This is a genomic window from Acidovorax sp. GW821-FHT10E04 (genome assembly GCF_059415185.1).
Genome location: NZ_JBWKMT010000004.1, coordinates 170,136 through 283,643, shown reverse-complemented (window position 1 = coordinate 283,643; position 113,508 = coordinate 170,136). Strand labels below are relative to the sequence as shown.

94 protein-coding genes (2 of these 94 running past the window's edge) are annotated in these 113,508 nt (G+C 69.3%); 39 read left to right on the top strand and 55 right to left on the bottom strand.

The genetic code is table 11. The features are described 5' to 3' along the window. From AC07OC_RS14715 to queF, 4 genes are all read left to right on the top strand, one after another. Positions 1 to 848 carry the 3' portion of an Rne/Rng family ribonuclease gene (locus AC07OC_RS14715; protein ID WP_494601598.1) on the top strand. The gene continues 2,287 nt to the left of window position 1, outside the view, so only the last 848 of its 3,135 coding nucleotides appear in the window; its start codon lies off the left edge, out of view; the stop codon is at positions 846 to 848. Between the two features lie 188 nt (positions 849 to 1,036). Then, the gene (gene yaaA / locus AC07OC_RS14710) at positions 1,037 to 1,822 is read left to right on the top strand and encodes a peroxide stress protein YaaA (protein ID WP_218340093.1); all 786 of its coding nucleotides are present in this window, start codon (positions 1,037 to 1,039) and stop codon (positions 1,820 to 1,822) included. A gap of 35 nt (positions 1,823 to 1,857) precedes the next feature. Beyond that, positions 1,858 to 2,769, top strand: a complete 912-nt coding sequence (locus AC07OC_RS14705) for a 2OG-Fe(II) oxygenase (protein WP_218340092.1) — start codon at positions 1,858 to 1,860, stop codon at positions 2,767 to 2,769. Positions 2,770 to 2,826: 57 nt separating this feature from the next. Continuing rightward, positions 2,827 to 3,672: an NADPH-dependent 7-cyano-7-deazaguanine reductase QueF gene (queF, locus tag AC07OC_RS14700; RefSeq protein ID WP_218340091.1), complete on the top strand. Its 846-nt coding sequence runs from the start codon at positions 2,827 to 2,829 to the stop codon at positions 3,670 to 3,672. Positions 3,673 to 3,689: 17 nt separating this feature from the next. Here queF and AC07OC_RS14695 read toward each other — a convergent pair whose 3' ends face one another. From AC07OC_RS14695 to amaB, 8 genes are all read right to left on the bottom strand, one after another. Beyond that, positions 3,690 to 3,956 (bottom strand): hypothetical protein, encoded by a 267-nt coding sequence (locus AC07OC_RS14695; protein WP_218295616.1) that lies wholly within the window; start codon positions 3,954 to 3,956, stop codon positions 3,690 to 3,692. Positions 3,957 to 4,046: 90 nt separating this feature from the next. Further along, entirely contained in the window at positions 4,047 to 5,606 is a 1,560-nt protein-coding gene (locus tag AC07OC_RS14690; RefSeq protein ID WP_492253639.1) for a methyl-accepting chemotaxis protein, read from the bottom strand. 151 nt (positions 5,607 to 5,757) lie between these two features. After that, positions 5,758 to 7,047, bottom strand: coding sequence for a Y-family DNA polymerase (locus AC07OC_RS14685; RefSeq protein ID WP_492244149.1), 1,290 nt, complete (start codon positions 7,045 to 7,047; stop codon positions 5,758 to 5,760). Between the two features lie 76 nt (positions 7,048 to 7,123). Beyond that, entirely contained in the window at positions 7,124 to 8,824 is a 1,701-nt protein-coding gene (locus AC07OC_RS14680) for a thiamine pyrophosphate-binding protein (RefSeq protein WP_218340088.1), read from the bottom strand. A 48-nt stretch (positions 8,825 to 8,872) separates the two neighbouring features. Further along, a complete protein-coding gene (locus AC07OC_RS14675) occupies positions 8,873 to 10,099 on the bottom strand; it encodes a pyridoxal phosphate-dependent aminotransferase (RefSeq protein WP_218295620.1) in 1,227 nt (408 codons plus the stop codon). Further along, positions 10,096 to 11,007, bottom strand: coding sequence for an amino acid ABC transporter substrate-binding protein (locus AC07OC_RS14670; RefSeq protein WP_218340087.1), 912 nt, complete (start codon positions 11,005 to 11,007; stop codon positions 10,096 to 10,098). The genes AC07OC_RS14675 and AC07OC_RS14670 overlap by 4 nt, the downstream gene beginning before the upstream one ends. 97 nt (positions 11,008 to 11,104) lie before the next feature. Continuing rightward, the gene (locus tag AC07OC_RS14665; protein ID WP_218340086.1) at positions 11,105 to 12,295 is read right to left on the bottom strand and encodes an NAD(P)/FAD-dependent oxidoreductase; all 1,191 of its coding nucleotides are present in this window, start codon (positions 12,293 to 12,295) and stop codon (positions 11,105 to 11,107) included. A 23-nt stretch (positions 12,296 to 12,318) separates the two neighbouring features. Then, positions 12,319 to 13,854 (bottom strand): L-piperidine-6-carboxylate dehydrogenase, encoded by a 1,536-nt coding sequence (gene amaB, locus AC07OC_RS14660; protein WP_218295623.1) that lies wholly within the window; start codon positions 13,852 to 13,854, stop codon positions 12,319 to 12,321. Here amaB and AC07OC_RS14655 point away from each other — a divergent pair. Together AC07OC_RS14655 and AC07OC_RS14650 are read left to right on the top strand one after the other, a co-directional pair. After that, entirely contained in the window at positions 13,853 to 13,990 is a 138-nt protein-coding gene (locus AC07OC_RS14655) for a hypothetical protein (RefSeq protein ID WP_218340085.1), read from the top strand. The two genes, amaB and AC07OC_RS14655, sit on opposite strands and share 2 nt — an antisense overlap. 103 nt (positions 13,991 to 14,093) lie before the next feature. Further along, the gene (locus AC07OC_RS14650; RefSeq protein WP_218295624.1) at positions 14,094 to 15,005 is read left to right on the top strand and encodes a LysR family transcriptional regulator; all 912 of its coding nucleotides are present in this window, start codon (positions 14,094 to 14,096) and stop codon (positions 15,003 to 15,005) included. Positions 15,006 to 15,251: 246 nt separating this feature from the next. Here the strand turns inward: AC07OC_RS14650 and AC07OC_RS14645 are convergent, their stop codons facing one another. Further along, positions 15,252 to 16,259, bottom strand: a complete 1,008-nt coding sequence (locus AC07OC_RS14645) for a LysR family transcriptional regulator (protein ID WP_218340084.1) — start codon at positions 16,257 to 16,259, stop codon at positions 15,252 to 15,254. A 121-nt stretch (positions 16,260 to 16,380) separates the two neighbouring features. On the opposite strand from AC07OC_RS14645, the gene AC07OC_RS14640 reads away from it, so the two are divergent. From AC07OC_RS14640 to AC07OC_RS14625, 4 genes are read left to right on the top strand one after another with little or no spacing between them, the layout of a single operon-like run. Then, complete coding sequence (locus AC07OC_RS14640; RefSeq protein ID WP_255591097.1) at positions 16,381 to 17,232, top strand: aldo/keto reductase; 852 nt, start codon at positions 16,381 to 16,383, stop codon at positions 17,230 to 17,232. 9 nt (positions 17,233 to 17,241) lie between these two features. Next, positions 17,242 to 18,474, top strand: a complete 1,233-nt coding sequence (locus tag AC07OC_RS14635) for a (R)-mandelonitrile lyase (RefSeq protein WP_218340083.1) — start codon at positions 17,242 to 17,244, stop codon at positions 18,472 to 18,474. Positions 18,475 to 18,476: 2 nt separating this feature from the next. Continuing rightward, positions 18,477 to 19,565: an alpha/beta hydrolase gene (locus AC07OC_RS14630; protein ID WP_218340082.1), complete on the top strand. Its 1,089-nt coding sequence runs from the start codon at positions 18,477 to 18,479 to the stop codon at positions 19,563 to 19,565. Between the two features lie 55 nt (positions 19,566 to 19,620). After that, positions 19,621 to 20,724: an alpha/beta hydrolase gene (locus tag AC07OC_RS14625; protein ID WP_218340081.1), complete on the top strand. Its 1,104-nt coding sequence runs from the start codon at positions 19,621 to 19,623 to the stop codon at positions 20,722 to 20,724. Positions 20,725 to 20,743: 19 nt separating this feature from the next. On the opposite strand, the gene AC07OC_RS14620 is transcribed toward AC07OC_RS14625, so the two are convergent. The 4 genes from AC07OC_RS14620 to AC07OC_RS14605 form a co-directional block, all read right to left on the bottom strand. Further along, complete coding sequence (locus AC07OC_RS14620) at positions 20,744 to 22,246, bottom strand: sensor domain-containing diguanylate cyclase (RefSeq protein WP_218340080.1); 1,503 nt, start codon at positions 22,244 to 22,246, stop codon at positions 20,744 to 20,746. A gap of 182 nt (positions 22,247 to 22,428) precedes the next feature. After that, entirely contained in the window at positions 22,429 to 23,070 is a 642-nt protein-coding gene (locus tag AC07OC_RS14615; RefSeq protein ID WP_218340079.1) for a GNAT family N-acetyltransferase, read from the bottom strand. 16 nt (positions 23,071 to 23,086) lie between these two features. Next, a complete protein-coding gene (locus AC07OC_RS14610; RefSeq protein ID WP_255591096.1) occupies positions 23,087 to 23,515 on the bottom strand; it encodes a TipAS antibiotic-recognition domain-containing protein in 429 nt (142 codons plus the stop codon). A 151-nt stretch (positions 23,516 to 23,666) separates the two neighbouring features. Continuing rightward, a complete protein-coding gene (locus AC07OC_RS14605) occupies positions 23,667 to 24,539 on the bottom strand; it encodes an IclR family transcriptional regulator (RefSeq protein WP_369643023.1) in 873 nt (290 codons plus the stop codon). A gap of 294 nt (positions 24,540 to 24,833) precedes the next feature. On the opposite strand from AC07OC_RS14605, the gene AC07OC_RS14600 reads away from it, so the two are divergent. From AC07OC_RS14600 to AC07OC_RS14565, 8 genes are all read left to right on the top strand, one after another. Further along, on the top strand, positions 24,834 to 25,928 hold the full coding sequence (locus tag AC07OC_RS14600) for an ABC transporter ATP-binding protein (RefSeq protein ID WP_218340077.1): 1,095 nt from the start codon (positions 24,834 to 24,836) through the stop codon (positions 25,926 to 25,928). Beyond that, on the top strand, positions 25,925 to 26,821 hold the full coding sequence (locus tag AC07OC_RS14595; protein ID WP_218340076.1) for an ABC transporter permease: 897 nt from the start codon (positions 25,925 to 25,927) through the stop codon (positions 26,819 to 26,821). Before AC07OC_RS14600 ends, AC07OC_RS14595 begins: the two co-directional genes overlap by 4 nt. A gap of 95 nt (positions 26,822 to 26,916) precedes the next feature. Next, positions 26,917 to 27,711 (top strand): ABC transporter permease, encoded by a 795-nt coding sequence (locus AC07OC_RS14590; protein ID WP_218340075.1) that lies wholly within the window; start codon positions 26,917 to 26,919, stop codon positions 27,709 to 27,711. Positions 27,712 to 27,726: 15 nt separating this feature from the next. Continuing rightward, positions 27,727 to 28,053 (top strand): (2Fe-2S)-binding protein, encoded by a 327-nt coding sequence (locus AC07OC_RS14585; protein ID WP_255591094.1) that lies wholly within the window; start codon positions 27,727 to 27,729, stop codon positions 28,051 to 28,053. After that, entirely contained in the window at positions 28,050 to 29,456 is a 1,407-nt protein-coding gene (locus AC07OC_RS14580; protein ID WP_218340073.1) for an FAD/NAD(P)-dependent oxidoreductase, read from the top strand. Before AC07OC_RS14585 ends, AC07OC_RS14580 begins: the two co-directional genes overlap by 4 nt. After that, positions 29,453 to 30,634, top strand: coding sequence for an NAD(P)/FAD-dependent oxidoreductase (locus tag AC07OC_RS14575; protein ID WP_218295637.1), 1,182 nt, complete (start codon positions 29,453 to 29,455; stop codon positions 30,632 to 30,634). The genes AC07OC_RS14580 and AC07OC_RS14575 overlap by 4 nt, the downstream gene beginning before the upstream one ends. A 46-nt stretch (positions 30,635 to 30,680) precedes the next feature. Beyond that, the gene (locus tag AC07OC_RS14570) at positions 30,681 to 31,754 is read left to right on the top strand and encodes an ABC transporter substrate-binding protein (RefSeq protein ID WP_218295638.1); all 1,074 of its coding nucleotides are present in this window, start codon (positions 30,681 to 30,683) and stop codon (positions 31,752 to 31,754) included. A 153-nt stretch (positions 31,755 to 31,907) separates the two neighbouring features. Next, entirely contained in the window at positions 31,908 to 32,882 is a 975-nt protein-coding gene (locus tag AC07OC_RS14565; RefSeq protein ID WP_218295639.1) for a c-type cytochrome, read from the top strand. An 84-nt stretch (positions 32,883 to 32,966) separates the two neighbouring features. On the opposite strand, the gene AC07OC_RS14560 is transcribed toward AC07OC_RS14565, so the two are convergent. From AC07OC_RS14560 to AC07OC_RS14510, 11 genes are all read right to left on the bottom strand, one after another. Further along, positions 32,967 to 33,632, bottom strand: coding sequence for a cupredoxin domain-containing protein (locus AC07OC_RS14560; RefSeq protein ID WP_218295823.1), 666 nt, complete (start codon positions 33,630 to 33,632; stop codon positions 32,967 to 32,969). Positions 33,633 to 33,714: 82 nt separating this feature from the next. Further along, the gene (locus AC07OC_RS14555) at positions 33,715 to 34,179 is read right to left on the bottom strand and encodes a group I truncated hemoglobin (RefSeq protein WP_218340072.1); all 465 of its coding nucleotides are present in this window, start codon (positions 34,177 to 34,179) and stop codon (positions 33,715 to 33,717) included. 19 nt (positions 34,180 to 34,198) lie between these two features. Further along, positions 34,199 to 35,134 (bottom strand): DUF3034 family protein, encoded by a 936-nt coding sequence (locus AC07OC_RS14550; RefSeq protein WP_218340071.1) that lies wholly within the window; start codon positions 35,132 to 35,134, stop codon positions 34,199 to 34,201. Between the two features lie 141 nt (positions 35,135 to 35,275). Continuing rightward, positions 35,276 to 36,067, bottom strand: coding sequence for an anti-sigma factor (locus tag AC07OC_RS14545; RefSeq protein ID WP_218295642.1), 792 nt, complete (start codon positions 36,065 to 36,067; stop codon positions 35,276 to 35,278). A 15-nt stretch (positions 36,068 to 36,082) separates the two neighbouring features. Further along, positions 36,083 to 36,658: a sigma-70 family RNA polymerase sigma factor gene (locus AC07OC_RS14540; protein ID WP_218340070.1), complete on the bottom strand. Its 576-nt coding sequence runs from the start codon at positions 36,656 to 36,658 to the stop codon at positions 36,083 to 36,085. Between the two features lie 158 nt (positions 36,659 to 36,816). Continuing rightward, on the bottom strand, positions 36,817 to 37,770 hold the full coding sequence (locus AC07OC_RS14535) for a DMT family transporter (protein WP_218340069.1): 954 nt from the start codon (positions 37,768 to 37,770) through the stop codon (positions 36,817 to 36,819). Positions 37,771 to 37,892: 122 nt separating this feature from the next. After that, positions 37,893 to 38,885: a Bug family tripartite tricarboxylate transporter substrate binding protein gene (locus tag AC07OC_RS14530; RefSeq protein WP_255591093.1), complete on the bottom strand. Its 993-nt coding sequence runs from the start codon at positions 38,883 to 38,885 to the stop codon at positions 37,893 to 37,895. 70 nt (positions 38,886 to 38,955) lie between these two features. Continuing rightward, positions 38,956 to 39,822 (bottom strand): SDR family NAD(P)-dependent oxidoreductase, encoded by an 867-nt coding sequence (locus AC07OC_RS14525; RefSeq protein ID WP_255591092.1) that lies wholly within the window; start codon positions 39,820 to 39,822, stop codon positions 38,956 to 38,958. A 40-nt stretch (positions 39,823 to 39,862) separates the two neighbouring features. After that, positions 39,863 to 40,687: a hypothetical protein gene (locus AC07OC_RS14520; protein WP_369643034.1), complete on the bottom strand. Its 825-nt coding sequence runs from the start codon at positions 40,685 to 40,687 to the stop codon at positions 39,863 to 39,865. Next, positions 40,684 to 41,487, bottom strand: a complete 804-nt coding sequence (locus AC07OC_RS14515) for a citryl-CoA lyase (protein ID WP_492244169.1) — start codon at positions 41,485 to 41,487, stop codon at positions 40,684 to 40,686. Before AC07OC_RS14515 ends, AC07OC_RS14520 begins: the two co-directional genes overlap by 4 nt. Further along, complete coding sequence (locus AC07OC_RS14510; RefSeq protein ID WP_218295647.1) at positions 41,484 to 43,010, bottom strand: class I adenylate-forming enzyme family protein; 1,527 nt, start codon at positions 43,008 to 43,010, stop codon at positions 41,484 to 41,486. The genes AC07OC_RS14515 and AC07OC_RS14510 overlap by 4 nt, the downstream gene beginning before the upstream one ends. 136 nt (positions 43,011 to 43,146) lie before the next feature. Between AC07OC_RS14510 and AC07OC_RS14505 the strand changes: the two genes are divergently transcribed. After that, positions 43,147 to 43,890, top strand: a complete 744-nt coding sequence (locus AC07OC_RS14505; protein ID WP_369643036.1) for an IclR family transcriptional regulator — start codon at positions 43,147 to 43,149, stop codon at positions 43,888 to 43,890. A 39-nt stretch (positions 43,891 to 43,929) separates the two neighbouring features. Here AC07OC_RS14505 and AC07OC_RS14500 read toward each other — a convergent pair whose 3' ends face one another. From AC07OC_RS14500 to AC07OC_RS14480, 5 genes are all read right to left on the bottom strand, one after another. Then, positions 43,930 to 45,093: an alpha-hydroxy acid oxidase gene (locus AC07OC_RS14500; RefSeq protein ID WP_369643037.1), complete on the bottom strand. Its 1,164-nt coding sequence runs from the start codon at positions 45,091 to 45,093 to the stop codon at positions 43,930 to 43,932. A gap of 280 nt (positions 45,094 to 45,373) precedes the next feature. Beyond that, positions 45,374 to 47,656 (bottom strand): bifunctional diguanylate cyclase/phosphodiesterase, encoded by a 2,283-nt coding sequence (locus AC07OC_RS14495; RefSeq protein WP_492253658.1) that lies wholly within the window; start codon positions 47,654 to 47,656, stop codon positions 45,374 to 45,376. Between the two features lie 83 nt (positions 47,657 to 47,739). After that, positions 47,740 to 50,115, bottom strand: a complete 2,376-nt coding sequence (gene pbpC / locus AC07OC_RS14490; protein WP_494601588.1) for a penicillin-binding protein 1C — start codon at positions 50,113 to 50,115, stop codon at positions 47,740 to 47,742. After that, on the bottom strand, positions 50,108 to 50,476 hold the full coding sequence (locus AC07OC_RS14485) for a hypothetical protein (RefSeq protein ID WP_218295651.1): 369 nt from the start codon (positions 50,474 to 50,476) through the stop codon (positions 50,108 to 50,110). The genes pbpC and AC07OC_RS14485 overlap by 8 nt, the downstream gene beginning before the upstream one ends. Before the next feature lie 51 nt (positions 50,477 to 50,527). Beyond that, positions 50,528 to 56,500 carry an alpha-2-macroglobulin family protein gene (locus AC07OC_RS14480; protein ID WP_494601734.1) on the bottom strand — a complete coding sequence of 1,991 codons (5,973 nt, stop codon included), beginning with the start codon at positions 56,498 to 56,500 and terminating at the stop codon, positions 50,528 to 50,530. A gap of 222 nt (positions 56,501 to 56,722) precedes the next feature. Here AC07OC_RS14480 and AC07OC_RS14475 point away from each other — a divergent pair, with 222 nt between their 5' ends. Both AC07OC_RS14475 and AC07OC_RS14470 read left to right on the top strand, forming a co-directional pair. After that, positions 56,723 to 58,840, top strand: coding sequence for a catalase (locus AC07OC_RS14475; RefSeq protein WP_492244172.1), 2,118 nt, complete (start codon positions 56,723 to 56,725; stop codon positions 58,838 to 58,840). A gap of 54 nt (positions 58,841 to 58,894) precedes the next feature. Continuing rightward, complete coding sequence (locus AC07OC_RS14470; RefSeq protein ID WP_494601586.1) at positions 58,895 to 59,503, top strand: hypothetical protein; 609 nt, start codon at positions 58,895 to 58,897, stop codon at positions 59,501 to 59,503. A 139-nt stretch (positions 59,504 to 59,642) separates the two neighbouring features. On the opposite strand, the gene AC07OC_RS14465 is transcribed toward AC07OC_RS14470, so the two are convergent. Both AC07OC_RS14465 and argH read right to left on the bottom strand, forming a co-directional pair. Continuing rightward, complete coding sequence (locus AC07OC_RS14465) at positions 59,643 to 60,635, bottom strand: Bug family tripartite tricarboxylate transporter substrate binding protein (protein WP_218295654.1); 993 nt, start codon at positions 60,633 to 60,635, stop codon at positions 59,643 to 59,645. 204 nt (positions 60,636 to 60,839) lie between these two features. Then, entirely contained in the window at positions 60,840 to 62,312 is a 1,473-nt protein-coding gene (gene argH / locus AC07OC_RS14460) for an argininosuccinate lyase (RefSeq protein ID WP_218295655.1), read from the bottom strand. Between the two features lie 51 nt (positions 62,313 to 62,363). Between argH and AC07OC_RS14455 the strand changes: the two genes are divergently transcribed. Continuing rightward, positions 62,364 to 63,611, top strand: a complete 1,248-nt coding sequence (locus AC07OC_RS14455) for a sensor histidine kinase (protein WP_494601583.1) — start codon at positions 62,364 to 62,366, stop codon at positions 63,609 to 63,611. Beyond that, positions 63,592 to 64,350, top strand: a complete 759-nt coding sequence (locus AC07OC_RS14450; RefSeq protein WP_494601581.1) for a LytR/AlgR family response regulator transcription factor — start codon at positions 63,592 to 63,594, stop codon at positions 64,348 to 64,350. Before AC07OC_RS14455 ends, AC07OC_RS14450 begins: the two co-directional genes overlap by 20 nt. 74 nt (positions 64,351 to 64,424) lie before the next feature. On the opposite strand, the gene arsA is transcribed toward AC07OC_RS14450, so the two are convergent. The 3 genes from arsA to add all read right to left on the bottom strand — a co-directional run bounded on the left by arsA (position 64,425) and on the right by add (position 68,510). Then, a complete protein-coding gene (arsA, locus tag AC07OC_RS14445; RefSeq protein ID WP_494601579.1) occupies positions 64,425 to 66,248 on the bottom strand; it encodes an arsenical pump-driving ATPase in 1,824 nt (607 codons plus the stop codon). A gap of 144 nt (positions 66,249 to 66,392) precedes the next feature. Continuing rightward, positions 66,393 to 67,412 (bottom strand): tripartite tricarboxylate transporter substrate binding protein, encoded by a 1,020-nt coding sequence (locus tag AC07OC_RS14440; RefSeq protein ID WP_218340059.1) that lies wholly within the window; start codon positions 67,410 to 67,412, stop codon positions 66,393 to 66,395. Between the two features lie 12 nt (positions 67,413 to 67,424). After that, positions 67,425 to 68,510, bottom strand: a complete 1,086-nt coding sequence (gene add / locus AC07OC_RS14435) for an adenosine deaminase (protein ID WP_218340058.1) — start codon at positions 68,508 to 68,510, stop codon at positions 67,425 to 67,427. Positions 68,511 to 68,579: 69 nt separating this feature from the next. On the opposite strand from add, the gene AC07OC_RS14430 reads away from it, so the two are divergent. From AC07OC_RS14430 to AC07OC_RS14415, 4 genes are all read left to right on the top strand, one after another. Further along, positions 68,580 to 69,521: a LysR family transcriptional regulator gene (locus AC07OC_RS14430; protein ID WP_218340057.1), complete on the top strand. Its 942-nt coding sequence runs from the start codon at positions 68,580 to 68,582 to the stop codon at positions 69,519 to 69,521. A 537-nt stretch (positions 69,522 to 70,058) separates the two neighbouring features. Next, positions 70,059 to 71,027, top strand: coding sequence for a helix-turn-helix transcriptional regulator (locus AC07OC_RS14425; RefSeq protein ID WP_218340056.1), 969 nt, complete (start codon positions 70,059 to 70,061; stop codon positions 71,025 to 71,027). Between the two features lie 93 nt (positions 71,028 to 71,120). Further along, positions 71,121 to 72,737: an IPTL-CTERM sorting domain-containing protein gene (locus AC07OC_RS14420; RefSeq protein ID WP_218340055.1), complete on the top strand. Its 1,617-nt coding sequence runs from the start codon at positions 71,121 to 71,123 to the stop codon at positions 72,735 to 72,737. Between the two features lie 22 nt (positions 72,738 to 72,759). Beyond that, positions 72,760 to 74,703, top strand: coding sequence for an IPTL-CTERM sorting domain-containing protein (locus tag AC07OC_RS14415; protein WP_494601576.1), 1,944 nt, complete (start codon positions 72,760 to 72,762; stop codon positions 74,701 to 74,703). A 62-nt stretch (positions 74,704 to 74,765) separates the two neighbouring features. On the opposite strand, the gene AC07OC_RS14410 is transcribed toward AC07OC_RS14415, so the two are convergent. Together AC07OC_RS14410 and AC07OC_RS14405 are read right to left on the bottom strand one after the other, a co-directional pair. Next, on the bottom strand, positions 74,766 to 75,626 hold the full coding sequence (locus AC07OC_RS14410; protein ID WP_218295663.1) for a ZIP family metal transporter: 861 nt from the start codon (positions 75,624 to 75,626) through the stop codon (positions 74,766 to 74,768). A gap of 148 nt (positions 75,627 to 75,774) precedes the next feature. Then, positions 75,775 to 76,671 (bottom strand): dienelactone hydrolase family protein, encoded by an 897-nt coding sequence (locus AC07OC_RS14405; protein WP_218340053.1) that lies wholly within the window; start codon positions 76,669 to 76,671, stop codon positions 75,775 to 75,777. A 234-nt stretch (positions 76,672 to 76,905) separates the two neighbouring features. Between AC07OC_RS14405 and AC07OC_RS14400 the strand changes: the two genes are divergently transcribed. Continuing rightward, positions 76,906 to 79,305 carry a sensor domain-containing diguanylate cyclase gene (locus AC07OC_RS14400; protein WP_218340052.1) on the top strand — a complete coding sequence of 800 codons (2,400 nt, stop codon included), beginning with the start codon at positions 76,906 to 76,908 and terminating at the stop codon, positions 79,303 to 79,305. Between the two features lie 142 nt (positions 79,306 to 79,447). Here AC07OC_RS14400 and AC07OC_RS14395 read toward each other — a convergent pair whose 3' ends face one another. Then, a complete protein-coding gene (locus tag AC07OC_RS14395; protein ID WP_370627790.1) occupies positions 79,448 to 80,245 on the bottom strand; it encodes an aspartate/glutamate racemase family protein in 798 nt (265 codons plus the stop codon). A gap of 19 nt (positions 80,246 to 80,264) precedes the next feature. Further along, on the bottom strand, positions 80,265 to 81,155 hold the full coding sequence (locus AC07OC_RS14390; protein ID WP_218340051.1) for a transporter substrate-binding domain-containing protein: 891 nt from the start codon (positions 81,153 to 81,155) through the stop codon (positions 80,265 to 80,267). Positions 81,156 to 81,526: 371 nt separating this feature from the next. Between AC07OC_RS14390 and AC07OC_RS14385 the strand changes: the two genes are divergently transcribed. Continuing rightward, on the top strand, positions 81,527 to 82,741 hold the full coding sequence (locus AC07OC_RS14385) for a D-amino acid dehydrogenase (RefSeq protein WP_218295668.1): 1,215 nt from the start codon (positions 81,527 to 81,529) through the stop codon (positions 82,739 to 82,741). A gap of 54 nt (positions 82,742 to 82,795) precedes the next feature. Here the strand turns inward: AC07OC_RS14385 and AC07OC_RS14380 are convergent, their stop codons facing one another. The 6 genes from AC07OC_RS14380 to AC07OC_RS14355 form a co-directional block, all read right to left on the bottom strand. Further along, positions 82,796 to 83,722 carry a LysR family transcriptional regulator gene (locus tag AC07OC_RS14380; RefSeq protein WP_218340050.1) on the bottom strand — a complete coding sequence of 309 codons (927 nt, stop codon included), beginning with the start codon at positions 83,720 to 83,722 and terminating at the stop codon, positions 82,796 to 82,798. A 108-nt stretch (positions 83,723 to 83,830) separates the two neighbouring features. Continuing rightward, complete coding sequence (locus AC07OC_RS14375) at positions 83,831 to 84,463, bottom strand: glutathione S-transferase family protein (RefSeq protein WP_218340049.1); 633 nt, start codon at positions 84,461 to 84,463, stop codon at positions 83,831 to 83,833. Positions 84,464 to 84,483: 20 nt separating this feature from the next. Beyond that, positions 84,484 to 85,386 carry a glutathione-dependent disulfide-bond oxidoreductase gene (gene yghU / locus AC07OC_RS14370; protein WP_218340048.1) on the bottom strand — a complete coding sequence of 301 codons (903 nt, stop codon included), beginning with the start codon at positions 85,384 to 85,386 and terminating at the stop codon, positions 84,484 to 84,486. A 216-nt stretch (positions 85,387 to 85,602) separates the two neighbouring features. Beyond that, entirely contained in the window at positions 85,603 to 86,670 is a 1,068-nt protein-coding gene (locus tag AC07OC_RS14365; RefSeq protein ID WP_218340047.1) for a porin, read from the bottom strand. 147 nt (positions 86,671 to 86,817) lie between these two features. After that, positions 86,818 to 87,657 carry a substrate-binding domain-containing protein gene (locus tag AC07OC_RS14360; RefSeq protein WP_218340046.1) on the bottom strand — a complete coding sequence of 280 codons (840 nt, stop codon included), beginning with the start codon at positions 87,655 to 87,657 and terminating at the stop codon, positions 86,818 to 86,820. A gap of 43 nt (positions 87,658 to 87,700) precedes the next feature. Beyond that, positions 87,701 to 88,675: a Bug family tripartite tricarboxylate transporter substrate binding protein gene (locus AC07OC_RS14355; RefSeq protein WP_218340045.1), complete on the bottom strand. Its 975-nt coding sequence runs from the start codon at positions 88,673 to 88,675 to the stop codon at positions 87,701 to 87,703. Between the two features lie 106 nt (positions 88,676 to 88,781). Here AC07OC_RS14355 and AC07OC_RS14350 point away from each other — a divergent pair, with 106 nt between their 5' ends. Then, positions 88,782 to 89,681 carry a LysR family transcriptional regulator gene (locus tag AC07OC_RS14350; protein WP_218295675.1) on the top strand — a complete coding sequence of 300 codons (900 nt, stop codon included), beginning with the start codon at positions 88,782 to 88,784 and terminating at the stop codon, positions 89,679 to 89,681. Between the two features lie 341 nt (positions 89,682 to 90,022). Here the strand turns inward: AC07OC_RS14350 and polA are convergent, their stop codons facing one another. Continuing rightward, the gene (polA, locus tag AC07OC_RS14345) at positions 90,023 to 92,821 is read right to left on the bottom strand and encodes a DNA polymerase I (protein WP_218340044.1); all 2,799 of its coding nucleotides are present in this window, start codon (positions 92,819 to 92,821) and stop codon (positions 90,023 to 90,025) included. A gap of 53 nt (positions 92,822 to 92,874) precedes the next feature. On the opposite strand from polA, the gene AC07OC_RS14340 reads away from it, so the two are divergent. The 4 genes from AC07OC_RS14340 (at position 92,875) to AC07OC_RS14325 (ending at position 96,266) form a co-directional block, all read left to right on the top strand. Next, positions 92,875 to 93,234, top strand: a complete 360-nt coding sequence (locus tag AC07OC_RS14340; RefSeq protein ID WP_218295677.1) for a hypothetical protein — start codon at positions 92,875 to 92,877, stop codon at positions 93,232 to 93,234. 104 nt (positions 93,235 to 93,338) lie between these two features. Continuing rightward, positions 93,339 to 94,289 (top strand): homoserine kinase, encoded by a 951-nt coding sequence (locus tag AC07OC_RS14335; protein ID WP_218340043.1) that lies wholly within the window; start codon positions 93,339 to 93,341, stop codon positions 94,287 to 94,289. Positions 94,290 to 94,642: 353 nt separating this feature from the next. Then, on the top strand, positions 94,643 to 95,491 hold the full coding sequence (locus AC07OC_RS14330) for a BPSS1780 family membrane protein (RefSeq protein ID WP_218295679.1): 849 nt from the start codon (positions 94,643 to 94,645) through the stop codon (positions 95,489 to 95,491). After that, on the top strand, positions 95,445 to 96,266 hold the full coding sequence (locus tag AC07OC_RS14325; RefSeq protein ID WP_255591090.1) for a FecR family protein: 822 nt from the start codon (positions 95,445 to 95,447) through the stop codon (positions 96,264 to 96,266). The genes AC07OC_RS14330 and AC07OC_RS14325 overlap by 47 nt, the downstream gene beginning before the upstream one ends. Before the next feature lie 102 nt (positions 96,267 to 96,368). Here the strand turns inward: AC07OC_RS14325 and AC07OC_RS14320 are convergent, their stop codons facing one another. After that, entirely contained in the window at positions 96,369 to 98,594 is a 2,226-nt protein-coding gene (locus AC07OC_RS14320) for a PhoX family protein (protein WP_494601569.1), read from the bottom strand. Between the two features lie 311 nt (positions 98,595 to 98,905). Here AC07OC_RS14320 and AC07OC_RS14315 point away from each other — a divergent pair, with 311 nt between their 5' ends. The 4 genes from AC07OC_RS14315 to AC07OC_RS14300 all read left to right on the top strand — a co-directional run bounded on the left by AC07OC_RS14315 (position 98,906) and on the right by AC07OC_RS14300 (position 103,980). Beyond that, complete coding sequence (locus tag AC07OC_RS14315) at positions 98,906 to 100,126, top strand: imelysin family protein (RefSeq protein ID WP_494601567.1); 1,221 nt, start codon at positions 98,906 to 98,908, stop codon at positions 100,124 to 100,126. A gap of 2 nt (positions 100,127 to 100,128) precedes the next feature. Continuing rightward, a complete protein-coding gene (locus AC07OC_RS14310; protein ID WP_218340281.1) occupies positions 100,129 to 101,619 on the top strand; it encodes a di-heme oxidoreductase family protein in 1,491 nt (496 codons plus the stop codon). A gap of 80 nt (positions 101,620 to 101,699) precedes the next feature. Then, positions 101,700 to 102,809, top strand: a complete 1,110-nt coding sequence (locus tag AC07OC_RS14305; protein ID WP_494601565.1) for an imelysin family protein — start codon at positions 101,700 to 101,702, stop codon at positions 102,807 to 102,809. Beyond that, a complete protein-coding gene (locus tag AC07OC_RS14300; RefSeq protein WP_370627788.1) occupies positions 102,802 to 103,980 on the top strand; it encodes a DUF1513 domain-containing protein in 1,179 nt (392 codons plus the stop codon). The genes AC07OC_RS14305 and AC07OC_RS14300 overlap by 8 nt, the downstream gene beginning before the upstream one ends. Before the next feature lie 51 nt (positions 103,981 to 104,031). Here the strand turns inward: AC07OC_RS14300 and AC07OC_RS14295 are convergent, their stop codons facing one another. Beyond that, positions 104,032 to 104,943: an AraC family transcriptional regulator gene (locus AC07OC_RS14295; protein ID WP_218340038.1), complete on the bottom strand. Its 912-nt coding sequence runs from the start codon at positions 104,941 to 104,943 to the stop codon at positions 104,032 to 104,034. A gap of 107 nt (positions 104,944 to 105,050) precedes the next feature. Between AC07OC_RS14295 and AC07OC_RS14290 the strand changes: the two genes are divergently transcribed. Continuing rightward, positions 105,051 to 105,815, top strand: coding sequence for an SDR family oxidoreductase (locus AC07OC_RS14290; RefSeq protein ID WP_218295686.1), 765 nt, complete (start codon positions 105,051 to 105,053; stop codon positions 105,813 to 105,815). Between the two features lie 46 nt (positions 105,816 to 105,861). Here AC07OC_RS14290 and AC07OC_RS14285 read toward each other — a convergent pair whose 3' ends face one another. The 8 genes from AC07OC_RS14285 to AC07OC_RS14250 form a co-directional block, all read right to left on the bottom strand. After that, entirely contained in the window at positions 105,862 to 106,113 is a 252-nt protein-coding gene (locus AC07OC_RS14285) for a zinc ribbon domain-containing protein (protein ID WP_218295687.1), read from the bottom strand. A 3-nt stretch (positions 106,114 to 106,116) separates the two neighbouring features. Further along, a complete protein-coding gene (locus AC07OC_RS14280; RefSeq protein WP_218340037.1) occupies positions 106,117 to 106,839 on the bottom strand; it encodes an OmpA family protein in 723 nt (240 codons plus the stop codon). Continuing rightward, positions 106,839 to 107,438, bottom strand: coding sequence for a DUF4352 domain-containing protein (locus tag AC07OC_RS14275; RefSeq protein WP_218340036.1), 600 nt, complete (start codon positions 107,436 to 107,438; stop codon positions 106,839 to 106,841). The genes AC07OC_RS14280 and AC07OC_RS14275 overlap by 1 nt, the downstream gene beginning before the upstream one ends. Positions 107,439 to 107,536: 98 nt before the next feature. Next, positions 107,537 to 107,971: a hypothetical protein gene (locus AC07OC_RS14270; protein ID WP_218340035.1), complete on the bottom strand. Its 435-nt coding sequence runs from the start codon at positions 107,969 to 107,971 to the stop codon at positions 107,537 to 107,539. A gap of 17 nt (positions 107,972 to 107,988) precedes the next feature. Further along, positions 107,989 to 108,789 (bottom strand): SEL1-like repeat protein, encoded by an 801-nt coding sequence (locus AC07OC_RS14265; RefSeq protein WP_255591089.1) that lies wholly within the window; start codon positions 108,787 to 108,789, stop codon positions 107,989 to 107,991. After that, on the bottom strand, positions 108,786 to 109,946 hold the full coding sequence (locus AC07OC_RS14260) for a CsgG/HfaB family protein (protein ID WP_255591088.1): 1,161 nt from the start codon (positions 109,944 to 109,946) through the stop codon (positions 108,786 to 108,788). The genes AC07OC_RS14265 and AC07OC_RS14260 overlap by 4 nt, the downstream gene beginning before the upstream one ends. A gap of 71 nt (positions 109,947 to 110,017) precedes the next feature. Beyond that, on the bottom strand, positions 110,018 to 110,476 hold the full coding sequence (locus AC07OC_RS14255) for a hypothetical protein (RefSeq protein ID WP_218295691.1): 459 nt from the start codon (positions 110,474 to 110,476) through the stop codon (positions 110,018 to 110,020). A 64-nt stretch (positions 110,477 to 110,540) separates the two neighbouring features. Next, positions 110,541 to 113,508, bottom strand: partial view of a beta strand repeat-containing protein gene (locus tag AC07OC_RS14250; protein ID WP_494601561.1) — the 3' portion only. 611 nt of this gene lie beyond the right edge of the window; only the last 2,968 of its 3,579 coding nucleotides appear in the window; the start codon falls outside the window, past its right edge — the gene reads right to left on this strand; it ends in the stop codon at positions 110,541 to 110,543.

Below are 113,508 nucleotides of genomic sequence, written 5' to 3'. Positions count from 1 at the left end.
GCCGCCGCGAACGTGGAGACCGTGCAGAGCGCGGCGAACGCACGCCCCGTGCTGTCGAAGCGCAGGAGAGCACCGCGCCGGCCGCGGGCGACTTCGTCGACACCGCCCCGCTGGCATCGCTGCCCGACCTGGACCTGTCCGGCAACGACGTGGCCGCGGGCAATGGCGCCCCGGCCAGCGAAGAGCAGCAGCGCCGCGAGCGCCGCTCGCGCGACCGCTACGGCCGTGACCGCCGCGAACGCGGCGAGCGAGGTCCTCGCGACAGCGCCGAGACCACGGCAGCGGCACCGGCGATGCTGGACTTCGATCCCACCGCCGTCGCCGCACCCCAGGCCGAACCGGCGCCGGAGCAGGATGAGGCTCCACGCCGCAGCTACTTCAGCGCCCCCGCCGCACCGGTGGAGGCCGCCGTGGCCGAGGCTCCGGCTGCCGCCCCGGTGGCGGCTGCAGCGCCAGCGCCCGTGGCTGCTCCGGTGGCCGCCACGGCCCCTGCTGCCGCGGCACCCGTGGCGCCCCCGGCCGCACCCGTTGCCGCGCCCGCGCCAGCCCCGGTGGCGGTTGCTGCTGCGGCGGCTGCCGCCAACGGCATGCCCCGTGTCCAGTCCTTCACGCTGCCGGTCGACGAGCTCCAGCAGGTTGCCGCCTCGTCGGGGCTGCAATGGGTGAACTCGGACGCGGGCAAGATCGCCGCCGTGCAGGCGGCGATCGCCGCCGAACCGCAACCCATCCGCGTTCCACGCGAACGGCCGCCCGCGGTCGTGCTGGACGAAGGCCCGCTGGTGCTGGTGGAAACCCGCCGCGACCTGTCGGCGATGACCCTGCCTTTCGAGCAGCCGCCGGCGGCCTGATCCACCGGCTGCGGCCCTGAAAACAAGAAGGCGGCCCAGGGCCGCCTTCTTGTTTTGGGGGCCCTGAACAACGCCTTGGCGCTGCGGCGGCCCTGCAGCAGGTACCATTTTGGCCGCTGCCGGCATTCCGGCCTCGCTCCGCCCAGCCTTCTCCCCTTCCGAGCCCCACGGACCACCCGGACTCCCACATGCTGTTCCTGCTGTCCCCTGCCAAATCCCTTGACTACGACACCCCCCTGCCCGAGGGGCTGCCCCATTCCACGCCCCAGTTCGTGCCACAGTCCACGGCCCTGATCGAGGTGCTGCGCACCCAGTCCCCCCAGGACATCGCCTCGCTCATGGACCTGAGCGACAAGCTGGCCGCGCTCAACGTGGCGCGCTACCAGGCCTGGCGCCCCCGCTTCACCGCCGCCAACTCGCGCCAGGCGCTGCTGGCCTTCAACGGCGACGTGTACGAAGGCCTGCAGGCGCGCGCGCTCACCGCCGACGACCTGGACTGGGCCCAGCGCCACGTGGCGATCCTGAGCGGCCTGTACGGCGTGCTGCGCCCGCTCGACCGCATGCAGCCCTACCGGCTGGAGATGGGCACGCGCCTGGCCACGGCCGCGGGCAGCAACCTGTACCAGTTCTGGGGCAGCCAGATCGCCGAGCACCTCAACACCCGGCTGCGCGCCGACACCACGCCCGTCGTGGTCAACCTGGCGTCGCAGGAGTATTTCAAGGCCGTGGACCGCAAGGCGCTCAAGGCACGCGTGGTCGAATGCGTGTTCGAGGACTGGAAAGGCGGCGGCTACAAGATCATCAGCTTCCACGCCAAGCGCGCGCGCGGCCTCATGGCCCGCCATGCCGTCACGCACCGCCTTGCCACACCCCGCCAGCTGGAAGGGTTTGATCTGGACGGCTATGCCTTTGCCCCGGCATCATCCGGGCCCGAGCGCCTGGTATTCCGGCGCAAGGCAGCACCCGCCCCGTAACCCCGAAAGAAACCTGCTTACGTTGAAGGACCGCCATGACATCGCGTTCTGAACAGCACCCGGACAGCACCACGGCAACCCACCAGGACCGCGGTGCCGCGCGGCAGGCCATCACGCCCGAGCTGCGCCGCTGGATCATCGAGCAGGCCCAGGCAGGCTATGCCGCGCCCGTGGTGCTGCAGTCCATGCGCGATGCGGGCTGGGATGAGGACGTGGCCGCCGATGCGCTGGAGATCACGCTGCAGGACCACCTCAACGAACTGGCCGTGCAGCAGGGCCAGCCACCCGCCGTGGCGGTGCCCGAGCCGCGGCTGGACGAATCCCCCGCGCAGCTTGAGGCCGGCGACCGCAGCGTGAACGTGCTGCTGGCGATCGCCCAGCCGCGCATCGTGGTGTTCGGCAACCTGCTGTCGCCCGAAGAATGCGATGCGCTGATCGCCGCCGCCGCGCCGCGCATGGCGCGCTCGCTCACCGTGGCCACCAAGACGGGGGGCGAGGAAGTCAACGACGACCGCACGAGCGACGGCATGTTCTTCCAGCGCGGCGAAAGCCCGCTGCTGCAGCGCATCGAGGAGCGCATCGCCCGCCTGCTGAACTGGCCCATCGAGAACGGCGAGGGCCTGCAGGTGCTGCACTACCGCCCCGGCGCCGAATACAAGCCGCACTACGACTACTTCGACCCCGCCGAGCCGGGCACGCCCACCATCGTCAAGCGCGGCGGCCAGCGTGTGGGCACGCTCGTGATGTACCTGAACACGCCCGAGAAAGGCGGCGGCACCACCTTCCCCGATGTGCATGTGGAAGTGGCGCCGCAGCGCGGCAATGCCGTGTTCTTCAGCTACGAGCGCCCGCACCCGTCCACGCGCACCCTGCATGGCGGCGCCCCGGTGATCGCCGGCGAAAAATGGATCGCCACCAAGTGGCTGCGCGAGCGGGAATTCAAATAAAAACAGGCCCTGGCGCTTATCCACATTGCGCTACCAGCTATCAATTTAATAGTATCCATGAACACCCCGGAACAATCCCAACTCGGCAAGGCATCGGCCTACATCGACCAGTACGACGCCTCTCTGCTGTTCCCCATCCCCCGCGCGGGCAAGCGGGCCGAGATCGGTGTCACCGGCGCCGCGCCGTTCTTCGGCGCCGACCTGTGGACGGCGTTCGAGCTGTCGTGGCTCAACCAGCGCGGCAAGCCGCAGGTGGCGCTGGCGCACATCACCGTGCCGTGCGAGACCCCCAACATCGTGGAGAGCAAGTCGTTCAAGCTCTACCTCAACAGCTTCAACAACACCCGATTCACGGATGCGGCCGAGGTGCAGGCCCGCGTCCGTGCCGACATCAGCGAGGCCGTGTGGCGCGGCGCGGAGCACCCGGCCACCGTGGGCGTGCGGCTCCTCAGCCCCGAACTGTTCGACCAGGAGCCCGTGCACGAACTCGACGGCCTGAGCCTCGATCGGCTGGACGTGGAATGCACGCAGTACCAGCCCGCGCCCGAGCTGCTGACGGCCGTGTTTGGCGAGGCCCCCGTGTCCGAAGTGCTCACCAGCAACCTGCTCAAGAGCAACTGCCTGGTGACGGGCCAGCCCGACTGGGGCAGCGTGCAGATCAGCTACAGCGGCCCGCAGATCAACCAGGAAGGCCTGCTGCAGTACCTGGTGAGCTTTCGCAACCACAACGAATTCCACGAGCAGTGCGTGGAGCGCATCTTCATGGACGTGTGGACCCGCTGCAAACCCATCAAGCTCACCGTGTATGCGCGCTACACGCGCCGGGGCGGCCTGGACATCAACCCGCTGCGCACCAGCCACCCGCAGGGCCTGCCGCGCAACGTGCGCACCGCCCGCCAGTAAGGCCCTCCAAAGATCCGCTAACCGCGCGCGTCAATCCAGTCGCACCGCAGGGTGTGGCGCGCATGCGCGCGGGTGCGCCAGGTCACATACAGGCTGGGCAGAAAGATGGCGACCAGGCACACCGGCGCGGTCCAGGGCTCGCCAAAGGCGCAGATGGGAAACCAGCCCACCCACCCCAGCATCCAGATCGTCAGCACCAGGTCCCAGAGGTGGTACTCCAGCGGGTGCTCGGCCTTGTGCGCGACATGCCACTGCTTGATGCGTTGCAGCTCGTTCAGGGTCATGGGAACCTCCCGGAAAACGGGAAATTCACTGTAAGTTAGCAGTAAGAATTCGTCAAGAAGTACCGCGCGCCCCGCCACGGCGCAGGGCCGCTAGCCCAGGCGAAACACATCCACGGACCGGCCCAGCGACAGGGCGCTTTCCTTGAGGCCCTGGGCCGATGCCGCCGACTGCTCCACCAGCGCCGCGTTCTGCTGCGTCACGGTGTCGAGCTGCGTGACAGCCTCGTTGACCTGGGCGATGCCCTGGGACTGCTCCTTGGTCGCGCTGCTGATCTGCTGCACCAGCGTGCTCACCCGCCCGACGGCGTTGACCACGCCCTGGATGGTGGTGCCGGCATGGTCCATCTGCTGCGCGCCGTTGGCGATCTGGTTCACCGTCGCGCCGATCAGGCCGCTGATCTCCTTGGCCGAGCTGGCGCTGCGCTGCGCCAGGGCCCGGACCTCCCCCGCCACCACGGCAAAGCCCCGGCCCTGCTCGCCCGCGCGGGCCGCCTCCACGGCGGCATTGAGCGCCAGCAGGTTGGTCTGGAAGGCGATGCCCTCGATCACGCCCACGATCTCGCTGATGCGCGTGGACGACTGCTTCATCTCCTGCATGGCAGCGCCCACCTCCTGCACGGCCTGGCCGCCGCGCGTGGCGATGTCGCTGCTTTGCGCGCTCTCGTGCGACACCTTGGCGGCGGTGTCGGCCGTCTGCTGCACGGTGCTGGCCAGCTGCTCCATCGACGCGGCGGTTTCCTCCAGGCTGCTCGCCTGCGATTCGGTGCGAGCCGACAGGTCCAGGCTGCCGCGCGAAATCTCGGCGGCCGACTGGGTGAAGCTGCGCACTTCGGTGCGCACATCGCCCACCACCGCGCGCAGGTTGACCTGCGTCTGCCGCAGCCGCTGCATGAGCGCGCCCAATGGCGGTGGATAGTCCACGTGGACCGAGGTGGCCAGATTACATGCCGAGATGTCGGAGGCGAACCGGGTCGCATCGTGCACGCCCCGCAGCACGGTGGCCTGGTAGCGCCACAGCGCCCACCCGCTCCCCACCAGCAGCAGCACCAGGCGCGTCACCCAGGCCACGGGGCCCTGCAGCCCCAGCATGTCGGGCACCAGCGCCAGCAGCAGCAACACCCCAAGCACCAGCGCCATGCGGGGCAGCAACGCCATTTGCGCCATGCGCTGCCGCCAGCCACGCACACCGCGGTAGCGCAGGTTGCCGGCGTCCAGGTAGAAACTGCGCGCGCCCGAGGCCGCATCGCGGCGCATCTGCGCATACAGGGCCTCGGCGGCATCGGACTCCGCCGCGCTGGGCTTGGTGCGCACCGACATGTAGGCGCGGGGCTTGCCCCCCTCCATGATGGGCGTGACATTGGCCCGCACCCAGTAGTGGTCGCCATTCTTGCGGCGGTTTTTCACCAGCCCCGTCCAGGGCTCCCCCCGGCCGACGGTGCGCCACAAGTCCTTGTAGGCCTCGGCGGGCATGTCGGGGTGGCGGATGATGTTGTGGGGCTGGCCGACAAGCTCGTCGTGGCTGTACCCGCTCACGCGCACGAAGGCGGGGTTGCAGTGCGTGATCTCGCCCTTGGTGTTGGTGCTGGACACCAGCAGCTCATCGCCGGGGTAGTCGAAATTCTGCTGGGTCACCGGCAGGTTGATGCGCATGAAAAGCTCCTGATGGGCCCGCATCGTCGGCAGGCGGCGCGGTCCGCTACCGCTTGATACCGATCAAGTCTACCTGCCGATCACACCGTCTGGCACCAAAAGAATTGCGGCGGTGCCCCGAGAACGGGCGGCCCCGGGCGCAGCCTCGGGCCTAGAAAAGCTGACCGGTTTCCATGGTGGCCTGCGCGCCGGGCCGCCGCCCCCGGCCGCCGGCCGGCACCGGTGTGCGTGGCTCCAGCACCGGCTCTTCCCCGCGCCGCGCCAGCGTGCTGGCCCGTACCCCCAGCAGGCGCAGGCGCTTGTCCAGCGGCACGCGCTTGAGGCACTGCCCCGCCAGCTGGCGGATGGTGGCGCCGTCCGCCGTGTAGATGCCCGCGGTGTGGTCGCGCGTGGCGATCTTGAAGTCGTCGTAGCGCAGCTTGATGCCGATGGTGCGCGCCACATAGCCCTTGCGCTGCAGGTCTTCGGCCAGGCGCAGGCACAGGTCGGTGAAGATCGCGCCCAGCTCCGCCTTGTCGCGCACGGCGTGCAGGTCGCGGTCGAAGGTGGTCTCGCGGCTCATGCTCACGGGTTCGCTTTCGGTCACCACGGGGCTGTCGTCCCGCCCCCAGGACACCCGGTGCATCCACGCTCCCGTCGATTTGCCGAAGTGCCCCATCAGCCACTGTTCATCCTGCGCCGCCAGCTGGCCGATGGTCTCGATGCCCAGGCGCGCCAGCTTCTCACCCGCCTTGGGGCCGATGCCGTTGATCTTGCGCACGTTGAGCGGCCAGATCTTCGCCTGCAGATCCGACTCATAGACGATGGAGATGCCATTGGGCTTGTTGAACTCGCTGGCCATCTTGGCCAGCAGCCGGTTGGGGGCCACGCCGATGGAGCAGGTCAGCCCCGTCACGTCGAAGATCCTCTTCTGGATGAGCCGTGCCAGCACCCTGCCTCCTTCGCGCTGGCCCCCGGGCACGTCGGTGAAGTCGATGTAGACCTCGTCCACGCCCCGGTCCTGCATCACCGGAGCGATGTCGGTGATGGTGCTCTTGAACAGGCGCGAAAAGCGGCGCACTTCGTCGAAATCCACGGGCAGCACGATGGCATGAGGGCACAGCCTGGCCGCCTTCATCATGCCCATGGCCGAGCCCACGCCGAACTGCCGCGCCGCGTAGGTGGCGGTGGTGATGACGCCCCGGCCCACATAGTCCTTGAGCAGGGGAAAGTCGGCCACCGGGATGAAATGCGGCTCGCGCAGGCCCTGGCCATCGGGGCTCTGGTGCAGCAGCTCGTCCACCTTGCGCCGCCCGCCGCCGATGACCACGGCCAGGCCCTTGAGCTGGGGGTAGCGCAGCAGCTCGACGGATGCGAAGAAGGCATCCATGTCGAGGTGCGCGATGCGGCGCAGGCGCGGTGCGGAGGGCTCGTCGGGCGGTGCGGAGGTCACGGCCTCCATTGTGCGCAAAAGCGCAGGCACCCTGCTGTCAGCCGCCCGGCCGACCACAGGGTTTGGGCTGCGGTATTGATTGTGTCTATTGCTTCTTGGCGAGCGCCGCGTTGCGCAGGCCCTGCAGCGTTCCCGTGGGCGTGATCGCCTCGGGGTCCATCAGGCAGTGCAGCACGCTGGGCAGGCCGCTGGCCCGCGCGCGGGCCAGGGCGGGGGCGAAGTCTTCGGTGCGCTCGACGCGCTCGCCGTGGCCGCCGAACGCCTGGGCGTAGGCCTTGAAGTCGGGGTTCTTGAGCTGCGTGGCGCTCACGCGGCCCGGGTACTCGCGCTCCTGGTGCATGCGGATGGTGCCGTACATGGCGTTGTCCAGCAGCACCACGATGATCGGCAGGCCGTACTGCACGGCGGTCGCGAACTCCTGGCCGTGCATCAGGAAGTCGCCGTCACCCGCGAAGATCACCACCTCGCGCTGCGGCCACAGGCGCTTGCCGCCCACGCCGGCCGGCAGCCCGTAGCCCATCGACCCGCTGGTGGGCGCGAGCTGGCTGGCATAGGTGGTGAAGGGCCAGAAGCGGTGCACCCACGTGGCGAAGTTGCCCGCGCCGTTGCAGAAGATGGTGTCGGCGGGCAGCACGTCCTTGAGGTGCTGCATCACCTGGCCCATCTGCAGATCACCGGGGATGCGGATGGGCGCGGTGTCGCTCCAGGCCAGATAGTCGGCATGGGCGGCTTCGGTGTGAGCCTTCCACGGCACCGGCGCCGCAGGGCGCACGGCATCCAATGCCGCGGCGAAGGCCTGCGGCGTGGCGTGGATGGCCTGCGTGGGGCGGTAGAGCTTGCCCAGTTCATCGGCATCGGCATGCACATGCACCAGGGGCTGTGCGGGCGTGGGGATGCCGAACAGCTCGTAGCCCTGCGACGGCACTTCGGACAGGCGCCCGCCCACCACCAGCACCAGGTCGGACGCGCGGATGCGCGCCAGCAGCTTGGGGTTCACGCCGAGGCCCAGGTCGCCGCCGTAGCAGGCGTGGGTGGCGGCAAACAGCATCTGCCGGCGGAACGAGCAGTACACCGGAATGGACCACGCCTCGGCAAACGCCGTGAACTCGCGCACCGCCTGTTCGGACCAGCGGCTGCCGCCCAGGATGGCCACGGGGCTCTGGGCGGCCTGCAGGCGCTGGGCCAGCTCTGCCATCTGCGCGGCGCCGGGGTGGGTCTCGGTGACCTGGTAGGGCTGCGCGTCGGCCACGGTGGCGGCCTCCGTCAGCATGTCTTCGGGCAGCGCCACCACCACCGGGCCGGGGCGGCCCGAGGTGGCAACGTGGAAGGCGCGCGAGATGAGTTCGGGCACGCGCGCCGGGTCGTCGATCTGCACCACCCACTTGGCCATGGTGCCGAAGACCGCGCTGTAGTCGAGCTCCTGGAACGCCTCGCGCCCCATGGCGCCGCGCGCCACTTGCCCCACGAACAGGATCATCGGGGTCGAGTCCTGGTGCGCGATGTGCACCCCGGCCGACGCATTGGTGGCGCCCGGCCCGCGCGTCACGAAGCAGATGCCTGGCTGCCCCGTGAGCTTGCCCTGCGCCTCGGCCATCATGGCCGCGCCGCCTTCCTGGCGGCACACCGTCACGCCGATGTCTGCATCGTGCAGGGCATCGAGCACAGCCAGGTAGCTCTCGCCCGGCACGCAGAACAGCTGCTTGACGCCATGGGTGATGAGCTGCTGCACCAGGATCTGGCCGCCGGTGCGGCTTGGGGCGGGGCTGGAGGTGGAAGGCGTGGTCATGTCAAAAGGTCCGGAACGGGAAAATATCAAACGAGGAAAACAGGTGGGTCAGCGCAGTGCCTCGCACGCACGGCGGATACGTGTGCAGGCCTCCTGCAGGTCGGCCATGCTGGCAGCGTACGAGATACGGAAATACGGCGCCAGCCCCAGCACGCTGCCCGGCACCACGGCCACGTGGAACTCGCGCAACAGGTAGTCGCAAAAATCGGCATCCGTGCGCAGCAGCGCGCCGCCCGGCGTGGTGCGGCCCAGCACGCCTTCGCAGCTGGCAAAGGTGTAGAACGCACCCTCGGGCACGCGGCAGCGCAGGCCCGGCGATGCATTGAGCGAAGCCACCACGAGGTCGCGCCGCGCCTGGAACTCGCGGCAGCGCTCGGCCACCACGTCCTGCGGACCGGTGAGCGCCGCCACCGCCGCCGCCTGGCTGATGGACGACGCGCACGACGTCGCCTGGCTCTGCACCACCGCCATGGCCGCGATCAGCGCACGCGGGCCCGCGCCGTAGCCGATGCGCCAGCCCGTCATGGCGTACGACTTGGACACGCCGTTCACCGTGAGCGTGCGCTCGCGCAGCGCGGGCAGCACGACCACCGGCGTGGCGAACGCATGGCCGTCGTACAGGATGTGTTCGTAGATGTCGTCCGCCAGCACCCACACCCGCGGGTGGCGCAGCACCACCTCCAGAAGGGGCCGCAGTTGCTCGGCGCTGTAGGCCGTGCCGCTGGGGTTGGACGGCGAGTTGATGAACACCCAGCGCGTGCGCGGCGTGATGGCGGCATCCAGCTCTTGCTCCGTAATGCGAAAGCCGTTGTCTTCGCTGCACGGCACCACCACGGGCACACCGCCCGCGATCAGCACCATGTCGGCGTACGAGGTCCAGTACGGCGCGGGCAGGATCACCTCGTCGCCCGGGTTCAGGCTGGCCATCAGCGCGTTGTAGATGACCTGCTTGGCACCGGCGCCCACAGTGATCTCGTGGGTGGCGAACGCGAGGCCGTTGTCGCGGCGGAACTTGAGCTGGATCGCGGCCTTGAGCTCCGGCGTGCCGTCCAGCACCGTGTAGTGCGTGTCGCCCCGCGCCATGGCGCGCTGCGCGGCCTCCTGGATGTGGATCGGCGTGTCGAAGTCCGGCTCGCCCAGGCCCAGCACGATCACGGGCTGACCCTGGCGCTTCAATTCATTGGCGGCCTGGGTGATGCGCACGATGTCCGACACACCGATGGCGCTGATGCGGTCGGCCGCGCGAAAGGCTGTGGCGGGGATGGCGGCGTTCATTGCTGGTAGGACTCCAGGGGCTTGTCGTTGGGTGCGGAGAACAGCTGGCGCAGCGTGGTGCCCAGCGGCAAATTCAGGCTCATGTTCTTGGGCGGAATGGGGTTCACGAACCACTTGGTGTAGATCTTTTCCATCTCGCCGCTCTGCATCAGCCGGGTGAGCACGCCGTCCACCGCGGCCTTGAAGGTGGGGTCGTCCTTGCGGAACAGCAGCGCGATCGGCTCGGCGCCCAGCGGCTCGCCCACGATGCGGTAGGCCGACGGGTCCTTGGAGTTGGAGATCAGGCCCGCCAGCAGGTTGTCGTCCAGCACGAACGCATCAGCGCGGCCGGATTCGAGCAGCATGAAGCTCTCGTGGTGGTCCTTGCCCAGCACCGTCTTGACGGGTGCGCCCAGCGTGCGCTCCTGCTTGCGCAGCAGCTGCACGGCCGTGGTGCCGGTGGAGGCCGCAATCGTGCGGTTGCCCAGCTGGCTGATGGACTTCAGGTCCGAATCCTTGCGCACCGCCATGCGCACCTCGCTCACATAGGTGGTCACGGCAAAAGCCACCTGCTGCTGGCGCGCCAGGTTGTTGGTGGTGGGGCCGCAGCCGATGTCCAGCGTGCCGTTCTGCACCAGCGGCATCGTGTTCTGCGCCGTCACGGCCATGTACTCGAGCTTCGCGTCGGGCACGATTTCCTTGAGCACGCGCTCGCACAGCTCCACGTGGTAGCCCACGTATTTTTCATTCGCGCCCAGCGCGTAGGCCATGGGCGGCGAGGTCTCGCGCACGCCCAGCACCGCCTTGCCCGATGCCTTGATCTTCTCCAGCGTGGGCATGGCGGGTTGCGCCTGCGCGGGCACGAAGGCCGTGCAGGCCAGTGCGAGCCCTGCAGCGAGCGCGGTGAATGTCTTGCGGGAAATTGCCATGGTCGTTGTCTCCGGTTGTGTTGTGGTTGGCAGGTGGGAAAGCGTCGAAAAAGAGGAAGGGCCGGATGGGCGGGGCCCCGGTGCGGGGCTCCTGGGTTCAGATGACGTTCTTCTCCAGCAGCGGCTCGTTGCGCGCGATGCGCTCGATGGACAGCGGCGACAGGTCCAGGCTCTGGTAGCGCCCCGTCAGCATCAGCTCGGCCAGGCCGCGCCCCACGGCAGGGCACTGCTGCAGGCCATGGCCCGAGAACCCGTTGGCGAACACCAGGTTGTCGCACGTCGGATGCAGGCCCACGATGGCGTTGTGGTCGAAAGTGTTCATCTCGTAGTAGCCCGCCCAGGCGCCCTGCATGCGCAGTGCCTCGAAGCCCGGAATGCGCTCGGCCAGGGCAGGCCACACGTGGTCTTCAAAAGCGTGGTGCTCCGGCTCCAACGGCGCAAAGTCGGCATCGTCGCCAGCCTGCGGTGCAAAGCCGCAGATGAAGCCCGAGCCCTCGGGCCGCAGCCAGATGCCGCTGGTGTCGATGAGCAGCGGGCAGCCCGGCAGCGCCGCGGGGCTGGCCAGGTGGAACACCGTGCGGCGCTTGCCCACCACGGGCAGGCCGATGCCCGCCCAGCCCGCGATGGCCGCGGCCCAGGGGCCACCCGCGTTCACCGCAAAGCGGCACGGCAGCTCGCCACCGCTTTTCAGGCGGACGGCACGCACATGCCGCACGCCATCGCTAGCCACCAGGTCCAGGCCCACGGCCTCATCGGCCACGTAGCGCACGCCCTGGCTCTGCGCCTTCTTGCGCAGCGCGCTCAGCAGCAGGTAGCCGTCGAACCAGCCCTCGCCCGACAGCCCGAGCGACCCCAGCACCACGTCCTGCAGCGCCAGCCACGGAAAGCGCCCGGCCAGCTGCTGCGGGCCGAGCAGCGCCACATCGGCGCCGTGCCGCTTTTGCAGCGCATGGTTCTCGCGCAGCGTGGCCTCGCCCGCCTGGGTGGCCAGGTACAGGTAGCCGCCCTCGTGCAGGCTCACATCCGGCGCGTCGCCGCTGCAGGCCAGCAGTGTGTTCACATTGCGCAGAAAGCCGATGCCATAGGCCGAGATCTGGACATTGATGTCGGTGGAGAACTGCTGGCGGATGGAGCTGGCCGACAGCGCGGACGATGCGCGCGCATAGGTCGGGTCCCGCTCGACCACCACCACCGCGCAGCCCGGCTGCTGCAGCGTCAGGAAGTACGCGATGGCGCTGCCGATGACGCCGCCACCGATGACGACGATGGGTGGCGTTTCAGCCGGCATGAAAGCGCTTGCCACTGCGCTGCTCACACGTCGAAGGTCACGCCCTGCGCCAGCGGCAGTGCCGTGGAATAGTTGATGGTGTTCGTCGCCCTGCGCATGTAGGCTTTCCAGCTGTCGGAGCCCGCCTCGCGCCCGCCGCCGGTTTCCTTCTCGCCGCCAAACGCGCCGCCGATTTCCGCGCCGCTCGGGCCGATGTTCACGTTGGCAATGCCGCAGTCCGAGCCGGCTGCCGACATGAACAGCTCGGCCTCGCGCACATTGAGCGTGAAGATCGACGACGACAGGCCCGCGCCCACGGCGTTGTTCATCGCGATGGCCTCGTCCAGCGTGCTGTAGCGCACCACGTACAGGATGGGCGCGAAGGTTTCGTGCAGCGCGGGGCCGTCATGCCTTTGCAGCTCCACCAGGGCAGGGCGCACGTAGTACGCGTCCGCACCACCCAAACCTTCCACGCGGCCGCCGCCGTGCACCGCGGCACCCAGCGCACGGCTTTGTTCCAGCGCCTTTTGCATGCCTTCAAAGGCCATGCGGTCGATCAGCGGGCCCACCAGCGTGCCGGCGGTGCGCGGGTCGCCCACCTGCACGTTGGCGTACACCTTGGCCAGCTGGGGGACCAACTGATCGTAGATGCTGTCGTGCACGAACAGGCGGCGCAGCGTGGTGCAGCGCTGGCCCGCCGTGCCCATGGCGGCGAACGCGATGCCGCGCAGCGCCAGGTCCAGGTCGGCCGTGGGGGCCACGATGGCGGCATTGTTGCCGCCCAGCTCCAGGATGCCGCGCGCAAAACGTGCCGCCAGGCGCGGGCCCACCGCGCGGCCCATGGCGGTGGAGCCCGTGGCTGACAGCACGGGCACGCGGGCGTCATCCACCAGCACCTCGCCAATGTCGCGCTGGCCCACGATCAACTCCAGCAGGCCTTCGGGCGCGTCGGCACCAAACCGCGCGATGGCACGCTGCGCGATGGCGTGCGTGGCCAGGGCCGTGAGCGGGGTCTTTTCGGACGGCTTCCACACCACCGAATCACCACACACCAGCGCCAGCGCCGCGTTCCACGACCACACGGCCACCGGGAAGTTGAAGGCCGAGATCACGCCGCACACGCCCAGCGGGTGCCAGGTTTCCATCATGCGGTGGCCGGGGCGCTCGGTGGCAATCGTCAGGCCATACAGCTGGCGCGACAGGCCCACCGCGAAGTCGCAGATGTCGATCATCTCCTGCACCTCGCCCAGGCCTTCGGACGGAATCTTGCCCGCCTCGATGGTGACGAGCAGTCCCAGGTCCGCCTTGGCGGCGCGCAGCTCTTCGCCCAGCAGGCGCACCAGCTCGCCCCGGCGCGGCGCAGGCACGTTGCGCCACGCCTGGAAGGCCGCATGCGCACGGCCGATGGCGGCGGTCGCCTCGGCGGGGCCGTGCTGCGGCACCCGGGCCAGCACCTCGCCCGTGATGGGCGAGCGGGCGGCCAGCGTGCCCCCGGTGTAGCCCGCGCGGGGCACGCCCAGGCGTTGCAGCAATTGATCGACTTCGGTCACGAGGGGGGTGGCGGCAGGAGTGGCGGACATGGCGGCTCGCAAGGATCAGAAGGGCAGGAAAAAGGGGCAGCGCAGGAGAAAACACGCAATGAAGGCGCCAATATCCGCCAATCCTGCCGCGCTGGATAGCAAAAAAATGGAACTACTTGATCACAAATTGGAATGAAGTACCTGAAAATAGCAGTAGCCCGCACCGCACACCGCATCAGTGCCACGGACTTGAAAGGCCTTGCCTGGGCCACCGCCGATCATTCCCCCCACGCATGACCATGCTGCGCCGCTCCTTCCTGCCATCCACCGCCGATCTGCTGGCCTTTGAAACGGCTGCCCGCCACCAGAGCGTGTCGCGCGCGGCCGAGGAGCTGCACCTCACGCAAAGCGCCGTGTCACGCCAGATCCGCCAGCTGGAGGAGCAACTGGGCACCGCCCTCTTCCACCGCGTGCGCCAGCGCGTGGTGCTCACCGACGCGGGCCGCGTCTACGCCGCCGACGTGCTGGCCGTGCTGCAGCAGCTGTCGGCCAGCACGCAGAAGGCCATGGCGTTCGCGAGCACCGACGGCCTGCTCAACCTGGCCGTGCTGCCCACGCTGGGCACCCGCTGGCTCATACCACGCCTGGGCGGCTTCATGGCCCAGCACCCCGAGGCCATGGTCAATTTTTCGGCCCGCACCGAGCCCTTTGATTTCGCGGGAACACCGTTCGACGCGGCCATCCACTTCGGTGCGCCGCACTGGGCGGGTGCCGTGTGCGAATACCTGATGCACGAAGAGACGGTGCCCGTGTGCAGCCCCGCCTACCGCGACCGCCACCACATCCGCACGCCACAGGATCTGACCCGCGTGGTGCTGCTGCAGCAAAGCACGCGCCCCACCCAGTGGGCCGAGTGGTTCGAGCTGGTGGGCGCCCCCACGGCCCTGGCCCTGCGCGGCCCCCAGTCCGAACACTTCGCCATGATCGCCCAGGCCGCCGTCTCGCACCTGGGCGCGGCGCTGCTGCCGCGTTTCCTGATCGAGCAGGAACTGGCGGCGGGCAGCCTGGTGGAGCTGTCGGGCACGGTACTGACCAGCACCGATGCGTACTACCTCGTGTACCCGGAGGCGCGCGCGCAGACGCCGCTGGTGAAGGCGTTCAGGGACTGGGTGGTGGGGGAATGCGCAGGCCAGCGGCAAGCCCAAGGCTGAGGACCGGCGCGACGCCCCTGCACCACCGGGTCCATGGAATTTTTGAATAAAAATGCCTCCAGCCCTTTTGGCTAAAGCGCTGGCAGCTATGAAAAGTGAAGTGGCAGCACCGGGTACCCGGCGCCCGGGCCGCGCACCGGCAGGCCGTCATTCAGCTCCCGTCCACCAGCGGAAGTCCGCCAAGGCCCGGCGCGGGCGGCTCGATCGGTCCTGCACAAAACCCCTAGCGGAAACCAGGCAGCGGCTTCACGCGGGCCGCACTGCCCGGCTGCTGGCGGTTCCCGGCGGCTTGCGCGCGGTGCGGCCGGCCCGGCGATCCGCCCCCGCCAGTTCCTTGTCGTTCAATACGTACTGCGGGTTGTTGGTGAGGCGTTCCACGGCCAGGTCGATGAACGCCCGGGCGCGCACAGGCTGCGACGTCCTGCTGCCGAAGTACACAAAGTAGCTGGCGAAATCGGGCATGTGGTCGCGCAGGACGGGGACCAGTTGCCCCGAACGGATATAGGGCGCCGCGGTCACGCCCGCCAGCTGCCCCAGGACCTTGCCCGCCAGCACGGCCTGCAGCTCGAAGACTTCGTCATTGCTGCAGATGGCGGGCACGACCGGCTGGTCCACGGTCTGCTCCCCCAGCTTCACATGCCAGGGGGCGACCTTGCCCGTGCCGGGGTGGCGGAAAGCGCTGCAGCGGTGGGCGGCCAGGGCCGCCAGCGAGTCCGGCACGCCAAAGCGCTGCAAATACGCCGGTGCTCCGCAAATGACCATCTGCAACGGGAACAGCTTGCGGGCGATGACCCCTTCATGCGGCGAGGCGCCCAGGCGAAAGCCAACGTCCACCCGGTCCTCGACCCAGTTGCCCACCCGGTCGTCCAGGAGCACGTCGGGCTGGATGCCGGGGTGCCGTTCACAGAACTCCTCCACCAGGCGCCAGAGGATGGGCTGAAAAGCCGTGCGAGGGCCGGCTATGCGCAAGGGCCCGGCGAATTCGTCCCTGGCCGTCCGCGCGTTTTGCAGGGCGCGCTGCACGCCCAACAACGCGGGCTGCACGTCCTCCAGCAGGCGCTGCCCTGCATCGGTCAGCGACATCACCCGCGTCGTGCGATGGAACAGCCTCGCGTCCAGGTGTTCCTCCAGTTGCGCCAGCGCCTTGCTCGCCGCCTGCGGGCTGATGTCGAGCGCGTGTGCCGCCTTGCGCAGGCTGCCCAGCTCCGCGGCCTTGATGAAGGTGGATACGGAGCGGAGTTCGTTGATGGCCATGGCTGCTTCCTCCTGCCGGCATTGTCTCCATTTGGATGCGAATCCAGCAACCTATTTACCACTATCCGGATGTGAGTCCAGTTCCTAGACTTCGCCCCATAGTCCCCCGCGGAAACCCACCTTGCAACACCTCACCTTGAACAATGGCGTCCAGATGCCCGTCCTGGGCTTCGGTGTCTTCCAGATTCCCGATGCGCAGGAATGCGAACGCTGCGTGATCGACGCCATCCAGGCCGGCTACCGCTTGATCGACACCGCGGCGTCCTACCTGAACGAGGAAGCGGTCGGCAAGGGCCTGAAGGCCAGCGGCGTGGCGCGGGCCCAGCTTTTCGTGACGACCAAGCTCTGGGTTCAGGACGCCGGCTACGAGCGCACACAGCGGGCCATCGACACATCGCTGCGCCGCCTGCAGGTGGACTATCTGGACCTCTACCTCATCCACCAGCCATTCGGCGACGTGCATGGCGCCTGGCGCGCAATGGAGGAAGCCTGCCGCGCGGGCAAGCTGCGTGCCATCGGCGTCAGCAATTTCCACCCCGACCGACTGATGGACATCCAGGCGTTCAACCAGATCGCACCGGCCGTCAACCAGGTGGAGGTGAACCCGTTCCTGCAGCAGATCGAGAGCGCCGCCTTCATGCGGGAAATCGGCGTGCAGGCCCAGGCCTGGGCACCGTTTGCGGAAGGGCGCAACAACCTGTTCGAGAACGAGGTGCTCACCGACATCGGCAGGCGCCACGGCAAATCCGTGGGCCAGGTCGTGCTGCGCTGGCTGGCCCAGCGCGGCATCGCCACCCTGGCCAAGTCGGTGCGCAGGGAACGCATGGCGGAGAACATCGCCATCCTCGACTTCGAGCTCGATGCCGCGGACATGGCGCGCATTGCCACGCTCGACACCCGCACCAGCAGTTTCTTCTCCCACCGCGATCCCGCCATCGTCCAGTGGATGGCCGGGCGCAAGCTCGACCTCTGAGCCATGCGCATGAAGACACTGCTTTGCCTCGCCCTGTGCGGCGCAGCCACCGTGGCGAGCGCGCAGCGGCCCGGACCGGAAAGCGCCGCGCCCGCCGTTGCCGTCCGCACGGCCGCGCCGTCGCCCGCCGCGACCGGGGCGCCGGAGACCTTCACGGGCACCGTCGAGATCAGCACGCCGTTTCAGGCGCTGCCGCCGGGAAAGGCCGGCGGCGCAACGGTGCGTTTCGAGGCCCGGGCGCGCACGGCCTGGCACACCCATCCCCTGGGACAGACGCTCGTGGTCACGGCCGGCCTGGGCCTGGTGCAGCAGGCGGGGCAACCGGCCCAGTGGATCCGCCCCGGCGACGTGGTCGGCATCCCCGCCAACGTGCGCCACTGGCACGGCGCGGGCCCCGGCGGCCCCATGGCCCATGTCGCCATCGCCGAAAAGGAAGACGGCACCTCGGTAGCCTGGAAAGACAAGGTCAGCGATCAGGACTACGAGGCCGCCCTGGCCAGCGCGGGCCTGGCCGCGGCGGCTCCCGCCGCGATGCCGGCTGGACACGCCGGCCAGCACATCGTGCCCCCGCGGGCAGCGGCGCATGCACAGCCCGCCAGCGAAGTCCTGTCGGCCAGGCAGCAGGCCATCCCCCTGATGGCGTCCTTTGCGGCGGCCAGCAACATGCCCCGGCTCAACACGGCCTTGAACCAGGGGCTGGATGCGGGCATGACGGTCAGCGAGGCCAAGGAAGTTCTGGTGCAGCTTTACGCCTATGCGGGGTTCCCCAAGAGCCTCAACGCGCTTGGCGAACTGATGAAGGTCGTGCAGGAACGCAGGCAGCGCGGCATCCAGGACGCACCGGGCCGCGAACCCGGCCGCCGCATCGCCACCGGCGATGAACTGGTGGCGGCCGGCAAGGCGAACCAGACCGCGATCTCCGGCGGGCCGGTGCAGGGCCCGCTGTTCGACTTCGCGCCCGTCATCAACCAGTTCCTGCAGGCCCACTTGTTCGGCGACATCTTCGAGCGCGACAACCTCGACTGGCAAAGCCGCGAACTGGCCACGGTCGGCGCGCTCGCCGCCATGCCGGGCGTGGAGGCCCAGTTGCGCTCGCACCTGCGGGCCAGCCTGCGCGTGGGCCTGAGTGCCACGCAGCTGCGGCAACTGGTGCAGGTGCTGGCAGAACAGGGCGATCCAGATGCCGCCCATCGCGCCCAAGACGCGCTCACGCAGGCGGTTGCCGCCGCATCGAAAGGTTGAACATGGACACCCACCGAATCCTGTGGGCCGCCGCCCTTGCCCTGCCGGCGCTCATCACCGGCTGTGCAACCCCTTCTCCCCAGGGCACCGGCAACGCCCCTGGTCCGCTGGTGATCCAGGCCCAGGGGAGCTTCGCCGTCGGCGGGACCGTGCAGAAAACCCCCGGAAACTACGACAACAACAAGCCGGGCGCTTCGGGCCAGAGTTTCCACGGCGACCACCTCTATGCCTTCTACCAGGTGCCGCAGAACCCGAAGGCATTGCCCATCGTGATGCTGCATGGCGCCTTCCAGTCCGCGCGCAGCTGGGAAACCACGGCGGACGGGCGCGAGGGCTTTCAGACCTTGTTCCTGCGCCGTGGCTTTCCGGTCTACGTGGTGGACCAGCCGCGCCGTGGCCGGGCCGGCAGCAGCACGGTCGCGGCAACGATCGAGCCGGCACCCAACGACCAGCTGTTCTTCGACCAGTTCCGGATGGGCAAGTGGCCGAACTACTTCGGCAATGTCCAGTTCGACCGCAAGCCGGAGACGCTGGAGCAGTTCTTCCGCTCGGTCACCCCCAACACCGGCCCCTACGACGCCGGCGTGGTAGCAGACGCCCTGTCGGCGCTGTTCACCAAAATCGGCCCGGCGATCCTGTTCACGCATTCGCAAGCCGGCGGCCCGGGTTGGCTGGCGGCAATCAAGAACCCGAACGTCAAGGCGATCGTCGCTTTCGAGCCGGGCAGCGGCTTCATCTTTCCGCGGGGCGAGTTGCCCCAGGCCATGCCCAGTGCGGCCGGGACGCTGTCGCCCGAGGCGGTGCCGATGCCGGACTTCCTGAAGCTCACCCGGCTCCCGATCACCATCTACTACGGCGACAACTTCCCGGTCGAGCCCACCCCGGAGCGCGGCCAGGACAACTGGCGTGTGCGGCTGGCCATGGCCCGGCTGTGGGTCGACGCCGTCAACAGGCACGGCGGCGACGCCCGGCTGGTGCACCTTCCGGAGATTGGAGTGCGCGGCAACACGCACTTCCTGATGTCCGACTTGAACAACCTGCAGATCGCGCAGCTGGTGTCGCAGTTTCTGGCCCACAAGAAGCTGGACTGATGTACCCGGCCGCGCCATGCCGCGCAGGCAGACCACAAAAATGATTGGAGCTTGAATGAAACACGAAGCCGTCAATGAAAAGCGCCGCGAGTTCCTTGGGACCTCGGCCCTTGCCATCTCAGCCGCCGCCATCGGTGTTCCCGCCATGGCCACACCCACCTCCGCTGTCGCCGCTGGTGGCGGCAGCAAGAATCCCTTCACGCTGGTCTATGCCGGCGCGATCACGAAGAACGAGCCGGGCAAGGTCCACATCCGCCCGGTGAAGTACAAGCTCAACGGCCTGGACATCGTCGCCAACGTCTACACCCCGGCGAACCACGATCCCAAGAAGAAATACCCCGCGATCGTCGTGGCGCACCCGAACGGCGGCGTGAAGGAGCAGGTCGCCGGCCTGTATGCCCAGCACCTGGCGGAGCAGGGCTACATCACGATCGCGATGGACGCGGCGTATCAGGGCGGCAGCGGCGGCCAGCCACGCAGCACGGACAAGCCGCAATTTCGCACGGAGGACATTCACGGTGCGGCCGACTTCATCACCCGCTATCCAGGTGTCGATGCGGCGCGCCTGGGACTGCTCGGCATTTGTGGTGGCGGCGGCTATGCGCTGTCGGCAGCGAAGTCAGACAAGCGCTTCAAGACGCTGGCGACGCTCAGCATGTTCAACTCCGGACGGGTCCGCCGCAACGGGTTTTCCGACTCCCAGCTGGATACGATCCAGAAGCGCTTGAAGGACGCGTCGGATGCGCGCGCCCAGGAGAAGGCGGGAGGCAAGGTTCTCTATTCGGGCGATGCCGACATGACGGATGCGCAGATTGCGGCGTTGCCATTCGAGATGTACCGGCAGGGCTACGAATACTACTGGCGCACCCATGCGCATCCGGGCTCCACGTTCAAATACACCACGAGCAGCTTGATGGACCTGATGCGCTGGGATGCCACCGAGGAGATCGAACTGATCCAGCAACCGCTGCTGATGATCGCGGGCAGCAAGGCTGACAGCTTGTACATGACCGAAGATGCGTTCGCCAAGGCCACGGGCGCGAAGGACAAGGAACTGTTCAAGATCGAAGGCGCCACGCACATCGAGACCTACTGGGTGCCCCATTATGTGGAAGCCGCTATGGGCCAGCTGATTCCGTTCTACGCCAGGACCTTGTGATCCGGAAAGAACCCCGTCTTCACGGCGCTTCCACCCGATTGCGCCCTGACGCCTTGGCCCGGTACAGCCCGCCATCCGCCGCCTCGATCAGTTGCCGCTCGCACCCCTGCGCGTAAGGCCCTGCCATCGTGGCGGCTCCCACGCTCACCGTGACGCAGCCCCACGAGCTGCCGCTGTGCGCGATGGCCAGCGTCTCGATCCGCTCCCGCACGACCTCCGCCACAATGCGCGCCCCCTGAAGATCCGTGCCGGGAAGAATGATCGCCAGTTCTTCCCCGCCGTAGCGCGCCACGAGGTCACCGGGGCGTTTGGCGTACTGCACCAGGCATTTCGACACCGCCTGCAGGCAGGCATCGCCCGCCACATGGCCGTAGGTGTCGTTGAAACCCTTGAAGTAGTCGATATCGATGAGCAGCAGGGACAGCGGCGTCCCCTGCCGGCTCGCGCGGCGGCACTCCATGTTCAGGGTTTCGTCGAAGCAGCGACGATTGGCCAGGCCCGTGAGCTGGTCTTGCGCGGCCAGCGCCTCCAGCTTCTGGTTCACCCGCATCAGATCCTCGCGCGCAGCCACGAGGGAGGCCTCGGCGCGGGTCCGGCGGCGGATGTCGAGCAGCAGCCGCCAGCCGATGACCGCGATGCCCAGGAGCAAGGCACCGACGACGGCCGCAGTGAGCAGCGCCTGATGCCGCCAGCCGGACAGGGCTTCTTCCTTGCCCACCGCCACGGTGGTGACCACGGGATACCGGTCGCTCTTGCGAAAGGCGTACAGCCGCTGCGTTCCGTCGATGCCGGACTTGAACGAGGCCGTGCCGGACACGGCGCCGGAGTAGACGCGCTGGAAATTGGCCGATTTGGAGAAGTCGCGGCCCAGGTCCTGCTCGCGGTAGGGATAGCGAACGAGCATCTGCCCGCCCGTGGTCGACAGCCCGATGGCGCCTTGGTCGCCCACGTCGATCTTGCCGAACAGCTCCAGAAAGCTCTTGATGCCCAGGCTCACCACCACCACGCCGCCAAAGCGCCTGTCCTTGTCCTCGAAGCGCTGGCTGATGGTGATGACCCAGTCGCCGGTGGAGCGGCTCCGGATGGCCGGCCCGATGAAGGGCTCGCGCGACGCGCTGTCGCGGTGGTGGGCAAAGAAGGCCCTGTCCGTGCTGTTGGCCTGGGCCGGCAAGCGCCCGGCCGAAGACATGAGCCAGTCGCCGGTGGCGCCATAGATGACGATGCCATTGAGCTGGGTCAGCAAATGTTCCTGCTGGTCGATCAGCCGCTGCAGGCGCTGCATGTGCTGGGGGCCGGTGCCCTCTTCCTCCAGCCGCTCCACGATGCCCAGCAGCAGCATGGCGCTTTGCGTGATGACGCCTTCGGTGTAGGTGTTGAGGGTCTGCGCCAGGTTGAGGTTCTGGGTGTCGATTTCGGCCAGCGAGCGCTCTCGCGCCGACCACATCTGCCAGGCGGTGGCGGCAGCCACCGAGAGGTACACAACGGTCAGCAGCAGCACTGCCAGGCGAACATCACGCTTCATCGATTCATTTCCACCCACCAGCACACCCAGCAAACGTCAGGACAGATCGGCGGCCTGGCTGGCCTCTACCCCTCTGCGGACCATACTAAGTGATTGGTGGTGGCTTTGCTACTGGGATGAAACCCCACCTTTCAGAAACCCGCCGCGCGGGCGGTGGCGTGCGTGCCTGGGCTTGCGCGCCTTCAGGGGCGCCGCACGGCCTCGCGCACCATCAGCCAGTACGTGCGGCCGGAGACCGGTTCAACGCACTCCACCGTGCGCGTGAACCCCAGGCGCCGGTAGAACGGCAGGCTGAGCGGGTTGAAGGTTTCCAGAAAGCAGATGGCGCGCGCCAGGTCTGCGCGGGCCAGCGTCAGCCGCAGCAGTCCCTGCGCCAGCCCCTGGCCCTGCGCAGCAGGTCGCACGCCCAGGATGGACAGGTACCACGCACCCCGCAGGTCGCCGGGCACCTGCTCCTCCATGGCGGCGGCGATGCGCACATAGTTGGCGAAACCTGCGGGCCCGAGCAGCCGGGAAAGCCCCTGGGTGCGGCGCTCGCCGTGCTGGGCCTGCGCGCTGGCCGTGGCCTCCTGGGTCAGCCAGAGGGCGGCGCCGTCGGCGCCCGACACATGCACCTCGCCCACGGCGCGGGCCTCGGCCAGGGCCAGCGCGAAGTAGTGGGCCAGCACACGGTGCCGCAGGGCGGGGTCGGCCGCGTGGTCGATGGTGACGGCCTGATAGAACGCATCGTCCCGCAGCGCTTCGGCCAGGGCGCCGCACACGGGAGCAAAAGGTTCCAGTGCGCCGCTCGCGGGTGGCTGCGCCGGCGTGGCATGGGGTTGCATGGGCCTCCAGGGAGCGCTATTGCAGGTTCTGCAGCGCGTAGACGAACGCGGCGTCGCCCAGGAACTCCACCATGCGCGGGTGGTAGGCATTGTGAAACGCCTTCATGTCGGCATTGTCGGCATAGAACAGCACGGTGCCCACATAAGCGTCGCGCGACGGCACGTAAAAACGCGCGACGATGGAAAAGTGCTTTTCCATCAGGGCCTGGATGGCCTCGGATTCAGGGGCGTGCGCATCGATCAGCGGTGCCAGCTCCTGGTAGAACGCAGTGAAGTCGGCATGCACTTGGGGCTTGTCCACGTGCGCCCAGTCGTTGGTGGCCGCCAGGGATTGCTCCTGCTCAGCCCGCTGCGCGGCGCGGCATTGGTCGAGGTATTCGGGGGTGGTCTGCTGCAGGCCCATGGTGTTCGTTTTTTTCTTGTCTTGAAGAGGCGGGTCGGTCAACACGGCGTGCATCGCCGGCCCGCAAACCGCCAGGGGGAGCGCGGACTATAGCGGGGCGGACTGCCACCATGCTGTCCAGCGTTTTTCTGCGGCCACGCGGATGGCGGCCGGGACTTGCCGAGCGCGGGCCGCGCGCCGCCAGGCCAGCACCTCAGCCCAGGGGGTCGGATGCGCTCGCCCGGTCCGCGCCGGGCACCACCCGCTGCGCTGGCGGCGAACCCGCCAGGCTTTGTGCAGGCCGGCGCAGGGTGGCGTCAAAGGGGTTGATCCGGGGCCCGATGGCAGCGGCCTCGCGCTTGAGCAGCTCCACCACCGTGGGCATGCGGTCGGCGTTCAGGCGGTCGGCGATGGTGCCCACGCTCAGCGCCGCCACGGCGCGGCCTTCGCGGTCGCAGATGGGCACGGCCACCCCGGCCATGCCTTCGAGCAGGCCGGTGTTGCGGCCCGCGTAGCCCTGCTGGCGCACGCGCTCGATCTCGGTGCGCAAATACACCTCGTCGTACACGCCGTACTCGCGCACGCGCGACAGGTTGAAGCGGATGACCTCTTCGCGCTCGGCCTCGGGCAGGAAGGCCAGGATGGCCAGCGCGCCCTGCCCCACCCCCAGCGCCACGCGGCCACCGATGTCGCCGGTGAACGAACGGATCGGGAAGGGCCCCTCGCTGCGGTCCAGGCAGATGGCGTCGAAGCCGCTGCGCGCCAGCAAAAAGATGCTGTCACCCAGGCTGCCGCACAGCCGCAGCAGCGCCGGGCGGCACAGGCTGCGCAGGTCGCCCGGGTTGCCGGCGCGCGCAGCCAGGGCGAAGAAGTCCATGCTCAGCCGGTAGAGCTTGCTGCGCTCGTCCTGCTCGACCATGCCTTCTGCCACCAGTGATTGCAGCAAACGGTGCGTGGTGCCCTGCGTGAGGCCGATGGCACGCGCCAATTGGGTGACCCGGCCGCCCTCGGCCTGCACGGCCACCAGGGCGCGGATGAGTGCAAAGACCCGGGGTACGCCGCCCGTGCCTGCGGTTGCTGCTTCCATGCATCGCTCCTGCGGAATAGATGGGCTTCATTCTACCGATCATATTCCAACTATCGGAATAATTTAAAGAAAAATTCTGATTAATGGAATACCCGGTGCGATCTGGTTCGGTTGTTGCAATAGAGTGAACTGAAAACGCCAAGGCTCTCCATCCTGAACGACCCCATGCACCACGGCGGTGCAGCAGTGGCAAGCCACCTTGTTCAGCAGAGGCAGCCCGGCACAAAGACATCCATGCGCGCGCCGCTCGGAGCACGCGCATCGCAGGAAACCGGAATCCGAAGAAAGGCCCCCATGTCCTTCCTGAAGCTCAGTGATGTGACCAAGTTCTACGGCAGCACCTGCGCGGTGCAGTCCATGAACCTCACGGTGGAAAAAGGCGAATTCGTCTCCCTGCTGGGCCCCTCGGGCTGCGGCAAGACCACTACCTTGCAGATGGTGGCGGGCTTCGAGGCGGTCAGCAGCGGCCGCATCGAGCTGGACGGGCGCGACATCACCCACGCCAAAGCCAACACGCGCGGGCTGGGCATCGTGTTCCAGAGCTATGCGCTTTTTCCGCACATGACGGTGGCCGACAACGTGAGCTTTGGCCTGGAGATGCGCAAGGTGCCCAAGGCCGAGCGCAAGGACCGCGTGGCCCAGGCCCTGGGCCTCGTGCACCTGGAGGCGCACGCCACGCGCTACCCCCGCGAACTGTCGGGCGGCCAGCGCCAGCGCGTGGCCCTGGCGCGCGCACTGGTCATCGAGCCCCCCGTGCTGCTGCTGGACGAGCCCCTGTCCAACCTGGACGCCAAGCTGCGCGAGGAGATGCAGTTCGAGCTGCGCCAGATCCAGCGCAAGGTGGGCACCACCACGGTGATGGTCACGCACGACCAGAGCGAGGCCATGTCCATCAGCGACCGCGTGGTGGTGATGGAGGCCGGCCGCGCCACGCAGATCGACCACCCGCACCGCGTGTACGAGCACCCGCGCACCCGCTTCATCTCCACCTTCGTGGGCAAGGCCAACCTGGTGCCCGGCAAGGTGACCTCGGCCAACAACACGCACACCCACGTGGGCGCGGGGCCCATCGAGGTGCGGGTGGACGGCGCGCAGTTTCGCCCCGGCGCGGCCGTGCTGCTGAGCGTGCGGCCCGAAAAACTGCAGCTAGTGCCTGCGGTGCAGGGCCGCATCGGCGGCGAGGTGCGCGAACGCTTCTTTCTGGGCAGCCAGTGGCTGTACCGCGTGGACACCCCCCTGGGCGACCTGATGGTGCTGGCGCCCAACGACGGCCGCAACGCGCTGGACGAAGGCGACCGCACCGGCCTGGACTGGCCCGACCACTGCATGCGCCTGCTGCCCGCCGATGAAGCCGCAACGGCAGGCGCCGAGGCCGAGGCCACGCCATGACAGCCGCCCCATCGACCCTGTCCGCAGCACCCCACCCGCTGCTGGGCAAGAAGGCCATGCCCTGGTGGCTGTCCGGCCCGGCGCTGCTGCTGTTCACCGTGCTGCTGCTGGTGCCGTTGGCGCTCACGGCGGTGCTGTCTTTCAACGCGTTCGACCCGGCCACGGGGGTGAAGGCGGGCGAGTTCACGCTGGAGCACTACCGCCATGTGTTTGCCGATTCGTACTACCACGCGATCTTCTGGCGCACGTTCTGGATCGCCGGGCTGGTCACGCTGATCTGCGTGGCCATCGGCGCGCCCGAGGCCTATGTGCTCAGCCGCATGCGCAACCCGTGGCGCTCCATCCTGCTGCTGGTGGTGCTGGCGCCCTTGCTGGTGTCGGTGGTGGTGCGGGCCTTTGGCTGGAGCATGCTGCTCGGCCCCGAGGGGCTGGTGAACGCTGCCTTCGGCCTGGTGGGCATCGGCCCGGTGAAGATGCTCTACACCGAGATCGCCGTGGTGGTGGCGCTGGTGCACGTGATGCTGCCCTTCATGGTGATCCCCGTGTGGACATCGCTGCAGAAGCTGGACCCGGGCGTGGAGAACGCCGCGCTGTCGCTGCGGGCCTCGCCCTTCACCACGCTGCGGCGCATCGTGCTGCCGCAGGTGCTGCCGGGCATCTTGTCGGGCAGCCTGATCGTGTTCGGCCTGGCCGCCAGCTCGTTCGCCATTCCCGGCCTGCTGGGCGGGCGGCGGCTGAAGATGGTGGCCACGGTGGTGTACGACGAGTACCTGCACGAGCTGAACTGGCCGCTGGGCGCCGCCATTGCGCTGACCTTGCTGGTGGCCAACCTGGTGGTGATGCTGAGCTACAACCGCCTGGTTGAAGGCCGCTATAAGAAATCTCTCGGGTAAGTATGACCACCCCCACGCTCCATCACTTCGTGTATTCGCTGCCCCCCAAGGGGGCGCAGGCCTCCCTTGGGGCGGCCCGGCGGGAGTCCTGATCCATGCACAAGAACGGCCCCATCGCCCTCGCGTTCAACGCGCTCGTCATCGCCTTCATGCTGGCCCCGCTTCTGGTGGTGTGCATCGTCGCCTTCACGCCGCACAACACGCTGACGCTGCCCACCACTGAGTTCTCGCTGCGCTGGTTTAAGGCGGTGTTCGACCACCCGGACTTCATGCAGTCGTTCTGGAACAGCCTGTGGCTGGCCCTGGCGTCGGCCACGCTGGCCACGGTGCTGGCAGTGCCCGCGGGCATTGCGATCACGCGCTACGACTTTCCCGGGCGCGGCTTTCTCAACGGCCTGTTTTTGTCGCCATTGATCATTCCGCACCTGGTGCTGGGCGTGGCCCTGCTGCGCCTGTTCGCGCTGATCGGCGGCACGGGCAGCTTTGGCTGGCTGGTGGTGGCGCACGCGCTCATCGTCACGCCGTACACGCTGCGCCTGGTGGTGGCGGCGCTGGTGGGGTTCGACCGCAGCGCGGAGCACGCAGCCCTGTCGCTGGGCGCCAGCCAGGCCACGGTGTTCACGCGCATCACGCTGCCCATGATTTTGCCGGGCGTGACGGGCGGGTGGATGCTGGCCTTCATCAACAGCTTTGACGAAGTGACCATGTCGATCTTCGTCACCTCGCCCAGCACGGTGACGCTGCCGGTGCGCATGTACATGTACGCCACCGAATCCATCGACCCGCTGATGGCGGCCGTGTCGGCGCTGATGGTGGCCGTGACGGCGTGCGCCATGGTGCTGCTGGACCGTGTGTATGGACTGGACCGCGTCCTCGTGGGCCGGAAGTAGATGAGCACCGAAAACATGAGTTCCAGCCCTGCCTTGCTGCACCGCGTGGCCGAGAAGAGCCGTGCGCCCGTGCACTTCACCATCAACGGCCAATCCGCCACCGCTCTTCAGGGCGATACGGTGCTGACGGCCATCCTCACGCAGCATGCGCAACTGCGCCGCAACGAGTTCAGCCACGAGCCGCGCGCAGGCTTCTGTTTGATGGGTGCCTGCCAGGACTGCTGGGTGCTGACCGACAGCGGCGAGCGCCTGCGCGCCTGCAGCACCTTCGTCACCCCCGGCATGGCGCTGCGCACCGAACCCGCCGACGCGGCCACCTTTGCCAGCGGGGGCCAGCCATGACGACGAAGCCTGCTTTGCAACCCGTGATCGTGGGTGCAGGCCCCGCCGGCATCCGCGCCGCGCAGACGCTGGCGGCGCACGGCGTGCGCCCTGTGCTGATCGACGAAGCCGCGCGCGGCGGCGGGCAGATCTACCGCCGCCCGCCTGCCCACTTCAAGCGCACCCCCGCCACGCTGTACGGCACCGAGGCCGCGCGTGCCACCGCATTGCACGGCACGCTGGACGGCCTGCACGCACAGATCGACTACCAGCCCGACAGCCTGGTGTGGAACGCACAGGGCGGCCTGCTGGATGTGCTGCACGGCCCCACGCAGACCACGCGCACCGTGCCCTACGGCCAGCTCATCGTGGCCAGCGGCGCCACCGACCGCGTGCTGCCCGTGCCGGGCTGGACGCTGCCGGGCGTCTACACGCTGGGCGGCGCACAGGTGGCGCTCAAGTTCCAGGGCTGCGCCATCGGCAGCCGGGTGGTGCTGATGGGCACGGGCCCGCTGCTGTACCTGGTGGCCTACCAGTACGCCAAGGCGGGCGCCGTGGTCGCTGCGGTGCTCGACACCGCGCGCTTTGCCGACCAGTTGGCCGCCGTGCCCGCCATGCTCACGCAGCCTGCGGTGTTCGCCAAGGGCGTCTACTACGTGGGCTGGCTGCGCGCGCACGGCGTGCCCATCCACAGCGGCATCCGCCCCGTGCGCGTGCTGGGCGACGGCCGCGTGGCGGGCGTGGTGTGGGCCGATGGTGCCGGGCGCGAACACACGCTCAGCTGCGACGCCGTGGGTTTTGGCTACGCGCTGCGCTCCGAAACACAACTGGCCGACCTGCTGGGCTGCCGCTTTGCCTGGGCACCGATGCACCGCGCCCACCTGCCCGAGCGCGATGCCGCGGGCCGCAGCAGCGTGCGAGGCGTGTACCTGGCGGGCGACGGCGCGGGCATCCTGGGCGCCGACGCGGCCGAGTGGGCCGGCGAGCTGGCCGCGCTGGCGCTGCTGCAGGACCACGGGACGGCCGTGGATGCGGCGCGCATGCAGGCGCTGCAGGGGCAGCTTCACCGCCTGATGCGGTTTCGCCAGGGGCTGGAACGCGCCTTTCCCTTCCCCACCGACTGGGCCGCGCAAGCGCCCGATGCGCTGGTGGTGTGCCGCTGCGAGAACATCACGGCGGGCGAGCTGCGCGCCTGCGTGCGCGAGACCGGTGCCGACGAGATGAACCGACTGAAGGCGCTCACCCGCGTGGGCATGGGCCGCTGCCAGGGCCGCAGCTGCGGCGTGGCCGCGGCCGAGATCCTGGCGCAGGCCACCGGCCAGCCCGTGGAGCGGGTGGGCCGGCTGCGCGGACAGGCGCCGATCAAGCCGATACCGATCCACCTGCAGGCACGGCAGGCCACCGACGCGGGAGCCAGCGCATGAACAGCAGCACGCCTCGGACCGTCAAGACCGACGTCGCCATCGTGGGCGGCGGCATCGTGGGTGCATCGGCCGCGCTGGCCCTGCGCCGCCAGGGCGTCGATGTCGTGCTGCTCGAGCGCGATCGCTGCGGCTCGCGCTCGAGCGGCGTGAACTACGGCGGTGTGCGCCGCCAGGGGCGACCCCTGAGCCAGTTGCCCCTGGCGCAGCGCGCCCACCAGATCTGGGCGCGCCTGCCCGAACTGATCGGCACCGATGGCGAGTACGCCCGCACCGGGCATTTCAAGATCGCGCGCAGCGAGGCGGACATGGCCGCGCTGGAGCACTACGCCCACCAGAGCCGGGACTTCGACCTGGGCATCGAGCTGATCAGCGGCGAGCGCCTGCGGGCGCAGTGCCCCTGGCTGGGCGGCAAGGCGGTGGGCGGCTCGCTGTGCGTGGACGATGGGCAGGCCAACCCGCGCCTGGTGTCGCCCGCGTTCGCGCTGGCAGCCCAACGCGCCGGCGCGCAGATCTTCGAGCGCTCGCCGCTCACACGCATCGAACACGACGGCCGGCAGTTGTTCACGCTGCACTCGGACACGGCACTGGAGGTCAGTGCCCCGGTGGTGCTCAACTGCGCGGGTGCCTGGGCCGGTGCGATGGCGGAGCAGTTTGGCGAACCGGTGCCGCTGCGCTCCGGCCACCCCGCGATGATGGTCACCGAGCCCCTGCCCTATTTCATGCAATGGAGCCTGGGCGTGGAAGGCGGCGGCATCTACTGCCGGCAGGTGGCGCGCGGCAATCTGGTGCTGGGCGGCGGGTCGGGCTTCTGGCTCGACGGCGACCGCGCGCGCTCGGAGCGCAGCGCCATCGCGTCGCTCACCGTGCAGGCGGTCGAGCTGCTGCCTGCGCTGACGCACGCGCACTTCATCCGCACCTGGAGCGGCACCGAGGGCTACCTGCCCGACCGCCAGCCCGTGCTGTGCAAGAGCCGCACCACGCCCGGCCTGATCCATGGCTTCGGCTTTGCGGGCGCGGGCTTTCAGATCGGCCCCGCCGTGGGCGAAGTGCTGGCCGAACTGGCGCGCGACGGGCACACCAGCACGCCGATCGACGCGTTTTCCCTGGCTCGCTTTGACACGCCGCCAGCGCCCGCCGCGGGCGCCACGCCCACAACAACCACAGCGCAGGCCCATTGAGCCCGCCGACCTCTCCCCACCCCCTCCCACCCGAAAGGCAATCACCATGAACTTCGCTTTCCGCCCGAACGTTTCCCTGCGCCGCGGCCTGCTGGCTGCGGCCGCTGCCACGGCCCTGGCCGCCAGCGGCGCAGCCGTGGCACAGACCCCCAAGACGCTGTACATCGGCATGAACGGCGGCACCATGGAGAAGGCGTACACCCAGTACGTGTTCCCGGCGTTCGAGAAGCTGCACGGCGTGAAGGTCGTGGTGGTGCCGGGCACGTCCTCGGACATATTGGCCAAGGCCCAGGCCAACAAGGACAAGCCGCAGATGCACGTGATGTTCCTCGATGACGGCATCATGGTGCGCGCCATGGGCATGGGCCTGTGCGAGAAGCAGCGCCCCAACCCGCACCTGAACGACATCTACCCCGCGGCGCGCTTCAAGGACGACCTGGCCAGCGGCGTGAGCCTGGGCATGACCGGCATCGCCTACAACACCAAGATGTTCACCGAAAAGGGCTGGGCCGCGCCCACCTCGTGGATGGACTTTGCGGACCCCAAGTACAAGGGCAAGGTGGTGTTCCAGTCCATGCCGTCGTCGTCGTTCGGGCTGCACGGCTTCCTGATGTTCAACCGCATCCAGGGCGGCAACGACAAGAACGTGGAACCGGGCTTCAACAACTGGGCCAAGACCATCGGCCCCAATGTGCTCGAATACATCCCGAGCTCGGCCAAGATCTCCGAGATGGTGCAGACCGGCGAGGCCGCGCTGTTCCCGCTCACGCCTACGGCCGTGGCCGCGCTCAAGTCCAAGGGCATTCCCGTGGAATACGCACAGCCCAAGGAGGGCTCGGTGGTGCTGATGACCGGCCAGTGCGTGATCGCCAGGAACAGCGAGCCCGAGCTGGCGCAGAAGCTGGCCGAGTTCCTGCTGAGCCCGCTGGCGCAGGCCAACGTGCTGCAGTTCGGCGCGCAGATCCCCACCAACCCCAAGGCCCCGGCCGTGGGCGAAGGCGCGGCGCAAGTGGCGCAGATCAGCCAGTGGATGAAGAACGCCGTGACGCTGGACTGGGACAGCGTGAACGCCAACCGCCCGGCCTGGAACACGCGCTGGAACAAGACCATCGAGCGCTGAACCTTCGCGGCCCCCCACACCGGCGGGCCGTTTGTGACAAATGTCACCGGCCCCGCCACGCCTTGCGACGGCGGGTGGCACAAACCGCTTCTTCGAATTCAGAATCCGGCGCCTGGACACGCCAATCATTCATTCGAAGAAGAGGGACCCCCCATGAAACGCTGGATCAAATGGACCGCCGGCGGCGCGCTGCTGCTGAGCGCCATCGTTGCCGCCACGGCGGCCAGCGGCCTGTATCTCGCCGAGCAAAAGCGCAACCGGTACATCGACATCAAGCCCCGGCCCGTGGCCTACACCACCGATGCGCAGACCATCGAGCGCGGGCGCTACCTGTATGCATCGCGCGGCTGCACCGACTGCCACGGCGCGCAGGGCACGGGCCGCGAATTCGTCAACGACGGCAAGGGCACGCGCATCATCGGGCCCAACATCACGCCCGCCGGCGTGGTGGCGCGCTACCAGCCCGAGGACTGGAACAGCGTGATCCGCCATGGCGTGAAGCCCAACGGTCGCCCCGTGCTGGTGATGCCCAGCGAGGACTACAACCGCTTCACCAACGACGACCTGAATGCCCTGGTGTCGTATGTGCGCCAGCTCAAGCCCCAGGAGGGCACGCAGGCGGTGGTGGAGCTGCCCCGCCCCGCCTGGGTGCTGTACGGCCTGGGCGCCATCCCCGACGCGGCGGCGCGCATCGACCACCAGCTCGCTCCGTCACGCCCCGTGCCAGCCGGCGTGACACTGGCCAACGGCCAGTACGTGGCCAACATGTGCATCGGCTGCCACGGCGCCACGCTGGAGGGCGGCAAGATTCCGGGCGGGCCACCCGACTGGCCCGCTGCCGCCGACATCCGCCCCGGCGCCGACAGCGCCCTGGCGCGCTACCCCACGGCGGCGAGCTTCGTCGCCATGCTGCGCACCGGCAAACGGCCGGACGGCACGCCCATCCAGGTCATGCCGTTCGAGTCGCTGGGCCAGCTCAGCGATGTGGATGCACAGGCGCTCTACCTGTACCTCAATGCCCCCGCCGGGAGCGTGAAGGTGGACAACGTGGGCGCGCCGGCCGCGGGCAACAAGAGCAGCGTCAACACCATTCCCTCGGGACCGGGCGGCCTGAAGCTGCCGGGCTGAGGAAGCGAAGGGCCGGCACGGCCCACGGGGCGCCGGCCTGCCCGCTGGCCCGCCATCCGGTGGACCACCCGCCGTGGTGGCGGGTCAGCTGCCGGGGTGCAGGTGGGCGCCGCCCGCGGGCGCCTGGCTGTACGAACCCATGGGGCCTCCCGGGGGCGCGGCGGGCGGCGCGCGGCGCACGCGCGGCACCACGCTGAGCTGCACGGTGTCGAGCACCGGGCCGGGCGCCACGTTCAGGGCCTTGCGCGGCAGGTCCACCAGCTGCTCCGCATGCCATACGCGGACCTGGGCGGCACCTTCGGGCACGGCGGGAAAGCGGGCAATGCCGTCGCCGTCGGTCTTGAGGGCCCAGGCCGAATCGGTCACGAACACATGGCCGCGCATGGAGCCGTGCAGATGGCAGCCCAGCAGCACCACGCCGGGCGTGTCGAGCTTCACGTCGGCGAAATTGGAGGGCTTGCCATCGGTCTTGCCCGCCAGGCGCAGCTCGAAGCCGGGGTTGGTGCCGCCCGGCGCCGCGGCGGCCGCGACCGTGGCGGGGTTGCCGCGCACATGGTGGTCCCACCGGTCCTGGTTGGTGAAGCGCACGGTGGTGCCGGGGGCCACCACGGTCAAGGCGGGCACGAAGCGCATCTTCTCCTGTTCGATGGTGGGACTGGCCTGCAGCAGGCTCGGGGGCGTGCCGGCCGTGGCGCCGGGGTACACCACCACCACCGCATCGGGCACGGGCCGGCCCTCGCGGTCCAGCACCTGGATTTGAACATTTCCGGCGCTAGCGCTTACCCATAAAGCGCTGATAGCTATCAAAATAATAGTATTTTTCATCATGGCGTCAGTGGATGGTGATCACGTCCCGGTGCATGGGTGCGAGCAGGGCCAGCAACCGGTTTTGCTGGGCGAAGGGTATGCCCTGGGCATCCATGGCGCTTTGCAGCACCTCCACGAGGGCATGGAAGTGGCCCTTATGGATGTCCATGTCGGCATGGGCCGATTTCATGTCAGCGCCTTCATATTTGCAAGGCCCCCCGCTGAGCTGGCAGACCTGGTCGGTCAGGCTTTCCTTGAGGGCCTGGGGCTTCGCCTCCTTGAAGTGGCCGCCAATGCGCGGGTCTCTCACGACACGGTCCACGAAGTCGTCCATGAGGCGGGTGATGCCGGGCTTTTCGCCCAGCGCCTGGTACAGGCCCGCGGGCGCCGCCGGGGAGGTGGCCGGGGCAGGCTGCGACAGGGCAGCTGGAGCCCACAGGCAGGCGGCGGCCAGGGCCAGGGCAGTGAGGGTGTTGCGCTTGATCGTCATGGGGGTCTCCGAAGCGGGCTCAGAAAGCGACCTGGGCCGACAGGTAGTAGCCCGTCTGGCGGCGGTTGTTGGTGATGCCCGGCACGATGCGCCCCAGGTCCACATACGCCAGCGTGAGCGACACGTTCTTGGTGGGTGCCCAGGCGATGAAGATGTCCTTCCAGTCGTCCTCGCGCAGCGCGGCGCCCAGGCCGGCCGCCGCGCCCAGCGCCTGCAGGTTGTTGGGCTTGAAGCGGTACTCGGCGCCGACCGCCAGGTTCTTGCTCAGCAGGTAGGCCATCGAGAACTCGGGCTGCAGGCTGCGGCTGTTCCTGCCCGGCGCGGCCGAGCCAAAGCCCAGCAGGCCGTTCTGGTTGGCATTGGTGTAGCGCAGGGTGCCGTTGACGAGCAGGCTCTGCGCCAGCAGCAGCTTGGTGGCGCTCACATACACATCGGTGCCGCTGGTTCTTGTACCCAGGAAGTCGAGCACCGACCCGATGGAGCCCGCGTGCGTGCGCTTGTGCTCCAGGCCCACGGCGATCTGCGGCATGAGGCTGTCGGCATCCAGCACGGCATCGCCCGCCATCTTCACCTTGATGCCCACCACATCCATCCGGATGTGCTGGCCGGGCACCACGCCAAAGGGCGCGATGCCGTTGAGCGCCAGCGCAGGCGAGGCATCAAGATCCTGCCGGGCCAGCGACAGCTCCACCCGGTCGTGCAGGCCCAGCGCCACGCCATAGCCCGTGAGGCCGTAGTCCTGCGTGGCCGCCCGCGTGGCGTAGCCGCTGAAGCCGGTCTCGCCCGCCGTGGCGTTCGTGCCGATCACGGCCCAGGGCGTGAGCCCGCCGCCGGCCGACCCGCCGATGCTGCTGACGCCGCCGGTGAGCAGCAGCTTGCCCGTCCCGGCCTGGGCCAGCCCGGCGGCGCCCATCGCCAGTGCCGCGAGCAGCGTGCAGTGAAGCCTGTATTCCATCGTGATCTCTCCCAAAGGGCGGTGTCGCGGTTGTAAGTGGATGTTGCTCCCAACTTACGAACCCCGGCACCCGGTGGATTCAAAAACGACAGATAAATTTTTTTGACGGGTGCCTGCGCCAGCCCTCCACCCCGGCGCCCCTTACAGCATGCGCTCGATCAGCGCGCCCTTGAACAGCACCGGCCCGGTAGGTCCGGTCGCGCTGGGCACGCCACCCTTGGGCTCCAGGCTGATCGCCAGGGCTGGCACCTGCTTCACATCGGCCTCGCCCGCCACCAGGGTGAGCAGCCTGTCCTGCCCCAGCACCCCCAGCGAACGCGGCCCGCCCGAGGGCGGCAGCGCCCACAGCTGCAGCGACTTGTCGGCCCCTTCCTGGAAGCCGCCCACGCGCTGCAGCACCAGCTGGTTGTTCCTGGGGTCGAAGGTGACCAGCATCGACGCGGCCTCCTTGTCGTCGGACAGCACGGCCACGTACTGGATCTGCGGCGCGGCCTGCAGTTGCTGCTGCAGCGTGGCAATCTGCCGGCCCGACGTGGCCTTGAGCGCGCCGTGCACCTGCACGCCGATCGCCACCGCCGCCACGGTGGCCAGCGCGCCCGCGGCGGCCGCGCCGCGCCACACCAAGAGGCTGTGCCACCAGCCGCCGCCCGGCACCCGGTCTGCGGGCCGATGGGCGGCCTGCAGGGCCCGCGCGGCCTTGTCCGCCTCGACCAGGTTGTGGATGCGGGTCCAGACATGCGAGGACGGCTCGGCCAGTTCCTGCAGTTCGGTCAGGCCGGACCAGCGGCCTTGCCACACCAGCGCGGCAGCCCGCACGGGGGCCTGCTCGCGGGCCAGGGTTTCGAAGCGGCGGCGGGCGCCGCCCCGCAGCGTGCCCAGCGCATAGCTGGCCGCCAGGCGGTCCAGCAGTTCGGGGTGTCGGGAAAGGTTCATGGGGAGGTTCCTGGCTCAGGCATAGCGTGCCATGCAGGCGCGCAGCTGTTCCAGCCCGCGCCGGATCCAGGTCTTGACGGTGCCCAGCGGCAGCTTGAGCTGCTCGGCCAGCTCGCCGTGGCTCAGGTCGCGCAGGTAGGCCAGGCTCACCACCTCGCGCTGCCGCGTCTCCAGCTTGCCCAGGCATTGGTGCAACGCGAAGGCCTGCTCGCTCGCCTCGGTGGCGTCCATGGGGTTGGCGCCCTCGCCCGGCAGCGTTTCCGCCAGGGCATCGTCCAGTTCGTTCATGAGGTCCGCGCGGTCGCTGGTGCGCTTGCGCAGCGCATCGAGCGCGCGGCTGCGCACGATGAGCCCCAGCCACGCCATGGGCGGGCTGAGCGATGCACGGTAGCTGGCGGCCGACCGCCAGATGGTCAGGAACGACTCCTGCAGCACGTCCTCGGCCGCATCACGGTTGCGCACCACGCGCAGCGCCAGGCCAAAAAGCCGCGACGAGGTGCTCTCGTACAGGCTTTTCAGCGCGGTGTCGTCCTGCGCGGCGATGCGGTCGAGGAGGTCCATCAGTTCACGGTCTGTGTGGAGGGTGCTCATGCGCCCATTCTCTGGGATTGGTCTCTGTTCACGGTGCAATGGGATCTTCTGTGGGTGAATACGCCACAGCGGGCGCTTTGGATTCATCGCCCGGCCCGAAGAGTGCAGCGTGCGGCGGCGCGTTCAAGCCGACTCGGTCGCTGCTGCTGCTGCGACCGCTACCACTGCGCGCAGACCCCCACGAGCCCCGCCACCACCAGCGCCAGCCCCACGCCCTCGGTGCGCGTCAGGCTCTCGCGGAACACGCGGCGCGAGACGAGGTAGCTGAAAAGCACCTCCACCAGGCCCAGCGTGCGCACGTCGGACGCGGGCCGCATGGCGTAGGCCGTGAACCACGCGATGGACGCGACCGCGCCCATCGATCCCGCCACCACCGACATGCGCCAGGCCCTCGCGATGGCGCCCGCCACTCCGGGCTGGCGTGCCAGCAGCCAGCCGCCCAGCACCACCGACTGCAGCAGCTGCGCCCAGAACACGCCCCAGGCACCGGCCACCCAGGGCGCCACGCCCGCATTGGCCTCTGCCAGCGCCAGCGACGCACCGCGAAATCCCACGCTGGCCAGCGCGAAGCAGGCGCCCGATGACAGCCCGTAGACCACGAGCCGGCCGCTGCCCTGGCCGTCCACGGCCCCTGGCCCCGCGCGCAGCGCGCGCCAGCCGCCGCCCGGCGGCAGCGACAGCAGCACCACGCCCACCGTGGCCGCCGCCATGGCGCCCAGCGCCAGCGGGCCCGGCAGTTCGTGCAGCAGCACGGCCGAGAACAGGGCCACCTGCAGCACCTCGGTCTTGGAATACGCCACGGCAAGCACGAAGTTGCGCTCCTTCATCGCCAGCAGCAGGAAGGCCGTGGCCCCCACCTGCGTGAGCGCGCCCGTGGCAAGCCACGCGGCATACACCAGGTTGAACTGCGGAATGCCGCCCGCCCCCACCCAGGTCAGCCCCGCCACCCAGGCCGCGGCCAGCGGCAGGCCGTACAGAAAGCGCACCAGCGTGGCCGCCAGCGTGCCCAGCCCGGCGGTGAGCGAGCGCTGCGCCGCGTTGCGCGCGGTCTGGGCCAATGCGGCCCACAGCGTCAGCGGTATCCACGCCCAGGCGATCCAGGAAAGAGTCATGCAGGGGTTATAGCGGCCCCATGGCGCGCCGCCCGACGCCAATGGGCAATGCGGCCATGCAGGGGCGCGAGGGCGCGGTGCGCCCCCACGTCAGCGGCCCGGTCAGTCAGACGGCCAGACGGTCAGTCCGCCGTGATGTGGCTGGTCTCGGCCACCTTCTTCCACTTCACGATCTCGTCGGCAATGATCTTGGCGAAGGCCGCGGGCGTGTCCTCGACCGTGATGGCACCGGCGGCGGCGAACTTCTCCTGCACCATCGGCGTGCGCAGCGCACGCACGATGGCGCCGTGCAGCTTCTCCAGCACATCGGCGGGCAGGCCGGCGGGCGCCAGCACGCCGTTCCAGAAGCCTTCGTTGGCGCTCTTGAGGCCCAGCTCCGCGAAGGTGGGCACCTCGGGCAATTCCTTCAGGCGCCGAGGCGTGGCCAGGGCCATGGGAACCAGGTTGCCCGACTTGATGTGCGGCATCGACGAGGCCAGCGTGTCGTAGATCATCTCGACCTGGCCGCCGATCACGTCGTTGAGCGCCGGGCCCGTGCCGCGGTACGGCACATGCACCACGCGCAGGCCGCTGAGCGACTTGTAGTACTCCATCGCCATGTGGGTGGCGCCGCCGTTGCCCGAGGAGGCATACGAATACTTGCCGGGCGACTGGCCCACGAGCTTGGCGAACTCCGCATAGTTCTTGGCGGGGAAGCTCTTGTTGATGGCCAGCACCCCGGGCACCGACAGGATGCGCGTGATGGGCGTGAAGCTCTTGAGCGCATCGAAGCTCAGGTTCTTGTACACCGCCGAATTCGTGCCGTTGGTGCTGGTGGTGCCCAGCAGCAGCGTGTAGCCGTCGGCCTTGGATTCGGCCACGAAGCGCGCGCCCACCGAGCCGCCCGCGCCCGCCTTGTTCTCCACGATCACCGGCTGGCCCAGTTCCTTGGACAAGGCGTCGGCCAGCACGCGGCCACTGATGTCCGACGTGCCGCCCGGCGGAAACGGCACCACCAGCTTGACGGGTTTGTCAGGGAAGGCGCCCTGCGCGGCGGCGGGCAGCGCCGCCGCGGCCCCCAGCAGTGCCAGTGCGACGCCAGCGGCCGTGCGGCGGTTCATTCGGTGCTTGTTCATGGGTGTTGTCTCCTGCGAATGTGGGAATGAAAGAATCAATGGAACTTTGAAACGCTGGAACGTGAAGGGCCTACTTGCCCGTGCAGCCCTTGCCGCCATCCACCGGAATGCACACGCCCGTCACGTAGCGCGCCTCGTCGCTCGCCAGGAACAGCGCCGTGTAGGCCACGTCCCAGGCCTGGCCCATGCGGCCCATGGGGCTGGCGGCGTTGCGGGTGCGCAGCATCTCCTCGGTGCTGGCGAACTGGCCGGCGATCTGCTGGTGGATGAGCGGTGTGTCGATGACGCCCGGCAGCACCGCGTTGGCGCGGATGCCCTGGGCCGCGTACTGCACGGCCAGCGCCCGCGTGAAGTGGTTGAGCCCGGCCTTGGCCGCGTAGTACGGCATGTACGGGTAGCTGTTGATCTGCTGCGAGGCCAGCGACGAGATGTTGACGATGGCGCCGCGCCCCTGCGCCAGCATCACCGGCACCACGTGCTTGCAGGTGAGGAACACGCCGGTCAGGTTGGTGTCGATCACCTGCTGCCAGGTGGCTTCGTCCATGTCGATCACGCTGCCCATGCGCGTGATGCCCACGTTGTTGTGCAGGATGTCGATGGCGCCAAAGCGCGCGTGCACGCGCCGCGCCACCTCGGCCACGGCGGCGGAGTCCGTGACGTCGGCGGCATAGGCCTCGGCGTCGAAGCCCTCGGCGTACAGCTGGGCACGGGTTTCCTCGGCCGCCTCGCGGCGGATGTCCACCACCGCCACGCGCGCGCCTTCGCGGGCATAGACCATGGCGGCGGCCTTGCCGTTGCCCCAGCCGGGGCCAGCCGAACCGCCACCGAACACCAGTGCCACCTTGCCCGCCACACGGCCCCGGCCGGGCAGCGCATCGAGCGGCGGGAAGTACGCGGCCGACGTTGCCGGGCTGCTTGCATGTGCTGTGGTCGCCATGAATGTCTCTTTCTTTGTGGGTTGTGCCGGGCCTTCAGCCTCAGTGCACGGCCGCCATGAGTTCGGCCCAGTCGCGTGCGCCCTGCCCTTCGCGCGCCCCCAGGGCATAGGCCGCCTGGTTCACGCGGCTGATCACGCCGGTCTCCCATGCGGAGCGGGCGTCGCCAATGCGCGCGCTGCTGGCAGCCACCGTGGCAGCCGGGATGCCCCGCGCATCGAGTGCCGGCAGGCGCGAGACGCCCGCGCCGTCGCAGCCGATGCCCGCATCGTTGTAGAGCGCGGCGAACACGGGCAGCTTGATGGCGGTCTCGAACCGGCCACCCAGCAAGCCGCCGTGCGAGGCGGTGATCACCACGCAGTCGCGGTCCTCCTCGGCCACCAGCGAGGCCGAGTCGATGAGCACGACGGTGCGGTGCCCATGCAGTCCCGGCAGCACCTTGCGCGCCTCGCCGGGCGAGGGTCCCGGGTCCACGGCCTGCAGGTCCGCAGCGGCCATGCACTGCGCGGCCTGCAGGGCGGGCATGCCCACGCGCACGCCCAGCTGCACGGCACGCGCGTTGGCGTACGAGACCAGGCCGCGCCGCGCGCAGTCGGCCCCGTCGCCGATGCGCGCCGAGCGGTGGTGGAGGGCGGCGCACGGCACGCCCAGGCTGTTGGCATGGTCCAGGCCCGCGATGCCCGCGCGCTCCAGCCCCACGCCCGCATCACACACCACCAGGCCGGCCACGCCCTCCTGCAGCGCCAGGTGCACCGCGAACACGCCGCCATGCGAGGCGGCGATGGCCACGCGGCCCCGCACGTCCTGCCCCATGCGGGTGACCGAATCGCAGACCAGGATGTCGCGCGAAGGGGTGGTGCCGGTCATTCGCCGCTCCGGTCCTTGTTGTGGCCCTCGCCCGTGCCACGGTAGGGCACCTCGTGGTCCACCAGGTCCCACACGAAACGGGCGGACGGAATGCGCTGCTCTTCCGCGATGTGCGCCACCAGCCCCGCCGCGCGCGAGATGACGGCAAAGCCGCGCATCATCGCCGGGGGCACGCCCAGCTCGCCCAGCAGCGTGCCCACCGCGCCCGTGGCGTTGATGGTGATGTGCTTGCCGAAGGCGCCATCCACCTCGCGCGAGAGGACCTCGATGGCCTGTAGGTAGCGCCCCTCGAAGCGCGGATGCTCGCGGCCGATGGCCAGCAGCCTGGCCGCGCGTGGGTCGTCCGGCTTGTGCATGTGCTGGCCGAAGCCGGGGATGGGCTTGCGCTCGGCGCGGTGGCGCTGCACCGTGGCGCGCGCCGCGGCCTCCACGCCTTCGGGCGCATCGATGATCTGGCGCAGCAGGATGGCCGAATTTTCCACCGTGCCCACGAACTGGCTGCCCACGGCCAGCAGGCCCGCGGCCACGCCGCTCTGGATGTTCTCGGGCGAGCTCATGTAGACCATGCGCGTGGCGATGGCGCTCGGCGTGAGGCCGTGCTCCATGATGGCGATGAGCGCGGCGTCGAGCACGCGCAGGTCGTCGGCGTCAGGCCGGCGGTTGAGGATCTGCGAGAACAGCACGTCGGTGAAGCCGCGCTGGCCCAGCACGTCCTCGGCCAGGTTGTCGCCCCGGTAGTGGATCGACGTTGGCGAGTGCGTGCACAGCTCGGTGTAGGGGCGTTCCACGGGCTTGTTCATGCGGGCTGCTCCTGGCGCACCAGGCGCGTGATGTCGGCCTTGAGCGTGACCTTGTGCACCTTGCCCGCCACGCTGCGCGGCAGGTCGGCGTAGAAGTGCACGGCCTTGGGGGTCTTCACGGAGCCCAGGTGCTCCTTCGCGAAGGCGATGAGCTCCTGCGCGCTCACCTGCGCGCCGGGCTTGAGCTGCACGGCCGCGTGCACGGCCTCGCCCCACTTGTCGTCCTCGATGCCGAACACGGCGGACTCGTGCACGGCGGGGTGCTGGTCGAGCACGCTCTCCACATCGATGGGGTAGACGTTGAAGCCGCCGGTGATGACCACCTCGCGCAGCCGGTCCTTGAGGAACAGGTAGCCGCGCTCGTCCACGTAGCCCCGGTCGCCCGTGTGCAGCCAGCCGTCCACGATGGTCTCGGCGGTCTTCTCCGGCATCTTCCAGTAGCCGTTCATGATGAGGTCGCCGCGCACCACGATCTCGCCCGCCTCGCCCGTGGGCAGCAGGGCGCCTTCCGGGCTCATGATGGCCATGTCGGTCACCAGGCCCTGGCGGCCCACGGAGCGCCAGTTGGCCTCGTCGGCGAAGTCTTCGGCGCGCATCACGCTGACCACCTGCGGCGCCTCGGTCTGGCCGTAGGTGGTCTCCAGCACGGGGCCGAAGCATTCGCGCACCACGCGGATCTTCTCGGGCGGCATGGGCGCGCCGCCGTAGATCAGGTGCCTGAGGCGGGGCAGCCGAAGGCGCTCGCCATGCGCCTCGGCCACCAGCATGTACAGCAGCGTGGGCGGCATGAAGGTGGTGGTGATGCCATCCTCGCGGAAGCTGCGCAGCAGCTCGGCCGGCTTGTTGCTGGCGGGCAGCACGTGGCAGCCGCCCTGCGCCAGGATGGGCAGCAGGTAGGTGGAGGTGCCGTGCGTGACGGGCGCCGAGATGAGGTAGCGGTCGTCCGCGCCGAAGCCGAACGCCTGGATCTGGTTGACCAGCGTGGCCACCCACGCGCGGTAGGGCTGCATCACGCCCTTGGGCACGCCGGTGGAGCCGCCCGTGAACTTGATGGCCTGGGCCTCGTCGCGAGAGCGGCCGTGCGGCCGGGGCCGCTGGCCCGCGTGCGCAGCCTCGGCGGCCTGCAGCGTGGCGCGGGCTTCACCGCCCTCGCCCAGCGCCAGCACGGCCTTCACGCCGGCCAGGTCGAGCGTGCCCAGGTGCGCGGGCTCGGCCACCACGATGGTGGGTTCGGTGAACGCGATGATGCGGTTGAGCTCCGCCGCCGGGTTGCGCCAGTTCAGCGGCACCCACACCTTGCCCGCCGCCAGCACGGCCAGCAGCGCCACGACATGGTCCACGGTGTTGCCGGCGCAGATGCCGACGCGCGAGCCGGGTTCGGCGTCCAGCTGCTGCAGCGCACAGGCGGCGGCGTCCACGCGCGCGGCCAGCGCGGCATAGGTCAGCACCTGGCCGCCGCCGGCCAGGGCTTCCCGCTGCGGATACATCCGGACAGCGCGGTAGAAGAAATCGATGGGGTACATGCAAATATTCCGCAATACGGACTTTTATTGTTGAATCGTCGTCAGTGAAATAAACTTCTCATTGAATTATTCCTTTGCACGGCCGGACGCCAAAGCAAATAAGTCCACAATATGGATTTACAGTGAATTTGATGACATGACCACCGTTCAAAGCCTGGACCGGGCCATCGGGCTGCTGCGGCTGATTTCCTCCGAGCACAAGTCCGGCGCCCGCCTGTCCACGCTGGTGGCGGCCAGCGGCCTGGCGCAGCCCACGGTGCACCGGCTGCTCAAGCAACTGGTCGAAGGCGGGCTGGTGATGCAGGACGCCCGGCGCCGCTACCGGCTGGGCCACTTCGCCTACGAACTCGGGCTGGTGGCGTCCACCCACTTCAATTTGCGCGACCAGTGCGCGCCCTTCCTCGCACGCATCAGCGCCGAGACGGGGGACACCGCCTTCCTGGTGGTGCGCAGCGGGGCGGATTCGTTCTGCCTGGACCGCCAGTCCGGCAGCTTTCCGATCCAGGTGCTGACCGTGGAAGTGGGCAAGCGCCGGCCCCTGGGCATTGGCGGCGGGGGGCTGGCGCTGCTGAGCTTCATGCCGCAGGACGAACTGCCCGAGGTGCTCGGCCGCATCGAGCCGCACCTGGCCACCTACGGGGGCCTCACGCGGCAGATCCTGCTGGACCTGATGGAAACCGCCCGTGCGCGGGGCTACGCCAGCATCACCAACTACGCCGTGGCGGGCGTGACCAGCATTGGCGTGCCCATCCGGGACCGGGGCGGCATGGTGGTCGGCGCCATCAGCGTGAGCGCCATGACGGCGCGCATGCAGCCGCGCGAGGACTTCGTGGTGCAGACCCTGCAGCGGGAGATCGCGGCGCTGCAGAAGACGCTGTAGGTCCTGCGCACCGGCCGGCCGCGGTTGCACGGGCCACGGTTAGGCGGGGTAGGTGCCCGGCAGCAGGATGGACTGGTCCACCGTGTTGATGTTGGTGTGGCCGCAGAAGGCCATGGTGATGTCCAGCTCCTTCTGGATGATCTGCAGCGCGCGGGTCACCCCCGCCTCGCCGAAGGCACCCAGGCCGTAGAGGAAACTGCGCCCGATCAGCGTGCCCTGGGCGCCCAGCGCACGCGCCTTGAGCACGTCCTGCCCGCTGCGGATGCCGCCGTCCATCCACACCTCGATGTCCTTGCCGGCAGCGGCCGCGATGCCGGGCAGCGCGGCGATGGACGATGGCGCGCCGTCCAGCTGGCGGCCGCCGTGGTTGCTGACGATGAGCGCATCGGCGCCGCTGTCGACCGCCAGGCGGGCGTCCTCCGCGTCCATGATGCCCTTGAGGATCAGCTTGCCGCCCCAGCGCTTCTTGATCCACTCGACATCGCCCCAGTTGAGCTGCGGGTCGAACTGCTCGGCCGTCCAGGACGAGAGCGAGGACAGATCGCCCACGCCCTTGGCATGGCCCACGATGTTGCCGAACGAGCGGCGCGGGGTGCCCAGCATGCCCAGGCACCAGCGCGGCTTGGTCGCCAGGTTGATGAGGTTGGCGAGCGTGGGCTTGGGCGGCGCCGACAGTCCGTTCTTGATGTCCTTGTGGCGCTGGCCCAGGATCTGCAGGTCCAGCGTGAGCTGCAGCGCCGAGCAGTTGGCGGCCTTGGCGCGGTCGATCAGGCGCTCGATGAAGTCGCGGTCGCGCATCACATACACCTGGAACCAGAACGGGTGGCGCCCCGTGTGCTCGGCGATGTCCTCGAGGGAGCAGATGCTCATGGTCGAGAGCGTGAACGGGATGCCGAACGCCTTGGCCGCCTTCGCGCCCAGGATCTCGCCGTCGGCATGCTGCATGCCCGTGAGGCCCGTGGGCGCGATGGCCACGGGCATGGCCACGTCCTGCCCCACCATGGTGGTGCGCGTGCTGCGGCCTTCCATGTTCACGGCCACGCGCTGGCGCAGCTTGATGCGCTGGAAGTCGCTTTCGTTGGCGCGGTAGGTGCCCTCGGTGTACGAGCCTGAATCGGCGTAGTCATAGAACATGCGCGGCACGCGCCGCTGGGCGATGACACGCAGGTCTTCGATGCAGGTGATTTTGGACAAGTCAGGCACGCGGACGCTCCAGAAGGGGTTGCACAGGGGACGGTAAGAACTGCGCGGATGGTAGGCACTTGCGCGCTGGCGGGCCATCAAAATTATTTGCGCGGGGCTGCAACAAATTTCCAAGGCAGGCCGAGGCGGGCCCGCGCAAGCTCCAGGACTTTCACCAAAAACACCGCCTGGCGCTTATTCCACAAGCGCAATAAGCTATTATTTTCATAGCAAAACATGATCCCACCGTGGGTTCTGGCATGCGGCCCCCCTCCCCGCACCGCGTCGCACCGCCGCATGCTCAGCGCACGCGGCCTCCCGCGTTGTCGGCCAGCACGACCTCGGGCGCCTCGTCCGGGCCCCGGTAGAGCATGAAGCGCATGCGCCCGCCGCGCTTGGCGGCGTACATGGCGCTGTCGGCATGGCGCGAAAGCGCGTCGAAGGTGTCACCATGCTGGGGGTACAGCGCGATGCCGCCGCTCAGCCCGATCTGCAGCACCCGCCCCGCCAGCTCGAAAGGCAGGTCGCAGGACGCGAGGATCTTGCATGCCACGCTGCACGCGGGCTCGGCGCCGTCCAGCCCCGGCAGCAGCACCACGAATTCGTCGCCGCCCTGGCGGCACACGGTGTCCGAGGCGCGCACGGCGGCCTTCAGGCGCTGGGCGAACTGCACCAGCAGCAGGTCGCCCACATCGTGGCCGAGGGTGTCATTCACGTCCTTGAAGCCGTCCAGGTCCAGGTACATCACGGCCAGGCACTTGCCGTCGCGGCGCGCCTGCGAGATGGCCAGCTGGGCGCGGTCCTGCAGCAGCACGCGGTTGGGCAGGTCGGTCAGCGCGTCGTACTGGGCGAGGTGCGCCATGCGCTCGGCCATGACCACCGATTCGGTCACATCGCGCAGCACGGCCACGGCGCCCGTCACGGCCCCATGGCGGTCGGTGATGGGGCTGGAGGTTTCCTCCACCTGAAAGCGCTGCCCGCTGGTGCGGTGCAGGACCACGCCGCGCACCGCTTCCACCGCCAGGCCCTGCTCCATGGCCTGGCGCAAGGGGCTGGCCAGCACCGCGTCGTTGTCGGGGCTGCGCAGGTTCACTACCTCGTCCACGTTGTGGCCCGCCGCGTCGAAGGCCTGCCAGCCGGTCAGGCGCTCGGCCACCGGGTTCAGGTACGTGACCGCTCCATGGGCGTCCGCGCAGACCACCGCGTCTCCGATGGACTGCAGCGTGAGGCGCACGCGCTCCTTCTCGTCAAACAGTTCGTCCTCCATGCGCTTGCGTTCCGAGATGTCCGTCACCTGCACGAAGATGCCACGCACCTTGCCGCCCTCGGTGTCGGGCAGGTAGGAGGCCATGGTGTGGCGCGCAACGCCATGCACATCCGCGAAGGTGCGCTCGAACAGTTGCGGCTCGCCCAGCAGCGCCCTGTCCAGGAACGGCTTGTTCTGCGCGAACAGCTCCGGCCCGAGCAGGTCGCTCAGGTGCATGCCGGGCATGCGCTCGGGCCGCACGCCGAACCACTCGAAATAGACCTGGTTGGCGAACCGGTTGCGCAGCCCGGCATCCCAGTAGCCGATCATCGAGGGCATGTTGTCGAGAATGGTGCGCGTGTTGCGTTCGGCCTCGCGCAGCCGCGCGGAGACCTGCTGGCGCAGCGTGAGTTCGCGCACGAACAGCGTGGCCAGCCCCACGCAGCTGACCATCAGCAGCAGCGCGAACCCGCCCAGCACCCAGGCGCTGCGGTACCACTTGGCCAGAACGGTGTCGGTGGACTGCGCCACGTTGAGGATCAGCGGATAGCGCCCCACGGGACGGAACGAATACAGGCGCTCCATGCCGTCGATGGTGGACGTGCCGATGAAGGTGCCCGTGCCCTCCGTCTGGAAGCGGATCAGGTTGGGGGTGCCCGCCAGGCTGCGGCCCACGTCGGCGTCCCCATAGGGAAACCGGGTGATCACGACGCCGTCGCTGCGAAACAGGTTCACGCCGCTGTGGGGGCCCATGTCGAGCGAACCGAACAGCTCATTGAAATAGCTCAGGCTGATGGCGCCCACCACCACCCCGGCGAAGCTGCCGTCCGGACGGTAGTAGGCGCGCGAGACCGGCAGGATGTTGAGCCCGGTCACGCGCGAGGGCACGGGCTTGCCCACGAACAGGCCCTGGTGCCCGCCCGACTGGAACGCCGTGAAATAGTCGCGGTCCGCGAAGTTGACCCGGCGCGGCGGCAGCGGGCCCGAATCGAGCACCACGTTGCCCAGGGTGTCGAGCACCAGCACATCGCCCGCGCCACGCGCGCGCAGGGAGTTGTCGAACACCACCCGGGCGCGCAGGTCGGGCGGCAGGGCCCACACCTCGGGCCTGCCCACCTCGCGCGCCACGCCTTCCAGCGATTTGTCGAACGTGTCGAGCGCCCAGCTCAGCCCCTGCTCCAGCGTGCGCGCGAGATTGGCGTTGGTCTGGGCGGCGTAGTTCCACTCGTCAGCGCGAATGGTCCAGATCGTGCGTGCGAAGAGTGCGCCAATGCCCAGCGAGACCAACAGGGCCAGCCAGATCAGGCGGTGGGAAAAGAACTGGCGCAGAAAGGGCATAGAAATATCTTGTAACCATTCTAGGCGTCTACCTGTGGCGTGCCGGGCGGCAAGTCACACCGTATCCCTCGGATTTCGTGGCGTCAATGCGCAGTGGCCCTGGGTGCGGGCGCCACGGCACCCGCGCCGCGCACCTCGATGCGGACCTCGTCCAGCACCTGGCCCTGGGCATCGGTGAGCTGCACCACGTGCCTCCCCGGCCAGGGCATCCAGGCCACGCGCGCGCCGCGCCCGAGCGGCCTGCCGTCCATGCGCCACAGCCACCCGCTTCCCGTGGCGGTGAACTGCAGGCGCTGGCGCGCGGGAGGGATATCCGGGTCCAGCGCGATGATGGTGCCGGGGGCCGGCGCCGTGATGCGCGCGCCAAGGCCCGGCGCGGCCGCCCCGGCCTCCCGCCCCGGGGGATGGGGGGTTCTTTTGGCGCTGGCGCTGGGTTCGTCTTGCCCGTTAGCTCCTGAATCAATAGCAAACAGGGACTGCTGGGTGCCCTCCAGGAACCACTCCTGCCGCGCCGCCTCCAGGGGCTGGCGGGCGTCGCCCGCGCCACCGGGCTGTGGCGCGGCGGGCCCGAATTGCACGGCGGCCCGGGCAAGGCCTGGGGGCGCCTTGGGGGCGCGGCTGGGTTCGCGCGCGTGCAGGAAGCCCATGACCGCGGCCCAGATGGGCGCGGCGCCGCTGGTGCCGCTCACGTCGTGCATGGCCGCGCCGCTGGCATTGCCCACCCACACGCCCACGGTGTAGCGCGCGGACCAGCCCACGGCCCAGTTGTCGCGCATGTCCTTGCTGGTGCCGGTCTTCACGGCGGTCCAGAAGCGCGTGGCCAGCACGCTGTCGGTGCCGAAGGTGCGCGCCCGCGCATTGCCGTCGGACAGGATGTCGCCCACGATGAAGACGGCGCGCGGATCGAGCGCGGGGGCGAAGGCCGGGACCTTGCCGGGGGGCGCCTGGGCCCATGCCACCGGGCTCAGGCGCCCGCCGTTGGCGAGGGTGCGAAACGCGTTGGACAGGTGCAGCAGCGGCACCTCGGGGCTGCCCAGCGCGAGGCTGTAGCCAAAGTAGTCCCCGTTTTCGCGCAGCGGCATGCCCGCCGCGGAGAGCTGGCGATGGAACGCGTCCGGCGTGACCATGACCAGCGTGCGCACCGCCGGCACGTTCAGCGACGCCGCCAGCGCGGTGCGCACCGACACCCAGCCCTTGAACTGGCGGTCGTAGTTCTGCGGGATGTACAGGCCGCCCGCGGTGGCGATGTGCGCGGGCGAATCGTCCACCAGCGAGGCCGCCGTGAGACGCCGCTCGGCGATGGCCTGCGCATACAGGAACGGCTTGAGCGTGGAGCCCGGCTGGCGCGGCGCCAGCACGCCGTCCACCTCGCCGGCCTGGCTCAGCGGCCCCGACGAGCCCACCCAGGCCAGCACCGCGCCCGTGGCGTTGTCCAGCACCAGCACCGCGCCGTCTTCCACGTTGCGCCCGCGCAACTCCCGCAGGTGCTGCTGCAGGGTCTGCACGGCAAAGCGCTGCAGCGGCGCGCGCAGCGTGCTCTGCACGCGCTCGGGCACCACGCCCCCTTCCTTGAAGCGCTGGCGCAGCAAGTGCCGCGCGAAGTGGGGGGCCACGCCCTCGCTCGCATCGAACGCGCGGCGCTGCAGCGCCGCCGTGGCGAACAGGTCCAGGGCATCGCAGTCCACGGGGGGCAGGTGCTGTGCCGGACGGCCGGAGGCCAGGGATGGCGGCCGCGCCGGTGGCTGCTGCGCCCGCATGTCGCGCAGCACCCCGCAGGCCCGCTGCGCCACCAGGCCGGGGCGCGCGTTGGGCGCGCGCACCAGCGCGGCCGCCACGGCCGCCTCGCGCTCGTCCAGGCCATGGGCGGCCTTGCCGAACAGCGTGCGGCTCAGGGCGTCGATGCCCACCAGTTCGCTGCGAAAGGGTACGAGGTTGAGGTAGGCCTCCAGGATCTGGTCCTTGCGCCAGCGCCGGTCCAGCACCTGTGCGGCCACCGTCTGGCCGAGCTTTTGCGCCACCGAGCGCCCGCCCGGCCCCTGGCGCCAGTCCCCATCGAGCAGGCCCGCCAGCTGCATGGTGATGGTGCTGGCCCCGCGCGTGCGCTGGTTCCACAGGTTGCCCCAGGCGGCGGCCGAGGCGGCTTGCCAGTCCACCCCGCTGTGCTCGAAGAAACGCTTGTCCTCGCTGAGCACCAGGGCCGTGCGCAGCGCGGGTGAAATGTCGGCCAGCGCCACCCACTGGCCACGGCGCACGGTGGTGTCGGTGCGCAGGCGCTGCAGCACCTCGCCTTCGCGCGAGAGGAGCACGGTGTCGGACGGTCTGAAGTCCGCGCGCACCTCCTCGAAAGTCGCGATGGCCGCCGCGGGCGCCGCCAGGAAGGCGGACAGGGCCGCCACGGCCCACCCCTTGTACGGCCTGCGCGCCCGCCCGGGCACCACGGGCCGGCCACGGTCAGTCATCCCGATGCTCCCGGTCGAACCGCGTTTCGGCCTCGGTCAGGTGGCGCAGCAGCACGTGCGAGATCAGGTTGACCCCGATGCCGCCGAACACCACCGGCAGGATGTACAGGGCAATCGACAGCTCGGAGATGAACACCGCGTCGTCCGCCAGCGACGGCGTGCCTTTGGCCAGGGCCGCGAGCGATTGCAGCAGGTACACGTCCACGCCCGCGATCAGCACCAGCGCCACGCCAAAACCCAGCACCGCCATGCGCGAGATCGAGCGCGTGGCCAGCAGCAGCCCGTAGATGCCCGCGGGCAGCACCAGGGAAAACGCCACCAGCAGCCAGAACCGCAGTTCCACGAAGACACTGAGGCTCATGGCGCGCGGCTCCGGGGACGGCTCATGACGGGGCGTGGCACGGCGCCGCGGCTACCTGGCCGCCTCCACCTTGACCCGCGCGTTGGGCAGCTCGCCGAACATCTCGGGCGCGTACATGGCCTCCACGCGGCTCGGGGGCAGCGCGAAATCGCCCACGTTGTTCAGGCGCACGGTGTACTCCATCTTGACCGTGCCCTTGGGCAGGTACTCGTAGTAGCTGCGGAAGGCCTCGAAGCTGCGCTCCTCGAACGCGGGCCAGCCCGCGCCGCTCTTCGCCTTCTCGCCCTGCGTGGCGATGGCCGAGTCGCGGCCCAGGCCGCTGCCCAGGATGGTGGCGCCGCCCGGGACCGGGTCGGTGATGGCCACCCAGGTCATGTCGGCGCTGGCGTTCACCTCCAGCGTCACGCGCAGCACGTCGCCGCGCGTGTACTGGCCGGGCGGCAGCGCCTTGTTGGCCTGCTCCACGGGGGTCACGGTCTTGGTGATGCTGTACCCCGCCGCGAAAGGCGCCTTGAGCTGGATGGCGGCCACCGACTGCAGCGTGAGCCAGGGCTTGCCGGGGCCCTGGTGCGTGACGGCCAGTGGCTCCTTGCCACCCGCTGTGCCCCAGGGCAGGAACATGCCGTTGTTCTTCAGGTTGCCCGGCGACGCAGGCGCGCCGAACCAGGTGGCCTGGTGCGCAGCGCCTGTCAGGTCGGTGGTCTTCACGCGCTCGACCTTGCTCCAGTCCACCGCCGCGTTGTGGGCGCCCATGGCGGCCTTGGTGGTGCCCGACACCGGCGTGGCCTCGAACCTGGCGCTGAACTTCTCCAGCGCCAGCCCGCCCCACAGGTTGGCCGTGGTGGTGTGCCAGGCGCCGGCCTGCTGGCGGCTGATGAAGCCGTTGGCCAGGCGGCCCATGTCGTCCTTCCAGGCCGGGTCGTCCATCACCGCGAGCATCAGGCGCGCGGTGTTCACGTCGCCGTTCTGCATCAGCCACCACCAGTAGTCGTCCTGCTCGGTGCTGAAGATCAGCTTGGTGCCCTGGAACGACAGGCGGCTGCGCAGGATCTGCAGGGCTTCGGCCAGGCGCTTGTCGCGCTCGGGCACATCGGCCACGCGCTTGAGGACGTTCACCCAGTCGATCACCGTGTGCGTGGGCCACTGGTTGGGCGCGATGGTGATGCTGCCGACCATCCGGCCCTGGGCCTTGCCGTAGCGCGACAGCGCCTCCAGCGCGGCCACCTTGCGCATGTCCAGGTCCTTGCGCGGGCTCCAGAAGCTGCGCTGGATGCGGCCTTCCACGAACGCGATCAAGCCGCGCTCCATGGGCGCGCGGGCCTCGTCGGGCAGGGCAAACGCGGGGTTGAGGCTGGCCGCCTCGTGCGTGGCCGCCAGCACGTAGGCCGTGAGCGTGTCGCTGCCCCGGTTGGCGTCGCCGTCGCGCGGCGGGAAGTAGTTGGCCAGACCGTCGCTGTCCAGGTAGGTGGGCAACTGCGCCACCACGGTCTGCCACAGCGCGCCGTCACGCAGGCCCACGGCCTTGCTGGTCTTTTGCTCCAGGCAGGCGAACGGGTAGCGGGCCCACCAGTCGCGCACGCCGGGCAGGCCCTCGGCCAGCTTGGGCTGCAGCGACATCTTGAGGCCGCCCCGGCCCGGCAGCGCATCGGCGGGCGGGTTCACGTCCAGGCTGAAGCTGCCGTCCACCTGCACGAGCGTGGCCTGCTGCACCGTGAGCGGCACGGCGGGGATGATGCGCTGGCGTGCCTTGAGGGCATCGCGCGCGCCGCTGACGGTGTCCTTGGCCTCGATCTCCCACAGGATGGACTCGGAGCGCGTCTGCGCCAGCTGGGCCGGCGCGGTGACGTTCCAGGCCACCTCGCGCGACTCGCCGGCGGGGATGTCGACGGTCTGGGGCTTGAGCTCCAGCAGCGTGGCGCGCGGCGCCACCTCGACCTTCATCGCCGCCTTGGTGGTGTTGCGCAGCGTGATCTGCGCGCGGAACTGGTCGTCCTCGCGCACCAGGGGCGGCAGGCCGCTGATGATCTGCAAATCCTGCGTGGCGCGGATGCTGGTGCTGCCGGTGCCGAACAGGCCGGTGGACGCATCGGCCACCGCCACGATCTTGAACGTGGTCAGCGCGTCATTGAGCGGCACCGTCACCTTGGCCTGGCCGTTGGCGTCCAGCTGCAGGGCCGGCTCCCACAGCAGCAGCGTGTCGAGCAGCTCGCGCGTCTGCGCCCTGCCCCCTCCGCCGCCGGCAGGCACGGCCTTCTTGCCATAGTGGCGCCGGCCGATGATCTCCATCTGCGCGGTGGAGGTCTCCACGCCCCAGCTGCGGCGCTGGAGCATGGCTTCGAGCAGGTTCCAGCTGGTGTTGGGCATCAGCTCCAGCAGCGCCTGGTCCACGGCGGCCACGGCCACCTCGGCATTGGCGGCGGGCTTGCCGCCCGGCAACGTGGCGGTGATGGTGACCTGCGCCTTGCCGCGCACGGCATAGCTTTCCTTGTCGGCCGCCACCTTCACGCTGATCTGGTGGGCCTGCGTGCCCACGCGGATCTCGGCCAGGCCCAGCCGGAAGGCGGGCTTGGACAGGTCCACCAGCGCCGTGGGCGCCTGGTACTCCTTGCCCTCGTACCAGAACGAGGTCCACCACTCGCGCGGCGCCTTGAAGCCCCAGGTGAAGAAGCTGTACCACGGCACCTCGCGCAGGCGCCCGCGCAGGGCCAGCACGCTCACGTACACGTTCGGGCCCCAATCCGGCTGCACCTTCAGGCTCACCGTCGGGTCCTGGCCGTTGAGCTGCACCACCTGGGTGTCGATGACGCCCTCGCGCTCCACCGCCACCAGTGCCGTGGCAAAGCGGAACGGCATGCGCACCTGGAACTTGGCGGTCTCGCCCGGCTGGTAGCTTTTCTTCTCGGGCAGCAGGTCGATGCGGTCGTGGTCCTCGCCGCCAAACCACAGCTCGCCCTGGCGCGTGACCCACACCGACGAGGCGGCCACGCTGGTGTTGCCGTCGCGGTCGGTGGCCGTGACCACCAGTTCCACCTCGCCGGGCTCATCCAGCCTGGACTCGCACAGCAGCAGGCCGCGCGCGTCGCTCTTGCCGCTGCACAGCGTGCCCAGGTCTTTCGTTTCGGTCTGGTTGTCATAGCTGTAGAAGCCGCCCACCATGCGCTTGCGCGTGGTGGTCGTGATGCGCGCGATGGCCTGCACCTGCAGCGAGGTGTCGGCGGCGGGCTTGCCGTCGTGCTGCAGCGCCAGGGCCTGGTAGCGGATCTTCTGGCGGGCCGAGACCCAGCCCTCGGTCTTCACGCCCGCCACCACGCCGGCGGGCCACAGCGTGTGCGTGCCGCGCAGGGTCTGCACCTCGCCGTTGGGGTCGGCATACGTGGCCTCCATCAGCAATTCCTGTGGTTCGCGCGCCTGGGGCACGTTGTCGATGGTCAGCTTGCCCGCGCCGTCCTTGTTCAGCGTGAGCGGCAGCTTGTCGGCGATCACGCGCGCGTCCTGGCTGGCGGCGGGCTCCTCGTCGTCGCCACCCGCGCTGGAGGCCTGCGCGCGCTTGCGCGGAGGGTTGAAGCTGAAGGCCTCGTAGTCGGCGTACTGCAGGCTCTTGCCGCGCACCAGGGCGGACACCCGCACCGGCAGGTGGGCCGCGCCGCCGCCCGCCACGTAGTTGACCTGCACGTCGGTGGGCACCGAGCGCACGCGCACCAGCGCCTTCTTGTCGGCCGGCGCGATGCGCCCTTCGAGCACCGGCAGGCGGAATTCCTCCACGCGGAACTCGCCCGAGCTGAAGCTGCGCTCATTGTCGGAATCGCTGCGCAGCTCCACCTGGTACACGCCGAGCTTGGCGGCGGGCGGCACGGCGAAGCTGCTCTGCGCGCTCAGCCCCCCGGTGGCGGTCGTGCGCCATGCGAGGCTCTGGGTGAATTGCTGGCCGCTGCCCACATGGGTGATGACCAGGGTCTCGGGCCGCTGCGCGGGCAGCGCGAACCCCTGGCGGGTTTCAGAGCGCAGCACGTGCTTCATCGACACGGTTTCGCCCGCCCGGAGCAGGGTGCGGTCGAAGATGGTGTGGGCCCGCTCGCTGGGGCGCGGGGCGCTGTTCGTGGGCACGTTGAAGCGCCAGGGCTCGATGCCGCGCTGCCAGTCGCTCCACGTGAAGGCCATGTCCTCCACGCCGTCGTCGCCCTTGTGGCGCGCACTCACGAAATAGGCCTGGCCGCCATCGCCGCCGTGGTAGGCATCGCCGCAGCGCGGCGGTTCGGACGACAGGCCCTCGATGTTCGCGACCCCCTGGTCGTTGGTGATGGCCTGCGCCAGCTCGTTGCCCTTGCAGTCGGACACACGCACCGTGGCGCCCTGCACCGGCTGGCCCTTGTCCAGCGTGGTCACCCAGGCCAGTGCGTTCTCGCGGCCCAGCTTGAAATGCACGCCCAGGTTGGTGACCAGGGCCGAGGTGCGCACATACATCGTGCGGGCATCGCCATGGCGTTCGTCGAGCAGCGAGGCGCCCAGCTTCTGCGAGGCGATCTCCACCACGTGGAACCCGGGCGTGAGGGGAATGCCTACCACCTCGAACGGGCGCGGGTCGTTGCCGGAAGGCCTGGGCAGGTCCAGCGTCTTCACCCCGCCCTTGCCGGCCAGCAGCGACAGCAGGCGCGACTGCACGTACTCCTTGTCCTCGTCCAGCGCCTTGGGCAGCGGGCCGCTCACGTCCTGCCGCGCCTGCTTGCGGTTCACCACGTAGTTGTCATAGCGCTGCACCTTGCGGAACCACGCGATGATGTCCGCATCGGTGCGGGGCTTGAGCGTGCTCACCTTGCCTGCCGGCGCCTCGGCGCCCGGCTGCAGCCCCTGCACGCGCAGCGCCGCCTCGACATTGCGCAGCGTCACCGGCAGCAGCGCGGGGGGCTTGTCGGAGCGCGGCCCCTCGGCAAAACGCTCCACGATGCCGAACGGCGCCGCCGCGAACTTGGCCAGCGGCGGCATGCCGCCCGTGGCCACCTTCAGCGGAAAGCTGTCGGCATTGCGCAGCGGACGGCCCGAGGCGTCCTTGAGGTCCTTGGGCAGCTCCAGCGTGAACGCCGTGTTCTCGGCCAGGGGCGCGGCGAACTGCACGCTGTTCACCAGCGCATCGCCCGCCTGGCCGTCGCCCGCGCCTTCCATCCGGGGCTGGAGCGTCTCCTTGGCCGATTTGAGGCGGATGGCCGCGGCAAGCTTGCGCGGCACGGGGGCATTGAAGGACAGCTGCAGCGGACGGATGGGCAGGCAGGCCGCCTGCGCGTTCTCCCGCTCACAGCTGAATTCGGCCGAGAAGGGCTCGCGCACCTTGAAGTCAAAGCGTTTTTCCACCGCGTTGGCCACCCCGCTGGGCGTGGCGACGCCCTTGCCGAACACGACCTGCATGCGCGAACCGGACGTGAACCGCCGGTTGCAGGCCAGCGCGGCGTACTGCAGGGGCTCCTGCGCGGCGCTTTTCTCCAGGCCCAGCGCCTTCAGGATCTCGGCCCGCTGCGCGCCCTCGATCAACCGGACCGGGATGCGCTCGCCCACGCCTTCGGCCGTGCACCACACATTGCCCTGCACGCTGGCGGTGGTGGCGGGGCCATTGAGCTGCAGCACGAAGAACTGCTCTTCGTCGATCTCCTGGTAGGGGTTCGGGCGGATGGCCTGCACGAACGGGCCTCCGCTATTGAATTGATAGCTTTTCGCGCCCGTCAATTCAGCGCCAGCGGCCGATTTGAACCCTGCCCTGACGGTGGCGGTGCAGCGCACCCCCGGCGGCAGGTCGCGCTCGAAGTCGAACACCCACTCGCGCTCTCCCGTCCAGCGGCCCGTGCCCTTGGTGGCCCCGGCATCGCTGCAACTCAGGGCCAGCGGCGCGGGCGCCTTGGGGTCGCCAAAGTTGACGGCAGCGGCATCGAACTTGGCCACCACCTGCCGCACCCGGGCCACTTCGCCCTGCGGCGAAAAGCTGGTGATCTGCAGGGCCTGCGCCCCCCAGGCCGCCAGCGACAGGCTGGTGGCCAGCATCCATTTCTTTGCGTTCACGCTGTCCCCTCCGAAGGAACCGGCAAGCGTAACAAAACGGCACTGCACCCGGCGCGGCGTTGCAAGCGCTTACGTATCCGGCCAGCCGGCCGGATCACCGCCCGCCGACGACGGCCCGATACGGTGGCGTCCTACCCCGCGGCGGCGTGTGGCCCTCAAAGATGGGGGTTTGTTTCCCTTCCTTCCCACCGTTCAGGAGCGCCCATGGCACGAACCCCCACCACCCGCGGCGCGGCAAAGAAGACGCTGCCCGCTGCTCCCTCCTCCACCCAGGCCGACACCTACCGCGGCAACGCGGGCGAGTTGCAGCAGCAAGCTGGCGGCAAGCACCCCGTGCTCACCACGCAGCTGGGCATTCCCGTGGCGGACAACCAGAACTCCCTGCGTTCGTCGCCACGCGGCCCCACGCTGCTCGAGGATTTCATCCTGCGCGAGAAGATCACCCACTTCGACCACGAGCGCATTCCCGAGCGCATCGTGCACGCGCGCGGCTCGGCGGCCCACGGTTTCTTCGAGCTCACCCATTCGCTCAAGCAGTACACCACCGCCCGTGTGCTCACGGAGGTGGGCGTTCAGACACCCGTGTTCACGCGCTTTTCCACCGTGGCGGGCGGCGCCGGTTCGGTGGACACGCCGCGCGATGTGCGCGGCTTCGCCGTCAAGTTCTATACCCCCGAGGGCAACTGGGACCTGGTGGGCAACAACATCCCCGTGTTCTTCATCCAGGACGCGATGAAGTTTCCCGACCTCGTGCACGCCGTCAAGATGGAGCCCGACCGTGCGTTTCCCCAGGCGGCCAGCGCGCACGACACCTTCTGGGATTTCATCTCGCTGATGCCCGAGTCGCTGCACATGATCATGTGGGCGATGAGCGACCGCACCATCCCGCGCAGCCTGCGCATGATGGAAGGCTTCGGCGTGCACAGCTTCCGCCTGATCAACGCCGCGGGCGACAGCACCTTCGTGAAATTCCACTGGCGCCCCAAGCTGGGCATCCAGTCCACGGTGTGGGACGAGGCCGTGAAGCTGCAGGCGGCGGACAACGACTTCCACCGGCGCGACCTGTTCGAGGCCATCGAGGCGGGCGATTTCCCGGAATGGGAGCTGTCCGTGCAGCTCTTCACCGAAGAGGATGCGGAGCGCTTTCCGTTCGACCACCTGGACCCCACCAAGCTCGTTCCCGAGGAACTGGTGCCGCTGCAGCCCGTGGGCCGCATGGTGCTCAACCGCTGGCCCGACAACTTCTTCGCGGAGACCGAGCAGGTGGCCTATTGCCCCGCCAATGTGCCGCCAGGCATCGACTTCAGCAACGACCCGCTGCTGCAGGGCCGCCTGTTCTCGTACCTGGACACGCAGCTGTCGCGCCTGGGCGGGCCCAACTTCGCGCAGATTCCCATCAATGCGCCCAAGTGCCCCTTTCACAACATGCAGCGCGACGGCCACATGCAGATGCAGGTGCCCAAGGGCCGCGTGAACTATGAGCCCAGCAGCCTGCAGGCCGATACGCCGCGCGCCTCGCAGGCGCTGGGAATGCGGCATTTCGCGCAAGGGGACGACGGCGCCAAGGGGCGCATCCGCGCCGAGAGCTTCGCCGACCACTACAGCCAGGCGCGCATGTTCTTTCGCAGCCAGAGCCCGCTGGAGCAGGCGCACATGGCGTCCGCGCTGGTGTTCGAATTGTCCAAGGTGGGCACGCCGCATGTGCGCGAGGCCGTGGTGGGCCACCTGCAGCATGTGGACCCCGAGCTGGCCCGGCGCGTTGCCGACGGGCTGGGCCTGCAGGCCCAGCCCCCCGCACCGCCGGTGGCCGATCCGGTGCAGGACCTGCCGCCCTCTCCCGCGCTGCGGATCATCGACCGCATGAAGCCCACGCTGCAGGGCCGCTGCATCGGCATCCTGGTGGCCGACGGCTCCAACGGCAACACGGTGGCCAACCTGCGCAAGGCGGCGGAGAAGGCCGGCGCCACCGTCAAGATCGTGGCGCCCAAGGTGGGCGGTGCCCGGCTCAGGGACGGCACGCAGCTGCCCGCCGACGGGCAGCTGCAAGGCACGCCCTCGGTGGTGTTCGACGCCGTGGCCTCGGTGCTGTCGCCCGAGATGGGCGCGCAGCTGGCCCAGGAGGCCGCCGCCGTGGACTGGTTCCGCGACGCGTTCGGGCACCTCAAGGCCATCGCGGCCTGCAAGGGCACCCAGGCCATCCTGCAGGCCGGGGGCATCGAGCCCGATGCGGGCGTGGTGGACCCGGCCGACGTGCAGGGCTTCCTGGCTGCCGCGCAGACCCGCCAATGGGAGCGCGAACCCAGGGTCCGCACCCTCGCATGAACGAACACCCCCTGCGCACACCCCATTGCCAACCCAACCACCGAAGGAGAAACCATGCCCAAAGCCCACTATGACAGCCACCAGCTTGATGATCTCGTGCTCCAGATGATGGAGACCGAACTCGGCGGCGAGCAGGTGTACCGCACCGCGCTCACCTGCGCCGTGAACCCGGATCTCAAGAAGGAATGGCAGACCTATCTGGAAGAAACCCTGACCCACCAGGAGGTGGTGCGCAGCCTGTGCGACGCCCTGGGCCTGGACCCGGCCGCGCAGTCACCCAGCCGGGCGGTGGTCAAGCACATCGGCGAATCCCTGGTCAAGGCCATGCTGCTGGCGAAACAGGGGGGCGACCCCGCCGCCGCCCAGCTGGTGGCCTGCGAATGCGTGGTGCACGCCGAGACCAAGGACCACGCCAACTGGGAACTGCTGGGCAAGGTGGCCAAGGTGGCCACGGGGGACGTGGGCCAGACGCTGAAAGCGGCCCACAAGGCCGTGGAAAAGGACGAGGACCACCACCTCTACCACACCAAGGGCTGGTGCCGCGAACTGGCCATTGAGGCGCTGGGCATGCCCGCCGTGCTGCCGCCGCCCGAAGAGGTCAAGAAGGTGGAAACCGCCATCGGCGCATCGCGCGCCGAGCAGCAGCGCGAGGCCATGCTGTAGCCGGACAAGCCGCGGGGGGCACCGCCGGGCGCTTCATTCCATTGCTACAAAAACAATAGCCGCCAGCGCTTGATTGACAAGCGCTGGCGGCTATTTCATTGCCCAGCCGCGCTGGCGCCACGGCCCTTCGGAACCCCCACTACTGGGCCACGAACCCGCTCGTCTTGATGATGCGGGTCCAGGCGTCGGTGTAGGAAGCCTGGCGGGCGGCCAGCTGCTGGGGCGACATGTGGCCCACGGTGAGCCCCATGGCGGTGAGGTGGTCACGCACGTCGGGCATGGCCACGACCTTGGCCAGCGCGGCCGAGAAGTCGGTGATGAACTTCTGCGGCGTGCCGGTGGGTGCGTAGATGCCGTAGTACGGCAGGTCCTCGAAGCCCTTGAGGCCCATCTCGTCGAACGTGGGCACGTCGGGCATGGCCGCCTGGCGCCTGGTGCCCAGCACGCCCACCACGCGCACCTTGCCGGCCTTGTGGTTCTCCATGAAGTCCTGCACCGAGGCCACGCCCGCGCTGATCTGGTTGCCCAGCATGTCGGCCATCATGGGCGCACTGCCCCGGTAGGGGGCCGAGACCAGGTCCAGCTGGTACTTCTGGCCCAGCAGCTTGACCAGGAACTCGGGCGTGGAGGCGGGTGCCGGAATGCCGACCGCGCCCTTGCCGTGGCCACTGGCCTTCACCCAGGCCACGTACTCGGGGAACGACTTCGCCGGCGTGCCGCCCGAGACGGCGAACGCGTTCACGAAGGTGGCGAAGCCACCCACGGGCACGAAGTCGCGCACCGGATCAAAGCCCGGGTTTTTCACCACCTGCGGCAGGATGGAGATGGTGTGGTCGTGCGTGAGGAACAGCGTGGTGCCGTCCGGCGCCGAGGCCTTGAGCGCCTGCGCGGCGATCTGGCCGCCCGCACCGGGGCGGTTTTCCACCACCACGGGCTGGCCCAATTCGTCCTTGAGCTTCTCGGCGAGCGTGCGCGCGATCGCATCGGTGCCGCCGCCGGGCGGGAAACCCACCAGCAGGCGGATGGGCTTGGGTGCCTGGGCAAAGGCCAGCCCCACGGTCAGCGCGGCGCCCACCAGGGCGGTGGTGCGCAAAAGGCGGGACAGCAGGCTGCGGCGGAAAGTGGTCGTCATGGCAGAACTCCGGTTTGTTCGAATGTGGTCGCTGGGGTGCGCATCCGCACACCTAGCACGGTTCAGGCCAGCGGCCCCGGCGCACCAGGGGCCGCCCCGCCGTGGCTGCGGCGCTGCGCTGGCGTGCGCTGGCGGCGTGCCCCTTCCCGAACTGCGCGGCGATTCGAGAGACGGGCAAAGGCGCGCAGCGCCCCGGGGGTTGTCTCATTTTCCCAGGCGCGCGCGGTGGCGCTCCAGCTGGCTGCGCACCTGCGCGGGCGCGGTGCCGCCCAAGGTGTTGCGCGCATTGAGCGAGCCGCGCAGGCTCAGGCACTCGTACACGTCCTTGTCGATCTGCGGGTGAAAGCCCTGCAGCACGGCCAGGGGCAGCTCCGACAGGTCGCAGGCGTGCGTGGTGGCCGCCTTCACGGCGTGGGCCACGGTCTCGTGCGCGTCGCGGAAGGGCAAGCCCTTCTTGACCAGGTAGTCGGCCAGGTCGGTGGCGGTGGCGTAGCCCTTGAGCGCGGCCTGCTCCATCGCGGGCGCGTTGACGGTGATGCCGCCCTCCTTCTGGCCCGTGGCGGGGTTCAGCTGGCCGCCGACCATCTCGGCGAAGATGCGCAGCGTGTCCTTGAGCGTGTCCACGGTGTCGAACAGCGGCTCCTTGTCCTCCTGGTTGTCCTTGTTGTAGGCCAGCGGCTGGCCCTTCATCAGGGTGATCAGGCCCATCAGGTGGCCGACCACGCGGCCGGTCTTGCCGCGCGCCAGTTCCGGCACATCGGGGTTCTTCTTCTGCGGCATGATCGAGCTGCCCGTGGTGAAGCGGTCGGCGATCTTGATGAAGCCGAAGTTCTGGCTCATCCAGATGATGAGTTCTTCACTCAGGCGGCTCACGTGCACCATGCACAGGCTGGCGGCGGCGGTGAATTCGATGGCGAAGTCACGGTCGCTCACGGCGTCCAGGCTGTTCTGGCACACACCCTCCATGCCCAGGGTCCTGGCCACGCGCTCGCGGTCCAGCGGGTAGGTGGTGCCGGCCAGCGCAGCGGCCCCCAGCGGCAGCACGTTGGTGCGGCGGCGCACATCGGCCATGCGTTCGGCATCGCGCTTGAACATCTCCACATAGGCCAGCATGTGGTGGCCGAAGCTCACGGGCTGGGCCACCTGCAGGTGGGTGAAGCCGGGCAGGATCACCTCGACGTTCTGCTCGGCCACGTCCACCAGCGACACCTGCAATTCCTTGAGCAGGTCGCCGATCAGGTCGATCTCGCCGCGCAGCCACAAGCGCACGTCGGTGGCCACCTGGTCGTTGCGGCTGCGGCCGGTGTGCAGGCGCTTGCCCGCATCGCCCACCAGCTGCGTCAGGCGCGCCTCGATGTTCAGATGCACGTCCTCCAGGTCCAGCTTCCATTCGAAGCCGCCGGACTCGATCTCGGAGGTGATCTGCGCCATGCCGCGCTGGATGGAGGCGTGGTCCTCCTGGCTGATCACGCCCTGGGCCGCCAGCATCTCGGCATGCGCCAGGCTGCCCGCGATGTCGGCCTGCCACAGGCGCTTGTCGAAGAACACGCTGGAGGTGTAGCGCTTGACCAGGTCGCTCATGGGCTCGGAAAACAGCGCCGACCAGGCCTGGGCCTTGGTATCGAGCTGGTTGTGGGACGGCGCAGAGTCAGCGCTGGTGGCTTGGGCTTTGGACATAGGAGGGCAATAATCCGGAGGTTCAGACACCCGGACAACCCGGGCGCCGCAATGCAAAACACGCAAATTTTATCGACCCAGCCCCCGCCGCCCGATTCGGCCCTGCCGCGAGGCTCCGCGCGGGGTGGCCTGGCGCCCGCGCGCCGGGTGCTGGTGTTCGATGCCTGCCAGGTGGGCGTGGTGCTGCGGGCCGTGCTGTTCGTGGAGCTGGTGGTGGGCGTGGGCGCCATGTTCGGAGCGGGCAACCCCGTGGAATGGCTGGCCACGATGGCGCTGCTGACGGGCGGCGCATTGCCGGCCACGCTGCTGTGGCTCATCACGGCCTGCAGCCTCAAGACTGTTCTGCAGCGCCTCTCCACCGCGCAGCAGTATGCGGCCGGCGTGCTGCTGGGCGCGCTGGCGGGCGCCTACGCCTGCGGCATGCTGGCGCTGGTGGCGCAACCTGCGTCACCGCCCTGGCTGGCCAGCGCCGCGACAGGGGCGCTGCTGGCGGCCATGCTGGTGGCGGCGCTGGTGCTGCGCGCACGGGGCCGCACGCCCGCCGCCACCACGGCGCGGCTGACCGAGCTGCAGTCGCGCATCCGGCCGCACTTCCTGTTCAACACCCTCAACAGCGCCATCGCGCTGGTGCGCGCGGAACCGGCCAAGGCCGAATCGCTGCTCGAAGACCTGAGCGACCTGTTTCGCCACGCGCTGGTGGAACAGGGGGAATCGGTCACGCTGGCCGAAGAGATCACCCTGGCGCGCCGCTACCTGGCCATCGAAGAGGTGCGCTTTGGCAAGCGCCTGCAGGTGCAGTGGAACCTGGACCCCCGCACCGACAGCGCCCGCCTGCCGCCGCTGCTGCTGCAGCCGCTGGTGGAGAACGCCGTCAAGCACGGCGTGGAGCCCAGCGCGCGCGGCGGGCGGCTGCGCGTGCTGACCGAGCTGCGCGGCAGCCGCGTGGTCGTGCGCATCACCAACACCCTGCCCCCCAAGGAAGGCAGGAACGGCAACGGCGACGACACGGCGCCCCGGGGCCACGGCATTGCCCTGGCCAACGTCCGCGCGCGGCTGGCGCTGCTGCATGATGTGCAGGGCGAATTCACCGCCGGCGTGCAGGACGGCCTGTACCAGGTGCGCATCACCCTGCCCGCCACCGACCCCAAGGCGCGCGCCCGGGGCGCGCGCGGCGCGGCGCCAGCCCGAAGGGGCCCCCATGGCGGCCGCGCGCAAACATCCCAGCGCCGCATGGTGGACGGCGAAGACGACCTCAACCACAGCAGCCCCGCTACCGACCATGAACATCCTGATCGTTGACGACGAAGCCCTGGCCCGCAGCCGCTTGCGCACCCTCCTGTCCGACTGCGCCCAGGCCCAGCCTGCCCAGCGCATGACCGTGGCCGAGGCCGCCAACGCCGGCGAAACCATGGCGCTGCTGGGGCCCACGGGCGGACGCGCCTTCGACCTGGTGCTGCTTGACATCCACATGCCCGGCCAGGATGGGCTGGCACTGGCCCACACCCTGCAGACCCTGCCCCAGCCCCCGGCCGTGGTGTTCGTGACGGCCCACGCGGACCATGCCGTGAGCGCGTTCGAACTGGATGCCACCGACTACCTGACCAAGCCCGTGCGCCGCGAACGCCTGCAGCAGGCACTGGCCAAGGTACAGCGTGGCACGCGCGCCCCTGCGTCCGCGCCCACCACCGGCGTGCCCGAAGGCGAAACCCTGCTCATCCAGGACCGGGGCCGCACCGAACGCCTGCCCCTGGCCGAGGTGCTGTACTTCAAGGCCGAGCAGAAGTACGTGACCGTGCGCACCGCCACGCGCAGCTACATCATGGACGGCGCCCTGAGCGAGCTGGAGGCCAAGTTCGCGCCGCGCTTCCTGCGCATCCACCGCAACGCGCTGGTGGCCCGCCGCGCCGTGCGCGCGCTGGAAAAGCACTACGACCCCGAGGAGGGCGAAGGCTGGGCCGTGCGGTTGCAGGGCTCCACGGAACTGCTGGCGGTGTCGCGCCGGCAGGTGGCCGCCGTGCGGGAAGAGCTGGCGCGTTGATTTCTGGTCTTTTTTGACCTCTGGCGCTTATCTCCAAAGCGCCAATAGCTATAATTTTTATAGCGTACAACTGATCATTGCTGAGGCGCTTCCACCAGCCGCCCCAGAGCCTCCATCCCCACCGGCGGCGTGGCCAGCCAAGGCAGCACATAGGTGCGTTGCGCCAGTCCGTTGGCAATGCGCTCGGCCTGTTGCTGCTCGCCCACCAGGCGGGCCTGCAGCAACGGGTCGCCGGTGCCGGTGGCCGCCACACTTTTGTTGATGACCCAGGCCCAGGGCTCGATGTGGGCACGGCGCAGGTCGTCCTGCAGCGCAGCGGCCTGGCTCACGGGTGTCACCTCGGGCAGCGTGACGATGACCACATGGGTCATGTCGGCGTCCTGCAGGCGCATCAGGGGCGTGATGATGTGTTTGGAGTTGGCACTGCCTTCGTACTGCTGCGTCATCTGCCGGTGGTAGGCGCCGGTGGCGTCCATCAGCAGCAGGCTGTGGCCGGTGGGCGCGGTGTCCAGCACCACAAAGGCGCTGCGCGCCTCGTTCACCACCCGGCTGAAGGCGTGGAACACGGCGACCTCTTCGGTGCAGGGCGACTGCAGGTCTTCCCGCAGCAGCGCGCGGCCTGCGTCATCCAACGCCTTGCCGCGCGTGGCCATGATCTTGTCGATGTAGGCTTTGGTTTCGGCCTGCGGGTCGATGCGCCCCACCTTCAGGCCCGGCACGCTGCCGCCCAGCTGGCTTTGCACGTGGGCCGCCGGGTCGGTGGTGGTGAGGTGCACGCTGTGTCCGCGCTGCACCAAACCCACCGCCAGCGCGGCGGCAATGGTGGTCTTGCCCACGCCGCCCTTGCCCATCACCATGATGAGACCGTGGCCCTTGGCGGCCAGCGCGTCGGTCAGGGACGAGAGGGGTTCAGCCTGCAACGGCACATCCGCAACGGCGGCGGGCGCGCTCGGCAGCACATCGCCACCGCCCAGCAACGCCCGCAGCGCAGGCAAACCCACGGTATCGAAGGCACGCAGCGGCACCTCGTCGCGCGGCAGCTGGGCCAGCGCATCGGGCATCTGGTCCAGGGCCTGGCGGCCCAGGGCCTCGATGGCATCGGCCACCGCGTCCTGCCCCGGCTGGCTGGCGTGGAACACGCCGTTGATGGCCAGGCGCTGGTTGGCCAGGCCCAGGGCGCGCAGCTCCAGCGCGGTGCGCGCGGCCTCTTGCATGGGTCGGGGGTCGGGGCGGGTGACCAGCACCACGGTGGTCAGGCCCGGGTCGCTCAGTGCGGCCAGCGCGGCGTTGAACCGGGCCTCCTGCATCTTCAGGCCTGAGTGCGGGCCCAGGCAGGATGCCCCCCGGTCGTTGCCCGCCAGAAACCCGGTCCAGGCCTTGGGCAGGCTCAGCAGGCGCAGCGTGTGGCCGGTGGGGGCCGTGTCGAACACCAGGTGGTCGAACACATGGCCGGTGTCACTGCCCTCGCTGGCCAGCAGCGCGGCAAATTCGTCGAACGCAGCGATCTCGGTGGTGCAGGCGCCCGAGAGTTGCTCGCGCACCGCGGCGCGTTCATGGCTGCTGGCGGTGGCCTCCAGTTGCGCCAGCACGCGCTGGCGGTAGGCCTCGGCGGCGGTATCGGGGTCGATGTTGAGCATGTGCAGCCCCGGCACCCCGGGCACGGCCACTGGCTGGTTGGACAGCGGCACGCCCAGCATTTCATCCAGGTTGGAGGCCGCATCGGTGCTGACCAGCAGCACCTGGCGGCCCGCATCTGCCAGGGCAATGGCCGCCGCTGTGGACAACGAGGTCTTGCCCACCCCGCCCTTGCCGGTAAAGAACAGGAACCGCGTAGGCTGGGCGAGCAGGCCCAGACGAACCACAGCGGAATGGTGCGAGGCAGATGCGGCAGCGTTCATGCCATCAGCATGGCACAGCCCCCACCTTTTTTGTCTGGCGCAAGTCCCCCACGGACCCTACACCCCGCAGCCCATTGACCTGCATCAAGAACGGAGGATGGATGCCGCGCTGCACAACACAACAGGCACCATCCCGCCGGCGGGTCATTCCTTGATGTTCGCCGCCTTCACGATCGCGGCATACCGGGCGCTTTCGGTCTGCACAAACCGCGCAAACTCGGCGGCGCTTCCCTTGCCCGCCACGGCGCCACCATCGGCCAGCTTGGCGCGCACATCGTCCATGCGCAGCACTTCGCCCAGCTCGCGGTTCAGGCGCTCCAGCACGGCGGGGGGCGTCTGCGCGGGGGCAAACAGGCCCGTCCACGAGACCATGTCAAACCCTTTGAAGCCCGCGGTCTCGGCCACCGTCGGCACGTCGGGCAGAGAGGGCAGGCGCTGGTCGTCCGTCAGGGCTATGGCCTTGAGCTTCTTGCTGTGGATGTGCGGCGCCGCCGTCACGCTGATGAGCACGGCGAGGTCCACCTGGTTGCCGATCACATCGGTCACGATCTGTGCGCCACCCCGGTACGGCACATGCACCATGAAGGTCTTGCTCTGTTCCTTGACGCGCTCCATGGCCAGGTGCAGCACCGTGCCCACGCCCGAGGTGGCGTAGCTCAGCTGTCCGGGCTTTTCACGCGCCAGACGCAGCACATCGGCCAGGTTGTTCGCCGGCAGCCCGGGGCGCGCCACGATCAGCATGGGAGCGGTGGTCACCAAACCCACCGGAGCCAGGTCCTTGAGGGTGTCGTAGCGCACGGCCGCAGGGTTCACCAGTCGTGCGATGGCCGCCGGGCTGTCAGCACCCAGGACGAGCGTGTAGCCATCTGGCGCCGCCCTGGCGGCCTTTTCCATGCCGATGACGCCGCCAGCGCCTGCCACGTTGTCCACCACCACGCTCTGTTTCAGGCGCTCTCCGAGCCTTTGCGCGATGAGCCGCCCCGTCACATCCACATTGCCCCCGGCACTGAAGGGAACGATGAGCGTGATGGGCTTGGCGGCGGGCCAGGCGGCCTGCGCGTGCGCAGCCATGCTGGCGCCTGCGCCGAGCAGCGCAGCCACCAGGGGCCACGCCAGGCGCCGTGGCAAGAAGGACGGTACAGGGAAGAACCGGGAGGGAAACATGCAAGGACTCCTTCAGGGGGGGACGGCAGAGAACAGGTTTGTCTGCGCCAGTTGCTTGTCAAACGCTGCCAGCCACTGCGTGGACCATGCACGCCGCGTGCCATCGTCAATCCAGGCGGCATCCAGTCCATTGGCCAGGAAACCGCGCAGGTCCCCGGCACCAAAGCCGAAGTCGCGCACCATCATGGCCCAGGCCTGGGTGGGGTTCACGTGGTGCAGCGTGGGGTCATCGGTGTTGGGGTGAATGCGCAGGCCCGCCGCCGGCATGTGGCGGATGGGGTGGTCCAGCGCCCAGCGTTCGGGGGCCAGGGTGCGCAGGTAATACGAATTGGTGGGGACCACGGTGAAGACGATGCCCCGGTCGGCGCATTCGTGCACCAGGGCCGGGTTGTCGAGGACCGTGTAGCCGTGGTCGATGCGGTCCACCTGCAGCACGTCGAGGGCCGTGCGCACGTTGTTCCAGGGCATGCCGAACTCGCCCGCATGGGCCGTGGTCCTGAGCCCGCCCCGGCGCGCCAGCGCGTAGGCCGGGGCGAACCATTCAGGCGGGTGATCCACCTCGCGGTAGTCGATGCCGATGCCAATCACCTCGTCGCGCCGGTGGGCCAGCACCCATTCGACCATTTCGGTGGCGGCTTCGGGCGGGGCCTCGCGGTCGATGGCGGCAACCAGGCGGCCCGTGATGCCGAAGTCGGCCTCGGCATCTGCAATGGCGCGCACGATGCCTTCCAGCGCCTGCGGATAGGCCAGCCCCGATTGCCGTGCGGTACCCGTGGGGTTCCAGAAGAACTCGGCATAGCGCACGTGGTGCGCGGCGGCATCCTGCAGGTATTCGTAGGTCAGGCGGTGCAGGTCATCCGGGCTGCGGATCAGTTCGGCATCCAGCGCGCGCAGCACCCGCAGCACGCCCACGGGTTTTTCGCCCCGGGTGTAGAAGGCCTCGATCTCGGCATCGCCGATGGGGGCGCCCGCCCGGCGAACGAGGCTGGTGAACGTATCGCGCCGAACGGTGCCGAGCAGGTGACAGTGCAGCTCCACCTTGGGCAGGGCGTGGAGAAAGGCGTACAGCGGATCTGCGGGTGCGGCAAAGGTGGGCATGGCCGCATGCTATGCAGCGCGGTGTGATGGCGGAAGTGATTTAATTTGATGTTGCAATAAAAGCAACTTATGAGCAAACACCCCGCCACACGGCCCGCGGCCGAGCGCCCACCCGCGCACCGCACGCCCACGCTGCGCCAGTTGCGCAGCTTTCAGGCCGTGGCCCGGGCCCTGAGTTTTCGGCAGGCGGCTGAGGCCCTGTCGCTCACGCAGCCCGCGCTGTCCGCCTCCATCCGCGAGCTGGAGGCCGTGCTGGGCGCGCCCGTGCTGGAGCGCAGCACGCACCACGTGCGCCTCACGCCCCAGGGCGCCCTGCTGCTGCCGCAGGTGGAACGGCTCATCAATGGCTACGAACAGGGAGTGGATGGGCTGTACCGCACGCTGGACGATGGCAAGCGCACCCTGCACGTGGCCGCGCTGCCCTCAGCCATGCACCTGCTGGCCGAGCCGCTGCGGCAGTGGCTGGCGCAGCACCCGGACGTGGACCTGCGCCTGCAGGACCCCCTCAACGACGATCTGGTGGCCGCGCTGCAGCGCGGCGAGGTGGACCTGGCCTTGGGCGTCGCGCTCGATCTTCCGCCCCATATCGAGACCTTCCCCGTGGCCCACGACGACCTGGTGGCGGTGCTGCCCATCCGCCACCGGCTGGCCCGGCGCAAGCGGCTGGCATGGCAAGACCTGGCCGGCGAACGCCTGGCCCTGTTCGCGAGGGGCAGCACCTACGACCTCGCGGTGGCCACCTTGCGCCAGCACGGGGTGGACCTGGCAGCGGCAGACCAGTTGCTCTACAGCGAATCTCTCTACAGCCTGGTGCGCTGCGGGCTGGCGGTGGGGGTGATTTCCCGGCTGTACACCCACAACCTGGACGCGGCCGCCGTACGGGTGAGCCCGCTGCACGCACCGGTGATCTCGCGCCGGGTGGCGCTCATGGCGCACGCCCCCATGGGGGCGCGGCCCCCGCTGGTGCAGGATTGCCTGGAGTTCCTCACTCAGGCGCTGCGCACGGGATAAGCCGCCTGGGCGGAGACAGCCCTGGCAACCAGTCGCACCGGGCTCAGTGCCCGTGCGCCGCCCCGCTCATCTTTGGCAACACCGAATGCCACGCCGACGGCAGGGGCGTGGGTCGCACGTACCCGGGCAACGGCGGTCAGTACAGCGGCAGCCTCACGCTAACCCATCTGCCCGCGGGCACGGTGTTGACGATGACAGCCTCGTTGGACTTGGGGCGAGGTTCGGCACGTCGGAACCCTCGCTGTGCGTGGTGGTGGTGGCCGCCGGGTCGGGTGGCGGGCCCGTGGGCGGCCCTGCGGCCATCCCCGCGCTGGGCTGGCACGGCCGTCGGCCATGGTGGTGGGTGCGGGCGCGCTGCGGCAAAGGCACGCAAGGCGCACCAGAACTGCCGGCAGCGGCCGCTTTGGCACAAATGGAAGGAGCGGGTAGCGGGCGCAAGCGGCGCCTGCCTCCTGCCTGTATCTACCATGCGACGCGATGGATTGCCGGGTTGCCCGTGCCTGATGTACAAAGGCGCGAAACGTCCATCGCCCCGCCATGCCCGCCAGCCACCCCGCGCCGCCCTCGTCCATCCGCCTGGCCTCCAGCGACTTTGCGGGGCCTGACAAGGCCGCCGCGTTGCGCGAACTGTATGGGCGCGAGCTGATGCGCGTCGATCTCTGGAGCCATGCCAATGCCCAGGGCTCTTTCGAGTTTTCCACCAGCGTGACGACCTTGGGCCAGGACGTGGTCCATGCAAGGACGCTGTGCACGCCCGCCCACCAAGCGCGCTCGCGCGCGCTGATGCAGGACGGCTGCGACGACATTTTTCTGGCCACCAGCCGCGCCCCCATGGTGCTGCGGACCCCGCACGGTGAGCAGCATTTGCCTGCGAACAGCATGGTCGTGGTGTCAAAGGCGCGCGAGTACGAGGTCATCACGCCCTGTGGCGGCCCCACGGCCTGCGTGCTGATGCCGCACGCCAGCATCGCGCCCCTGGTGCCGCGCCTGGAAGAGGCTCCGCTGCTCGTGCTGCAGCCCGGTGCGCCCAGCGGCGCGCTGGCCCTGGCCTACGCCCAGCTGCTGGCCGAAAGCGCACCGCTGGCGCCGCCGCAGCAGGATCTGGCCGTGGCCCACCTGCGCGAGCTGCTGGCGGGCGCCATCGCCCCGGCCCTTCAGGCCCACCTGCCGCCAGGGCGTGCGGCACAGGCCACCCCGCGTCTGGCGCTGATCCGCCACGACATGCAGGCGCGGCTGGGGCAAGCCAGCCTTTCGCTGGAAGAGGTGGCGCGGCGCCACCACCTCACGCCGCGCCAGGTGCAGCGCCTGTTCGCGCAAGAGGGCACCTGCTTTTCCGACGCGCTGCGCGAGGCACGCCTGGACCGCGCCCGCGCGCTGCTGCAGGCCCCCGCGCAACGCCAGCGCCGCGTGCTCGACATCGCGCTCGACTGTGGCTTCGCCGACATCTCCACTTTCAACCGGGCCTTCCGCCGGCGCTTCGGGCTGGCGCCGTCCGATCTGCGCTAGGAGCCTGTCGGACTGGGGCATGTCGCCTGGTGCATGGCGCTTTTGTCGCGCCGTGCGCAGACGGCCGGGCGGTTCTTTTGAAGAATCGCCGCGATGCTGTTCACACCCGCTTACACCGCGCCGGCCCTGGCGGTCGCCCTGCTCCTACCCGCTGCTGCATCGGCCGCCACGTTCACGGTGAACGACACAGGCGACGCCCCCTTGAGCGTCTCCGTGCCCTGCAACGGCGGGATCACCCCCTGCACGCTGCGCGCCGCCATCGAGGCGGCCAACAACAATCCCGCATCGGCCGACACCATCAATTTCAACTTCTCGAGCGGCTCCGTCACCATCGAGCCCCAAAGCCCGCTGCCCGCCATCGCCGGCGTGACCACCATCGACGGCTACGCCCTCGGCGCAGGCATCCCCAACACCTTGCCCGTGGGCAATGACGCCTACATCAGCACCCGCATCGACGGTGCCAACGCGGGCGCGGGCACGCACGGCCTGCGGTTCGTGCCGGGCGCATCCGGCTCGGTGCTGCGCGGGCTCGCCATCACCGGTTTCGGGGGCCACGGCGTCGTGCTGGACGGGCAAGGCTCCGCGAACGGCTTGGTGGGCGTGGCCATCGCGGGCAACTTCATCGGCACCAATGGCAGCGGCACGGGCGGCGACCAGACCGGCGCGCTGGTCAACCTGTTCTCGGGCATCTATATCGACAACAGCGCCAGCAACACCACGGTGGGTGGCGCCAACCCGGCCGACCGCAACCTCATCGTGGCCAGCAGCAGCGGGCGGGCCGTTTCGCTGGGCGCTTCTCCAGGCACGCTGGTGCAGGGCAACTACATCGGCACGAACCGCGCGGGCACGGCACGCGTCAGCACTCATACGGGCATTGCCGTGGCCAGCCCCCAAGGCGCCGGCAGCATGGTGCGCGGCAACGTGATCGGCGCCGCCGACACGGGGGTGATCCTCCATGGCGGCGCCCGCAATGCAACGCTGCAGGGCAACGCCATCGGAGTGGGCGCCGACGGCACGGCCAGCGTGGCGGGCAGCGGCAACGGCGTGTACATCACCGACGGCGGACTGCCCCTCAGCCCGTGGTTCATCCACATCGGCGGCACCGACCCCGGCGAGGGCAACACCGTCGGCCATTGGGGGGGCAACGGCATCCGCGTGGAGCACAGCTCCGCGCCCGCTCCCGCCCTGCGCTACCACAGCTTCACGAACAACAGCATCCACGGCAACGCGGGCCGGGGCATCGCGCTGGTGGACACCGCCGGCAGCGACCCGGCCACGGTGAACAGCGGCCAGCCCGCACCCGCCATCACCGGCGCCACCAGCACGGTGGTGAATTTCAGCTTCAGCAGCGTGGCAAACACCACGCAGCGCTTCGAGGTGTTTGGCAATACCAGTTGCGGCACGCCGCAAGGGCGCGTCTTCCTCGGTTCGCTGCAAACGGGCACCGACGGCAGCGGCCAGGTGAACGGCAGCATCAATCTGCCGCCCCAGCCCGCAGGCACCTACCTGAGCATGACCGCGACGCGCTATTTCAGCGGCGGCGGCGGCAACAACCAGGAAACCTCGGAGTTTTCGGCCTGCGCGCAAGTGCCGGGCGGCCCCGCGGGCAACCCCAGCGCCATTCCGACACTGGGCCACGCGGCACTGGCGCTGCTCGCGGCCCTGCTGGCGAGCCTGGGTGCTCTTAAAAAGAGAGCTGCTCGCGCTTGATGTGCGGGCGCTAGAGGCCAAAATGATCAAAAAAAAACTGCTACCCGCCCTGCTGTGCGCCAGCGCCGCGCAGGCGGCCACCTACACCGTCAACGACGCGGGCGACGCCGCCGACGCGAACCCGGGCGACGGCCTGTGCGCCACAGCCGGCGGCACCTGCACGCTGCGCGCGGCCATCGAGCAGGCCAACGCCCACATCAGCGCGGACACCATCGCCTTCAACTTCGGCGGCGTGCCCACCACCATCAGCCTCGCCACGCCGCTGCCGCCGATCACCTACCCGGCCACCATCGACGGCTATACCAACGGCGGCACGCCCAACAGCGCGGCCACGGGCACCAACGCGGTCATTACCGTGCGCATCGACGGCGCGAACGCCGGAGCGGGGGCGAACGGCATCCTCTTCTTGAACGGCGCCTCCGATTCGGTGCTGCGCGGCGTGGCCGTCACGCGCTTCGGCGGCGCGGGCGTGATGGTGAACGCCCAGCAGATCTACAACCTGAACATGGTGCGGGTACTGGGCAACTTCATCGGCACCGACGGCAGCGGGTCGGCCGACGACGCGACGGGCCTGCTGGCCAACCGGCGGGGCATCTCCGTCATGCTCTATGCCCAGGCCACGCTCGTGGGCGACGGCACGCCCGCCGGGCGCAACCTGGTCGTGGCCCGCGCCGATGGCCAGAGCTTTTACCTCGAAGACCAGGTGGTGGACACCCACATCACCGACAACCTCATCGGCACCGACCACAGCGGCAACCAGCCGCGCGGCGGCGCGCCCATCGCCATCAGGGTGATTGGCACCAGCGGCATCACCATCCAGGGCAACGTGATCGGCGCGCGGGAGACGGGCATCGAGATAGCGAACGAAAGCCACGGGAACGCCATCGTCTCCAATCTGATCGGCGTGGGCGTCGACGGCACCTCGCCCATCGGCGGCAGCGGCCACGGCGTACTCATCCGCCACACCCAGAACGCGAACGGCGCCTTCCCCTTGCGCACCCGCGTGGGCGGCGCCAGCGCGGGCCAGGGCAACACCATCGCCCACTGGGGCGGCAACGGCATCCGCGTGCAGCGCGACGAGCTCGCCGTGGACGCGCCGGAAAGCAACCGATGGCTGGGCAACCGCATCCACAGCAACGGCGCCTTGGGGCTGGAGCTAATCGATCCTGCCAACCCCCCCGCCATGGGGGCCGACCCCGCGCAGCCCCCACCCATCTGGGCCGTGCACATGCCCATGATCGCCAGCGCCACCGGCAGCGCCGCCGGCACGCAGGTGAACACCACGCTGATGGACAGCCTGCGGCCCAGCAGCACCTACCGCGTGGAAGCCTTCGCCAACACCGCCTGCGACGCCAGCGGCTATGGCGAGGGTCAGGTCTTCCTGGGCGCCGCCGATGTGCAAACCTATCCCAGCGGCGGCTGGGCCGGCACGCTGGCCTTTGCCGCCCTGCCCGCCGGCTACACCCACGTGGCGCTGACGGCCACCGTCATCGGCCAGGACGGCTATGCGGCCAGCTCGGAGTTCTCGCGCTGCGTGGTGGTGCAGATGCAGGGCGATGGGCCAGGCGGCGGACCCGGCGCGGCCACCCCGCCCACCGTGGCGCCGGGCAGTGCCAGCGGGCCAGCGGGCCAGCCCTTCAGCCACCCCCTGGCGCAATACGTGACGGCCACCGACGGCGATGCGCTGCAGCCCTACGCGCTGCTCGGCACGCTGCCGCCGGGCGTGGCATTCGATGCCGCCACCGGCCAGCTCTCCGGCACGCCCACCGCGCCCGGCATCTACCCGCTGCTGCTGTCGGCCACCGACAAGGACGGCACCGCCAGCGCCGTGTTCACGCTGACAGTCACGGGCGCGGGCGGCCCCGGCAGCGCGGTGGCCGTGCCCACGCTGGGGCACGCGGCGCTGGCGCTGCTGTCGGCCGTGGTGGCGGGCCTGGGCGCGCTGCGCCGGCGGCGCGGCGGCTGAGCTCGGGAATCTTGCGAGGTCTCCACTTGTGCCCGGCCTTTGCGCCGGGCTTTTTTACGCCATCAGTGCCCATGCGCCGCCCCGCTCACCAGCGTGACGATGACCATGCCCGCGACGAGCCAGGCGATCTGCAGCACCGTCTCGCGTGCCGTGAGGCGCTTTTGCAGTTGCGGGATCAGGTCGGCCAGCGCCACATACACAAAGCTGCTGGACGCCACGGCCAAGAAGTAGGGCAGCAGGTCCTGCAGCTGCCCCACCAGGAAGTAGCCCACCACGCCGCCCAGCGCCGTCACGGCGCCCGCCAGGGACACTTTGACCAGCGCCATGCGGCGGTTGGGGCTGGTCTGGCGCAGCACCACCAGGTCGCCCATGTGGTGGGGCACCTCGTGCGCCAGCACCGACACGGCAGCGATCACGCCCAGCCGGATGTCGGCCAGGAAGGCGGAGGCGATCAGGATGCCGTCGCCAAAACAATGCACGCTGTCGCCCGTCAGCACGGCCCAGCCGCCGGATCGCGGGGCATGGTGGTGGTGATGGTGGTCGTGGTGCGCATGGTCGTGCCTGCCGCCGTGGTCAGGGCCGTGGCCGTGTTCAGCGCCGAGCGGATGTGCCGGCGCCTGCGCCACATGGCTGTGCTCGTGCCCGTGGTGCCAGAGTTCCGCCTTGTCCAGCAGGAAGAAGAACACCACGCCCACGAGCAGCGTGGCGAACAGGTCGTGCGCGCCCGCCTGGCTCTCGAATGCCTCGGGCAGCAGGTGCATGAAGGCCGTGGCCAGCAAGGCGCCCGCCGCCAGGCTGAGCAGGTGCTGGGGGCCGACGCTGTCCGGGCGCCCGCCCAGGCCCAGCCGCATCAGCAGCGCGGCCAGCCACACGCTGCCAATGCCCGCGGCCAGTGTGGCCAGGATGATTGCTACCAAAGTCATAGCTTCTTGCGCTTTATAGATATGCCCTGGAGCCTATTTTCGTTCAAATACCGCATCCCGGATGCGAGATTAAAAAAGCCGCCCCGGGTGAGGGCGGCTGCGGTGGCCAGGGACTTCCCCTGCCGGGCCCGCGTGGGCCCACGCTGCCTCAGGCCACGCCGTGTGTCTTGAACCAGGCGAGGGCCCGCTTCCAGCCGTCCTCGGCCGCTTCCTTGCGGTAGCTCGGGCGGTAGTCGGCATGAAAGGCATGGGGCGCGTCCGGGTACACCACGAATTCCGACGCCTTGGCCTGCGGCGAACCGCTGGCCAGCGCGGCTTTCATCTTATCAATCGTGTCAAGGGCGATGCCCGTGTCCTTCTCGCCGTACAGGCCCAGCACCGGCGCCTTGAGGATGGGCGCGATGTCCACCGGGTGCTTGGGCGTGAGTTCGCCCGGCTGCCCCACGAGGCGGCCATACCAGGCCACGCCCGCCTTCACGGGGCCATGCGCGGCGTACAGCCAGGTGATGCGGCCGCCCCAGCAAAAACCCGTGATGCCCACGCGCGCGGCGTCGCCGCCATTGGCGGTGGCCCATTGCACCGCGCCGTCCAGGTCGGCCATCACCTGCGCATCGGGCACCTTGGACACCACTTCGGCCATGAGCTTGGCCACTTCGGTGTACTGGGACGGGTCGCCCTGGCGCGCATACAGTTGCGGCGCGATGGCCAGGTACCCGGCCTTGGCGAAGCGGCGGCAGGTGTCGGCGATGTATTCGTGCACGCCAAAGATTTCCTGGATCACCAGCACCACGGGCAGGCCGGTCTTGCCGGCGGGCGCGGCGCGGTAGGCGGGCACCTTGAAGCCGTTCACGGTAAAGCTCACCTCGCCCGCCGTGAGCCCGTCCGCCGGCGTGGCGATGGCCGTCTGCGCCATGATGGGCGCGGCCGCGGCCGCATAACCCAGCCCCAGGGCAGCCTGCAGCGCGGTGCGCCGCGTGGCGCCGGCGTCGGTGCTGCGGCCGGGCAGCAGGGCCCGGGCGTCGGAATGGAGGTCGTCATTGAACATCGGGTTTCTCCAGGAAAAGAAGGATGGGCAAGGGATGGGAACCGCAGTCTAGGGGGTTTGCCGCATCCCCGCTTCCCTGGGTACCGAAAAACAGGGACCGCTGCTAGACTTTCCGCAGACCGGCACCGCACCCAGCCGCTGGCCCCCTGGTTGTGCGCCACCACGGCGCGCCCTGGGGCGGTCGATCCCTTCACCAGAGAGACCCGTGACCGCCACCTTGGGAAACCCTGCACGATGAGCCCGCCCCCACCCCGCGAAGACCCGCTGGCGCTGCCGGTGGCGGGGCTCTGCGGCGTGGGCGGGCTGGCGCTGCTGGGCTGGGCCCTGGCGGGCCAGGATGCCGGCAACGGCACCGCGCGCGCCATGCTGGCCGCCGCGGGCGTGGCACTGGCGGCGCTGGCCCTGCTGCACGGGCGGCTGGCGCTGCGGGCCCGGCGCCTGCGCCGCGACGCCGCCGCGTTGCGCCAGGCGGCCGGGCGCGCCAGCATGCAGCTGTCCGCCACCCTCGACATCCTGCCCGACGGGCTCGCGATCTACGACGCCGAAGACCGGCTCGTGCTGTGCAACGCGCAGTACCGCCAGGTGGCCGCGGACTCCGTGATGCCGCTGGAGTACGGCACCCGCTTCGAGGACGTGCTGCGCCGTGCCGCGCAATCGGGCAGGATCACCGCCGCCCTGCCCGACACCGAGGCCTGGCTGCGCGAGCGCATGGCGCGCCACCGCTCTCCGGCGGGCCCCGAGGTGCAGGAGATGCAGGGCGACCGCTGGCTGCGGATCACCGAACGCGGCCTGGACGGCGGGGGCGTGGTGGTGCTGCGCACCGACATCACCGAGGCCGTGCACAGCGAGCGCGCGCTCAAGCGGGCCCTGCACGACGCCGAGCGCGCCGAGCGCAGTCTGCGCGAGGCGGTCGACGCCATGCCGGCGGGACTCGAAATCTACGACGAGACCGACCGCCTGGTGCTGTGCAACAGCCACATGGAGCGCCTGCGGCCCCACCTGCGCTCGGAGACCTCGCTGGGCAAGACGTATGAGGAACTGCTGCGCGAGGGCCTTCGCCAGGGCATCCCCGAAGCGGCGCAGGGCCAGGAAGAGCTGTGGCTGGCGCACGAGATGGCGCTGCGGGGCCACCGCCCAGGCCCCGAGGTGCGCCATGAAGGGGGCGGCGCGTGGATCCACATGCACGAAAGCCGCACGCCGTCGGGCATGACGGTGTGCGTGCGCCTGGACATCACCGACCTCATCGAACAGCGGCAGGCGGCCGAGGCGGCCCGCCAGGAAAGCCAGCACACCCGCCAGCTGCTCGAGCGCGCCGTGGAGGCGCTGCCCGTGAGCATCGAGATCTTCGACGAGCAGGACCGGCTGGTGCTCTACAACCAGCAGCTGTCGCGCATGTACCCGCACATGAACTACGCGGAGCACCTGGGCAGGAGCTTTGCCGACATCCTGCGGCATTCGGTGGACCGGGGACTGATTCCGTCCGCCCACGGCCGCGAGGAGGCCTGGATCGCCGAGCGCCTGTCCGAGCATGGCAGCCGCACCTCCACCCTGGTGCAGCGGCTGGCCGACGGGCGCTGGATCAACATCTACGAGACCCGCACGCCCGAGAACTACGTGGTGGCGGTACGCCTGGACATCACCGACCTGATCGAGCAGCGCCAGGCGCTGGAGGCCGCGCAGGAGGCCGCGCACAAGGCTCGCGAGCTGCTGCAGGACGCCGTGGAATCGCTGCCCGAGGGCTTTGCCCTCTTCGATGCCGACGACAGGCTCGTGGTGTGCAACGCCCAGTACCGCAAGCTGTACCCCATTTCCGCGCCCATGATCGTGCCCGGCAGCACCTTCGAGCAGATCGCGCGCTACGGTGTCGAGCGTGGCCAATACCTCGACGCGGTGGGCAACGAGGAAGACTGGATCGCGCAGCGCGTGGCCGACCACCGCGCCGCCAGCCAGGCCGTTCTGCAGCGCCTGCCCCACGGCCGGTGGCTGCAGGCCGACGAGCGGCGCACCCCCCAGGGCGGCATCGCCGGCGTGCGCACCGACGTGACGCTGCTCGTGCGCAAGGAGCAGGAACTGGCGGCCGCCAACGAGAAGCTGGCCCTGCTGTCCACCACCGATGGCGTGACGGGCATCGGCAACCGGCGCCGCTTCGACGAGCGGCTGGCCACCGAATGGCTGCGCTGCGGCCGCCACCAGGCGCCGCTGGCGGTGGTGCTGATCGACATCGACCACTTCAAGCTCTACAACGACCACTACGGCCACATCGCCGGCGACGCCTGCCTGCGCCACGTGGCGCAACTGCTGCAGGCCACCATCCGCCGCGCGGACGAGGTGGCCGCCCGCTACGGCGGTGAAGAGTTCGTGCTGCTGCTGCCCGACACCCTGCTGCCCGATGCCGTGACCGTGGCCCAGCGCTGCATGGACGGACTGCGCGAGGCCGCCCTGCCCCACCCGCGCTCGCCCACGGCCCCCATGCTCACCCTGAGCATCGGGGTGGCCAGCCTGGTGCCCCGCCCCGATACCGGATCGGACACCCTGGTGCAGGCGGCCGATGCCGCGCTGTACCGCGCCAAGCATGGCGGACGCAACCGGTTCGAGGTGTTCTCCCCGCCGCCCTCCACGCTCACCGCGGCATGAAGTCCGGCGGGTACGTGAGCGAATCCACCAGCAGCAGGTGAGGCATCCGCATGCCCGGTTTCATCCACCCTGGGTGCAATGGGCGCGGTGAAGCATTTGTCGTACACGCGGTGTGCGTGCTGAACCAGGCCATCCCCGGGATTCAGGCCGGGTGGGCCGCAGGCCGGGCGGGTGGCAGGGTCGCGTCGCGGTACGCATGCCGAGCCAATGCGCTGGCCAGCACCAGCGAGGGGTTCACCAGCGCCACCCCGTCCAGGCGCGGGCTTTCGCTCAGCGCCAGCGGGATCTCGGTGCAGCCCATGATGAGCGTGGACACGCCGTGGCGCCGCTGCAACGCCCGCGAGACGGACTCGAACCGGTCCCGCGCCAGGGCATAGTCGCCGGCCTTCACGCCGCCGTAGATGCCCTGCATCAGCGCGTCCTGCTCCGCGAGCGTGGGCACGAAGCACTCGATGCGGCTGTACGCCAGCTCGCGCTGGTACAGGCCCGCGTCGTAGGCGCCCCGGGTGGCCAGCAGGCCCACGCCCTGCACCCCGGCGGCGGCCAGGCCGCCCACCACCTCCTGCATGCCGTGCAGCACCACCATCTGCGGGAACCGCTGCTGCAGCAGGCCATGCCAGGCATGGGCCGTGTTGCAGGCAATGGCCACCACGCGGGCCCCCAGCGCCGCGAGCCGCCCCGTGGCCTGCAGCATGGGCTCGGCCGGCTGGTGCGCGCCCGCACGGGTGTCGCTCAGCGCCGCCGTGCGGTCCGGGATCGGCACCTGCGCCAGCCAGTGCTCGGGATAGGCCTGGTCGTGCACGGGAATGCCCAGCGCGCCCATGCGCTCGGTACAGGCCTGCACGAACAGGCGCACGAAATCAGCCCCCGCGGCGGGGCCCATGCCCCCGAGGATTCCCACCACCTGCGGCAGCGGGCCGTGGCTTGCGGACACTGGCACGTGCTCTGCGGCTCGCGCTTCAAAGGGCCGGCTTGTCGCTCTGCGCCACCAGGTTCTCGCGCAGCTCGGTGCTCATGGGCAGGTTGAGGTTCTGGTTGCGTGGCGGCACGGGCGAGCTGAACCACTTGGTGTAGAGCTTCTCGAATTCGCCGGACTTCATCATCGTGCCGATCACGCCGTTGACGAGCGCCTGGAACTGCGGGTCGTCCTTGCGCAGCATGCAGGCGTAGGGCTCGACCTGCAGCGAGTCGCCCACCACCGCCCAGTCGGCCGGATTGCGCACATTGCCCATCAGGCCGAAGAGCAGGATGTCGTCCATGGCGAACGCCTCGGCGCGGCCGCTGTCCACCAGCAGCACGGCATCGTCGTGGTCCTTGCCCAGCACGATGTCCAGATCGAGGTTGTTGTCCCGGCTGTACTTGCGCAGCACCTGCGCATTGGTGGTGCCGGAGGTGCTCGCCACCTTCTTCTTGGCCAGGTCGGCGTAGTTCTTCACGCCCGACGACTTCTTGGTCAGCAGGCGCGTGCCGGTGTAGAAGTAGTTGATGGCGAACTGCACGTCCTTGCCGCGCGTGCTGTTGTTGGTGGTGGAGCCGCACTCCAGGTCGATGGTGCCGTTCTGCAGCAGCGGGATGCGGTTCTGCGAGGTGACCGCCTGCAGCTCCACCTTGAGCGCAGGGTTGCTCACGCGCTTCTTCACCGCGTCGACCACCGCGTTGGTGATGTCCACCGCGAAGCCCACCGGCGCGCCCGGGCCGGCCAGGTAGCTGAAGGGCACCGACGACTCGCGGTAGGCCACGGTGATCTTGCCCGACTCGGCAACCTTCTTGAGGGTGTCGGCACTGGCCACGGTGCTGGCCAGCAGTCCGGTGGCCACGATGGCGGCGTTGGTGAGGGCAGAGAGCTTCATGGAAATCCCTTTGTGCAAAAGCAGATGGATGGAGGGGGAGCAAGCAAGCAAGCGAACGAACGAACGAACATGAATGATGGAATGAATGCGAAAAATCCGGACGCAGGGGCACTGTAGGAATTTGCGCCGCCCTTGAACAATTCATTTGCACGGGTAGGCCATGACGAAAAGTTATGCCGCCAGACTGGTGCACGCCATCGCACCATCCGCGTGCCTCTTTCCACGAGGCCCTCGCAACTTATGCACCCGCGCGCGCCCTTCCCGTGCGCGCATCCACATAACTTCCCGGCATGGCTGCCCCGCGCATTGGCATTGTTCAGGCGCCGGCCCGCGCCCTACATTGCGCTTCCATCCACCAAAAAGCCCACAAGATGCAGGTATGTGTCCTCGGCGCAGGCATCGTCGGCCTGGCCACCGCGTATGAACTCCACCAGCGCGGCATGCAGGTGACCGTGGTCGACCAGGCCCAGCCCGGCGCCGGCGCCAGCGGCGGCAACGGTGCGCAGCTGAGCTACAGCTACGTGCAGCCGCTCGCGGACGCGGGCATCTGGGCCCAGCTGCCCCGGCTGCTGCTGTCGCCCCAGTCCCCTCTCAAGCTGCGCCCGCAGTGGGACCCCCACCAGTGGCGCTGGGGCGTGGCGTTCCTGCGCGCCTGCAACCGGCGCACGTCGGAGCAGAGCACCCGGCAACTGCTCGATCTGGCCGCGCTGAGCCGCCGCCGGTTCGAGGCCATGCTGCGGGCCGAGCAGCTCGACTGCGACTTTTCGACCACCGGCAAGCTGGTGCTGTACGACACGCCCGCGGGCCTCGCGGGCGCGCGCCGGCAGATGGAACTGCAGCGCCCCTGGGGCCGCCCGCAGGAGGCCGTGTCCGCCGCGCGGTGCGTGGAGCTGGAACCCGCCCTCGCCCATTACGAGCGCCACATCGCGGGCGCCATCCACACGCCCAGCGAATGCGCGGCCGATTGCCTCAAGGTCTGCCAGGGCCTGCAGGACCTGCTTGCTGCGCGCGGCGTGCGCTTCGTGCTCGGCGCCCGGGTGGAGGACTTCGTGCGCGAGGGGCAGCACATCCAGGCCGTCCACACCAGCCAGGGGGCCATCGAGGCGCGGCAGTTCGTGCTGGCCTTGGGCAGTGCCAGCCATGCCGTGGCGCGGACACTGGGCGTTCGCCTCCCGGTCTACCCGCTCAAGGGCTACAGCATCACGCTCGATGCCACGGGCGACGCGGGCGCCGCGCCACGCGTCAACGTGACCGATGCGGCGCGCAAGGTGGTGTTCGCGCGCATTGGCCAGCGCCTGCGCGTGGCGGGCATGGCGGAACTGGTGGGGCACGATGCGCAGATTCCTCCCGCGCGCATCCGCAGCCTGTGCCAGGCCACGAGCGCGGTCTTTCCACGCTGCAGCGACTTTGGCGAGCTGCGCCCCTGGACGGGCATGCGCCCGGCCACGCCCACCGGCGTGCCCGTGGTGGGCCGCCATGTCCGTGCGCCCGCCAACCTGCTGCTGAACACGGGGCACGGCGCCCTGGGTTTCACCCTCGCGTTCGGCACCGCGGCCCAGGTGGCGCAGCTGCTCGCGCCGGCCTGAGCGTACGGCGCTGCCCGTGCCCGCCACGGCGGGCTGCGGGAGCGCGCCGCCAGCTCAATCGGCCACGGGCAGGCCCACGGATTCCATGGTCTCGGCCACCGCCTGGCGCATGCAACGCGTCATGGCGCTGGCCAGCAGCGAGCTGGGCCGGTTCACGGTGCGCAGCGACTTGATGGGCACGGCGATATGGGGCGCGAGCGCCAGCACGTCGACCTTGCCGCGGTCCGCCGATGCGGCGGTGCACGCATCCACCACCGCCACCGCATGCCCGTGGTGCGCCAGCGCCAGCGCCGCGTGGTAAGTCTGCACGGTGATCGCCGTCTTCAGGCCCACGCCCGCTTCGCGGCATGCATGGTTGACCACGGTGCCGATGGGGTCGCGCACGTCCAGGCGCACCACGGGCGTCTCCACCAGATCGGCCAGGTGCACGGTGCCCGAGCGCACCAGCGCCGCATCGAGCATGCCCTTGGGCGCCACGCAGAGCATGCGCCCATCGGCCAGGTGCTCCTGCGTGAGCGAGGGGTGCGCCACGGCGCTGAACACGAAGCCCACGTCGGCTTCCTGCAGCACCAGGGCCGAGACGATCTGGGGCGAATGCAGCGCATCGATGGTGATCACCACGTCCGGGTGCGCCTGGCGAAAGAACCGCAGCGCGCGCGGCAGCACTTCGTAGCTCAGCGCCAGCACGCTCAGGATGTGCAGCTCGCCTTCGCGCCGGTCGCTCTTCAAGCTGTTGGCCAGGCGCTGCACGTCGTCGAGCTGGGTGAACAGGCGCTCGATGTGGGGGTACAGGGTCTGCGCCTCGGTGGTGGGCACCAGCCGGCCCTTGAGGCGGTGGAACAGCGGAAAACCGAGCTGCAGCTCCGCGTGGGCGAGGATGCGGCTCACGGCGGGTTGGGTGACGTTGATGAGGCGGGCCGCCGCGCTCACACTGCCGGTGAGCATGACGGCGTTGAAAACTTCTATGTGGCGAAGGCGCATGGTGCAACGATGCAAGGAACGCGCCGGGCACGCAATCCTTGAATCTCCCCATTGCGGAAACGGGCTGCGGCAGCCCGGTCGGGCGGCTAGCTGGCGGCCGTAACGGTTCTACAACGACATCGACGGCCGCGCCGCCATGGCCGCGCGCCAGCGCAGCAGGTGCGGGTGCTGCTCGCCCGGCTTGTGCTTGACCACGCGCGCAAAGTCCACCGCCACCCCGGCCGTGATGTCGGCCACGCTGAAGCGGTCGGTGGCCATGAAGTCGCGGCCCGCCAGGCGCTCGTTGAGCAGCTGAAAGAACTGCCCCACCCGCACCAGCCCACGCTCGGCCAGGGCCGGGATCTGCGGATAGTCCACCGCGCCCGGCAGCGCCCGGTTGACCATGGCGGGCGCGCTGTTGCGCAGCGCCTCGGCAATGGCCTGCAGGCCCTCGAACTCCATGCGCCAGTTCCAGCTAGCGATCTCGGCCTTTTCTGCAGGCGTCTCGCCCAGCAGTGCAGGCTGCGGGTAGCGCGCTTCGAGATACGCGGTGATCGCCGCGTTGTCGGTCAGCAGCAAACCCTCTTCGGTGCGCAACGCGGGCACCGTGCACTGCGGGTTGATGCGCCGGTAGGCCTCGCCCAGTTGCTCGCCATTGCGCAGGTCCACCTGCACGGTGTCGTGGGCAACGCCCTTTTCTGCCAGCAGGATGCGCGCACGGCGCGGGCTGGGCGCGGTGGCGCAGTCGTACAAAGTGATCATGATGACGCCTTGCAAAAAACTCAGCGTGCGGGTGAAGAAGCTGCTGCCGCCGCCTCGATCTTGTCCTGCGTCTTGGTGTCAAAGTCGCTGGCGTCATGCCGCTCGCGCAACTGGCTGGCCGGGTCGCCATTGACGCGGTTGACCTTGCGCCCGCGCTGCACCGCCGGGCGCTTGGCAACTTGCTCGGCCCAGCGCACCACATGCGTGTACTCGTGCACCTGCAAGAACTCGCCTGCGTTGTAGGCCTGCCCTTTCACCAGCAAGCCATACCAGGGCCAGATCGCGATGTCCGCCACCGTGTACTCATCCCCCGCCACATACTCGGTCACTGCCAGGCGCTGGTTCAGCACATCCAGCTGGCGCTTGGCCTCCATCGCATAGCGGTCAATCGCATATTCGATCTTGACCGGCGCATAGGCATAGAAATGCCCAAATCCGCCGCCCACAAACGGCGCACTGCCCATCTGCCAGAACAGCCACGACAGGCACTCGGCCCGCGCCGCGCCCTCTTTGGGCAAGAAGGCGCTGTCGAACTTCTCGGCCAGGTACATCAGGATGGCGCCGGACTCAAACACGCGCACTGGGTGGGCCGGATCCGTGCGGTCCAGCAGTGCAGGGATCTTGGAGTTGGGGTTCACGGAAACAAACCCGCTACCGAACTGCTCCCCCCCGTTGATGCGAATCAGCCACGCGTCGTACTCCGCGCCGCTGTGGCCCAGCGCGAGCAGCTCTTCCAGCATGACCGTCACCTTCACGCCATTGGGCGTGCCCAGCGAATACAGCTGCAGCGGGTGCCTCCCCACGGGCAATTCCTTGTCGTGCGTGGCACCGGCGATGGGCCGGTTGATGCTGGCGAAATGGCCGCCGTTTTCCTTGTTCCATTGCCAGATGGCGGGTGGGGTGTAAGGGGTGGGATCGGGCATGCAGGGGCTCCAGGCAAATGTGGGAGAGGCGGCCATGCGGCCACGGGTTGCCTCACGAGTTTAGCGGCGACCCTGCGCGCCTGCATGGCTACCACCCATGCCCTTTCCGGCGTCCGCTTCCAGACTCTTTCATGGAGCAGGGCAATGCCGGGGGCACCGCAGAGCGGGGTCGACCAGGCAGCCTCGGCGGCCCGCACCGGAGGACCGCGACGCGGCTCAGAACGTATGCGCGATGCCGCTGCTGATCCCGGTGGCTCGGCTCTTGGGGGCCGCGCCCTGGTAGCCCGCGCGCCAGCGGGTACGGTCCAGCTCGGCGTAGAGCTTGGTGCGGCGTGAGAATTTATATTCTGCAAACAGCATGGTCCGGCTGTACCCGTCCTCCCTGGCCCCGGTGCGCTCGCGCTCCACGCGGTACCACGCCGCGGTGAGGTCGATCGTGTTCGTCGCCGACCAGGTGGCGCCGGCCGAATGGGTGCGCTGCCCGGTGCGGGCCGATGCTGACGTCTGCGCATGGTTGCGCGCGGTGTTGACCGCCAGGCGCACGCTGCCGGACTGGTAGGCAGCGCCCAGCGTGGCGGCACGCAGCAGCAGGTCTGCCGCCGTGGTGAACCGCTGGAAAGCCCCCGAGATGACCCAGCCCCCGGCCGTGTACGCCAGGCCGGCACCGGCCGAGTGCTGGGCGGCGGTGGACCCGGCGTTTTCACCCACGCTGTACATCGCCCGGGCCGTGACCGGACCGAAGAAACCGGTGTATTTGAAGGAGTTGTCCAGCCGGTACGACCCGCTGGAAGACCCGGTGGCACCGTACTCCACCCCGAGGCCGTGGTTACTCAAGGCCGCAGTGACGATGTTGGGATTGAAGGCCGCAAAGCGCATACCCACGGCATCCACCGGGCTGACGGCATCGGCCAACAGATTGGTCTGACGCCCAAGGGTGACCTGCCCCCACGAACCACCGACGCCAACGATGGCGGCTCGATCAAAGAACTTGGTGACGTTGGCCGTGCTGCCCGTGTCCACGTTCAGGCCCGTCTCCAGGTTGAAGAGCGCGTACATGCCATCGCCCAGGTCCTCGCGGCTGCGGAACCCGATGCGGCTGGTGTTGTCGACCCCGCTGGCCAGGCCGGTGGCCGACGCGGCGGCCGGTGCGTTGGCGGAGGTCATGCCCGAGGTGTGCCGCACGCTGGCGTCGACGATGCCATACACGGTGGGGCCACCCTGCTGGGCAAATGCGAAGGCCGGCGCACTCAGTGCGGCGACGAGGACAGGAATCAAGCGGGTCATAGGACTCTTTTGTCGTTGTAGTGATGTGCGCGCAGCCGCCAGCCGCACCGTGCAAAGCCGGTGCCTGTCGTGTCTGAGGTGCGCGCAGGAAGGGGCATGCGCCCCGGGCGCAGGGGGCGTGCCTGGGCGGTGCCGGGAGTCGCCGCGTCAGCGAGCGGTGGCGGGCTCCATGCCGGTACTGCGGATGATGGGTGCTGCAGCCGACGCCGAAAGGAAGCGGATCAGATGGCGGGCCGCTTCCGGATTGGTCGACCCAGCCGCCACCCCGGCCGAGAAAAACACGCGCTGCTGCACTTCGTCCGGCAACGGGCCGACAAACTCCAGCTCCTTGAACGGCAACAGCTCACTCACCTGCTGAAAGCCGATCTCGGCATCGCCGCGCAGCACCACCGCGCCCACGCGTTCGCTGAATATCTTGGTGGCCTTGTCCTTGATCTGCTCCGCGACACCCAGACGCGGGAACAATTCGGTCGACAGATAGACGCCGCTCGCGCTGGCCGAGTAGGCGATGGATTTGGCATCGAGCAGCGTCTTCTTGAGCGCATCGACCGTGCTGATGTCGGGCTTGGGCGTGCCCTTGCGCACGCTCATGCCGATCATCGAACGCGCGAGATCCACGCGGCTGCCCTGCTGCACCTTGCCCTGGGCAATGAGTGCCTCCAGGCCCGAATCGGCCAGGATGACGATATCGAACTGCTCGTTGCGGGCAAAACGGCTCGGGATCGAATCGGGCGCGTTGCCCATGGATGCACCCCGCTCCGTGACCACCTTGTGGCCGGTGGCCTGCTCGTACAGCGGGATCAACTGGTCGTACGCAGCCGAGAAGCCGCCCGATGTGACCACGCGGATCTCTGCGGCCTGGACGCTGGCCGGCACGGCGCCCGCCATGCCCAGGCCCACCGCCAGCGCGGTGCCCAGCATGGCGTTCAGGAATCGTCGGCGCGGCGCCCGCGGGGGCCGGGTAGTCGTCGAATGGACGGATTGCATGTCTTGTCTCCTGATGTCTTGTTGGAATGCGGGGCGCTGCGCCTCAGTCCGCAGTGATCTTTCGCTCGCGCACGATGCGGCCCCACTTGCCGTGCTCTGCCGCGATGAACTTGCCCAGTTCTTCCCGCGTGCCGGGCGCAGCCGTCTGGCCGTGCTTGAGGAGGTTTTCGCGTACCTCGGGGGTGTTGAGCACCTTCACCAGCTCGACATTCCAGCGGTCGAGCAACGGCTTGGGCGTTTTGGCCGAAGCCACGAACGCATACCAGTTGGTGGCATTGAAGCCCGGGAACGTCTCGGCCACCGTGGGCACATTGGGCAGGTAGGCGGGGCGGGTCAGCCCGGTGGTGGCCAGCGGCACCAGCTTGCCCGATTCGATGTGGGGCAGCGCCGTGGGAGGGGCCGCATAAAACGACGTGACCCGCTCGCCCAGCACATCCTGCAGCGCCGGGGCACCCCCCTTGTAGGGCACATGCACGGTATCGATCTTGGCCACATCGTTGAGCAGCTCGCCCGCCAGGTGGGAAGCAGACCCAGGGCCGGTCGAGGCAAAGTCGAGCTTACCGGGCTCACGCTTGGCCTTCGCCACGAATTCGCCCAGGGTCTTGATGCCGGTGCTGGCCGGCACCACCAGCACATTGGGAAAGCTCACTCCCATGGTGATGGGCGACAGATCGTTGAGCGGGTCGTAGCGCACGGCCATGAAATGGGGCGCGATGGTGAGCGGCCCGATCGATCCAAACAGCAGCACCGACCCATCCGATGGACCGGTGGCAACCTGCGTGTGCGCCAGATTGCCGCCCGCGCCCGGCTTGTTGTCCACCATCACGCTCTGGCCAATGTTTTCGCCCAGCTTCTTGGCAATCAGCCGCGCAGCGATATCCGCCGAACCGCCGGCGGCAAAGCCCACGACCAGGGTGACCGGCTTTTTGGGAGGGAAGTCTTGAGCCTGGGCTGTGGTGTAAGCCAGCGCAAGGCTGACTGCCAGGGTGGCCGCCGCGATCATTGAACGTCGTTGCATTTGGGTGGTTTCCAGAAGCGGCCGAAGCACGGTCGGCCTTGCTAGGAGCGCAAGTCTAGGCAGGGCACAATGGTCTGTGAATTGCAATTTAAGGAGCGACTGTTGCATGGCACGCATCAAATTCGATATGGGTGAACTGCAGGCATTCGTGGCCACCGCGGAGAAGGCGAGCTTCCGGCTTGCCGCCGAAGCGCTGTGCCTGTCGGCACCCGCCTTGAGCCGGCGCGTGGAGCGGCTGGAGCTGGCCCTGGGCGTGCGACTGCTGGAGCGCACCACCCGCAGCGTGGAACTGACCGCCATCGGCCAGGAGTTTCTGCACGAGGCTCGCACCGCGCTGGCCGGGCTGGATGCGGCCGTGCAGCGTGTGAGCGACCAGGTACACCTGCGCCGGGGGCGGGTCACGATTGCATGCATCCCGTCGGTGGCCAGCCATCTCCTGCCCCGTGTGCTGCGCGGCTTTGCAGTCGCGCAACCTGAAGTGCAGGTGCATGTCATGGACGAAAGCGCAAGCCAGGTCCTGGACGCCGTGCTCAGCGGCGCGGCCGATTTCGGGCTCAGCTTCACGGGCAGTCAGGAGTCTGCCGTTCGCTTTGAAGCCCTGACCAAAGAGCGCTACATGCTGGCCATGCCGCGCAGCCACCGCTGGGCCAAGCGCAAGGAAGTGCCCTGGGCCGAACTGGCCGGGATGCGGCTGGTGTCGGTATCGCGCGACAGCGCCAACCGCCTGCTGCTGGACCAGGCCACGGCCGACCTGCCCGAGCAACCGGTGGCTTGGTACGAATGCAATCACGTGGCGGGCGCGCTGGCCCTGGTGGAGGGTGGCCTGGGGCTGGCCGTTCTGCCCCAGCTGGCACTGCCGCCTGCTCACGCCGAGGTCTGCGGCGTGCCCCTCAGCGCGCCCGACTTGTGGCGCACCCTGGGTCTGCTGCAGCGGCGCGACCGTGTGCTGTCACCCGCGGCTGACGCATTGAGGGCACGGGTGAAGCAGTTGCACGGCGCGGGTTGAGGAAGACCCGGCAGCCGCAATGCGTACTCTGGTGTGGCTTACCCACGGGCAATTCACCGTCACACGGCGCACCAGCGATGCGGGCTTGATGCTGGCTGTACCTTCCGAACCTGGAGAAGCTTGTCTTTGGAGTACCACTTCACTTCGAAGGTCGGCTGTTCGTGTTCTCACCCAGGGCGTAAACGGGTCTTGCGAGCAGCTAACTAGCCGCTTGTCTCTCCAGCGAGACGGCGACGCAGGCAACGACATAAAATTTGATAGCTGCCAGCGATTGCTGGATAAGCGCCGGCGGGCAAAAATACCGAAATTTCTGCCTCCCCGCGTCGGTTCTCTCCTGGGCCTCAGTGGGCCTTGTCCCAATTCGCCCCCACCCCCACCTCGGCCAGCAGCGGCACCTTCAGCGCAGCCACCTCCGCCATCAGGCGCGGGATGTGGCTCTTGAGCCAGTCCACCTCGCCCTCGGGCAGCTCGAACACCAGTTCGTCGTGCACCTGCATGATCATCTGGATGCTGGGCTTGTGCGCGTCCAGTTCCTTCTGTACGGCCACCATGGCCAGCTTGATCAAATCCGCCGCAGTGCCCTGCATGGGCGCGTTGATGGCCGCGCGCTCGGCGCCTGCGCGGCGGGGGCCGTTGGGGGAGTTGATCTCGGGCAGGTACAGGCGACGGCCAAACACGGTTTCGACATAGCCCATGGACTTGGCGGCGGCCTTGGTGTCGTCCATGTACTGCTTCACGCCGGGGTAGCGCTGGAAGTATTTGTCGATATATGCCGCTGCGGCCTTGGTTTCTATCCCTAAGTTCTTGGCCAGGCCGAAGCTGCTCATGCCGTAGATCAGGCCGAAGTTGATGACCTTGGCGTAGCGGCGCTGTTCGCTGCTGACCTGCTCCACCTCGACGCCAAACACCTCGGCCGCCGTGGCGCGGTGCACGTCCAGGCCCGCGTGGAAGGCGTGCAGCAGCGAGTGGTCGCCGCTGAGGTGGGCCATGATGCGCAGCTCGATCTGCGAGTAGTCGGCGCTGGCGATCACGCGGCCTGCGGGGGCCACAAAGGCTTCGCGCACGCGGCGGCCTTCCGGCGTGCGGATGGGGATGTTCTGCAGGTTGGGGTCGTTGCTCGACAGGCGCCCCGTCACCGCCACGGCCTGCGCGTAGTGGGTGTGCACGCGGCCCGTGCGCGGCAGCGCCAGCTGGGCCAGCTTGTCGGTGTAGGTGCCTTTGAGCTTGCTCAAGGATCGGTGCTCCAGCAGCTTGGCGGGCAGGGGGTAGTCCTCGGCCAGTTTTTCCAGCACCTCTTCGTCGGTGCTGCGCGCGCCGGTGGCGGTTTTCTTGACCACGGGCATGCCGAGCTTGTCGAAGAAGATTTCGCCCAGTTGCTTGGGGCTGCTCAGGTTGAAGGGCTGGCCTGCGATCTCGTAGGCCTCGGTTTCGAGCTGCAGGATGCGCTGGCCCAGCTCGTGGCTCTGCGTGGCCAGGGTGGGCGCATCGATCAGCACGCCGTTGCGCTCGATGCGGTACAGCGCCTCGCTGCTCTGCATCTCCAGCTCGTAGATGAAGCGCAGCTTGTCGTCCGCCTGCAGCAGCGGCCACAGCGCGTTGTGCACGTCCAGGGTCTGGTCCGAGTCTTCGCACGAGTAGGCGGCGGCCTTGTCCACGGGCACCTGGGCAAACGGGATCTGGTGCGCGCCCTTGCCGCACAGGTCTTCATACGTGATGCCCTTGCGGCCGGTGTGGCGCTCGGCCAGGCTGGTGAGGTTGTGGGGCTTGTGCACTTCGAGCACGTAGCTTTGCAGCATGGTGTCGTGCGCGTAGCCCTGCACCTCGATGCCGTGGTTGGCGAACACATGGCGGTCGTACTTGATGTGCTGGCCCAGCTTGTGGTGCCTGGCGTTCTCCAGCCAGGGCTTGAGTCGGGCCAGCACCTCGTCCATCGGCAGCTGCGCGGGTGCGTCGGGGCCTTCATGCCGCAGCGGTATGTAGGCGGCCTCGCCGGGCTGCACACTGAAGGAAATGCCCACGATCTGCGCACGCATCTCGTCGAGCGAATCGGTTTCAGTGTCGATCGCCGCCAGCGGGGCCTTGTGCAGGCGTTCCAGCCACTGGTCAAAGTCGGCCCAGTTGAGGATGGTGTCGTACACCACGGTGCGGTGCTGGGCTTCTTCGGCCACGGTGCTGGCCGAGTGGTCGGCAAACAAATCACCACTTTGACCAGGCATGGCAACGGTGGGAGCTGTGGTGGCGGGGGCCGCTGCGCCCTTGATCGCGCTGGCCAGGCCCTTGAAGCCATACTTTTCGTAAAACGGCAGCAAGCCGGTGTTGTCTGGCGCGTCCAGCGTGATGTCGTCAAACGCGGGCAGACCGGGGATGTAGTCGGCCAGCGCGCAATCGGTCTTCATGGTGACAAGCTGACGGCTCAATGCCAGCTGACCGCTGGCAATCGCCTCGCGCAGATTGTTGCCCGCCGCGCCCTTGATGGCGTCGGCGTTGGCAATCAAGCTGTCGAGCGAGCCATATTCTTCAAGCCACTTGGCGGCGGTCTTGGGCCCTACCTTGGCCACGCCGGGCACGTTGTCCACGGTGTCGCCCACCAGCGCCTGGTAGTCCACCATCAGCGCAGGCGGCACGCCAAACTCTGCCGTCACGCCCGCCACATCGCGGCGCTTTCCGCTCATGGTGTCGATGATGGTGATGTGCTCGTTGACCAGTTGGCTCAAATCTTTGTCGCCGCTCGACACGACGACCTCAATGCCCTGTGCGGCCGCCACGTTGGCCAAGGTGGCGATCACGTCGTCGGCCTCCACGCCAGGCACGGCCACCACCTTCCAGCCCAGCAGGTCCACCACCTCGTGGATGGGCTCGATCTGGCTGCGCAGGTCGTCTGGCATGGGCGAGCGCGTGGCCTTGTATTCGGTGTAAAGGGCATCGCGGAAGGTGGGGCCCGAGGCGTCGAACACGCACACGGCATAGTCGGCCGTCACCTCCTTGCGCAGGGCCTGCATCATGTTGATCATGCCCCGGATGGCGCCCGTGGCGGCACTGGTCGGGTCGCCCGGCACGGCCCGCAGGTCGGGCATGGCGTGGAAGGCGCGGTAGAGGTAGCTGGAACCGTCCACCAGCACCAGGGTCTTTTTGTTGCTCATGCGGCAATTGTGCACGGCCGAGCCCCGCCCAGCCCGCGCCCTACAATCGCCCCATGCGCGCTCTTCACCTCCTTTTGCTGCTGGGCATTGCCTCCGGCACCGCCCTAGCCCAGAGTTCAAGCCAAAATGCCCCCCAGGGCACGGCAGACACGCGCGAGGCGCTCTCAAACCAGGAGCAACCTGCAGGCCGTTCCAACCAGCGCACCGAGCGCATCCATGTCGAAGACGCGGGCAACCGCGTGGATGAGCTGCGCGTGGGCGGCCAGACCCAGATCATTTCCGTGCAGCCCAAGACCGGCAACCTGCCCGGCTATGAAGTGCAGTCGCCCGACGGCGCCCGCAGCCGCGCGGGCAGCAACAGCGGCGCGGAGACCACCACCGCCCCGCGCGTCTGGAACGTGCTGAAGTTCTGAGGCCCCTGCGGCCGGGCAGCGCCACCGCGCTGCCCCCCATCAAGCCGCTGCACGCCCTGCCCTTTTGCTGTCAGTTTTTCATTTCTTTGTAACCCCCCTGAGCGATGGCCGTCTTTACCGAAGTCTCCAACACCGAGGCGCGCGAGCTGCTGCGCCGTTTGCAACTGGGTGAGCTGGTGGAGCTGCGCGGCATCGAGGGTGGCATCGAGAACACCAACTACTTTCTCACCAGCGACCAGGGCGAGTTCGTGCTGACGCTGTTCGAGCGCCTCACCGCCGCGCAGCTGCCGTTCTACCTGTACCTGATGAAGCACCTGGCGCACGGTGGCGTGCCCGTGCCCGATCCGCGCGCCGACCAGGACGGCGACATCCTGCACACCGTGTGTGGCAAGCCCGCCGCCGTGGTGAACAAGCTGCGCGGCAAGAGCCAGCTGGCGCCGCAGGCCGCGCATTGCGCCGCCGTGGGCACGATGCTCGCCCGCATGCACCTGGCGGGCCGCGACTTCGACCGCCATCAGCCCAACCTGCGCGGCCTGCCCTGGTGGAACGAAACGGTGCCGGTGGTGTTGCCGCACGTCGGCGCAACCCAGGCCGCCCTGCTGCGCTCCGAACTGGCCTACCAGAACCATGTGGCCGCCGGCGCCGCCTACGCGGCCCTGCCGCGCGGCCCCGTGCACGCCGACCTGTTCCGCGACAACGTGATGTTCGAGGGCGAAGAGCTCACCGGCTTCTTCGACTTCTACTTCGCGGGCGTGGACACCTGGCTGTTCGACCTGGCCGTGTGCCTGAACGACTGGTGCATCGACCTCGCTACGGGCCAGCACGATGCCGGGCGCGCCACCCGCATGCTCGACGCCTACCAGGCCGTGCGCCCGCTCACGGCGGCCGAGCGCGAACTGCTGCCCGCCATGCTGCGCGCGGGCGCCCTGCGGTTCTGGATCTCGCGCCTGTGGGACTTCCACCTGCCGCGCGAAGCCTCGATGCTGACGCCCCACGACCCCACGCACTTCGAGCGGGTGCTGCGCGCCCGCATTGCGCAGCCCGTGCACGCCTGAGATGAAGCCCCTGGAGCCGCCCGTGGGGCCCGCCCCCACCACGGGGATGTCGCGCTCGCGGCGGCGCGGCCCGTGCGGCATGTTCCGCGCCGGGGCCGACCCCGCCGCAGGGGCCACGGCGGACGCGGAGCGCCCTGGATCACCGGAGAACGAAGACGCGAAGCGCCTTTCTTGACCGGCCCGGCGGAAAATCCGCGTTCGGGCCTTCGCGGCAGGGGGGATCCCTTGCACCGCGGCCGGAATGGGCCGCTGGGGTAAATTCCAAGCTATGCATTGCACTGCCAGCGGAAGCCTCTCGGCTGCCAGCAGTGCCCGGGCGCAGGCCCCACCCTCTTTTCTCCTCCTAAGCATCCATGAAACTCCACATCGTCCCCGCCCGCACCGGCATGGCCTGGGTCAAGCTCGGCATCCGGACGTTCTGGCGGCAACCCATGGCGCTGGCGGCGCTGTTCTTCATGACCATGGCGTCCATGTCGCTGGCCACGCTGATTCCGCTGGTGGGCCCGGCCATCGCGCTGGTGCTGCTGCCCTCGGCCACCCTGGCCATGATGGTGGCCTCGGCGGAAGCCACGCAGGGGCGGTTTCCCACCCCCGCCGTGCTGCTGGTGGCGTTTCGCACCGGCCAGCAGCGGCTGCGCGACATGCTGGTGCTCGGCGCCCTCTATGCGGCGGGCTTCCTGGCGGTGATGGGCCTGTCGGCGCTGCTGGACGGCGGCCAGTTCGCGCGGGTGTACCTGGGCGGCGCTGCCCTGACCAAGGAAGTGGCGGAAGACCCCGCCTTCCAGGGCGCCATGTGGCTGTCCATGATGCTGTACCTGCCGCTGTCGCTGCTGTTCTGGCATGCCCCGGGGCTCGTGCACTGGCACGGCGTGCCGCCGGTCAAGGCGCTGTTCTTCAGCATCGTGGCCTGCGTGCGCAACTTTGGCGCGTTCCTGGTCTACGGGCTGGGCTGGCTGGGCGTGTTCCTGCTGGGGGGCGTGGTGGTCACGCTGGCGTCCGCGCTGCTGGCGGCGGCGGGGCTGGCCGGATCGACCGCGGGCGGCATCATGGTGGGGGCCGCGATGGTGATGGCGGCCATGTTCTTCACGTCGGTGGTTTTCACCTTCCGCGACTGCTTCGAGCCCCCGTCCCATCCAGCCTCCGAGGCGCCACCCCATGACGACGCACCGCCCCCACCCGCACCAGCTCCTGGGCCGCACTGAGGACGAGCTGGCCTGGTACCAGCGGCGCGGCCTGCTGCAGGCCGCAGCGCTGTGGATGGCCACGGGCGGCTGGGTGGCCGCGCACGCCCAGTCGCGCAGCAACATCGTGGAGCTGCGCGGCCAGGTGCTGCGCAACGGCGAGGCGCTGACCCCGCAGCACAGCATCGCCGCGGGAGACCGCCTTGAAACCGGGCCCGGCGCCACCGTGGTCTTTGCGGTGGGCGACGGCGCCTTCCTGGTGCGCCAGAACTCGCGCGTGGCGCTGGAGGGCGAGACGCCCACCGCCGTCAGGGTGCTGCGCCTGGTCAGCGGCGCCGTGGCCAGCGTGTGGGGCCGGGGCGCGGAGCGCCAGGTGATCCTGCCCACCGCCACCGCCGGCATCCGGGGCACGGGGGTGTACGCCGAGGTCTTCGCCGATCAGGACAACCGGGGCTACTTCTGCAATTGCTACGGCACGGTGGACCTGGCGGCGGGCACCGAAAGCCTGGTCAGCGAGGCGTCATACCACCAGTCGTTCTGGGTCGAGAGCGCGCCGCGCAATGGCCGCCTGCTCACCCCGGCCGGCGCCATCAACCACACCGACGAGGAACTGGAGTTCCTGGCCAGCCTCATCCACCAGCGCACGGCCTGGCAGATCGCCGGGCGCAAGGGCACCAAGGACGGCAGCGGGCAGATGGGTTACACCGCGACGCCCGGCGCGGGCGACACACCCGCCGCCACACCGGCACGCCCCTCGCCCCCCGCCCCGCCGCCGCCCCCGGGTTCGGACTACTGAGCCCCTGCCCCCAAAACAAAAAGGCCGGCCCCCCTGGGCCGGCCTGCAAGCAACCAATCCATCAAGGAAGGTGAGAGGCCCATTCCCTCTCACCCCGCCCCGTCAGGTGCCCACGTTGCCGCCGTCGTTCTTCGTGATCACGATGGTGGCCGAGCGAGGGCGCTTGCCCGCGCCGTAGCCGGCGTTGGCGGGCCACTGGCTCTGGAACTTGGCGGGGTCGCCCAGGTTGGCCATGCCGGTGGACTCGCCCGGGTGCTGGATGTTCACGAAGATCGTCTTGCCGTCCGGCGTTTCGGCCAGGCCCGTGATCTCGCAGCCCTTGGGGCCGACCAGGAAGCGCTTGAGAGTGTCGGCCGTGGCGGCCTTGCCCACGGGCGAGACGATGTCGAACTTGCTGCCATCCGCCTTGGTGTAGGTCAGCGTCTTCTTGCCGCCGTCGCCCACCTGGCCGGGCACGGCCGCCAGCATCATGCAGTTGCTCGCATCGGTGTAGGCGCCGTCATCGGTCTGGATCCAGCAGATGCCCGTGGCCTTGCTGAAGGCCAGGCCATCGGGGCTGGAGAAGTCCTGGTCGTCCGTCAGGGCCGAGATGTTGATCAGCGTCTTGTCGGCACTGGCTTCCGCGCCGAACAGGTACACGTCCCAGGTGAAGGCCGACACGGACGCACCTTCCTTCAGGCGCACCATGTGGCCGTTGGGGTTGCCTTCCTGCTTGGTCGTGCCCTTCATGTCGGTGTAGGCGCGGGGGTTGGCCGCGTCGGGCAGGTACTGGCCGCTGCCAGGGTTGGCGCTGCGGGCGCTGTTGTTGGTCAGCGTGAAGTACACCTCGCCGTTGGCGGGGTTCACGGCGTTCCACTCGGGGCGGTCCATCTTCGTGGCACCCACGGCGTCGGCGGCCAGGCGGGTGTTGATGACGATGTCGGCCGCGTCGGCGAACTTGTACGTGGCATAGCCGCTGATGGCGGTGTTGGTGAGCGACAGCTCCACCCAGCCGCCGGTGCCGTCGGCGTTGAACTTGGCGGCGTACAGCTTGCCGCTGTCCAGGTACTTGTCGCCGATGGCCAGGCGGTCGCTGGCGTTGGCGTCGGCCGGGTTCCACGTGGCGGTGGACACGAACTTGTAGATGTACTCGCCGCGCGAGTCGTCGCCCATGTAGATGGACAGCGGCTGGCCGGCCACCACCTTGCCGAAGGCCGCGCTCTCGTGCGCGAAGCGGCCCAGGCCGGTGCGCTTCTTGGCCATGCGGGTCTTGTCGTAGGCGTCGATCTCGACGATGTAGCCCATGCCGTTCATCTCGTTGCGGTAGTCGTCCGTGCCGTCCACCGACGTGCCGGTCTTGCTGTTGTTCCAGCGCTGGTACTTGTCGTCGGTGCCGCCGCTTTCCCAGCCGTGGCGCGATGCGGCGCCCTGGTTGCGGCCATAGCGCTTGAGGGCCGTCACGCTCTTGTCGTTGCCGCGCGCGGCATCGTCGGCGGCGCCACGCGTGAAGTAGCCGAACCAGTTTTCCTCACCGGTCAGGAAGGTGCCCCAGGGCGTCTTGCCCGTGCCGCAATTGTTCAGCGTGCCGCGCGTGGTGGTGCCGGTGGGCGAGAACTTGGTGAACAGCTGCGCGCTGCCGCGGGCCGGGCCCGAGATCTCGATGGGGCTGAGCGACGTGAGGCGGAAGTTCAGCGCGGAGTTCTGCGCGTAGGCCCACTTGCCGCCGGACTTGGCCACTTCGATCACGGCGATGCCGTGGATGGCCGTTTCCTTGTCGATTTCCGCTGCGGGACGGGGCAAGGTGGTGGTGCCGCCGTTGGCGTGCAGGAAGTACGAAGACAGCTTCTCGTCGGTGGTGGCTTCGTGGTTGATGGCCAGCAGGCCGCGCTCGGTGGCGTTGTCGCTGCGCTTGCCGTCGGCGCCCAGGCCGAACCATTCCATGCCGTCATGGTGGTCGCCGGCGCGCTTGTCGAAGTCGCCGTCGGTGCCGTCGTTCTTGTACGCGGACACGCCCGCCGCAATGGGGTCGCCCAGCGCGAAGATCACGCTGGCGGTGTAGCCCGCAGGCACGGCCACCACGTCGGCCAGGCTCTTGGACACGGCGCCGAAGCCCAGCAGCTTGGGGCCGGCGGGGGGAGGCGTCACCACGGGGTCGTCGCTGCCGCCACAGGCACTCATGCCGAACCCGGCCAGCACGGTGGTGCCGACGGAGCCCACGCCGCCGCGCAGCAGGCCACGGCGCGACAGGCGGGCGCCCAGCACCGCGTCGAACGTGGGGTTGGCGGAGGTGTTGGCGTTTTCATTGTTGAAGTCGATGGCCTGCTCGGGCGTATCCACGCGGTGGGTCATGGGGGTTCCTCGGGTTGTTGGTTACAAAACCCCTGGAGCGTAGAAACCGCGGGTGACATCCCCGTGAAGGTTTTGCGTCGGTTTGATGACAGGCGTTCCCGGCCAGGACCCAGGGAATTCGGCAAATACGAATCACTACCATTTGTATAATCCCTTCTCACTCCCGCCCACCCAGCCAGTCGTCTGTGCCCACGCTCGCGCGCAGGCCCCTTCCAGCCAGTGCGGCCCCGCCATCCACACCCATCCTTCGCGGTGCCGCCACCGGCCCATGGCCCGTGCGGCAGCCCGCGTGATTCCCTGGAGACCACTGCATGACATTCCCCTCCCTGAAGACGTCCCTGCTGGGGGCTGCGTTTTTCGCGGGTAGCTTCGCCTGCGCCTACAGCACCGGCGCTGCCGCCCAGACGGCACCGGCGGCGGCCCCGCAGGCCCAGGCGAAACAGGCAGTGACGGCCCAGGCCGTGGCGGCGCACTACGCGCAGCTGGTGCATGCCAACTACAGCGACACCCTGGCCAGCGCGCAGGCATTGCGCGAGGCCGTGCAGGCCTTCACCGCCAAGCCCTCGGCCGAGACCCTGGCAGACGCCCGCAAGAAGTGGCTGGCCGCGCGCGAGTTCTACGGCCAGACCGAGGCCTTCCGCTTCTACGGCGGGCCCATCGACAACGACAACGGGCCTGAGGGCCGCATCAACGCCTGGCCCATGGACGAATCGTTCGTCGACAGCGTCCAGGGCAAGCCCAATGCGGGCTTGGTGAACAACCGCAAGTTCGCCATCAGCAAGAAGAACCTGTCTGCGCAGAACGAGCGCGGCGGCGAAGAGAACATCGCCACCGGCTGGCACGCCATCGAGTTCTTCCTGTGGGGCCAGGACCTGTCCGAGACAGGCCCGGGCGACCGCAACTTCGAAGACTTCGTGGACGGCAAGGCCCCCAACGCCGACCGCCGCCGCCAGTACCTGACCGTGGTGACCGACCTGCTCATCGACGACCTCACCTCGCTGGTGAAGGCCTGGGCGCCCGACGCCAGGAACAACTACCGCGCCCGCTTCGCGCGCGGCGGCCAGGAGTCCGTGCGCAAGATGCTGGTGGGCCTGGGCTCGCTCTCGCGCGGCGAGCTGGCCGGTGAACGCCTGGAAGTGGCCCTGAACAGCCAGGACCAGGAAGACGAGCACTCGTGCTTCTCTGACAACACCCACCGCGACGCGGTGACCAATGCCAAGGGCATCCAGAACGTGTGGCTGGGCGAGTACCAGCGCGCCGACGGCAGCGTGGTCAAGGGCGCATCGCTGCGCGACCTGGTGGCCGCCAAGGACGCGGCGCTGGCCGACAAGACCACCAAGCAGATCGCGGCCTCGGTGGCTGCCGCCGAAGGCATCCAGGCACCGTTCGACCGCGAGATCATCGGCGGCAAGGACGCCCCGGGCCGCCAGCGCATCCAGAAGACCATCGACAGCCTCACGCAGCAAAGCAAGGACCTCGTCGCCGCAGCCAACGCGATCGGCATCACCAAACTGACCCTGGTCCAGCCTTGAGCATGAAGCCTGCGCAAGCCATTGCCCGCCGGCGCACCGTGCGCCTGGCGGCAGCCAGCACCGCCATCGTCGCAATCGCCGGCTTCGGCGGCCTGGGCCTGCAGTCGTTGACGGCAGCGCCCCAGCCCGACCCGCTGGGCGAAAAAACCGGCGGCGAGACCACGGTGTTCGCCACAGGGCGCAATGCCTTCTCGTTCCCGGCCGCCAACCTGACCGATGAGGAGCGCACACGCTTTGTCATCGGCAACTCGTTCTTCCGGCGCAACTGGGTGGAGGCACCCGCCTCCACCAAGGCGCGCGATGGCCTCGGCCCGCACTTCATCGCGCGCTCGTGCGGCGGCTGCCACGTGCAGGACGGCCGGGGCGAGCCGCCAGAAATCTTCAACCGCCTGGGCGAAACGAAGGACCCCACGGTCGCACTGCTGATCCGCCTATCCATCCCCGGCACCGACGCGCATGGCGGCCCCAAGCACGACCCGGTGTACGGCGACCAGTTCAACAACGCGGCCATCCAGGGCGTCAAGCCCGAAGGCCGCGTGACCCTGCGCTACGACACCATCAAGGGCAAGTTCGCCGACGGCACGCCCTACACGCTGCAAAAGCCCATCTACGGTTTTGCCGACCTGGGCTACGGCCCCCTGCACAAGGACGTTATGACGAGCCCGCGCATCGCGCCGCAGATCATCGGCGTGGGCCTGCTCGAAGCCATTGCCGAGGCCGACATCCTTGCCAACGCGGCAGACCAGGCCGCTGCCCCCGGCCCCATCAAGGGCGTGCCCAACAAGGTGTGGGACGGCCCTGCCGGCCGCATGATTGTCGGCCGCTTCGGCTGGAAGGCCAACGTGGCCACCATTGCACACCAGACGGGCGGTGCCTTCCTGGGCGACATGGGCATCACCTCGCGCCACTTTGCGCAGGAGGCCTGCACACCCACGCAAAAGGACTGCCTGGCCGCACCCAGCGGCAAGAGTGGCGCAGAACAAGGCCACCCCGGCGTCGAGATCGACGACAAGACCCTGGCCGACGTGATCTTCTACCAGGCCACGCTCGCGCCGCCCGCGCGCCGCAACCTCAACGACGCGCAGGTGCTGCGCGGCCAGGCCCTGTTCTCGCAGGCCCAATGCGCCACCTGCCACCGCCCGAGCTACGTCACCCAGGAGGGGCCGTTCCCGCAGCTGACGAGCAAGGCTCTGAGCGGGCAGCGCATCTTTCCGTACACAGACCTGCTGCTGCACGACATGGGCGAGCGCCTGGCCGACGGCCGGCCCGACTTCGGCGCCAACGGCCGGCAGTGGAAGACTCCTGCGCTGTGGGGCACGGGCCTGATCAAGGACGTGAACGGCCACACCCGATTGCTGCACGACGGGCGCGCGCGCGGCGTGCTCGAAGCCGTGCTGTGGCACGGCGGCGAGGCCGAAGAGGCCAAGAACCAGGTGCTGAAGATAAAGAAGGCCGACCGGGACGCGCTCGTGAAATTCGTGGAGTCGTTATGAGAATTTACCCCCACGCTCCCCACTCCGTGTGGTCGCTGCCCCCCGAGGGGGCCGCGTTTTCATCTTGGGGCGGCCCGGCGATGAAAACATCCCTCCTTGCAGCCGCCCTGCTGCTGGCCACCCTGCCCCCTCTCACAGCGCAGGCACAGTCTGCAGCGCCCACTGCACCCGCCATCCCAGCCTGGCAGCGCAACGCCGTGCCGTTCTACGACACGGTGCATGCCCTGCAAGGCATCTACGGCCACTGGGCCCTGCCACGCGCACAGGACTTTGACCGCGATGCCCGCGCCCTGGTGCCCGCCGTGGCGGCGCTGTGCCAGGCCCCGGCAGCAGACGGCAAGGCCGCGCTCGAATCCGCACGCGCCGCCTGGCAGGCCACGGCGCGCGCGTGGGAGCAGCTCGCGGCCGTGTCCGTCGGCCCGGTCATCGCACGCCGCAGCCAGCGCGCCATCGACTTCACGCCCACGCGGCCCGCGCTGATCGAAAAAGCCATCGGCACCCAGCCCCAGGGCGCCAAGGCCTTCGAGCGCGTCGGCACGCCCGCCAAGGGCCTGCCCGCGCTGGAATGGCTGCTGTGGACGCGCCCGGCCCAGCCCGGCAGCCCCGCCTGCAGCTACGCACACGAAGTGGCGCAGGATGTGGCGCGGGAATCGGCCGCGCTCGCCAAGGCCTATGCCGACGCGGCGACCACCGACTGGGGCGCCGAGGACGAGCAGGAGGCGTCCACTGCGGCCATCAGCGAATTCGTGAACCAGTGGGTGGGCGGCATCGAGCGCCTGCGCTGGGCACAGATGGACAAACCCCTGCGCGCAGCCCAGGGAACGCGCACGCCGGACTACCCCCGTACCGCCAGCGGCACCACGCTGGCGGCCTGGGCGGCCACCTGGGGCGGCCTGCGCAGCGTGACCACACTGCCCGCCAGCGCCGACATCCCTGCCGCCGGCGAAGCCCTGGTGCCGCTGGAGATGTACCTGCGCGGCAAAGGCCTGAACCCGCTGGCCGACAAACTGCGCCAGGCCACCGACAAGGTCGACGCGTCGATGGCCCAGGTGCAGAAGTCGGGCCTGCAGAACAAGGCGGCCATCCAGCAGACGGCCAAGGACCTGGCTGCGCTGAAGTTTCTGGCCGAGTCCGAAGTGGCGCCTGCGCTGCAGGTGAGCATAGGGTTTTCGGATGCGGACGGTGACTGATCTTCTGCACCGCCGGCATGCGCTGGCCCTGCTCGGGGGCCTGGGCGCCTGCGTGATTGCGCCAGGACACGCCTTCGCCAAAACCGGTGACCGCGTGCACCTGGCTGCCGCATGGGAACACCAGGGCAGCTTCCATATCGGTGTGCTGTCCACGCAGGAGGGCGCCGGACATGCGCTGCAGGTCCGCGCATCGTTGGAAGTGCCCACCCGCGCCCACGGCCTGTGCGTGCTGCCTGACGGAGCGGTCGTTGCCACCGCCCGCCGGCCCGGCGACTGGCTGGTGCGCTGGCAGCCGGACAAAGACAGCGAGCCCCAGTGGCTGTGGCAAGACGGCGAGCGCTCCTTCAACGGCCACGTGCTCGCCAGCGCCGATGGCCAGCGGCTGTACACCACCGAGACCGACGCCGAGACCGGCGCGAGCTTGATCGTGGCGCGCGACGCCCACACGCTCGCGAAAACCGCCGAATGGCCTACCCACGGCATCGACGCGCATGAATTGCTCTGGGACACGCAGGGCGGCAAGAGCAAGGACCAAGGCAGCGCCGCCCCCACGCTGATCGTCGCCAACGGCGGCGTGCCCAGCGCGCCAGAAACAGGCCGCGTCAAGCGCGACCTGGGCACCATGGACTCATCGCTCGTGCGGCTCGACGCCCGCACGGGCCGGCTGCTGGGCCAATGGCGCCTGCAGGACCCCCGCCTGAGCCTGCGCCACCTGGCATGGAGCCCCGATGGAACCACGCTGGGCATCGCGCTGCAGGCCGAGCACGACGACGCAGCCGCCAAGGACGCCGCCCCGGTGCTGGCCCTGTTCGACGGCACGGTGCTGCGCGTGGTGGCTGCACCCCAGGCCATCGCCCAGGGCATCCACGGCTACGGCGGCAGCATGGCCGCCACGCCCGCCGGCTGGGCCGTGAGCTGCCCCCGCGCCCACGGCATTGCCACGTTTTCATTGCAGGGCGAGTGGCAGGGCCTGGTGCCCCTGCCCGAGGCCTGCCCCCTGGCGGTGCAAGGCGGCGCGCTGTGGGCAGGCGGCCTGGGCGCCAGCCTGCAGAGCGCGCAGGCCGCCGCGCCCCTGCGCCACCCGCATGGCCGGGGCTTGCAGGATGTGCGGCTGGACAACCACTGGGTGCTGGCGCAGAAAATTGGAATGAAAAGTGCCCCCAGCGCTTGATGGACAAGCGCAATCAGCTATACAAAACATAGCAAACAGCCCGCAGGCCTGCTACTGCTGCTGGCGCGCGTAGCGGCCGGGCGCCAGCCCGACATGGCGGCTGAACGCCGTGCTGAACGTGCTGGCCGAGCTGTAGCCCACGCGTTCCGCGACCTCATGAAGCCCCACGCCGCCACCGCTGCGCAGCAGGTTCTTGGCCAGCGCCATACGCCAGGCGAGCAGGTATTCCATGGGCGGCACCCCCACGGCGCGCAGGAAGCGCTCGAAAAAAGTGGACCGTGACAACGCCGCCTCCCGGGCCAGCGCGTCCACCGTCCATGACCGCTCCGGGGCGCTGTGCATCAGGCGCAGGCCCACCGCCACGCGGGCGTCCGCCAGCCCACGCAGCAGCCCGGGGGGCGCACCATCGCGGTTGCTCGATCGCAGGGCCTCGATCAGCAGCACCTCCACCAGGCGATCCAGCACCAGTTCACGGCCCGGCAGCGCGGCCAGGCACTCTTGCCGCACCAGTTGCACCAGGGTCGGCAGCCGCTCCACGCCGCGCACGTGCAGCATGTCCGGCAGCAGCGACACCAGCAACGCGGCGTCGGGGGAGTCGAACTCGAAGTAGCCGCCCAGCATGCGCATGTCCGGCGGGCTATCGGGCGTGCCATGGCGCAGCCCATGCTCGCCGTCTGGCGCGGGCATGCGGTGGGGGTCCATGAACACCGGCGCCGCCGGTTGCTCCATGCCCGACAAGGTGAACCCCGGTGTCGCCGGCAGAAGCACGAAGTCGCCCGCTTCCAGCGCCACGGGCTCTTGCCCCGCGAGGGCGAGCACGCACTGTCCCTCCAGCATGGTGCAAAAGCTCGGGCTGCCGAACTCGCCATAGCGCACGGCCCAGGGCCCCGCGCCGCTGATCAGCTTGGAGAAAACGGCGCGCGGCCGCAGCAGAGCGATGACCTGCGCGAGGGGATCAACCACGGTCGGACTCCTGCAAAAGAAAATCAGACTTTATATTGTAGTTAATCCGGCTCCGGCCCGATATCGTTGCACCACTTTCCATCGCAACCCATCCACGGAGTTTCACCATGAAGACCATCCTGATCACCGGCTGCTCGTCCGGCTACGGCCTTGCCACCGCCCGCCACTTCCACGCCCAGGGCTGGAACGTGATCGCCAGCATGCGCACCCCGCGCACCGACCTGCTGCCGCCATCGGACCGCCTGCGCATCCTGCCGCTGGACGTGACCCGGTCCGACAGCATCGCCCAGGCGCTGCAGGCCGCAGGCCCCATCGACGTGCTGGTGAACAACGCGGGCCTGGGCCTGTTCGGCGCCTTCGAGGCCACGCCCATGGCCACGGTGCGCGACATCTTCGACACCAACACCTTCGGCACCATGGCGGTGACCCAGGCCGTGCTGCCGCAGATGCGCGACCGGCGCGCGGGCCTGGTGGTCAACGTCACGTCCAGCGCCACCCTGGCACCCATGCCGCTCGTGGCCGCCTACACCGCCAGCAAGACCGCCATCGAGGGGTTCACCGCCTCGCTGGCCTTCGAGCTGGAGGCCTTTGGCGTCCGCGTGAAACTCGTGGAGCCCGGCTATGCGCCCACCACGCAGTTCACCGCCAATGGCGCCGAGCGCATGCAGGGGCTGATCCCGCCCGCCTATGCGCCCTGCGCCCAGTCCGTCTTCGCCGCCCTGGGCCAGCCCGCGGCCGTGACGACCGAGCAGGATGTGGCCGAGGCCGTGTGGGCGGCGGTGAACGATGCGTCAGCGCGGCTGCGCTATGCGGCGGGCGCGGATGCGGTGGCGCTGGCGGGCGCCCATGGCGCAGGCACCTTGGCGCATTGATGCGCTCTGTGGACTCGCAAGCGCGAACCCTCCGGGACGCGCAAGGTCACCGCCCGGTGAACATGAAATACGCCAGCACGCACACCGCCAGCGCCACGATGAGCCTGGCAATCCAGGGGGTGACCAGCCACGCGCCCAGGGCCAAGGCCACACGGCCCCACACATGCGGCGACTGCAGCGCGTTTTGGGGTTCCGCGGGCGAAGCGCCCTGGGCCTGCAGGGGGTAGCCGCAGGACGGGCAGGCGGGCGCCTTCGACGAGACTTCACGCCCGCATTCCGGGCAACGCACAAGGGCCATGGTCTACCTGCCTTCCCGGGACGGCACGCCGATGAGGATCTGGACGCGCCGGTTGAGCTGCCGGCCCTGCGGGTCGTCCCGGCCGTCCGGCGTGGTGTTGGGCGCCACGGGCTGGCGCTTGCCCTGGCCCTGCACAGCGGCCTGCCGGCCCGTCTGGCGGTGCAGTGCACGCGCCACGGCCTCGGCGCGGCGCAGCGACAGGCTGTCGTTGTAGGCGTCGGTGCCTTTGCCATCGGTGTGGCCCACCACCGTGAGCGGCGCCGCCGCATAGCTCTTGATGAGTTCCGCCGCCTTGTCCAGCGAGGACGCCGCGTCCGCGCGCAGGTCGGATTTGTCGAAATCGAACAGCACGTCCGCCGGCAGGTCGATGGAGATGGCCTGCTCGGGCGTGGGCCGGGCCTTGAGCTCCGCCAGCAGGGCGCGCGTCTGCTCCAGCCGCTCCCTGGGCACCTCGGCCTCGCGCAGGATCGTTTGCGGCCCTGCGCTGCGCTGCAGCGTGGTGTCCTGCCGCCGTCCCACCAGCCCGCCCGCGGGCTCCTGCGCGCGCAGCGTGGTCGATGGCGCGCCCGATGCGGGCACCAGCCGCGTGGGCACGGCGCCCAGCGCCCGGCCGCTGCGCACGACCTCCAGCGCATGTGCCGGCCCGCAAGCCGCCAGCGCTACCAGCAGGGCGCAGGCCGGCGCGACGGCGTGCGCCCCGGCGGCCGCCAAGCCCGGATGCCGCATCAGCCGCCCTGCAGCGGCAGGTCGACGACCAGCCCCGGCGCCACGATGTTGTCGCCCTGGTTGCCATCGTTGAACACGAGCTTGAGCTTGCGCGCCGACGGCGCCACGGCGCCCATGAACACGAGCTGGCCGTCCAGCGTCTCGCCCTCGCGGATGGTGATGTCACGGTTGTTGTCGGGCCGCTTGATGTGCAGGCGGGCACCGCTCTCATCCTGCAGGTAGGTGTCGGCCAGGGCCAGCATGGTGGTGTCGGTGATGCGGTTGGCGAACGAGATGCTCACGTCGAGCACCGTCGCGTCCGCGCCGATCTCGACCGCCTTGACGCGCACCGTGACGCCCGCGGCGGCCACGCCCTGGATGGACATGGGGACCTTCTTGGGCGTGGCGGCGGCTGGCGCGGCCGCCGGTGCCGGTGCTGGCGCTGCCTGGGTTGCAGGTGCAGTGGGTGCGGGGCCCGCGGCGGGCACGGGCGCGGTCGCCGCAGCCACCTGCGGCTCGGGCGCGCGCTCCTTGCACGCTGCCAGCACAACGGCGGCAGCGGCCACGGCCAGGGCCGCCCCCCTGCGCGATGGCGTCCACACGGGAGTCGTTGAATTCATGGTGTCTGGTGCTCCTGGTTCATCAATCACTGTCCATGGTGGTTGCCGTGGCGCGGTTTGCGAGGTGGCCTGCGGAACGGCGGGTCGGGCGCCACGCATCAGCGAATGCGGATGCTGTTGGTCTGGCCCGCCGCCCCCCCTGCCTTCGGGGGCTGCGGGCAATCGCCGGTGCGCACGTCATTCGCATTGCGGCCCTGCACGATGACCGTGCGGCCCTCCAGGCGCGCGCCCGATACGTCCACGCTGTTGACGGAGGCCGAGCCATCCGCGGCGCAACGTGTGCCGGACGCGGTATTGCCCGAGACCTCAATGCGGTTGCCCGCGCCCGCGCCGCTGGCAGCGCTGGTGGCAGGCTGCACTGGCGCGGCAGGCCGTGGCACGGGGTTCGCGCGGCCCTGGCGAGGCGGGTCCAGCGGCCCGGCGCGCTCGGGCCCGATGGGCCCCACGGGCCCCACGGGCCCCACCGGGCCTGCGGCCCGGACCGTGGCACACGCCAGCAGCAACAGCAGCGCGAACAATGATGTGCCGTTCATGGTGGGAAAACCTCGCATCAGGGCGGTGCCTTTCCGGGCGTTCCAGGCAAGCTGCCGCCAGGCACCGCAGCCGGAGCCGGCGCACCCGAGGCCGGGCGGGGCACGGCCGACATGCCCGGCAGGACGGAACCCGGCCGAACGGCCCCCGCCGCCGCGGGCCGCGGGTCACCGCCTTTGTCGGAGCCCTCCCCCGCGGCCTGGCGCTGGATGCGCGCCTCCAGTTCCGATGCGAAGCGCTCGGCCAGGGCCACTTCTTCCACGGCCATTTCCGCGCCCAGTTCGTTGATCACCGACACCACATTGCGGTGGGTGCCGGTGTCGGGCTGGCTCATGCGCTCCAGCAGGCGTGCATAGCCCAGGGCCCGCACGTTGTCCTTGGGGACGCCCTGGCCCTTGCGGTTCATCTCCGTCAGGCGCTGCATCGCGCGTGGATCGCCGCGCACGGCGGCCAGCAGGTACCAGCGGTAGGCCTGGCCCATGTCGCCCAGGCCGGACCGGGGGTTCTGGTACGCATCGCCCACGAACGAAAGCAGCTGCGGGTTCTGCGTGTTCAGGGCTTCGCGCTTCAGGCGCTCGAGCTCGTTGCGGTAGATCGGCCCCTGGCAGCCCAGCTCGGCCACGCCGCGCTCCAGCGCCTCGTTGCACGCTTCGAGGAAACGCGCACCCGCCGTGGCCCCGGGGGCCGCCGCCTGCTGTGCCGGCGCGGGTGCAGGCGGCGGCGGAGCGGCCGGCGGCAGCTGCGCGAAGGCGGGCGCATGCAGGGCAGCCCCCACCACCCAGGGCGCGCAGCGGTAGAACATGCGGGCGCCACGCATCATGTGCCAGCCTTCGTGCCCGCCGGGGTGCCGCCGGGCGCTGGCGCCGCACCGGCCAACGCGGGTGCCTGCGCCGTGTCCCAGGCCATGGGCACACCAAAGAACAGGGGCTCAAAACCCTGCCAGGTCATCACGTCCACGGCGCCCAGGGAGGGGTACCGCTGCGCATACACCTTCTCCAGCGCCTGCCGGGTCTCGTCGTCGTATTTCTGCGTCACCTGCAGCGGCTCGCCGTACTTGCGCAGCGTCACCTGGATCAGCCCCAGCTTGAGCTCGGGCGTCAGCCCGTTGTAGGCCGCGCGCATGTTCTCCACCACCACGGGGTCCGGCGTGCCGTTGGGAATGCAGCGCCAGTACGGCGTGTTGGTGGCCTTGCCGATCAGCTCCAGCACGCTCAGGTCCACCAGCGTGCGGATGGCCGAATGGCGCCCCTGCAGGTACTTGCCTTCCAGCTTGAAGCCGAAGGCATCGCCGTAAAAGCCCAGGCTGGCGTTGTCCTCGGAGCTGAAGTTGAGCACCTTGACCACGTTGGAGGCCTGCACCTGGGGCACCATCTGCTGCGTGGAGAAACTCACGAGGTTCAGGTCCAGCGCCAGTGCCGAATAAATGGCCGTGCGCTTGATGTCGCCTCCCAGCGTGGTCTTGCCGTTGCCCTTGCCGAACTCGATGCCCGCCGAATTCACGCGCCCCGCGCCCGCGATGGCACGGTCGAACTCCGTGAGCGCCCCCGTGATCAGGAAGTCCGGCATGGTCACGCCAAACTTGGCGCCCAGCTGGGCCTGCGACACCAGGTAGTCCGGGTGGTAGGGCACATAGACCACGCGCGCACCGATGCGGTTGACGGCCGTGCGCACCATCTCGGTGATGTCGCCGGGAATCTCCGCCCCCACGAGCGGGCTGGAGAGGTTGGTGGCATCCAGGATGCTGCGCGTCTGCATGTAGATGACGGGATCGCCTTCCTTGTAGACATCGAGCATGCGCCCGAAGCGGCCGAGCGCCAGCGCGTAGGGGCTCAGGTTGGTGACCGGCAGCAGCTTGTCGGCCTCGCGCTCCTGCAGCAGCGTATTGGCGTCCTTGAGGGCGTTTTCCGTGGATGCACAGCCAGCGAGCGTGGCCACTGCCAGCGCCAGCGCTCCCCATCGCAATGTTCTTTTCGTCATGGTTCTTTGTTGTGGTGGTGGTATCAAAAGCCCCGCTCTCCCGGGGCTGCAAGGCAGAAGGCCCGCGGCCGTCAGCGGCCGGAGTTGAGGACGGTGATGTTTTCCACGCCCTTGCCTTCCACGTACAGCGTCACGTTGCCGTTCACGTTGCCCTGGATCACGGGGCTGGCGATGCGCAGCGTGCCGTCGGGCGCGCGCTGCACATCGGAATACGTGGAACGGATCACGATGTTCTTTTGCCCGTCGGGCAGCTTCAGCGTGCCGTCGGGCTGCACCAGCGCGCTCTGGTCCACCAGCGTGTTCTGCGAGATGGCGCGGTTCACGCGGGCCTTGGCACTCACCGACGGATAGACCCCGTCGTTGAGCCGCACACCGCTTTGCGCCATGTCCTTGTAGGCGCCCAGCTGTTCGCCGTAGTTCACCAGCTGGGCCTGCGCGCCGGCGCCCATCAGCGCCAGTGCCCCTGCCCCGCACCAAAGGCCCAGGGCGCGCAGCGTGCGCCGATGGGAGTTTTCGTCCAGATTTTTCATTGCGACTCCTTCATCCACTGAAAACCAAAAACGCGCCGCTGCGCACCCGCCAGGCAGCGCCGCCCTACATGCTGAGCAGGTTCACGGCCGGCAGCACCGTGACGGACTGGTTCACCACGCCCGTGGAAGGGATGGCGTACGTGTAGCCGGGATTGGCGGCAAACGGGGTGTTGCCCGCCACGCCGACCACGCCGGTGATGGCCCCGCCCACATTGCGCACGCTGCCAGAGGTCATGCCCGCCGCGGCGGCCGACATGTTTCCGACGATGGTCACCGCGCCCGTGATCACCCCCTGGTTGACCACCGAGTTGGACACGCCGCCCACGGCCGCATGGCCCTGGTTGCCGGCGATCACGACCGTGCCCGCCATCACGCCGTGGTTCACCAGCGAGTTGACCGTGCCGCCCAGCGTGGCGCTGCCCCGGTTGCCCGCGATCAGCACCCGGCCCGAGAGCTGGCCCCGGTTGTCCACGCTGTTGACGGTGCCGCCGCCCGTGGCATTGCCCTGGTTGCCGGTCACCACGATCTGCGCGCCCGCCATGCTGCCGTTGTTGTTCACACCGTTGACAAGGCCGCCGCCGCTGGCCCGGCCCGTGTTGCCCGCGATCAGGATCTGGCTGCCCTTGATGGAGCCCGATCCCGTGACGCTGTTGACCTTGCTGCTGGCACCCTGCGCACTGGCCTGGTTGCCCAGGATGGTGATGCTCGACGCCGTGATGCTCCCCCCGCCGCGCACGCTGTTGGCCAGCCCGCCGCTGGCCGACCCCGCGTTGCCGATGATGGTGATCTGGCTGCCCGAGATGCGGCCATCGCCCACCACGCTGTTGATCGCCCCGCCATCCCGCGCCGAGCCCTGGTTGCCCAGGATGGTGATGCTGCCGCCCTGCAGCGTGCCCGCGATGTCCACGCTGTTGGCCACCCCCTGCTCGCCCGAGCCCTGGTTGGCGGTCACGGTGACCGACGAGCCGGCCACGCGCCCACGGCCCTGCGTGCGCACGCTGTTGGCCAGCCCGTCCCGGCCGGCGGCGCGGGCGCTGCCCTGGTTGGCCACCACCTGCACCGCGCTGCCCTGCAGCGTCCCGTCGGCCTGCACGCTGTTGGCCAGCGCCGTGCTGCCCTGCTCGGCCTGGGTGGACACCGCCGTGTTGGCGGCCACCAGCGCCTGGACCCTGTCCACGCGGCCACCGGAGCCCTGCGAAAAACTGTTGGCCGCCGCCAGGCCCTCGGTGGCGAACACACGCCCCGCCGTGTTGCCCATCAGCTGCAGGCTGGCCACGCGCATGTCCCCCAGCACCTGGATGGCGTTGGCATTGGCCTGCCCCACGCCCCTGCCAAACGCGGCAAAGCCGCCCACCGTGCCCTCGCGCCCTTCGCTGCGCACGTCGGCCGCCGTGTTGCCCGCGAGCGTCAGCGTGCTGGCCTCCACGCGGCCCTGGGCGTTGACCGACAGCGCATTGGCGTTGATGCGGCCACCGTCCGCGTTCAGCTGCCGGGCCGTATTGCCCACCACCTGCAGGGTGCTGCGGGCCAGCGCCGTGGCGCCCGAGCCATCCATGTACAGCCCGTTGGCCGCCAGCACGCCATTGGACTTGGTGCCCACGCCCAGTGCCTGCGCGCCACTGCCGGCGGCGCGGATGTCCTCGCCCGTGTTGCCCGCGATGACCACCGGGCTGCCCTGCACCCGCGCGCCACGGTAGGCCGCCAGCACATTGACCAGGGCGGTGCCTCCGGGCGCGTGCACGCCGCGCGCGGTGTTCCCGGCGATCAGCCAGGGCGAGGATGCATCCACCAGCGCATCGTCGTGCAGCACCAGGGCATTGGCGGCGGCCCGCGCACGGCTCTCGCGCCCGGCCAGCCCCCCCGCGCCGGAGACCGAATCCGCCGCGGTGCTCATGTCGCTGGCCGTGTTGCCGCTCAGCACACCCGCCGCCGACAGGCGCGAGGGCGCGCCCGCGCCGTTTTCCAATGCAATGCTGTTGGCCAGCAGCGCGCCTCCGCGTGCCGTCAGCCGCGATGCGGTGTTGCCCGCCAGCGTCAGCGTCTGCGCATCAAGCTGCGACCCCGTGACCGCCAGCGTGTTCGCCAGCGCGGCCGACTGCTGGCTGGCCGAAAACAGAAGCCCCCCGCCCGCCTGCGCCGCATAGCCGGTGGACCGCACCCCGTCGGCGCGGTTGCCCGCCAGGGTCAGGGCGGTGTCCTGCACGCGGCCCTCGCTCACCATCAGCGTGTTGGCCGCGGCCAGCCCGCCCGAGCCCGTGATGGACTGGCCGTGGTTCCCGCTGACGGTGACGGCGGCGCGCTCCAGCGTGGACTGGTGGTCCGCCACCACGGTGTTGGCCAGTGCGCGGCCGTTGCGCTCCAGGGCGCCGACGAGGCCACCCCCAATGGTGCCCGAGCCTGCGGCCGTGCGCACCTGGTCGGCCACGTTGCCCGCCAGCAGCACGGTGCCAGCCCGCACGGTCGCGTTGTCCAGCCACAGGCTGTTGGCCGCCGCCCCGCCCCCGGTCGCGACCACATCGCGCGCCTGGTTGCCACTGAGGCGGTGCACGGGCCCCTCGGCCAGTTCGCCCCGGGTCACGGAGATGGTGTTGGCCAGGGCCGAGGCGGACACTCGCACGTCGGCCAGCGCCCCGCCGAGAATGGATCCTTCACCGCCCCAGGCCTGCACGTTGCGTGCGGTATTGCCCGAAACGCCCGCCTGGTAGCCCGCCGAACCGGCGAGCTTGTGGTCGGAAAAGCTGATGCTGTTGGCCAGGGCGCTGCCGCCCGTCGCGATGACCTGGGCCGCTTCATTGCCCGCCAGGACCAGTTGCGCGCCCTTGAGCTCACTCGACGCCAGGGTGACCGCGTTGGCCGCCGCCACCCCCGTCAGATCCACCTGGGCAATGGTGCCGCGCCCCACGCCGGCGCTGCCGCCGCCTGCGCGCACGTCCTGCGCGCGGTTGCCGGTGTGCAGGATGCGGGTGTCCTCCAGGGTGGACCGGGCCGCGGTGAGCGCATTGGCGAGCGCTGATCCGCCGATGGAGGTGACG

What these genes read in the sequence shown, in the direction of transcription:
- AC07OC_RS14305 (WP_494601565.1), top strand. Translation starts at nt 101,700, where the DNA reads ATGAAAACATCCCTCCTTGCAGCCGCCCTGCTGCTGGCCACCCTGCCC.
- AC07OC_RS14320 (WP_494601569.1), bottom strand. Translation starts at nt 98,594, where the DNA reads ATGACCCACCGCGTGGATACGCCCGAGCAGGCCATCGACTTCAACAAT.
- AC07OC_RS14260 (WP_255591088.1), bottom strand. Translation starts at nt 109,946, where the DNA reads ATGACGAAAAGAACATTGCGATGGGGAGCGCTGGCGCTGGCAGTGGCC.
- AC07OC_RS14340 (WP_218295677.1), top strand. Translation starts at nt 92,875, where the DNA reads ATGCGCGCTCTTCACCTCCTTTTGCTGCTGGGCATTGCCTCCGGCACC.
- AC07OC_RS14310 (WP_218340281.1), top strand. Translation starts at nt 100,129, where the DNA reads ATGAAGCCTGCGCAAGCCATTGCCCGCCGGCGCACCGTGCGCCTGGCG.
- AC07OC_RS14430 (WP_218340057.1), top strand. Translation starts at nt 68,580, where the DNA reads ATGAGCAAACACCCCGCCACACGGCCCGCGGCCGAGCGCCCACCCGCG.
- AC07OC_RS14615 (WP_218340079.1), bottom strand. Translation starts at nt 23,070, where the DNA reads ATGCAACCCCATGCCACGCCGGCGCAGCCACCCGCGAGCGGCGCACTG.
- AC07OC_RS14580 (WP_218340073.1), top strand. Translation starts at nt 28,050, where the DNA reads ATGACGACGAAGCCTGCTTTGCAACCCGTGATCGTGGGTGCAGGCCCC.
- AC07OC_RS14585 (WP_255591094.1), top strand. Translation starts at nt 27,727, where the DNA reads ATGAGTTCCAGCCCTGCCTTGCTGCACCGCGTGGCCGAGAAGAGCCGT.
- AC07OC_RS14465 (WP_218295654.1), bottom strand. Translation starts at nt 60,635, where the DNA reads ATGACGACCACTTTCCGCCGCAGCCTGCTGTCCCGCCTTTTGCGCACC.
- AC07OC_RS14495 (WP_492253658.1), bottom strand. Translation starts at nt 47,656, where the DNA reads ATGCCCTTTCTGCGCCAGTTCTTTTCCCACCGCCTGATCTGGCTGGCC.
- AC07OC_RS14455 (WP_494601583.1), top strand. Translation starts at nt 62,364, where the DNA reads ATGCAAAACACGCAAATTTTATCGACCCAGCCCCCGCCGCCCGATTCG.
- AC07OC_RS14575 (WP_218295637.1), top strand. Translation starts at nt 29,453, where the DNA reads ATGAACAGCAGCACGCCTCGGACCGTCAAGACCGACGTCGCCATCGTG.
- AC07OC_RS14595 (WP_218340076.1), top strand. Translation starts at nt 25,925, where the DNA reads ATGACAGCCGCCCCATCGACCCTGTCCGCAGCACCCCACCCGCTGCTG.
- AC07OC_RS14480 (WP_494601734.1), bottom strand. Translation starts at nt 56,500, where the DNA reads ATGCTGGCCACCAGCCTGTCGCTGGCGGCCTGGGGGGCGCAGGCCCTG.
- AC07OC_RS14650 (WP_218295624.1), top strand. Translation starts at nt 14,094, where the DNA reads ATGCTGCGCCGCTCCTTCCTGCCATCCACCGCCGATCTGCTGGCCTTT.
- AC07OC_RS14410 (WP_218295663.1), bottom strand. Translation starts at nt 75,626, where the DNA reads ATGACTTTGGTAGCAATCATCCTGGCCACACTGGCCGCGGGCATTGGC.
- AC07OC_RS14280 (WP_218340037.1), bottom strand. Translation starts at nt 106,839, where the DNA reads ATGCGGCATCCGGGCTTGGCGGCCGCCGGGGCGCACGCCGTCGCGCCG.
- AC07OC_RS14605 (WP_369643023.1), bottom strand. Translation starts at nt 24,539, where the DNA reads ATGGAAGCAGCAACCGCAGGCACGGGCGGCGTACCCCGGGTCTTTGCA.
- AC07OC_RS14475 (WP_492244172.1), top strand. Translation starts at nt 56,723, where the DNA reads ATGGCACGAACCCCCACCACCCGCGGCGCGGCAAAGAAGACGCTGCCC.
- AC07OC_RS14415 (WP_494601576.1), top strand. Translation starts at nt 72,760, where the DNA reads ATGATCAAAAAAAAACTGCTACCCGCCCTGCTGTGCGCCAGCGCCGCG.
- AC07OC_RS14590 (WP_218340075.1), top strand. Translation starts at nt 26,917, where the DNA reads ATGCACAAGAACGGCCCCATCGCCCTCGCGTTCAACGCGCTCGTCATC.
- AC07OC_RS14325 (WP_255591090.1), top strand. Translation starts at nt 95,445, where the DNA reads ATGACGACGCACCGCCCCCACCCGCACCAGCTCCTGGGCCGCACTGAG.
- amaB (WP_218295623.1), bottom strand. Translation starts at nt 13,854, where the DNA reads ATGTCCGCCACTCCTGCCGCCACCCCCCTCGTGACCGAAGTCGATCAA.
- AC07OC_RS14275 (WP_218340036.1), bottom strand. Translation starts at nt 107,438, where the DNA reads ATGAATTCAACGACTCCCGTGTGGACGCCATCGCGCAGGGGGGCGGCC.
- AC07OC_RS14665 (WP_218340086.1), bottom strand. Translation starts at nt 12,295, where the DNA reads ATGCCGGCTGAAACGCCACCCATCGTCGTCATCGGTGGCGGCGTCATC.
- AC07OC_RS14335 (WP_218340043.1), top strand. Translation starts at nt 93,339, where the DNA reads ATGGCCGTCTTTACCGAAGTCTCCAACACCGAGGCGCGCGAGCTGCTG.
- AC07OC_RS14555 (WP_218340072.1), bottom strand. Translation starts at nt 34,179, where the DNA reads ATGACGATCAAGCGCAACACCCTCACTGCCCTGGCCCTGGCCGCCGCC.
- polA (WP_218340044.1), bottom strand. Translation starts at nt 92,821, where the DNA reads ATGAGCAACAAAAAGACCCTGGTGCTGGTGGACGGTTCCAGCTACCTC.
- AC07OC_RS14535 (WP_218340069.1), bottom strand. Translation starts at nt 37,770, where the DNA reads ATGACTCTTTCCTGGATCGCCTGGGCGTGGATACCGCTGACGCTGTGG.
- AC07OC_RS14505 (WP_369643036.1), top strand. Translation starts at nt 43,147, where the DNA reads ATGACCACCGTTCAAAGCCTGGACCGGGCCATCGGGCTGCTGCGGCTG.
- AC07OC_RS14675 (WP_218295620.1), bottom strand. Translation starts at nt 10,099, where the DNA reads ATGAACGCCGCCATCCCCGCCACAGCCTTTCGCGCGGCCGACCGCATC.
- AC07OC_RS14365 (WP_218340047.1), bottom strand. Translation starts at nt 86,670, where the DNA reads ATGACCCGCTTGATTCCTGTCCTCGTCGCCGCACTGAGTGCGCCGGCC.
- AC07OC_RS14690 (WP_492253639.1), bottom strand. Translation starts at nt 5,606, where the DNA reads ATGCGCATCAACCTGCCGGTGACCCAGCAGAATTTCGACTACCCCGGC.
- AC07OC_RS14510 (WP_218295647.1), bottom strand. Translation starts at nt 43,010, where the DNA reads ATGTACCCCATCGATTTCTTCTACCGCGCTGTCCGGATGTATCCGCAG.
- queF (WP_218340091.1), top strand. Translation starts at nt 2,827, where the DNA reads ATGAACACCCCGGAACAATCCCAACTCGGCAAGGCATCGGCCTACATC.
- AC07OC_RS14530 (WP_255591093.1), bottom strand. Translation starts at nt 38,885, where the DNA reads ATGAACAAGCACCGAATGAACCGCCGCACGGCCGCTGGCGTCGCACTG.
- AC07OC_RS14255 (WP_218295691.1), bottom strand. Translation starts at nt 110,476, where the DNA reads ATGAAAAATCTGGACGAAAACTCCCATCGGCGCACGCTGCGCGCCCTG.
- AC07OC_RS14525 (WP_255591092.1), bottom strand. Translation starts at nt 39,822, where the DNA reads ATGGCGACCACAGCACATGCAAGCAGCCCGGCAACGTCGGCCGCGTAC.
- AC07OC_RS14380 (WP_218340050.1), bottom strand. Translation starts at nt 83,722, where the DNA reads ATGCGCCTTCGCCACATAGAAGTTTTCAACGCCGTCATGCTCACCGGC.
- AC07OC_RS14625 (WP_218340081.1), top strand. Translation starts at nt 19,621, where the DNA reads ATGAAACACGAAGCCGTCAATGAAAAGCGCCGCGAGTTCCTTGGGACC.
- AC07OC_RS14670 (WP_218340087.1), bottom strand. Translation starts at nt 11,007, where the DNA reads ATGGCAATTTCCCGCAAGACATTCACCGCGCTCGCTGCAGGGCTCGCA.
- AC07OC_RS14315 (WP_494601567.1), top strand. Translation starts at nt 98,906, where the DNA reads ATGACATTCCCCTCCCTGAAGACGTCCCTGCTGGGGGCTGCGTTTTTC.
- AC07OC_RS14375 (WP_218340049.1), bottom strand. Translation starts at nt 84,463, where the DNA reads ATGATCACTTTGTACGACTGCGCCACCGCGCCCAGCCCGCGCCGTGCG.
- AC07OC_RS14360 (WP_218340046.1), bottom strand. Translation starts at nt 87,657, where the DNA reads ATGCAATCCGTCCATTCGACGACTACCCGGCCCCCGCGGGCGCCGCGC.
- AC07OC_RS14655 (WP_218340085.1), top strand. Translation starts at nt 13,853, where the DNA reads ATGGCGGCTCGCAAGGATCAGAAGGGCAGGAAAAAGGGGCAGCGCAGG.
- AC07OC_RS14635 (WP_218340083.1), top strand. Translation starts at nt 17,242, where the DNA reads ATGAAGACACTGCTTTGCCTCGCCCTGTGCGGCGCAGCCACCGTGGCG.
- AC07OC_RS14620 (WP_218340080.1), bottom strand. Translation starts at nt 22,246, where the DNA reads ATGAAGCGTGATGTTCGCCTGGCAGTGCTGCTGCTGACCGTTGTGTAC.
- AC07OC_RS14540 (WP_218340070.1), bottom strand. Translation starts at nt 36,658, where the DNA reads ATGAGCACCCTCCACACAGACCGTGAACTGATGGACCTCCTCGACCGC.
- AC07OC_RS14705 (WP_218340092.1), top strand. Translation starts at nt 1,858, where the DNA reads ATGACATCGCGTTCTGAACAGCACCCGGACAGCACCACGGCAACCCAC.
- arsA (WP_494601579.1), bottom strand. Translation starts at nt 66,248, where the DNA reads ATGAACGCTGCCGCATCTGCCTCGCACCATTCCGCTGTGGTTCGTCTG.
- AC07OC_RS14420 (WP_218340055.1), top strand. Translation starts at nt 71,121, where the DNA reads ATGCTGTTCACACCCGCTTACACCGCGCCGGCCCTGGCGGTCGCCCTG.
- AC07OC_RS14285 (WP_218295687.1), bottom strand. Translation starts at nt 106,113, where the DNA reads ATGGCCCTTGTGCGTTGCCCGGAATGCGGGCGTGAAGTCTCGTCGAAG.
- AC07OC_RS14470 (WP_494601586.1), top strand. Translation starts at nt 58,895, where the DNA reads ATGCCCAAAGCCCACTATGACAGCCACCAGCTTGATGATCTCGTGCTC.
- AC07OC_RS14695 (WP_218295616.1), bottom strand. Translation starts at nt 3,956, where the DNA reads ATGACCCTGAACGAGCTGCAACGCATCAAGCAGTGGCATGTCGCGCAC.
- AC07OC_RS14350 (WP_218295675.1), top strand. Translation starts at nt 88,782, where the DNA reads ATGGCACGCATCAAATTCGATATGGGTGAACTGCAGGCATTCGTGGCC.
- AC07OC_RS14405 (WP_218340053.1), bottom strand. Translation starts at nt 76,671, where the DNA reads ATGTTCAATGACGACCTCCATTCCGACGCCCGGGCCCTGCTGCCCGGC.
- AC07OC_RS14330 (WP_218295679.1), top strand. Translation starts at nt 94,643, where the DNA reads ATGAAACTCCACATCGTCCCCGCCCGCACCGGCATGGCCTGGGTCAAG.
- AC07OC_RS14485 (WP_218295651.1), bottom strand. Translation starts at nt 50,476, where the DNA reads ATGAGCCTCAGTGTCTTCGTGGAACTGCGGTTCTGGCTGCTGGTGGCG.
- AC07OC_RS14450 (WP_494601581.1), top strand. Translation starts at nt 63,592, where the DNA reads ATGAACATCCTGATCGTTGACGACGAAGCCCTGGCCCGCAGCCGCTTG.
- AC07OC_RS14400 (WP_218340052.1), top strand. Translation starts at nt 76,906, where the DNA reads ATGAGCCCGCCCCCACCCCGCGAAGACCCGCTGGCGCTGCCGGTGGCG.
- AC07OC_RS14515 (WP_492244169.1), bottom strand. Translation starts at nt 41,487, where the DNA reads ATGAACAAGCCCGTGGAACGCCCCTACACCGAGCTGTGCACGCACTCG.
- AC07OC_RS14645 (WP_218340084.1), bottom strand. Translation starts at nt 16,259, where the DNA reads ATGGCCATCAACGAACTCCGCTCCGTATCCACCTTCATCAAGGCCGCG.
- AC07OC_RS14570 (WP_218295638.1), top strand. Translation starts at nt 30,681, where the DNA reads ATGAACTTCGCTTTCCGCCCGAACGTTTCCCTGCGCCGCGGCCTGCTG.
- AC07OC_RS14385 (WP_218295668.1), top strand. Translation starts at nt 81,527, where the DNA reads ATGCAGGTATGTGTCCTCGGCGCAGGCATCGTCGGCCTGGCCACCGCG.
- AC07OC_RS14440 (WP_218340059.1), bottom strand. Translation starts at nt 67,412, where the DNA reads ATGTTTCCCTCCCGGTTCTTCCCTGTACCGTCCTTCTTGCCACGGCGC.
- AC07OC_RS14520 (WP_369643034.1), bottom strand. Translation starts at nt 40,687, where the DNA reads ATGACCGGCACCACCCCTTCGCGCGACATCCTGGTCTGCGATTCGGTC.
- AC07OC_RS14550 (WP_218340071.1), bottom strand. Translation starts at nt 35,134, where the DNA reads ATGGAATACAGGCTTCACTGCACGCTGCTCGCGGCACTGGCGATGGGC.
- AC07OC_RS14630 (WP_218340082.1), top strand. Translation starts at nt 18,477, where the DNA reads ATGGACACCCACCGAATCCTGTGGGCCGCCGCCCTTGCCCTGCCGGCG.
- AC07OC_RS14265 (WP_255591089.1), bottom strand. Translation starts at nt 108,789, where the DNA reads ATGATGCGTGGCGCCCGCATGTTCTACCGCTGCGCGCCCTGGGTGGTG.
- pbpC (WP_494601588.1), bottom strand. Translation starts at nt 50,115, where the DNA reads ATGACTGACCGTGGCCGGCCCGTGGTGCCCGGGCGGGCGCGCAGGCCG.
- add (WP_218340058.1), bottom strand. Translation starts at nt 68,510, where the DNA reads ATGCCCACCTTTGCCGCACCCGCAGATCCGCTGTACGCCTTTCTCCAC.
- AC07OC_RS14680 (WP_218340088.1), bottom strand. Translation starts at nt 8,824, where the DNA reads ATGACCACGCCTTCCACCTCCAGCCCCGCCCCAAGCCGCACCGGCGGC.
- yaaA (WP_218340093.1), top strand. Translation starts at nt 1,037, where the DNA reads ATGCTGTTCCTGCTGTCCCCTGCCAAATCCCTTGACTACGACACCCCC.
- AC07OC_RS14685 (WP_492244149.1), bottom strand. Translation starts at nt 7,047, where the DNA reads ATGGAGGCCGTGACCTCCGCACCGCCCGACGAGCCCTCCGCACCGCGC.
- AC07OC_RS14565 (WP_218295639.1), top strand. Translation starts at nt 31,908, where the DNA reads ATGAAACGCTGGATCAAATGGACCGCCGGCGGCGCGCTGCTGCTGAGC.
- AC07OC_RS14390 (WP_218340051.1), bottom strand. Translation starts at nt 81,155, where the DNA reads ATGAAGCTCTCTGCCCTCACCAACGCCGCCATCGTGGCCACCGGACTG.
- AC07OC_RS14290 (WP_218295686.1), top strand. Translation starts at nt 105,051, where the DNA reads ATGAAGACCATCCTGATCACCGGCTGCTCGTCCGGCTACGGCCTTGCC.
- AC07OC_RS14270 (WP_218340035.1), bottom strand. Translation starts at nt 107,971, where the DNA reads ATGAACGGCACATCATTGTTCGCGCTGCTGTTGCTGCTGGCGTGTGCC.
- AC07OC_RS14425 (WP_218340056.1), top strand. Translation starts at nt 70,059, where the DNA reads ATGCCCGCCAGCCACCCCGCGCCGCCCTCGTCCATCCGCCTGGCCTCC.
- AC07OC_RS14600 (WP_218340077.1), top strand. Translation starts at nt 24,834, where the DNA reads ATGTCCTTCCTGAAGCTCAGTGATGTGACCAAGTTCTACGGCAGCACC.
- AC07OC_RS14545 (WP_218295642.1), bottom strand. Translation starts at nt 36,067, where the DNA reads ATGAACCTTTCCCGACACCCCGAACTGCTGGACCGCCTGGCGGCCAGC.
- argH (WP_218295655.1), bottom strand. Translation starts at nt 62,312, where the DNA reads ATGTCCAAAGCCCAAGCCACCAGCGCTGACTCTGCGCCGTCCCACAAC.
- yghU (WP_218340048.1), bottom strand. Translation starts at nt 85,386, where the DNA reads ATGCCCGATCCCACCCCTTACACCCCACCCGCCATCTGGCAATGGAAC.
- AC07OC_RS14355 (WP_218340045.1), bottom strand. Translation starts at nt 88,675, where the DNA reads ATGCAACGACGTTCAATGATCGCGGCGGCCACCCTGGCAGTCAGCCTT.